Raw genomic sequence first — 109,583 nt, forward strand, 5'->3', positions numbered from 1 at the left:
CCTGGCCTCGGGCGCATTCGAGGAGATCTCCGTCACCGACTCGCTGCGCGTGCTGCGGCGCACGGGCGCCGGTATCTGAGGGTCAGGGGGGCGCGCTCACCAGGCCGGTCATCCGACCTGATGAACGCCGGGCCGACAATCGCACCACGCCTTCGGATGGCCTACGGTCCGGACGAGCGGCGGGAGGCGGGTCTAGCATCGCGGCGTGCGCAACGACAACAGCCCCCCGCCCCCCGAGTCCGGCTCCTCCATCGCCCCGGACCGGCCCTGGTTCACCCGACGCGCCACGCTCGTCGTCGGGGTTGCCGCGCTCGCCCCGGCCACGCTGGCGGGCTGGGTCCTGACCCAGGCGTTCGCCGGGACGGGGTCGGACGGGCACTCCCGCCCGGTGCCGCTGTCCGCCTCGCACTCGGCCCTGTCGCCGGGCCAGCGGGACGCGAAGCCGGGCTCGACCCCGAGCGGGACCCCGAGCGGGACCCCGAGCGGGACCCCGAGCGCCAGTCAGAGCACCACCGCGGCCGCACCCGCACCCGCCAAGGGCCCGCTCACCGGAAAGACCGTGGTCGTCGACCCCGGCCACAACGCCGGGAACTTCGACCACACCGACGAGATCGACCAGCAGGTCGACATCGGCACGGGCCACAAGGAGTGCGACACCACCGGCACCACCACCAATGCCGGATACAAGGAGGCGGACTTCACCCTCGACGTCTCCCGGCGCCTGCGGACCGCCCTGGAGGCCCAGGGGGCCAAGGTCGTCCTCACCCACCAGGCCGACCGCCCGTGGGGGCCCTGCATCACCGAGCGCGCCCGCATCGGCAACGAGGCGAAGGCCGACGCCGTCGTGTCCGTCCACGCCGACGGGGTCTCGTCCGGCAACCGCGGCTTCCACATCATCCTCCCGGCCAAGGTCAAGGGCGGCGCCGCGGACACCGCGAAGATCGTCGGACCGTCCCGGGAACTGGGCGAGCGGATCGCCGGCAACTTCGCCCGCACCACCGGCTCCGCCCCCGCCAACTACCTCGGCAGCGGAACCGGTTTGGTCGTGCGCGACGACCTCGGCGGACTGAACCTCTCGACCCAGCCCAAGGTGTTCATCGAATGCGGCAACATGCGTGACGCCAAGGACGCGGCGCAGCTGACGAGTCCGGAGTGGCGGCAGAAGGCGGCCCAGGGCATCGCGGACGGCATCGTCGGCTTCCTCGGCGGGTAGTCCCCCTCGGGAGTCCGGCGGGACCACCCGCCGCCCCGATCATCTCGGCCGTCGGAAACCTCCGTACCATGGTGCCGCCCGCCCCGCTGCAGGCACGTTCTGCGACCGCGGCACCACGAGACGACGACCGAGACCGAGAAGGACACCTAAGACGTGAACATCCGCTCCCTCACTCGAGGCGACGGCGTGGTGATCGGAGCAGCGGCGCTGCTGTTCATCGCCTCGTTCCTCGATTTCTACTCCGCGACCGGTATCGACCGGCCGAGCGTGTGGGACCTCGACGCCAACCACCTGACGCTCCCCAGCATCTTCCTGCTCGGCTTCATCTCCGCCGGCCTGCTGATCGCGTCGCGCTTCCAGCCGGAGCGCAAGCTGGCCGGCCTGCCGCTGACGGCGTGGGGCACCGTGCTCGCCGTCTCCGCCGCCTGGTCCTCGCTGTGGGCGCTCATCGCGTGCCCGACCCTGCTCGACCTGGGCGCGGGCTCCATCCTCGCCCTGCTGGCCACGCTGGCCCTGGCTGGTGTGGCCATCGCCGGTGCGAAGATCCCTGCGCTCGCAGGCCAGCTCGTCCCGGAGCCGCGTCCCGCCGCGGTCCCGCCGTACGGCGGCCAGCCGGGCCAGCCCCAGCCGGGTGCCGGGTACGGCTACCCGGGCGCGCAGCAGACCCCGTACGGTTCCACGCCGCAGCCGGTCCCGCCGTACGGCGGCACGCCGAACCCGGCCCCGGGTCCCGGTCCGCAGGACTCCCAGCACACCCCGGCCCCGGCCCCGGCCCCGGCGGCGGACTTCACGCCGTTCTGGTTCGCGGTGCCGGTGGCCCGTCCCCTCTACGCGGAGGACGGCTCCCCGACCCCGATCGCGGAACTCGCCCCGGGCACCTGGTACCTGGCCGTCGAGCAGCGTGGCGCGGCCACCCTGATCGCCCAGACCCAGGACGGCCGCCGCGGCGTGCTGAACGACACCTCGGGCATCCAGCGCGGCTGACCGCCGCCCGGACCCGAGCCGACGGCCCCCCGCCCTTCCGGGCGGGGGGCCGTTGCCCTACAGTCACCTGACGCCTCGTCAGATTCTGGAGGGACCGCACATGCGCCTCGGACTCGCACTCGGCTACTGGGGCCGCGGCCCCTCCCCCGCCCACCTCGACCTCGCCACCGAGGCCGAGAACCTCGGCTACCACTCGGTGTGGACCGCCGAAGCCTGGGGCTCGGACGCCTTCACCCCGCTGACCTGGATCGCCGCGCACACCTCACGGATCCGCCTCGGCACCGCCATCGCGCAGATGGCCGCCCGCACCCCGACCGCCACGGCCATGCACGCCCTGACCCTGGACCACCTCTCCGGCGGCCGGACGATGCTCGGCCTCGGCCTGTCCGGACCGCAGGTCGTGGAGGGCTGGTACGGGCGCCCCTTCCCCTCCTCGCCGCTCACCGCCACCCGCGAGTACGTGGACGTCGTCCGGCAGGTACTGCGCCGCGAGGGCCCGGTCGCCCTGGACGGCCGCTTCCACAGCCACCCCTACCGCGGGGAGGACGGCACCGGCATCGGCAAACCCCTAAAGCCGATCACCCACCCGCTGCGGGCGGACCTGCCGATCCTCCTCGGCGCGGAGGGCCCCAAGAACATCGCCCAGACCACCCGCATCGCGGACGGCTGGCTCCCCCTGTACTGGTCCCCGACCCGCACCGACGCCTACCGGGCCTCCCTCACCGACCTCCCCGAGGGCTTCATGATCGCGCCGATGGCCCGCGCCAAGGTCTGCGACGACGTCGCCGAGGGACTGCTCCCGGTCAAGGCGATGCTCGGCTTCTACATCGGCGGCATGGGCCACGCGGCCCGCAACTTCCACGCCGACCTGATGGCCCGCATGGGCTACGAGGAGGAGGCCCGCCGCATCCAGGAGCTGTTCCTCGCGGGCCGCAAGGAGGAGGCGGTCCTGGCCGTACCGGACGGGTTCGCCGACGAGATCTCGCTCATCGGCCCCCGGGAGCGGATCGCCGAACGCCTGGACCTCTGGCGCAAGGGCCCGGTGACCGACCTCCTCCTGACGGCCCCGGACCCCCACACCCTGCGCGTCCTGGCGGAGCTCAACAGCTAGGCCGTCTGCGGCCGCGGCCCGGGTGCCCCCGGGCCGCGGCCGCCGCGGGACTACTTGGTCGCGCGGATCGACACCAGCGCGTGGTCGCGCTTGGCCGGGTCGACGAGCTTGCCGACGCTGGTCCAGGAGTTCTGCTTGACGTCGAAGGAGACCTCGGTCTTGTCGACGGTCATGTCGACGCGGACCTTGTAGTCGTTGCCCTTGACCGAGTAGACGGCGGGCAGTTCGAGGTTCAGGTAGCCGCCGTTGCCGGAGACACTGAAGCAGAAGGTGTCGGTGCGGTCGGTGCTGCTGTAGACCTCCAGCAGGTTGCCGCCGACGGCGCAGTCGACGTACATGATGTTCCCGTCACCGCTCTTGAGCTTGATGCCGCGCGCCGCGAAGGCCTCGTCGGCCTGCACCTTGGGGTACTCGAAGTTCTCCACCGCGTACGGCATCTCCGCGGAGCTCGCGGCCTGTGCCACGGGCGCCGGCTTCGCGACCGCGCCCAGCGAACCGGCCACACCCACCGCGCCCACCGCGGCGACCACAGCGCCGACCGTCAGTGCATTGCGCGACAGCTTATTCATTCTTCCTCTTCCTGATGTGAAAAAGAGGGGGAATGCGAGCAGCCGATTTCCGGACACGCGCGCGCACAGATTTTCCGTACGGCAATGAGACCCTACCCGCGAGTAATCGCAAGGGGCTTTCCGGTCGCGAAATTCCCCCCCGCGCATCAACCGTCCCGTACGGCAAGATCTTTTGTACCACACCATCTTGGTTCAAAAAAATCACAACTGCAGGAACCAGACAACCAGTCCGGACGCGAACGGCAGCCACGATCACGGCCGGACGCCCCCTGTACTGTCACCCGAGACACTCGGGTTCCGACACAAATCGAACCTGACATTCCACTTAGCACACGCTTCATCCGTGGGGGATTGAAAGTTGAATAGGAAAACCAGACCCTGGAATCAGGGTCCGCTCTTCGGGCTGAGCGGGGGAATCTTCCGCTCGACCGTGGCGGGAGCGATCACGCTCACGCTGAGCGTCGGACTGCTGGGGGGAGCGGCCGGCGCGGCCGCCGCCGACCCGGCCGTCCCGCCGCTGAGCGAACGCGCCCGGCTCGTCGAACTGTGGCGCACCGGTGGCGACACGACCAAGGAGGCCGCAGCCGCGGTCCTCGCCGGCACCGACGCCGAGGTCAGCGCGTTCCTGAAGAACGACGCGGCCTCGTACCAGCAGCAGGACGAACGCATGAAGGCGTTCATGATGCTCAACAGCGCCGGCCCCAACGTCGCCGCCGAGCTGAACGCGGCCATCAACGGGGGGCCGCAGAAGCTGCACGACTACCTGAAGCAGGACCTCAACAAGAGCGGCGCCGCCCTCGAGGACGAGCGCATGGCCGTACTCGACATCATGAACGCCGGCGGGGACGCCGTCCGCGAGGACGGTACGAAGGCCATCAACAAGAAGACCATCGCGGCGCTGCTGGCGTTCCGGTCCGACGGCCAGTACGCCGCACGGGCCGAGGACGAGCGCATCGAGGTCATGATGATGCTCCAGTCCGCCGGCCCGCTCCTCAGCAAGGCAGCTCAGGAGGCCCTCAACACCTCCGCGGCCGCCGTCCACGAGTTCCTGCTCAACGGGCAGCATGTCGCCCGGGCCCGTGACCAGGAGACGTTGAGCATCGCGCAGCTCGGCGAGGTCGCCGACAAGGCGAGCCGGACCGCGGCGGCGGAGACGCAGGCGGCCAAGGAGGCCTCCGAACGCGCCGTCCGCGCTGCCGCCGACGCCAAGGCCGCCGCCGAGAAGGCCGCCCGCGAAGCCTCCCAGGCACAGGCCTCCTCCAAGGAGGCCCGCGCGGCCGCAGTGCGCGCCGCCGACGCGGCGACCGGCGCCGCGGCCGCGGCCCGGACCGCGATCCAGGCCGCCAACACCGCCATGTCCGCCGCACGGCAGGCCGCCCACGCGGCCGCGGCCGCCGCCAGCGCCGCCACGGCCGCCGGCAACGCCGCGTCCCGCGCGTACAACGCGGCGTCCGCCGCCTCGAAGGACAACGCCCAGGCCGGCGCGGCCCGGGACGCCGCACGGCAGGCCCGCGAGGCCGCCGAAGGCGCCCAGTCCATCGCGAATGCGCTGTCCAGCGCGATCGACTCGCTCGTCTCCTCGATCGGCTCCGCCAAGGCGGCCGTGAGCGCGAGCAAGAACGCCGCCGCCTCGGCAGAGGCCGCTGCCGAGGCCGGACGCCAGTCCGGCGTCTCCAGCGCCGAGGCCCAGCGGGCGAACGCCGCCGCCGCCAAGGCCCGGGCCGCCGCCAACACCGCGGGCAACGCCGCGGGCAACGCCGAGCGGCTGGCCAACCGGGCCATCGCCGCCGCGCGGGACTCGCACAGGGCCGCCAACGAAGCCGCGGGCCACGCCCGCAAGTCGGCCGAAGCCGCTGAAGAGGCCGCCGCCCACGCGGGGCAGGCCGTCAACTTCGCCAACCAGTCGAAGGTGCACGCGGAACGGGCGGCCGAGGCCGCCAAGACGGCCACGGACGCGGTCAAGCAGGCGAACGAGATCGAGAAGACCGCCCGCGAGACCGAGGCCGCGCAGCTCCAGGCCCAGCAGGAGCAGGCCACCGTCATCGCCCAGGAGCTGAAGGCCCAGGACCAGGCCAAGCGCAAGACGGCCCGCGCCAACGAGGCAGAGGCCACCCGCCGCGACGCGGCGACCAACCAGCTCCTCGGCGAGGCCGTGGCGCCGGGCGTCACCGAGGCCGCCGCCGCCGCCAAGGGCCGCAAGGCCGCCGTGCAGATCATCAAGACCGGCGGCGCGTGGACCCGGATGGCCGCCGAGGCGGCGCTGTCCGGCACGGACGCCGATGTCGTTTCGTGGGTGCGCACCAACCGCCCCGTCGCGGAGGAGCAGGACGACCGCGAGCGGGTCGGCAGCATGACCGTCACCGGTTCCCAGGCGCTGCGCCCCGCGGCCAGTGCCGCGCTGAGCAGCTCGTACTCGTCCGTCTCCGCCTTCCTGAAGACGGGCCAGTACCAGGCGCAGATCGAGGACTTCCGCGTGGAGGTCCTGAAGATCTCCCAGACCGGTGGCCCCGTCGTGCAGAAGGAGGCCGACGCGGCGATCAACGCGAAGACCCCCGAGGCGCTGCGCAAGTTCCTGGAGCAGGGCTGGTACGACGCCCGCATCGAGGACGACCGGATCATCGCCCTCGACGTCGCCCGCAACGGCGGCCCGCAGGGACAGGCCAGGGCGCAGGTCGTGCTGTCCGGGCCGCCGAACCTGCTGCACGAGTTCGCGACCGTGGGCCGTTTCCAAGCCGCCAAGGAGGACTACGAGTCCACCACGCACATCGCGAGCGTCCGCGCTCTGATCGCCAACGCCGCGAAGGCCGCGGAGCAGGCGAACCAGAACGCCGCGCTGGCCGCCGAATACGCCGCCACCGCCAACGCCGCCAAGGAGGACGCGCTGCGCTACGCGCAGGACGCCCGCAACTCCGCGGAAAAGGCCGACGGTTTCGCCCGCGACGCCAGCAACTCGGCCAAGGCGGCCGACGAGTCCGCCCAGCAGGCCACGAACTCGGCCCAGCTGGCCAGGAACGCGGCCGCGCAGGCGCAGAAGTCGGCCCAGTGGGCGGAGAACTCCGCCCAGTCGGCGAACTACTCCGCGGCTCGGGCCAGCGCGTCCGCCTCGGACGCCTACGCGTCCGCCGACCGCGCGTACCGCGACGCCGTTGCGGCCGGCAAGAGCGCTACCGAGGCCCGGACCGAGGGCACCCGCGCCCTGAGCGCCCTGATGAACAAGATCATCGAGGAGTTCAAGCCCAAGCCGAGCATCCCCGTCACGGGTAAGGGCGAGCTGCACCCGGGCTCCGACCAGGCCGAACACCCCAAGTACAACAGCGCCTCCTTCTGGGACAAGCTGCTGGCGACGCAGTGGGCGCCGCAGGTGGTCGCCGCGGGTTCGGGCGTCTGCGCGCTCGGCGACTTCGCCTGCCGCCTCTACGAGCGGTGGCTGTTCGTGCGCAACGACAAGCCCTACGACCTGACGAACGACGACTTCGCCAAGATGTTCGCGGCTCCGGGCTGGCGGGACCGTCGGGCGGACCAGTTGAAGGCGTACGCGGGGATGGCCTCGGACCGGTGCCCCGGCGGCGTCGGTACCACCTGCCGGATGGCAGTGGACTCCTGGTGGCACAACGACAGCTTCGCCTTCACGGAGAGCACCGATCTGTGGGCGGCGATGCGCGGGTTCAGCTACCGGCAGAGCGGTGAGCTCGAGTTCACCAAGCTGGAAGGCGGCAAGTACCGGATCAAGGGCGACGTACGCATCGACATTTACAAGGACTACAACTTCGATGCGAAGGACGGCGGCACGCCGCTGGGCCCCTGGGCCGCGCTGCCTGCGGTCGGGTACGGCAAGGACTTCGCCATCCAGGGCAGCAAGGTGACGTCGGTCGACATCACCAAGTAACCGGAACCCGTCATATGATCTTGCCGACGAACAAAGAAGGTGGCTCGATGCGCGTAAACACGGTGATCCGTTCCGTGGTGGCCGTCGCCGCGGCGGCCGTCCTCCTCTCCGGGTGCGGTGCTTCCCGTCAGGAAGTGCTGGACACGTTCGGGTTGCAGCTGCCGTCCTGCGAGACCGAGGACCTGCGCTTCACCGGCTCCAAGCTGTTCGAGCCGGAGATGACGCTGAGCTTCACCGCGTCGAAGTCCTGTGCGGACAAGTACCTCACGGACCACGGCGTCGAGCTCGCGTACGCCGCGGACTGGCCGTACGGCGAGACCATCATGGACGGCAAGCGCGTGGAGCACGAGAAGACCCCGTTCCCCGAGGACGTCATGGACGACCTCGGGCTGAAGGTCGAGCCCGGACGCACCTACCGCAAGTACACCACCTTCACCACGCCCGAGAAGCCCACCTTCGACCTGTTGGTCGACGAGCGGGGTGACCGGGTGAGCGTGTACCTGGTGTCCGTGGTCCTGCCCGACTAGTACGCGGCGGGGACGGGAAAGCAGCCGAGGGGCGGTCTCATGGAGACCGCCCCTCGGTCGTACGTCGGCTTTCAGGCCTGCGGTACGGCCTCCAGCAGCTCCCGCACGTCGAACGGCATGACGGCGATCTCGATGCTCCCGCCGCCGTCGTAGGAGCAGGTGACGATCCGCGAGCCGGGGTTGATGGAGATCCCCTCCTTCATGGAGGGGACCCGGATCCCGGTGGCCCGCCCGCCGGGCAGCGCCACGGGCTCCCCGCGCGCCGGAACCCACCGGGCGGTGCCCTGGTCCCCGTACAGCCGGCCCATCCGCCAGCGGCCTTCCCCGGCCGGGACCCGGCCCATGCCGGGAATCCCGGCCGCGGGCCCGGCGGCCACCCGCGCACGATGCTTGCGCCGCAACAGCCACCCGGCCACCGCGCAGCCGGCGACAACCCCCACGATCTCGATCACGGGCCCATTGAACCAGTCCCGGGTGCGGGTCCCGTTCCGGGTGCGGCCCGGTGGCCGCGCCTCAAACGCCGGCGGGGCTGGGTTTGGCTTCGGGTGGGGCGGGGCCCCTCCGGGGGCTCTCCTCGGCTCGGCGCGCGCGGGCCTGTCGCGGTGGTGCCCGGTGGTCGCGCCTCGTCCTGCGGGGAGCCCCCGGAGTGTCCCCGCCCCACGGCCCCGCGCGGGACGGCCCCGGGGTGGGGGTGCGGGGACGGTGGGGGGTGTCCCCGCAGGACGAGCGCGCAACCACCGCGCACAACCGAGACACGCCCGCACGCGCCGAGCCGAGGAGACACCCCCCGGCGGCCCCGCACCCCCACCCCCCGCACCGACCCCGCCCAAGCGGCCAAACCCAGCCCCGCCGGCGCTTGAGGCGCGGCCACCGGGCCGCACCCGGAACGGGACCCGCACCCGGATACGGACTAGCCGCCCAGCTGGGACACGCTCGGGACCTTGTCCGTCACCGTCGCACCCGCACTCTGGCCCGCTTCCTTCACACTGTTGATGACACTGTCGAAGGCATCGATGTCACCATCACCCGCCTGCCCCTTGCGCAGCTTGCTGCCGAGGCCCTTGAGGGACTCGATGCCCGCCGTGAGCGGGGCCACCGCCTTCGCCAGCAGCGGGTCGCCCTTGGCGTTCTCGGCCGCCGCCTTGAGCCGGTTGTACGCGAACGCGCCCGCCAGGCCCGCCTTGATCAGCGCGAAGGTGCGGCCCTTGGCGCCCTTCTTGAACTTGCCCGCACGGTACGGCTTGACGATCCACTGGTACGTCGCACCGGCCGCGAGGCCCGCGTTGGCGACGAAGCGCGTCTTGGCGAACTTCTGCTTCTCCGCGGACGTGCTGGGCGACGGCGTCGGGGCGGCCTGTTCGTCGGCCTCGACGGCGGCGGGCTCCGCCGCCGCGAGTGCGGCCAGCTCCCCCATCGACGCGGCGGAGAGCTCCTCGCGCGGGCCGTTGCCGCCACTGCCGCATGCGGTGGCGCCGACCATCAGCGCGGTGGACAGCACCACGGCGGTGACGGCGCGGCGGAATCGGACGGTCGTGGGCACGGTTACGGGCACGGGCACGGTTTCCTCCGGGAATGAGGCGTCTTCCGCAGCCTCACCCCGGTCCCCCGGCTCCACCACCCGGAGGGACCCGTTCGGGTTTACGGCACCCGAGCGCGGCAACACGCGCCGTATGAGCACTCACACACGAGTACGCACCCGGGGAAGCAGTCAGGCAGGCCGCGCCGTCGCACTGGTGGCGGACGTGCTCGCCTTCGTCATCGGACTCTGGATCCTGCTCTTCCTGCTGGAGGCCAACCAGGGCAACGCCCTGGTCGACCTCGTCCACGACGTCGCCTCCTGGCTCGCGGCCTGGTCCTACGACCTGTTCACCTTCAGCCGCGAATGGGTCCAGGTCGTCATCGGCTACGGCATCGCCGCCGTCGCCTACCTCCTCGTCGGCCACGCCATAGCCGGCTGGCTCTACCGACGCTGAACAGGACGCCGCCGCCCGGTCAGCCGCAGCAGTCCGGCTCCAGCCCCGCCGGGAGCGAGGTCCCGCCGAACACCTCGGTGGTGGCCTCGTCCCCGCCGAGCGCAGCGACGGCCAACAGCAGCGACCCGGCCGTCCAGGTGGTCTGCTCCACCGGCCAGACGGCCTCGTCCTGGAACACGTACCCCGTCCAGTACATGCCGTTGTCCGCGCGCAGGTGGGTGATCGAGCGCAGGATCTCCAGCGCCCGGTCGGACTCTCCCGTCGCCCACAGCGCGAGCGCCAGCTCGCAGGACTCGCCGCCCGTCACCCACGGGTTGGGCAGCACGCAGCGCACGCCCAGGTCCGGGACCACGAACTCGTCCCAGCGCGCGTCGATGCGCGCCTTGGCCTCGGAGCCGGTCAGGGCTCCGCCGAGGACCGGGTAGTACCAGTCCATCGAGTAGTGGTTCTTGTCGAGGAACCGCTCCGGGTGGCGCCGGATGGCGTGCCGCAGCGCGCCCGCCGCGAGCTCCCAGTCGGGCTGCGGCTCCTCGCGGTGCTCGGCGATGGCCAGGGCGCAGCGCAGTGCCTGGTGGATGGAGGAGGAGCCGGTGAGGAGGGCGTCGGTGACGGCCGTGCCGTCCGCCTCCCGCTTCCAGCCGATCTCGCCGCCGGGCTGCTGGAGCGTCAGGACGCACTCCACGGCCGCGTAGACGGCCGGCCACATGCGGTCGAGGAAGGTGTCGTCGCCGGTGGAGAGGTAGTGGTGCCACACGCCGACGGCTATGTACGCGGTGAAGTTGCTCTCGCGGCTCGCGTCCTGCGGCTCGGCGGTGTCCACGCCGTCGGGCCGGTCGGCGTAGGCCGCGTACCAGGAGCCGTCCTGGTTCTGGTGCCGGGCCAGCCACGCGTACGCCCGCTCCGCGGCCTCGTGCTCGCCGGCCGCGTCGAGGGCCATCGCGGCCTCGGTGTGGTCCCACGGGTCGAGGTGGTGCCCGCGGAACCACGGTATGGCGCCGTCGGCGCGCTGCGCGGCGAGGATGCCCGCCACGGTCAGGGCGGCCTCCTCGGCCGTCAGTACGCCGTCCAGGACAAGGTGTTCGGTGCGCCCGGGCGTGCTCACTGGGTCGCGCCCACGGGGAGGTGGGGCTTGGTCGCGTACGCCACGAAGCTCTTGCCGATGAGCGGGTTCAGGGCCTGCTCGGCGAGCCGCGTGGCCAGCGGCTTCTTCATGATGTCCCAGACCAGGAGCTTGTGGTACGCCTTGACGGGCAGCGCCTTGTCGTTGTCGACGCCGAAGGCGCACTTGAGCCACCAGTACGGGGAGTGCAGCCCGTGCGCGTGGTGCGTGCCGTACGGCTTGAGGCCCGCGGCCTTCATCTTGCCGAGCAGCTCGTCCGCCTTGTAGATGCGGATGTGGCCGCCCTCGACCTCGTGGTAGGCGTCGGACAGCGCCCAGCAGATCTTCTCGGGGCCGTAGCGCGGCACGGTGATGGCGATGCGCCCGCCGGGCTTGAGCACGCGCACCATTTCGGCGAGCACGCCCTTGTCGTCGTGGATGTGCTCCATCACCTCGGAGATGATGACGACGTCGAAGGAGTCGTCCGGGAAGGGCAGGGCGAGCGCGTCGCCCTCCATGGCGGTGGCGGTGGCCCCGGCGGGGGCCTCACCGGCCTCCTTCATCGCCGCGAACCACTTGGCGACCTCGCGGATCTCCTCGCCGTTGCGGTCGACGGCGACCACCTGGGCGCCTCTCCGGTAGCACTCGAAGGCGTGCCGGCCTGCGCCGCAGCCCAGGTCGAGTACGCGGTCGCCTGCGGCGAGCGGGAACCGGGAGAAATCGACGGTCAGCACGGGGTCCTGCCTTCGCGGTCGCGGGGGTGTTCGGGGATGGGGAGGAAGCGGGGGAAGCGGAGGGAGCGGGAGGTCAGCGCGCCCGGCCGGTACGGGCGGCGGCGGCCTGCTCGATGGCGGCGCGGTAGTGCGCGACGGTGCCGCGGGCGGCCGCGGCCCAGGTGAAGCGGGTCAGCACCCGCTCGCGCCCGGCGGCGCCGAGGCGGGCCCGCAGCTCCGGATCGCCCAGCACCCGGCCCAGCGCGCCGGCCAGCGCGCCCGCGTCGCCCGGGGGCACCGCGAGGCAGGTCTCGCCGTCGGGTCCGGCGACCTCGGGGATCGCGCCGCCGGTGGTGGCGACGAGCGCGGTGCCGGTGGCCATGGCTTCGGCGGCCGGGAGCGAGAAGCCTTCGTAGAGGGAGGGCACGCAGGCGATCTGGGCGCTGCGGTAGAGGTCGACGAGCTCGGCGTCGGTGATGCCCTTGACGAAACGGACCGCGTCCTGGAGGCCGTACGTCTCGATGGTGCGGGCGACCGGACCCTGCTCGGCGCGCTTGCCGACGACGACGAGGTGCGCCTGCGGCTGCTCGGTGCGCAGCTTGGCGAGCGCCTCGACGAGGTGCACGAGGCCCTTGAGGGGCACGTCGGCGCTGGAGGTGGTGACGATGCGGCCCGGCACCTCGGCCACGGACGGGTCCGGCGACCAGAGGTCGGTGTCGGCGCCGATGTGCACGACGTGGATGCGCTCGTCGCGGACGCCCAGGTGCTGGGCGATCTCCTGCTTGGAGGAGCCGGAGACGGTGAGCACGGACGGGAGCCGGCGGGCCACGCGGCCCTGCATGCGGGTGAAGGCGTACCAGCGGCGCACGGAGGCCCGCTTCACCCGGCCCTGCGCGGCGTCGAGGTCGAGCTTGCGGTCGACGGTGATGGGGTGGTGGATGGTCGTGACCAGCGGGGCGCCGAGGTCGGAGAGGAGGCCGTACCCGAGCGTCTGGTTGTCGTGGATGACGTCGAAGTCACCGGCGCGCGCGGCCAGGTGGCGGCGGGCGCGCAGCGAGAAGGTCAGCGGCTCGGGGAAGCCGCCGGTCCACATGGTGGCGACCTCGAGGGCGTCGATCCAGTCCCGGTACTCGTCGCGCTTCGGCGTGCGGAAGGGGTCCGGGCTGCGGTACAGGTCCAGGCTCGGGAGCTCGGTGAGCGTGGCGCCCGTGTCGAGCACGGGGTAGGGCTGCGCGCCGATGACTTCGACGGAGTGGCCCAGTTGTACGAGTTCGCGCGCGAGGTGGCGGACGTAGACGCCCTGGCCGCCGCAGAACGGGTTCCCCTTATAGGTGAGGAGTGCGATGCGCAGCGGGCGGTCGCCGTCGGCGGCGGAACCCGCGAAAGGGCTCGTCACCATGGCCTCAGCGGTCACTCTCGGCCCCCTTCTCCCTGCAACTTTCGCCGGAGCGTAACCGCTCGGATAATGTAGAACAAGTTTCAGACTTGATCCGTCGAAGACCATTGAATCTACCGGCCGGAAACTACACCGTAAGAGGCGGAGCAGGTGATTCGCGCCACGGCTCCGGCGCCTGACATGCTGGCCGCGGACCAGCCCGGATTCAGCCCGCTCGACGACACGGAACGACACGGAACGACACGGAACGGGAGCCATGACAGCGGAAGTGAAGGCCGTCACCACACCGGCGTCGCCTCCCCTGACGGAACGCCAGGAGGCCCGCCGCCGCCGGATCCTGCACGCCAGCGCCCAGCTGGCCAGCCGGGGCGGGTTCGATGCCGTCCAGATGCGCGAGGTCGCGGAGGCGGCGGGGGTGGCCCTGGGCACGCTCTACCGCTACTTCCCCTCCAAGGTGCACCTGCTTGTCGCCACCATGCAGGACCAGCTCCAGCACATGCACACCACGCTGCGCAAGCGCCCGCCGGCCGCGGACGACCCCGCGGCGCGGGTCGCGGAGACCCTGATGCGGGCCTTCCGCGCCCTGCAGCGGGAGCCGCAGCTGGCCGACGCGATGGTGCGGGCGCTGACGTTCGCGGACCGGAGCGTGAGCCCCGAGGTGGACACGGTGTCCCGGCTGACCACCGCGATCATCCTGGACGCGATGGGGCTGGAACACCCGCCGACGGCGGAGCAGCTCTCGGCGGTCCGGGTCATCGAGCACACCTGGCACTCGGCGCTGATCACGTGGCTTTCCGGCCGCGCCTCGATCGCCCAGGTCAAGATCGACATCGAAACGGTGTGCCGCCTGATCGACCTGACGTCTCCGGAAAAGGCCTGAAGCTGCCGCTGCGGGGCGGGGCGGTGGTGGGGGCGGCTTGGGCGGGGCGGGATGGGCGGACGGGCGGCGGCTTCGGGGGGCGGGATCCCCTAGAGCGGTATCAGGGATGTGCTGGGGGTTTCCCGTCAGTCCCATCGTCCCTCCGGGTCGGGCCGGTCCCTCAAGGGCGCTCCCTCCGGTCGCGTCGCTTCGCGATGGCCTGCGGCCACCCTTGACCGACCGTCCCGCCCCGGAGAAACGAAAGACTGCCGGGAAGCCCCCAAAGGAACGGGCCGGCACTTCAAGACACGGACGGGGACGGTCGGCCATGCCCGGCCCCGTCCCGCGTGGGGGACGATCGACAGACGGGGCCGATCCAGACCAGGGGCCCGGGTCGGGGGGCGCACCAAATCGCTACGCGCTCCTCACGTCTCAGCGTCCGACGACCGTCTTGGGCTGGACATAGGCCGCCCACGCCCCGCCCGACCGACCCCGCCCCGCCCGACCCGACCCGACCCGCCCCCGCCCAGGCTCCTCAGCGGCGCTTGAGCAGTGCCCCCCAGACGGCCCGCGCACGGTGCAACCGGTAGGAGATCTTCCCCCCGGACCAGTACCTCCAGGGGATCGCGTCCACGTAGCCGTCGACCTGACGGAACTGCTCCAGGGCCGCGCGGTAGCGGCGCTGCCGGACGAGGAAGTAGGCGAGCAGGTGCCGCGCCTGGGGCAGGTTCGGGTGCCCATCGGCCGCGGCGGCGTCCTCCAGCGCCGCGTCCACGAGCGCGACGACGTGCGGCGTGCCGAACAAGCCCCGAGCGTCGCCCTTGCATCCCACTTCCTCGTACCACGCGAGCAAGGGCAGAAGTGCCAGCAGGCTTCCACGCGGCGCCTGCCGGGCCGCCCGCTCCGCGAACTCCTCCACCTCGGCCCGGGAACCGCGCCACTTGCTGCAGAAGTACTGCAGTGCGGCGGCGTGGGCACCGAAGTGGTGCGGCGACCTCGCCCGAACCTCGGTCCACAGAACGCTCATGTCGTCCTTGGGGAAGCCCAGGCCGAGCGCGACCGAAACCATCTCCGCCAGCGGCGTCGGATCCTGCGGGCACAGACGAGCGGCCTGCGACAGCTCCTGGCGCGCCATGGCGAGTTCCTGGTGGAAGCCGGCGAACTGCTGCTGGGACGTCTCGCTCGCAAAGCGCCCTCCGCGCAGCCGCCACGCCCGCCTCACGCGCGCACACGCAGCGACCAGGACCGCGTCGGGGGTGTCCGGCGCGGCCGCGTGCCACGCCCTCAGCCAGGCGTCACCGTCGTATGCGGCCGAGTAGGCCAGGTGCCTGGCGTAGTGCGTACGGCGCTCCCAGTCGGTTCCGGCCGCCTCCATGAGGTCGGCGGCGGGCTGCCACGCTCCGGAGCGCACGGCCTTGAGCGCGCGCTGGAGTTGCGGATCGGGCCCGGCCAGACGCCCGTTCAGGGGTCGTGCGGGTATGAGAGCAGCCAGGAGGAAGCACAGGGGCACGACCGCGGCAGTGATGTAGAGGATGGGGACGGACACGGATGGATCGACCACTTGCGGGAGGGCCACTGAGGTTCCTGTCATTGAACTCGTCCGCTCGACAGTTCGATACGCGAGCGCAGCGGAGTATGCAGCATCAACGACGGAACGAACAACGGCCGATCGCGGCGCCCTTCACGGGTGCCCCCGCGACCGGGCGGGGCGTTGCAGGCCGCCCCGCCCCCGTCCCTACTCCTCCGGCGGGAAGACCGGCTCTCCCGTCGCCGCCAGGGTGATCAGGATGGCCTCCACCGGGCAGCCTTCCGCCGCCGTGAGGATCGGCTCGTTCGCGTCCGACTCGGCGGTGCGCGGGTGGGACTGGCGCGCCGTGTCCAGGACGAAGCCGTCCGGGGCGTGGTTCACGCACATGCCCGAGCCGATGCAGACCCCTCTGTCCACCTCGACCTGCCAGCGGTCGCCCATCAGGCGCCCGCCTCGCCGGCGCCGGATGCGTACGTGGCCGGGAGGTGGATCATCTTGTGTTCCAGGTACTCGCTCAGGCCCTCCGGGCCGAACTCCCGCCCCAGGCCGCTGTTCTTGTAGCCGCCGAAGGGCCCCAGCATGTCCAGGCTGAAGGTGTTCACGTTGAAGGTGCCGGTGCGGATCCGGCGGGCGAAGTCGATGCCTCGCTCGACGTCGGCGGTCCAGACGCTGCCGCTGAGGCCGAAGTCCGAGTCGTTGGCCACCCGTACCGCCTCGGCCTCGTCCCCGTAGGGGATCAGGCAGACGACCGGGCCGAAGATCTCCTCGCGCGCGATCCGCATGGAGTTGTCGACGTCACCGAAGAGGGTGGGCTCCACGTACCAGCCCTGCTCCAGGCCCGCCGGGCGGCCGCCGCCCGCCAGGACCTTCGCGCCTTCCTCCTGCCCGATCCGTATGTAGTCCAGCGAGCGCTGCTGCTGCCGCTTCGCCACCAGCGGGCCGAGCTGGGTCGCCGGGTCGAGCGGGTCGCCGACGACCAGTGCGCCGGCCGCCGCCGCGAGGGCCTCGGCCACTTCCTCGTACCGGCTGCGGGGGGCGAGGATGCGGGTCTGGGCGACGCACGCCTGGCCGTTGTTCATCCAGGCCGCGGGCACGATCCCGGCCACCGCGGTCGCCACGTCGGCGTCCGGGAGGACCACGGCCGCGGACTTGCCGCCGAGTTCGAGGGTGACGCGGGTGAGGTTGCGCGCGGCGACCTCCATCACGCGCTTGCCGGCCGCGACCGAGCCGGTGAAGGCGACCTTGTCGATGCCGGGGTGCCCGACGAGGTACTCGCTGACCTCGCGGTCGGCGGGCAGGATCGACAGGACGCCCTCGGGAAGTCCGGCCTCGCGCGCGATGTCGGCCAGGATGTAGGAGTCGAGCGGTGCCTCGGGCGACGGCTTGAGGATCACGGTCGAGCCGGTCAGGAGGGCCGGCGCCAGCTTGGCCGCCGCCACGAACTGCGGGACGTTCCAGGGGATGACGGCGGCGACCACGCCCACCGGCTCCCGGCGCACCAGGATCGGGCCGAGGACGCCCTGGCGGTGCTCCTCGTACGGGTAGGCCCGGGCGACCGTGATCGCGGCGTCGTAGACCATCATCGGGCCGAGCGCCTGGGCGAGGACGCTCCAGGAGTACGGGGAGCCGTTCTGGGAGCTGATCGAGCGGGCGATCTCCTCGTGCCGGACGGCGATGGCGTCCTTGATCCGGGAGACGACGGCGATCCGCTCGTCCAGGGTCATCCGCGGCCAGGGCCCCTCGTCGAACGCCGTGCGTGCGACGGCGACGGCGCGGTCGACGTCCGCCTTCGAGGCGTGCGGGACGGAGCCGATGACCTGCTCGGTGTGGGGGGAGACGATCCGGATCGTGTCGGTGCCCAGCGGATCCGTCCACTCCCCGCCGATGAACAGCTTTCCGTGTTCCACGAGCTCGGTCATGGCTGAGGCCTCCTGCGGCTTGGCGTTCCAGAACTGATACCAGTTCTAGTTAGAGGAGTCCACGGCCAGGACTGAACCTCCGTCAGTGCGGCGGAGGTGATCGAACGACTGGTCAGAGAGCCCGGAAAGTGGTCGACTTGGGCTACTACTGGAACACGTTCTCGTCCGAGGGCGGCGACAGGGAGGGCGGGCGCATGCCGGAGGACACGTCACAGGTCACAGGGGACACGCCACAGATCACCGATCACGGCGGCGGCGTGTGGGCCATCAAGGTCCCCATCCCCGACAACCCCCTCGGACACACCCTCGTCCACGTCCTCGACACCGACCGCGGCCCGGTCCTCGTCGACACCGGCTGGGACGACCCCGCCTCCTGGGACACCCTCGCCGCCGGCCTCGCCGCGCTCGGCACCGCCGTCACCGACGTCCACGGCGTGGTCATCACCCACCACCACCCCGACCACCACGGCCTCTCCGGCCAGGTCCGCGAGGCCTCCGGCGCCTGGATCGCCATGCACGCCGCCGACACCGAGGTCGTCCTGCGGACCCGCGCCTCCGAACCCGGCGTCTGGTTCGACTACATGAGCGCCAAACTCGCCGCCGCCGGAGCCCCCGAGGAGCACATCGCCCCGCTGCGCGCCGCCCGCGCGAGCGGCCGCACGCGGACCCTGCCCGGCCTGCGCGCCGCCGTCCCCGACCGGGAGATCGTCCCCGCCGAGCTGCTCCCCCTCGCCGGGCGCCGGCTGCGCGCGATCTGGACCCCCGGCCACACCCCCGGCCACGTCTGCCTGCACCTGGAGGAAGCGCACCCGGCACACCTCCCCGGCAACGGCCGCCTCTTCTCCGGGGACCACCTGCTGCCCGGGATCTCCCCCCACATCGGCCTGTACGAGGCCCCGGAGGACACCCGGGTCACCGACCCCCTCGGCGACTACCTCGACTCCCTCGAACGCATCGGCCGCCTCGGCCCCGCCGAGGTGCTCCCCGCCCACCAGCACGCCTTCACCGACGCGCCCGCCCGCGTACGGGAGCTCCTCGACCACCACGAGGAACGGCTGCGCGGCCTGCTGACCCTGCTGGCGGAGCCCTTGACCCCGTGGGGGCTGGCCGAGCGGATGGAGTGGAACCGGCCCTGGGCGCAGATCCCGTACGGCTCCCGCAACATCGCCGTCTCCGAAGCGGAAGCCCATGTGCGGCGGCTGGTGAAACAGGGTCGCGCCGAGGCGGTGCCGGGCACGGACCCGGTGACGTACCGGGCCGTGTAAGGGGCCCCGGGCCCCGGCGCCCCGGGGCCCGCCGGTTACGGGCCGGTAGAGTGAACGTGTCGTCCACACCTCTGTACGGGGGGAAGCCGGTGCAGTTCCGGCGCTGACCCGCAACCGTGACCCACCCCGGCACCGCCCGGGCGGGAAGCCGGAATGCCCCGTGCCGGAGTGCGCGGCTCGTGCCGCCGGAGCCCCCGGTGGCCGGCACCGTCGAGGTAAACGGAGCCGGAGCCCGGTGCCTGTGCGTGCCTGCTGCCGGTTCCCCCGTACGAGAGGCACCACCCCCCTATGAACGTCCGCCGCAGCGCAGCCGCGCTCGCCGCCTCCGCCGTGCTCTGCGTGGGCGTCGCCCCCGCAGCCCTCGCCGACACCGCGCCGCCCGCCTCTCCCTCCGCTCCCCCGGTCATCCCCTCCGGCCTGTACGGCAAGGCCGACCCCACCTACGACGGCGTGTGGCGGCAGTCCTTCGCGCTGCTCGCCCAGCACACCGTCGACGTCGAGCCCGCCCGGCAGGCCGTGGACTGGCTCGTCGGCCAGCAGTGCGCGACCGGCGGCTTCGCCTCCTTCCGCCCGAACGCCGCCGCGGAGTGCGACGCGAACACGATGTACGACACCAACGCCACCGCGGCTGCCGTGCAGGCGCTGCAGGCCCTCGGCGGCCACGACGCGGTCGTCAGGAAGAGCATCGACTGGCTGAAGTCCGTCCAGAACGAGGACGGCGGCTGGAGCTACGTGCCCGGCACCCCCAGCGACGCCAACTCCACCGCCGTGGTGATCAGCGCCCTGTCCGTGGCGGGCGAGAAGCCGGCCGAGGTCAGGTCCAAGGCGGGCAAGTCGGCCTACGAGGGCCTGCTCGCCTTCCAGCTGGGCTGCGCCGCCGAGCCGGCCGCCGACCGGGGCGCCTTCGCGTTCCAGCCGGCCGACGGCAAGCTCGTCGCCAACGCCGACGCCACGGCCGCCGCCGCCCTGGCCGGCCTCGGCAAGGGCACGGCCGTCGTCCCGTCCGCCGAGAACACCCCCGCCGCCCCGCTGGCCTGCCCGGCCGCGAACGCCGCCGACCCGGTGGCCGCCGCCCAGGGCGCGGCCGGCTACCTGGCCGAGGCCCTCAAGAAGGACGGCCACCTCATGGCCGTCACCCCGGGCGCGGACCAGCCCACCCCCGACACGGGCAACACCATCGACGCGGTCCTGGCGCTGGCGGCCGCCGGCCACAAGGAGTCCGCGGCGGGCGCCCTGAAGTGGCTGCAGGCCAACTCCGCCGAGTGGTCCAAGGGCAAGCCGGCCGCCCTGGGCACCCTGGTCCTCGCCGCCCACGCGACCGGCACCGACCCGAAGTCCTTCGGCGGCACCGACCTCGTCGCCGCGCTGAACGCGACCGGCCCGGCCCCGCAGGGCGCGGACACCGAGGCGACCGAGGTGGACAGCAAGAAGGAGAAGCCCTCCGGCGGCCAGAACCTCTGGTGGATCATCGGCTCCGGCGCCGCGGCCGGTATCGGCATCGGCATCCTGCTGAGCGGCCGCCGGAAGAAGAACCAGTCCTGATGCGCCGCCGCCCGCCCGCCGTGGCCCTCGCTCTCGGGATCGTCCTGGCCCTGCTGGCCGCCGCCCCCGCGCTGGCGGCCGGCTACCGCTACTGGTCGTTCTGGGACGGCTCGGCGGGCGGCCAGTGGTCGTACGCCACCCAGGGGCCCTCGCTGGCCCGCCCCGCGGACGGCGCCGTCCAGGGCTTCCGCTTCTCGGTGAGCAAGGACGCGGCGGCACAGGCGGCGCAGCCGCGCGCGGCGGCCGACTTCGAGACGGTCTGCGGGACGACCGCCCCGACGGAGGGCACCAAGCGGGTGGCGCTCGTCATCGACTTCGGCGTCCCCGAGGACGCCCCGACGGGCGAAGTCCCGCCCGAGGCCGCCCCGCGCACGGCCTGCGCCCAGGTGGCCCCCGGGGCCACGACGGCCGAGGCACTGGCCTCGGTCGCCAAGCCGCTGCGCTACAACAGCGCGGCGCTGCTGTGCGCGATCTCCGGCTACCCGAAGCAGGGCTGCGGCGACCAGGTCGCGGAATCCTCGGCAGCGCCCGACCCCTCCGCCGCTGCGGATTCCGCCGCGGAGTCCGGTGGGGAATCCGGTGCGGGCCCGTCCGCGGGCCTGGTCGCGGGCATCGCCGCGGTGGCCGCCCTGGCCGCGGCAGGCGTCTGGCAGTCCCGCCGCCGCACGCGATGACCGGCACCGGCGACGGCGCCGAGCCGACCACCACGGCCACCGGCGCACCCCGGACCACGCCCGTCGCCGGTGCCGGCACCGGCACCGGCACCGGCGACGAGGGCACGCCGGCCGCCCGGGCGACCCGCACCGCGGGCACGACCGCACCCACCGGAGCCGCACCCGACGACCTGCCCCCGGCCCGGCGGAGCCCCGCCGCGGTGCGGGTCCCCGCGCACCGGTCGACGTACGAAAAATGGAAGCCCCCGCAGTCCGGCCGGGCCACCGCCCTGCACGCGGGGGCCTGGTGGCTGTGGGCCCTCGGCCTCGCCACCGCCGCCTCCCGCACCACCAACCCGCTGCTGCTCGGACTGCTCGCCGGCGTCGCCGGGTACGTGGTCGCGGCCCGCCGCACCGACGCGCCCTGGGCCCGTTCCTACGGCGCCTTCCTCAAGCTCGGCCTCTTCGTCATCGGCCTGCGCCTGCTCTTCTCCGCCCTCCTCGGCTCCCCCCTCCCCGGCTCGCACCTCCTCTTCACCCTCCCGGAGATCCCGCTCCCGGCCTGGGCCCAGGGCATCCGCTTCGGTGGCCGCGTCACCGCCGAGCAGCTCGTCTTCGCCTTCTACGACGGCCTGAAGCTGGCCACGCTCCTGGTGTGCGTCGGCGCCGCGAACGCCCTCGCCAATCCGGCGCGGCTGCTGAAGTCCCTCCCGGCCGCCCTGTACGAGGCCGGGGTCGCCGTGGTCGTCGCGATGACCTTCGCGCCGAACATGGTCGCCGACGTCGTCCGGCTGCGGACGGCCCGCCGACTGCGCGGCCGGCCCACCGGCGGGGTGAAGGCCATCCTGCAGATCGGCCTGCCGGTCCTGGAGGGCGCTCTGGAACGCTCCGTCGCCATCGCCGCGTCGATGGACGCGCGCGGCTACGGCCGGACCGCCGAGGTCCCGCCCGCCGTCCGGCACACCACCAACGCCCTCACCCTCGGCGGCCTCATCGGCATGTGCGCGGGCACGTACGGCCTGCTCGCCGCGCAGGGCGCCGCGTACGGTCTGCCGGTGCTCGGCGTGGGCGCGGCCCTGGCCGTCGCCGGCCTGCGCCTGGGCGGCCGCCGGTCGGTGCGCACGCGTTACCGGCCGGACCGCTGGGGGCCGCGCGCCTGGCTGGTCGCCGGATCGGGCGCGGCCGTGGCCGCCGTGCTGATCCGCGCCGGTTCCGTCGACCCGGCCGCCCTGCACCCGGGCGTGGTCCCGCTGGCGGCCCCCACGCTCCCGCTGTGGCCGGCGGCCGCGATCCTGATCGGCCTGCTGCCCGCCTTCGTGGCACCCGTACCGCCCAAGGAGGCGTCGCAGTGATCCGCTTCGAGCAGGTGTCGGTCACCTACGACGGCGCGCCCGCCCCCTCCCTGCGGGGCGTCGACCTGGAGATCCCCGAAGGGGAGCTGACGCTGCTGGTCGGCCCGTCGGGCGTCGGCAAGTCCACCCTGCTGGGGACCGTCTCCGGACTGGTCCCGCACTTCACGGGCGGCACCCTGCGGGGCCGGGTCACGGTCGCCGGCCGGGACACGCGCACCCACAGGCCGCGCGAGCTCGCGGACGTGGTCGGCACGGTCGGCCAGGACCCCCTCGCGCACTTCGTGACGGACGTGGTCGAGGACGAGCTCGCCTACGGCATGGAGTCGCTGGGCCTGCCACCTGCGGTGATGCGCCGCCGGGTGGAGGAGACCCTGGACCTGCTGGGCCTGAACGAGCTGCGCGACCGGCCGATCGCGACGTTGTCCGGCGGCCAGCAGCAGCGGGTCGCGATCGGCTCGGTCCTCACCCCGCACCCCCGGGTGCTGGTGCTGGACGAGCCGACGTCCGCGCTCGACCCGGCGGCTGCGGAGGAGGTCCTCGCGGTCCTCCAGCGACTGGTGCACGACCTGGGCACGACGGTGCTGATGGCGGAGCACCGGCTGGAGCGGGTCGTCCAGTACGCCGACCAGGTCCTGCTCCTGCCGTCGCCGGGCGCGGCTCCGGTCATCGGCCCCCCGGCCGAGATCATGGCCGTCTCCCCGGTCCACCCGCCGGTGGTCTCCCTGGGCCGCCTCGCGGGCTGGTCCCCGCTCCCCCTCTCGGTCCGCGACGCCCGCCGCCGGGCCGCGCCGCTCCGGTCCCGCCTGTCATCCGTCACCCGCCCCACCGCTTCCCAGGGCTCCGCCCCGGACCCCGCGCCTCAAGCGCCGGCGAGGCTCGAAGATGCAGCCTCGCCGGCGTTTGAGGCGCGGGGGTCCGGGGGCGGAGCCCCCGTCTCCGGAGCCCCCGGCCTGCTCGCGCGCCTGCTCCGCCGCGGCCGGCCGAGCCCCGCCCCCGCCCCCGCCCCCCAGGCGGCCCCGGCCCCGGCTCCGGCCGAGGTCCACCGGGTCACCGTCCGCCGCGGCCGCGTACAGGCCCTGCACGACGTCACCCTCACCGTGGCCCCCGGCGAAACCGTCGCTCTCATGGGCCGCAACGGCGCCGGCAAGTCCACCCTCCTCGCCACTCTCGTCGGTACGGTCGCCCCCACCACCGGCGAGGTGACCGTCGGCGGCCGTACCCCCCACCGCACGGCACCGCCCGAGATGGTGCGCCGCGTCGGCCTCGTCCCGCAGGAACCCCGCGACCTCCTCTACGCCGACACGGTCGCCGCCGAGTGCGCCGCCGCCGACTCCGATGCCGCCGCGCCCGCCGGCACCTGCCGGGACCTCGTCTCCGCGCTGCTTCCGGACGTCCCCGACGGCATCCATCCGCGCGATCTCTCCGAGGGCCAGCGCCTGGCCCTCGCCCTGGCCCTCGTCCTCACCGGCCGCCCCGCCCTGCTGCTCCTGGACGAGCCCACCCGCGGCCTGGACTACGCCGCCAAGGTCCGCCTGGTCGAGATCCTGCGCGGCCTGGCCGCCGACGGCCACGCCATCGTCCTGGCCACCCATGACGTGGAGCTCGCCGCCGAGCTCGCCCACCGCGTGGTGATCCTGGCCGGCGGGGAGATCGTCGCGGACGGTCCGACCGCCGAGGTCGTCGTCTCCTCGCCCGCCTTCGCGCCGCAGGTGGCGAAGGTCCTCGCCCCGGACCCCTGGCTCACCGTGCACCAGGTCGCCGAGGCCCTGGCCGCGGCGGAGGCCCCGTGAACCGCCCCGCCCGCCCCGCCCGCCCCGCGCGTCCCCCGCGCCCCGCCCGTCCCGTCCGGATCGGCCCCCGCGCCGCCGCCACCCTGGTCCTCGTCACCCTCATCGGCATCGCGGCCTTCGGCTGGCCGCTGCTCGCCGACGGCCGGTCGGGCCTCGCCCACGCGCAGGACGCCCCCTGGCTCTTCGCCGCGCTCCTGCCGCTCCTGGTGGCGGTGGTCGTCGCGACCATCGCCGACAACGGCATGGACGCGAAGGCGGTGGCGATGCTCGGTGTGCTCGCCGCCGTCGGGGCGGCGCTGAGACCGCTGGGCGCGGGTACGGCCGGGCTGGAGCCCATGTTCTTCCTGATGGTGCTCAGCGCCCGGGTCCTCGGTCCGGGCTTCGGCTTCGTCCTGGGCTCGGTGACGATGTTCGCCTCGGCCCTGCTGACGGGCGGGGTCGGGCCGTGGATGCCGTTCCAGATGCTGGCGATGGGCTGGTTCGCGCTGGGGGCCGGGCTGCTGCCCGGCCCGGAGAGGATCCGGGGCCGGGCGGAGCTGCTGATGCTGGCGGCGTACGGCTTCGCGGGCTCGTTCGCGTACGGCACGGTCATGAACCTGCAGGGCTGGGTGCTGCTGCAGGGCATGGGCCAGGGCATCTCCTTCCATCCGGGGGAGCCGGTGGCCGCGAACCTGGCGCGGTTCGCCGCGTACTGCCTGGCGACCTCGGTGGGCTGGGACCTGGGCCGGGCCGTGCTGACGGTCGTACTGACCCTCACTCTCGGAGCGACCCTGCTGAAGGCGCTGCGCCGGGCGACCCGCAGAGCCGCCTTCGACGCCCCCGTCTCCTTCGGTCCGGGGGCCGGAATCGAACGCGAACCCGCCTTCGGGAAGGGTACGAACGGCAGCGGAGGGTGACATTCGGGGCCTCCCCCGGTGACCCGCCCCATAGGGCGTGGGTCACATACGAGTCCGGCTAGTAGGCCTCGGAGCCGCTGGACCCACCGCTTCGGGGGGTCGGTGGGGCTCCCGCTGCGAGGACCACTAGTAAGCGGGACCTTTGCCAGGGCGTCGGGGCGTCTGTAGAACTGGATGAGTCGCAAGGCGGCAGGGGTACTTCACCCGCCGCCGACGAACCTCTCTCCACCGCGTGAGTGGCTCACGCACGTCTTCGACGTGCCCGCGACCGCCCTTGTCCCCGTCGGAAGGTTCCATCCGTGTCCAACGCCATCATCCGCCGCATCGCCACCTCGAAGAAGGCCCTCGCGGGCACCGTCGTCGCCCTGGGCGTCGCCGGCTCCATGCTCGCCACGGTCCCCGCCCAGGCGGCCCCGGTGAGCGCCAAGGCGATCGCTCAGCAGATGATCAAGGACCCGGCCCAGTTCGCCGCCTTCGACAAGATCATCTCGCACGAGAGCGGCTGGGACCACACCGCGACCAACCCCTCGTCCGGCGCCTACGGCCTGGCCCAGGCCCTGCCGGCCTCGAAGATGGCCTCCGCCGGTGCCGACTGGAAGACCAACCCGGCCACCCAGATCAAGTGGGGCCTGGACTACATGAACGACCGCTACGGCAGCCCGGTCGGCGCCTGGAACTTCTGGTCCGCCAACCACTGGTACTAAGCCTGGCGCCAAGCCGCGGGCGGGCAGCAGCCCGGCACTGCGCAGCAGACATACGAAGGCCCCGGTGGCCGGCCTCCCCAGGTCCGGCCTCCGGGGCCTTCTGCATCCCATCCCACGGGTCTCAGTGGCGCCTCACAGGCGCTGGATGATCGTGCCGGTCGCCAGCGCGCCTCCCGCGCACATGGTGATCAGCGCGAACTCCTTGTCGCGGCGCTCCAGCTCGTGCAGCGCGGTGGTGATCAGCCGGGCGCCGGTGGCGCCGACGGGGTGGCCGAGCGCGATGCCCCCGCCGTTGACGTTGACCTTCTCCAGGTCCTGGTCGAAGACCTGCGCCCAGGACAGGACCACGGAGGCGAAGGCCTCGTTGATCTCGACGAGATCGATGTCCCGCAGCGACATCCCGGCCTTGCCGAGCACGGCCCGCGTCGCGTCGATCGGCCCGTCCAGGTGGTAGTGGGGGTCGGCGCCGACGAGCGTCTGGGCGACGATCCGGGCGCGCGGCTTGAGCTTGAGGGCCCGGGCCATCTTGCGCGACGCCCACATGACGGCGGCCGCGCCGTCCGATATCTGCGAGGAGTTCCCGGCGGTGTGCACGGCGGTGGGCATGACCGGCTTGAGCCGGGCGAGCGCCTCCATGCTCGTGTCCCGCAGCCCCTCGTCCCGGTCGACCAGGCGCCACATGCCCTGTCCGGCGGCCTGTTCGTCCTCGGTCGTCGGCACCTGCACGGCGAAGGTCTCTCGCTTGAACCGCTCCTCGGCCCATGCGGCCGCGGCCCGCTCCTGGGAGCGGAGTCCGAGCCGGTCGACGTCCTCGCGGGACAGGCCCCGGTGGCGGGCGATCCGCTCGGCGGCCTCGAACTGGTTGGGGAGGTCGACGTTCCACTCGTCCGGGAAGGGCTTCCCCGGGCCGTGCTTGGATCCGGAGCCGAGCGGCACGCGGCTCATGGCCTCGACGCCGCAGGCGATGCCGATGTCCATGACCCCGCCGGAGATCATGTTGGCGACCATGTGGTTGGCCTGCTGCGAGCTGCCGCACTGACAGTCCACCGTCGTCGCGGCGGTCTCGTACGGGAGCCCCATGGCGAGCCAGGCGTTGCGGGCGGGGTTCATCGACTGCTCGCCGGCGTGCGTGACAGTGCCGCCGACGATCTGCTCGACGCAGTCGGGCTGGATTCCGGTACGGGCCAGCAGCTCGCGATAGGTCTCACCGAGCAGGTAGGCGGGGTGGAGGTTGGCGAGAGCGCCCCCGCGCTTACCGATGGGGGTGCGTACGGCTTCGACAATGACGGGTTCCGCGGCCATGAGCTCGTCCTCTCCTGCACTGCGTCAGCACGGCGGGCCGTCCCGGCGCCCCGCCCCGAACTAGTACGCGTTCTAGTTCTCCCCGCAGTCTTATGACCTGAGGCCCCGGCACGCAAGGGTCTTGCACGCGGCCTGCACGGATTCCACACGCAACAGTTGGCGCCGCGACCCTTGTCACTTCTAGAACTCGTTACTACCTTCAAGCCAACTTCTGATGGTCCGTCAGACTTTGGAGTTGCCCGATGTCCTGCCCCGCACTGCCCGAAGGCTTCGACGCCACCGACCCGGACCTGCTGCAGAGCCGCGTCCCCTTCCCGGAGTTCGCGCAGCTGCGGCAGACCGCGCCCGTGTGGTGGTGCCCGCAGCCGCGGGGCATCACCGGCTTCGACGACGAGGGCTACTGGGCCGTGACCCGGCACGCGGACGTCAAGTACGTCTCCACGCACCCGGAACTGTTCTCCTCGACCACCAACACCGCGATCATCCGCTTCAACGAGCACATCCAGCGTGATGCGATAGATGCCCAGCGTCTGATCATGCTGAACATGGACCCGCCGGAACACACCCGCGTACGCCAGATCGTGCAGCGCGGCTTCACCCCCCGGGCCATCCGCGGCCTGGAGGAGGCCTTGCGGGACCGCGCCCGGAAGATCGTCGAGGAGGCCGCGGCCACGGCGGCCGACGGCAGTTTCGACTTCGTCACGCAGGTGGCGTGCGAGCTCCCGCTGCAGGCCATCGCCGAACTGATCGGCGTACCGCAGAAGGACCGCGCCAAGATCTTCGACTGGTCGAACAAGATGATCGCCTACGACGACCCGGAGTACGCGATCACCGAGGAGGTCGGCTCCAACGCGGCGATGGAGCTCATCGGTTACGCGATGAACCTCTCCGCCCAGCGCAAGGAATGTCCCGCCAAGGACATCGTCACCCAGCTGGTGGCGGCCGAGGGCCAGGGCAACCTCGGCTCGGACGAGTTCGGCTTCTTCGTGCTGCTGCTGGCCGTCGCGGGCAACGAGACCACGCGCAACGCCATCAGCCACGGCATGCACGCCTTCCTCACCCACCCCGAACAGTGGGAGCTGTACAAGGCGACCCGGCCGTCAACGGCCGCCGAGGAGATCGTCCGCTGGGCCACCCCGGTGGTGTCCTTCCAGCGGACCGCCACCCAGGACACCGAACTGGGCGGCCAGAAGATCAAGGCGGGCGACCGGGTGGGGATGTTCTACTCCTCCGCCAACCACGACCCCGAGGTCTTCACGAACCCGGACGTCTTCGACATCACCCGAGACCCCAACCCCCACCTGGGCTTCGGCGGCGGCGGCCCGCACTTCTGCCTCGGCAAGTCCCTCGCCGTGATGGAGATCGACCTGATCTTCAACGCCCTGGCCGACACCCTCCCGAACCTCCACCTGACATCCGAACCCCCACGCCGCCTCCGCGCGGCCTGGCTCAACGGCATCAAGGAACTCCGCGTTTCCAGCCCCGCCAGCCTGCCATCCGGCCCCGTCGGCGTTTGAGGCGCGGGGTCCGGGGCGGAGCCCCGCAGCGGCGCCGCACCCGTTCGAGTGGCGTCCCGGCCCGAACGGAGTGATCCTGGCAAGCAGCGGCGATCCAGCCGAAGGGGCGCCGGGGCGACATGCGCCCCGGCGCCCCTTCGGCCTTCGGCCTGTGCCGCGCCGCGCCGCACCGGGCCGCACCGGGCCGCACCGGGCCGCACCGATCCAGGGTCACCCCACGCGCAAGATCGCGCACGTCGTGGTCGCATGCGCGTAGAGCTTGCCGTCGTGCGTACCCACGACCCGCGCCTCGGCGGTGGCCGTGCTCCGCCCCACGTGCAGGGCGGTGCCCTCGCATCGCAGCGTCGGGGTGTCCGCCATGACCGGCCGGATCATGTGCACCCCGAGCTGCACCGTGGTGTAGGCGGTACCGGCCGGAAGCAGGGTCATCACCGACGAGCCGAGCGCCGAGTCGAGCAGGGTGGCCAGGAAGCCGCCGTGCACCGTCCCCATGGGGTTGAGCAGGTGGTCTCCGGGGTCCCCCTCGAAGACGGCGACACCCTCGGCCGCCTCGGTGAGCCGGAAGCCCAGGGTGCTCATCATCGACGCGCCGGGCAGCTCGCCCGCCAGGCTTGCCCGGAGGATCTCCAGTCCGCTCATGCCGAGGATCTCGGGGGTCATCTCCGGCCGCGGCTGCCAGGTGTGCGTACGGCTGCGGAGCGGGGCGCTGGTCTCATACGTGGTCACGGTCATGGCACCGACCCTAGGTACGGGCCGGACCGATCGGGAGTGTCGGATCCGGCAGCTTCCGCACGGATTCCGACAACCGGGCGGAGGCCGGTCGGCGCTACCGTGGAGCGGTGAAAGTCGCCGTACTGGCCCTCGACGGGGTCTTCGACTCGGGTATCTCCGCCGTCCTGGACGTGCTGCACACGGCCGACGTGCTGCGCGGCCGGGTGGCCGGAGCCCCGCCGCCGGCCTTCGACATCCGTACGGTCGGCGTGCGGCGCCGGGTCCGCACCGGGCTCGGCCACCGCATCGACGCCGAACCGGCCGCCGCGGCCGAGGACGCGGACCTGCTGGTGGTGCCCGCGCTGATGGAGCGCCGCCCGGACGCCCTCGTCGAGGCCGTCGCGTCGGCCGCGCACCGTCCGGCCCGCCGGGTCCTGGCCGAGGCTCGCGAGCGCGGCACGCCGCTCGCCACCTCCTGCACCGGAACGTTCCTGCTGGCCGAGGCCGGGGTGCTGGACGGACAGCGGGCGACGACCAGCTGGTGGCTGGCCCCCTTCTTCCGGGACCGCTACCGCCGGGTCACGCTCGACGAGACCCGTATGGTCGTCAGCTCCGGCGGGGTCACCACGGCGGGCGCCGCTTTCGGCCATCTCGACCTGGCCCTGTCGATCGTCGGTGCGCGCAGCCCCGCCCTCGCGGATCTGGTCCGGCACTACCTCGTCGTCGACGACCGCGCCTCCCAGGCGGCGTACGCCATCCCCAGTGCCCTGGCCCGCCACGACCCGCTCGTGGCCGCCTTCGAACAGTGGGCGCGGACCCGGCTCGCGGAGCCCGCGCCGATCGCGGACGCGGCCCGGGAGCTCGGCGTGAGCGAGCGCACCCTCCAGCGCGCGGTCGCCCGTACGCTCGGCCGCACTCCCGTCGGGCTGGTGCAGGACCTGCGGGTGGAGCAGGCCGAACACCTGCTCCGCACCACGGACCTGCCGCTGGCGGCGGTCGCCCGGCGGGTCGGGTACGAGAGCCCGGGACCGCTGCGCGCACTGCTGCGCCGACGGCGCGGCACGACCCCCGGGAGCGGAAACGGACGGACGGAGGCCTAGGAGCGCGCCCCGGCGACGGGTTCGGCGGTGGCCGTCCCGTGCGTGTCGTGCCCCGCCCGTTCCGCGTCGTCCCTGCCCTGCTGCGCCGGGAGGCCGACGCGCAGACCCCGCGGCCCCGACAGCACGTACACGAGCCCGAAGCCGGCGGAGACGACCGCGGCCCCGCCCACGGCGTCCAGCACCCAGTGGTTGGCGGTGGCCACGATCGCGCACACCGTGATCAGCGGGTGCAGCGCCCCGAGCAGCTTCTGCCAGCCCTTCGGCGCCAGCACCACGATCACGATCCCGCACCACAGCGACCAGCCGAAGTGCAGCGAGGGCATCGCCGCGTACTGGTTGGAGATCGCGGTCATCGCCCCGTACGAGGGGTTCGCCAGGTCCTGCGGCCCGTGCACGGTGTCGATGAAGCCGAGGCCGGGCATCAGGCGGGGCGGCGCGAGCGGGTAGAGCCAGAAGCCTGCGAGGGCCAGCACCGTGGCCAGGCCCAGCGAGGCCCGCGCCCACCGGTAGTCGCCGGGGCGCCGCCAGTACAGGACCCCCAGGATCGTCAGCGGGACCACGAAGTGGAAGGAGGTGTAGTAGAAGTTGAAGAACGCCTCCAGCCAGGGCGTGCTCACCACGGCGTGGTTCACGGCGTGTTCGATGTCGATGCCCAGCGCGCGCTCGATCCCGTGGATCTGGCTGCCGTTGCCCTCGGCGAGGCTGCGGCTGGTGGGCGCGGCGGCCCGGATGTGCGAGTAGATCGAGTAGCCCACCCGTATCAGCAGGAGTTCCAGCAGCAGGTTCGGGCGGGACAGCACACGCCGCCAGAACGGCATCAGCGGCACCCGCGCCCAGCGGGCCGCCGCGGGCCGCCCGTAGTGGGTGGGGACGGGCTCGCGCCAGTACGCCGACGAGCGCGGCAGGAACGGTACGGCGCAGGCCGCGGCCACCGCGGTGAGCAGCAGTACGTTGTCGCGTACGGGGGCCAGCGCGGCCAGGTTCGGCAGCAGCATCGTGCTCGGCAGGGTCATGGCGAGGACCACGGCCACCGGCCAGACGGGCCGGTCGGCGGCTCGCTTGCCCACCTTGCCGGCGACGGCGAGGAGCACCCACAGCAGTTGGTGGCGCCAGCCGGCCGGGGACACGGCGACGGCCACGCAGCCGGTGACGGCGACGGCGAGCAGCAGCTGGCCGTCGCGGGCGTAGCGGACCGCGCGGCGCAGGCCGATCACGATGACGGCGCCCGCGAGGGCGGCGTAGAGCAGGATCTCGGCGGGTCCGGTCAGGCCGAGGCGCAGCAGCGCGCCGTGCACGGACTGGTTGGCGAGGCCGTCGGGGGCTCCGCCGAGGCCGGTACCGGCCAGGTGCTGGACCCAGTACGTCCAGGAGTCGCGCGGCATGGCCGCCCACGACAGGGCGGTGGCTCCGGCGAAGGTCACGGCGGCGGTGCGCGCGGTGGGGCGGCGTCCGGTCAGCCACAGCAGCGGGGCGAACAGCAGCAGTGCGGGCTGGAGTGCGGCGGCGAGGCCGACGAGGAACCCGGCGGGCCGGTCGCCGGGCACGCGGAACACGGCGAGGAGCACCAGCAGCACGGGCAGGACGGCGGTCCGGCCGGGTGAGGCCGCCTCGCGGACGGGGAGCGAGACCATCATCAGGGCCGTGAGCACGGGCGCGGCGAGCAGTGCGGTGCGCCGCGGCACCGGGTCGGGCAGGCCGCGGGCGGCGACGAGCCCGATGGCGGCGACGCACAGCAGCGTCACGCAGGTCCAGGCGACCTCCAGCGACGGGGCGGCGAGGCCGACCAGCGGCTTGAGGACCAGCCCGGCGAAGGGGGTGTCGGAGAACTGGCCGGTGTCGTAGACCGATCCGGGCAGGCTGCCGGGGAGGTGGAAGCCGTTCAGCCACTCGGCGGGTGGCACCCGCCGTACGGCGGCGGCCTGTCTGACGGCGAGAGCGCCGGCCAGTGCCCACAGGAGCAGGCGAGCCGCCCCGAGTCTGCCGTGATCGCCTATGACTCCGGCATGTCCGTTCGCACCGCTGTGCTCCGCCGCGTTAGCCACGCCTCGCCGGCCTCCCGCCCTGTTGACCGCAACCCTGACTTCGCCTGGCTGCCGCGCTCCATTACCCGCACGACGATATCCCCCACGGGGTGCGTTGGAGGGCCCTCGCGGGCATCGCGAGGACCGACACGCGGGCCGACCTGCGAGGCCTGTCCTGGACTCTCCAGGTGCGGACACCGGACTTCGTGGCGAAGCTGAGGTGGACAGGCATTCCGTGGAGAGGATGGCTCATGTCCATGCTTGACAAGCTCAAGGACCTCATCAAGGGACACCCTGACCAGGCCCGCCAGGGCGTCGAGAAGGCCGGAGACGCCTTCGACGCGAGAACCGGGAACAAGTACCAGAGCCAGGTCGACACGGCGCAGCAGAAGCTCAACGAACAGATCGGCGGCAAGGAGCCGCCGCCCGCGTCCGGGGAGGGTCGGCCGCCTCAGACCTGAGCGGGGCTTTCGGACCGGCACGGCGCAGGGACCGCACCACGGTGCGGTCCCTGCGGCTTTCCGGAGGGGTGGTTGTAGGAGACTGCACGCATGTCGTCAAGGCCGGGCGTACGGCCCGGTCCGTGTTCCATGAGAGGTGTCCTGTGCCTAGCGTCGTAAAGATCAACGTGCTGACGGTGCCCGCCGAGCAGCGGGAGACCCTGGAGCAGCGCTTCGCCTCCCGGGCCGGGATGGTGGAGAGCTCGGACGGGTTCGAGTGGTTCGAGCTGCTGCGCCCGGTGGAGGGCACGGACCAGTACCTGGTCTACACGCGCTGGCGTTCGGAGCAGGATTTCCAGGCCTGGATGGAGGGTCCGATGAAGGCCGCTCACCAGGGCGGCGGCCAGGGCGGTGGCCAGGGTGGCGAGGGCGGTGGCGAGCGGCCGAAGCCGGCGGCTTCCGCCTCGACGGTGTGGTCGTTCGAGGTCGTGCAGCAGGCGGCGCCGAAGCAGGCCTGACGCGATGCGCACGCGCTGCGGGCCCGGATCGGGCCCGCGGCGCGGCGGACGGACCGCGGACGAACGACGGACGGCGGACCGCGGACGGCGGACGGCGGACGGCGGACCGCGGACGGACAGGGGGCGGACGGACGGCGGTCTCGGTCGGGGGTCGGGGGTCGGGGAACTGGCGACGCCTGGAGGGGCATCAGCTCCAGAAGACGTCCTCCTCGTCGATGTCCGCGGTGCACTGGTCGATATCGGTGATCTTGTTGCCGATGATCGTGAAGAAGAGTCCCTGGCGGATCTCGATGCCACGGTCACCGCGGTCGGCGCGCACCGTGTGGAAACTCATCACGTGCCCGCGCCCGTCCGCGAGCACCGATTCCAGATCCACCTGGAAGGTCCCGTCCGTCTCCTCGCCGAGGCGGCGGAAGAGGTCGAGGACGTTCTCCCGCCCCTTGTGGTGCCCGGACAGCGGGTTGCTGCCCGGCACGTGGTGGATGACATCGGCCGTCAGCAACGTGCTCATCGTCTCCATGTCGCCTTTGCCGAAGGCCTCGTAGCCGCGGCGGACCAGGGCACAGTCGGGATGCTCTGACATGGCGTTCCCACCCTCCGGGTACGCAGGGAATGTCCTTTTTCCTATCATCGGCCCGGCCTTGTGGATATTCCACGCGGGAGATCCACCGCGAACTCCACAATGACGCCATGACCACTCACAGCGAACCCCGCACACCCCACCGCACACCCACCCCGTCGTGGACCGTGGCTCCCGAGCCGTTCACCACCCGGGACGCCACCGCCCTGCGCCGCGCGTATTACGCCGAGGTCGCCGGCCGTTACTGGAAACGGCATGTCACCGAGGCCGAGATCGACCAAGGGCTGCTGGACTTCCCGGACGACGGGCTGACCCCGCCGACGGGACAGTTCGTCGTCGGCAGACTGGACGGCGAGCCGCTGGCGTGCGGCGGGATCCGGCTGCTCGACCCCCGGACCGCCGAGCTGACCAGGGTGTACGTCGACCCGCGCGCCCGCGGCACCGGCGGCGGGTCGGCTCTGCTGCAGGTCCTGGAGGCACAGGGCCGTGCGCTCGGCGCCGAGCGGGTCCGGCTGGACACCCGGTCGGACCTCGTCGAGGCCCGGGCACTGTACGCGCGGCACGGGTATGCGGAAATACCGGCCTACAACTCCGGCCCGTACGCGGACCACTGGTTCGAGAAGCGCCTGGCCTGAGCCCGTGCCCCGGCGGCCGCGCCGCACACCGGCACGGCGGCCGCCGCTAGGGGGCGGCGTGGTCCCGGCGCGGCAGGGCGTCGTAGGGCTCCTCGGCGTCGGAACCGCACAGCTCCATGTTGATCTGCCGCACCAGCCTCACCAGGTCCGTCGGACGGTCCGGGCCCCACCAGTCCCCGAGGAGCTCGGCGAGGGACTCCTGCCGGGCCTCGGCGAGCTTCGCGGCGCAGGCGCGCCCCTCGTCCGTCAGGACGAGAGGCAGCCCGTCCCGGACGGCGAGCCCGCGCTCCTCGATCTGCCGGGCGGCGTCCGTCACGACCTTCAGCGGCACGTTGACGCGCTCGGCGAGCAGCGCCGGCTCCGCGGAGCCGTACCTCTTGATCCGCAGCAACAGCCAGCTGGAGGCGGGCAGCAGGTCGTAGCCCGCCTTCTCGGTGATCTTCTCGTAGACGTGGCGGCGGCCCTCACGGGTGCCGAGCACCGACAGGGCGCGGGCGACCTCGTCGCGGGAGGACCGCTGGACCGGGTTGGAGGCCAGGGTCTCCGTCACATCGGGGGCGGTGACCGAGCCGCGGAGCTTGTCCTCCTTCAGGAACCAGGCGATCACGAAGGCGACCAGGACGATCGGCACCGCGTAGAGGAACACGTCCGTGATGGCGGTCGCGTAGGCGTCGAGCACCTGCGGTTGGAGGTCGGCGGGAAGCGCGCCGATGGCTCGCGGGTCCGCCTCCAGCTGCGCGACGCTCGCACCGGCCGGCAGCGTGACGCCCGCGAGGGAGGCGGCCAGCTTGTCGTCGAGCTGGTTGGTGAAGACCGTGCCGAAGATGGCGACGCCGAAGGAGGCGCCGATGGAACGGAAGAAGGTGGCACCGGAGGTGGCGACACCGAGGTCGGCGTAACTGACCGCGTTCTGCACCACGAGGACGAGCACTTGCATGACCAGGCCCAGTCCGGCACCGAAGACGAAGAAGTAGACGCTCATCTCCCAGGTGGAGCTGGTGCGCTGCAACTGGTGCAGAAGGAGCAGACCGATCGCGGTCACCGCCGTGCCCGCGATCGGGAAGACCTTCCAGCGCCCGGTACGGCTGACGATCTGGCCGGAGACGGTGGAGGTGACGAGCATGCCGATCACCATCGGCAGCATGTGGACGCCGGACATGGTCGGTGACACGCCCTGGACGATCTGGAGGAATGTCGGCAGGTAGACCATCGCGCCGAACATCGCGAAGCCGACGACGAAGCTGATCGCCGAGCAGAGCGTGAAGGTGCGGATGCGGAACAGACCGAGCGGCAGGACGGGTTCGGCGGCCCTGCGCTCCACGAGGAGGAAGCAGGCGAGCAGTACGACGGCGAGGACGGCGACGCCGATGATCCGGGCCGAGCCCCAGCCCCAGGTGCCGCCGAGGGAGGCGACGAGTACGAGACAGGTGGCGACGCAGGCGATGAGGAAGGTGCCGAGGTAGTCGATGGTGTGGTGGGAGGAGCGCGCCGGGATGTGCAGGACGGCGGCGATGACGACGAGCGCGACGAGGCCGATCGGGAGGTTGATGTAGAAGACCCAGCGCCACGACAGGTTGTCGACGAACAGGCCGCCCAGCAGCGGGCCCAGCACGCTGGTCGCGCCGAAGACAGCGCCGAAGAGGCCCTGGTACTTACCGCGTTCGCGCGGCGGGACGATGTCGCCGACGATCGCCATCGACAGCACGATCAGTCCGCCGCCGCCCAGGCCCTGGAGGGCGCGGAAGCCGATGAGCTGGGGCATGTCCTGGGCGATCCCGCACAGCGCCGACCCGATGAGGAAGAGGACGATGGCGTACTGGAAGAGCCTCTTGCGTCCGTACTGGTCGCCGAGCTTGCCCCACAGGGGGGTGGCGGCGGTGGAGGCGAGTATGTAGGCGGTGACGACCCAGGACAGGTGCGCCATGCCGCCGAGGTCGCTCACGATGGTCGGCAGGGCGGTGGAGACGATGGTCTGGTCGAGGGCGGCGATCAGCAGGCCCAGCAGCAGGGCTCCGATGGAGACGAGTACGTCACGGGAGGCGTGCTCGGCGGCGGGGCCGGTCTTCTGCGGGTCGAGAACGGGGCCCGGGCCCTGCGCGGTCACATCCTGAGCCATCGATACCTCCTCAGGCCGGATCAACATCTCCATCCTGAGCGGTGTGTCCGGTTATGGCCTCTCGGGCGGTTGGGCGGGCTCCTGCGGGTCTGCATAATCGCAGGCAATAACCAGGGAGGGAGTCCAGTGAGCCGTCAGCACTGTCCAGAATGCGGTGCCGTCGGCGCCGGCTGCAGATGTGTGCCGGGTGTGGGTTTCAACCCCTTGCGCATCCGCCCGTATGTGACGTTGCCCGATCCCGGCGAGTCGGACACCCCGGTGTCCCCGCAGCCGGTGTCCGGGGTGGTGTCGTCGGAGCCCGTACCCGCGGAGGCGTCCGACGACACCCCGGCGTACGGCATACCCGTGCCGCCGCGGGACGGCCCATGGCCTGCGGCGGCCGCCGGGCCTGCGCACGCGTCGGACCCGGCCGAGACGGTCCAGCTGCGGGCCGTCCCGGCAGCGGGCCACGCGTACGGCGGCGAAGCGGGAGGGGGTGGGGGCGGGGGCGGGGGCCCGGAGAAGCGAACCGGCCAGGCCGCCCGCAAGCCGCTCGCGCTGCTGATCGGCGCCGCGGCGGCGGTCGCCCTGAGCGGGACTGCCGTGGCGGTGTGGGCGCTCCCGGGCTCCCCCGAGAAGGAGGCCGTGCTGTTGGACGCGAAGGCGTCGGCGCCCGTGACCAGCGCCGCCCCGGCCGCGCCCTCCGCGAGCCCGTCCCCGAGCAAGGGCAGCCCGTCGCCCTCGGCCTCCCCGTCGCCGAGCGCCTCGAAGTCGGCGTCGCCGTCCCCGTCGCCGAGCGCGTCCCGCACGTCTGCGCCCCCGTCGCCCAGCCCCTCCCCGAGCGCGAGCCGCTCCCCCGGTCCGCCGCCCACGCAGGCCCCGACCCTGCGGCACGGGGATTCGGGCCCGGAGGTGGAGAAGCTCCAGCGGCTGCTGGCGGCGCAGGGCCTGTACCGGGGCAGGATCAGCGGCCGGTTCGACTGGCGGGTGGAGGACGCCCTGTCGGAGTTCCAGTACGACAGGGGCATCGACGATCAGGAGTGGGGCTTCTACGGGCCGGTGACCCGCAAGGCTCTGGAGGGATAAGCGTCACATGTCCGCTGGTGGCGAGCACTGCCCTTTGTTTTGTATCGTGAGGGAACAAAGTGGTTCCGTCCTCACTCCCTGACCGGTGGACGGAACCACTTGTTCTCTTTCCCGCCCCGTCTGGAGCCCCCCGATGCCGGCCAGCACCACCACCGCACCCGTCGCCCTCACCGCCAAGGCCCTGCTCCTGGACATGGACGGCACGATCGTCAACTCCGACGCGGTGGTCGAACGCTGCTGGCACGACTGGGCGCTCTCCCACGGGCTGGACCCGCAGGAGGCCATGAAGGTGGTCCACGGCCGCCAGGGCTACGCCACCATGGCCGTACTCCTGCCGGACCGCCCCATGGAGGTCAACCACGCCGAGAACGCGGTGATGCTGGCCCGCGAAACGGCCGACACCGACGGCGTGGTCCCGGTAGCGGGCGCCCCGGAGTTCATGGCCGCGCTCGACGGCCTGCCGCACGCCCTGGTCACCTCCGCCGACACCGCCCTGGCCACGGCCCGGATGACCGCCGCGGCGCTGCCGATGCCTGAGGTACGCGTCACGGCCGAGTCCGTCCGGGCCAGCAAGCCCGACCCCGAGGGCTTCCTCATGGGCGCCGCCGCACTCGGCGTGGACCCGGCCGACTGCATCGTCTTCGAGGACTCCGCCGCGGGCATCACCGCGGGCCGGGCGGCGGGCATGCGCGTGATCGGCGTGGGCCCCCGCGCGGCCGCCCACGCCCCGACGGCCCATGTACCGGACCTGACGTCACTCCACGTCACGACCACCCCGGACGGCTCGATCACCATCACCCTCGCCCCGAGGGCCTGACACCCGAACGGGGAGGCGGAGTCGGGGTCCGGGGGGCTGGGGGTTGGGGGGGCGGGGGCCGGGTACGCGGAAGCAGACCGGCCGGGGTCACGGCCTGGAGCGGGGTTGCGGGGTAGGCCGGATCCTCTGGGGCGGTGTCGGGGATGTGCTGGGGGTTTCCCGTCAGTCCCATCGTCCCTCCGGGTCGGGCCGCTCCCTCAAGGGCGCTCCCTCCGGTCGCGTCGCTTCGCGATGTCGCTGCGCTCCACCCTTGACCGACCGTCCCGCCCCGGAGAAACGAAAGACTGCCGGGAAGCCCCCAAAGGAACGGGCCGGCACTTCTCGTTCAGGGACGGGGCGTCGGATCCGCCCAGCCCTGTCCCGCGTGAGCCATGGTCGGCAGGCGGGGCCGATCCAGACCGGGGGCCCGGGTCGAGGGGCGCGCCAAATCGCTACGCGCTCCTCACCCCTCAGCGTCCGACGACCGTCTGTGGCTGGACATAGGCCGCCCACAGCCTGGGGCCTTTCTCACCGACAGCGGCCGACGGCCGTCTGTGGCCGTTCACAAGCCGCCCACGGCCCCGGTGCGACGCTCGACCCGCGTCCGGCGACCGTCTGTGGCCGGCCACAAGCCGCCCACGACCCGCAGGCGCTTCTCCCGGGAGGCGTCCGAGGGCCGTCGCGGGGCGAAAAGACGTGGGACAGCGGCTATTCCGCAGTGGATGCGGGTCAGCGCACGTGGGCGCCCAAAAAGGCCGACAGATTGCCCCAATTACCCCTCTTTGGAGGCTGGTTTGTGGTGTGATGCTTGCGCTGACCCGGCTCCACTACGGAATACCCGGACTAGCGGCTGTCCGCCCCTCTCATCAGGTGCTGACGGGAGTCGGTCGCGGTCCTGGAGAAGCGCGTAGCGATCTGGGGCGGCCTGTGCCCGGCCCGGGCCGGTCGTCGGACGCAGGTCGAGCGCCGGACCGAGGCCGTGGGCGGCCTATGCCCAGCCCAAGACGGTCGTCCGACGCTGAGACGTGAGGAGCGCGTAGCGATTTGGCGCGCCCCACCGACCCGGAAGGTGGCTCCTATCGGCCCCGCCTGCCGGCCGTCCCCTACGCCCGACAGGGCTGGGCATCTCCGACCGTCCCCGTCCTGACCCTTGAACGCCCGGCCCGTTCCTCTGGGGGCTTCCCGGCAGTCTTTCGTTTCTCCGGGGCGGGACGGTCGGTCAAGGGTGGCCGCAGGCCATCACGCAGTGACGCGACGAAGGAGCGCCCTTGAGGGACCGGCCCGACCCGGAGGGACGATGGGACTGACGGGAAACCCCCAGCACATCCCCGACACCGCCCCAGAGGATCCCGCCCCACCCGCACCGAAGCCCCCGCCCCGCCGACCGACCCCGCCCCGCCCCGCCAGCTCCCGTACCCCCTACTGCCCCACTCGCCCGTCGATGCGTTCCCGCAGGAAGTCCGCGTGGCCGTTGTGGCGGGCGTATTCCTCGATCATGTGGACCAGGACCTCGCGGAGCTCCATCGGCTGGTCGCCGTGTCCGGGGTCGCCCGTGACGTCCAGGCTGGCGGCCTCCGCGACCAGTTGTTCCGCGAAGGCGACTTCGGCGCGCCAGGTGGCCCATGCGTCCGCGACCACCTCCGGGGCGGCCACCGCGCCGGTGAACTCCCCCGCGCGGTCCTCCTCCGAGCGGTAGTGCCGGCGTATCTCCTGGCCCGCCATGACCTGCCGGAACCAGTACTGTTCGACGCCCGCGAGGTGGCGTACGAGGCCGAGGAGGGACAGGTTGGACGGTTCCACCGAGCGCCGCGCCAGGGCCTCCGCGTCGAGGCCCGCGCACTTGAGCTCCAGCGTCAGGCGCTGGTCGCGCAGGTAGCCGGCGAGTACGGCGCGCTCGCCCTGGAACCCGCCGTCGGTCCGGATGTCCTCGTCGGGGTGGACGAACATGTTGGACCAGCCGAACCGCCGGTCCTCGGCGGGCACCGGTGCGGGCTCGGATCGGGGTGCGGGCTCGGCGGCGGGGCCGGTGGAGGCAGTGGTGTCTGTCACGCGCACGAGCGTGACCCGTACGTCTCCTGCCCGCAAGGAGATATCCGCTGCCGTCGCGGCCCGCACCTGCGACGTGTCAGCCCGCGATCGCCTCGTAGAGCGAGAACGCGGCCAGCGCGGCCATCACGGCGGCCGCGATCTTGGTGATCAGTCGCAGGGGCACGTACTTCATCAGGGTGCGTCCGCCCAGGATGCCGATTCCGGCGACCGCCCACAGGGCGAGCACGGCGCCGATGCCGACCGAGACCGGGTCGTCGTAGCGGGCGGCGAGGTTGGCGGTCATGATCTGGGTCAGGTCACCGAACTCCGCCACCAGGATCAGCATGAAGCCCGCTCCGGAGACCTTCCAGAAGGACTGGTCGGCGGGGGGCTTGACCTCCTCGTCCCCGTCGTCCTTCTTCAGGAGCAGCATGGCCGCGCCCACCAGGAAGAGGATGCCGACGACGGCCTGGACGAGCCGGTGCGGGAGGAGGGTGAGGACGCTGCCTGCGGCGATGGCGAGTGCGACGTGTACGGCGAAGGCGGCGGCGACGCCCGCGAAGACGTAGGAGGCGCGGTAGCGCGTGCCGAGCATCAGGCCGGCGAGGGCCGTCTTGTCGGGGAGTTCGGCAAGGAAGACGACGCCGAAGGCGATCGCCGTGATGCTGAAGCTGAACACGGGGGTGAAACCTCGATCGGTCGGGCAGGGCGCCATCGGGACCGAGAGACCTGGGCTGTATCAGGGGTCGCTTCGGCTCGGCGGCACCCTGGCTTGCGCGTGCGCGTACGAAACGCGCCTGCGCTGAACAGGACACTGCGGCCGAAGGTCTCGCTGGCCTGCCGCTGTCCGCGGCCTGCCTCCGGGCGCCGGCTGGGGTGACCCAGCAGTATGTCGACGGTCCGGCGAAGAGCTACTCCCCTTCTGCTCCGAACAGAGTACGCGACGCCCGCGGTGGGCCGGAATAGGCCTTTGGTCCCGCCTCCGCCCGGTGCCGCGACCGCCCGGGTCCTGCTCCCGGCCCGTCCCGCCCCCGCTGTGACCTGGGCTCGGATGCCCGCCCTCGCCGCATCCACCCCCTGCGGAATATCGAACTCCGCTTAAAACAGGGTGCGTTGACGGCTTGATGTGACGTGCCCATGTCGTCAGGCTGTCACCTGGCGCCCATCCCTGCGATACCCGGCGCCGCAACGATGGCCACGCCCCGCCGGGGCCGAACGGCCACACCCCCCGCACCCAGGGAGCCCCTCATGGCACTCATACCCAGCGTCTACGCGCGTCGAATTGGCGTGCTCGCGTCAGCAGCCGCACTGGCCGCACTGACCTCCCTCCTGAACGCCCCCGCCGCCCAGGCCGCCCCGCCGGCCCCCATCAGCGCCTCGGCCGCCCGCGCCTACCTGGCAACGGTCACCCCGAAGGCCGAGGGGTCCACCAGCGGCTACAGCCGCGACCTCTTCCCGCACTGGAGCACCGTCTCCGGCAGCTGCAACACCCGCGAGACCGTCCTCAAGCGGGACGGCGTCAACGTCGTCCAGGACTCCGCGTGTGCCGCGGTGAGCGGAAGCTGGTACTCCGAGTACGACGGAGCCACCTGGACCGCGGCCGCCGACCTCGACATCGACCACGTCGTCCCGCTCGCCGAGGCCTGGCGTTCCGGCGCCAATTCCTGGACCACGAGCAAGCGGCAGCAGTTCGCCAACGACCTCACCCGCCCGCAGCTCATCGCGGTCACCGACAACGTCAACCAGGCCAAGGGCGACCTCGACCCCGGCAAGTGGCTGCCCTCGCGTACGGCCTACCGTTGTACGTACGCACGGATGTGGGTCAACGTGAAGCAGTACTACGGTCTGAGCATGGACTCCGGCGAGAAGACGGCCCTGGTCAACATCCTGAACGGCTGCTGACCGAGCCGGCCGATCTTTCCCCCGCCAGGGGGAGGCGTGGCTCCCCCCACCCGTCGTACCGTGATCGAAGGGGATACGGAGGAGGGGGAGTTGCATGGCCGGACTGCGTCTGGGGCCGCTGCTGCGCCACGTCGACTGGGACACGGGCCGGTCGGCCACGATATGGGTCGAGGCGGACCGCCCGTGCACGGCCGAGGTGCGGTGCGCGGACGGGGCGGGCGGCAGTGCGCGCACCTTCCAGATAGCCGGTCACCACTACGCGCTGGTGCCGGTGACCGGTCTGACCCCGGGCGCGACCACGGCGTATGAGGTACTGCTCGACGACCGGCCGGTGTGGCCGCTGCCGGAGAGCGGGTTCCCGCCGAGCACGATCACCGCCCCGGCCGTGACGGGTCCCGGCCGGCCCTCGCCCGGGCTGCGCGTGACCTTCGGCTCCTGCCGGCAGGCCGCGCCGCCCGCCGGCCGGCACGGGCCGCACGGCGCGGACGCGCTGGACACGCTCGCGGCGCGGCTGGCCGCCGACCCGGAGGCGGTGCGCCCGGACGTCCTGCTGCTGCTCGGCGACCAGGTGTACGCGGACGCGCTGTCGCGGGAGACCCGGCAGTGGCTCGCGGCCCGGCGGGATCTGCGGGAACCGCCGGGTGCCCAGGTCGCGGACTACGAGGAGTACACCCGGCTCTATTACGAGTCCTGGCTCGACCCGGAGATCCGCTGGCTGCTGTCGACTGTCCCCAGCCTGCACATATTCGACGACCACGACGTCATCGACGACTGGAACACGAGCGCGGCGTGGCTCGCGGAGATGCGGGCGACGCCGTGGTGGCGCGAGCGTGTCCTCAGCGGGCTGATGTCGTACTGGGTGTACCAGCACCTGGGTAATCTCTCCCCTGCCGAGCTGGATGCCGACGCGGTGTACGCGGCGGTACGGGGGACCCCCGACGGTACGGACGTGCTCCAGGCCTTCGCGTCCTCGGCGGACGCCGATCCGGGCACGGTGCGCTGGAGCTATCGGCGCGACTTCGGCCGGACGCGGCTGCTGATGGTGGACACCCGGGCCGCGCGGGTGCTGGCCGAGGACGGCCGGGCGATGCTCGATCCGGCGGAGCAGCAGTGGCTGCGGGAGAACGCCCTGGCCGGGCACGGTGGTTACGACCATCTGCTGATCGGGTCCTCGCTGCCCTGGCTGATGCCGCCGCTGATCCACGATGCCGAGACGTGGAACGCCGCGCTGTGCCGCGGGGAGCGGGGGCCGCGGTGGGCGCGGATCGGGGAGGATCTGCGGCGGCGCAGCGATCTGGAGCACTGGGCGGCGTTCCCGGCCTCGTTCGCGGCCCTGACGGATCTGATCGAGGAGGTGGGGACGGGGCCGCGGGCGCCTGCGACGGTGTGCGTGCTGTCGGGGGACGTGCACCACGCGTATGTGGCCGAGCCTCGAATACCGAGCACGGCACGGGTGTTCCAGCTGACGTGCTCGCCGGTCCACAATTCCATCCATACCGCGGTGAAGTGGGGTTTCCGGCTGGGCTGGTCCCGGACGGGACGGTGGCTGGGGCGCGGCTTCTCGCTGCACGGGCGGACGGGGCGGCCGCCGTTGAACTGGCGGCGTACGGGTGGGCCCTGGTTCGGGAACCAGCTGATGACGCTGGCCCTGTCGGGGCGGACGGCTCGGCTGCGACTGGACCAGGCGCGCAAGAAACGCGAGGGGGCCGTGCTGGTGACGGTGCTGGACCGGGACCTCACGGCGGCGGAGTAGCGGAGCCGGGGGTTCGGCGGGCCCCGGCCGGTGCGGGGCGGTGGCGTCCTCGGCGGGCAACCGTCCCCGGGGTGTGTGTTCCGGGTATCCCGTCCCCGGCGGGTGCACCGGGCGGGCGCCCCGGGCATCCGGGGTGCGAACGCCGGGCGTACGCTGTCTGGCTGTCAGGCCGCTCCTGCCGCTCCCCGCGACGTCGCGGCGCTTCGTGTCGCAGCACGTCAACCGGACTGGGGAGTCCCGTTTTGTTTGAGACGCTGGGATCGCTGACCGCGAGCCCATGGATCTACGCCCTCGTGGCGGTCTCCATCGTGCTCGACGTCTTCCTCCCGGTGCTCCCGAGCGGGGTTCTGGTGATCACCGCGGCGGCGGCCGCGGCGGCCGCCGGGGCCGCGGGCCCGGTGCCGGGACCCGAACAGGTGCCGGACATCCTGCTCCTGCTCGTGATCGCCACGACGGCCTCGGTGCTGGGCGACATGGCCGCGTACCGGCTGGGCCGGCGCGGCGGTGCCCGGCTGGACCGGGCCATCGCCCGCTCCCGTCGGCTGACCCGGGCCCACGAACGCCTGGGCACGGCTCTGGCACGTGGTGGCGGAGCCCTGGTGGTTATCGCGCGCTTCGCCCCGGCGGGACGCTCGGTGGTGTCCCTGGGTGCGGGCAAGACCCAGCGCAAGGTGGCGGAGTTCCTGCCCTGGTCGGTCCTGGCGGGCATGGCCTGGGCCGGTTACAGCGTGGCCCTCGGCTACTTCGGTACGCAGTGGCTCGGCACCCAGTGGCTCGGCACGGCGCTGTCCGTCGTCGCGCTCTTCGCCGCGGGCGCCCTGGCGGCGTTCCTGGTGCGCCGCCCGGAGGCGGGTGCGGCGACGGCGTAGGCCGTCCGGCACGGCTCGGCTCCCCCGGGCGGAGCAGCGGCTCACCCGTTCACCCGGCCCCGATCGCCGCACCAGGGCCGGGCTCCTAGCGTCCACAGCACGGTGCGCATTCGAATCCGCGTCACATCAGTGGCCTGGCCGCGCCGTTTCGACGAGCCGAGGAGTCCTCTCCATGCCCGCCAAACCGCCCGCTGCAGCGCGCACCGCGGCGCGCCGCCGGCTGATGACCGTCGCGGCCGCGACGCTCGTCGCCGCTGCCGCCGCGCCCGCCACGCTCGCGTACGCCGTGCCCTCCGCCACCGTCTCCCCCACCGCCGTCGCCCCGGGCGGCCGGGTCGCGCTGAACATCTCGGGCTGCGGAACTCAGGTCGCCCGGGTCACGTCGACCGCCTTCGGCGAGGCCCGGCTGACCCCGGGCAGCCAGACGGCCGCGAGCCTCATCGGGAGCGCCACCGTCTACGACAACGCCAGCACGGGCACGCATCGCGTGGTCTTCGAGTGCGGCGGCCCCGGCGGCGAACGCCTCACCCTGTCATTGCAGGTCAGCTCGGGTGCGGCTCGTGGTGGCACGGGCGGCAGCATCGGTTCGATGAGCCCCGGGCAGATCGCCGTCGGCAGTGCCCTGACCGCGGGCGCGCTGGGTGCCGGGGTGTGGGTGATGCGCCGCCGCGCGGCGGCCTCGTAGGCGCGCCGCCCGGATCACGCCGGGGCGGCCGCCTGCCCTCGTACGTGCACCCCGTCGAGCAGCGCCGCGGTGGCCTCGGCGACGGCGTCGACGGCCGCCTCGAACACCTCGCGGTTGTGCGCGGCGGGCACCCGGAACCCGGAGACCTTCCGTACGTACTGCAGGGCGGCGGCGCGGATCTCGTCCTCGGTCGCCTTCTCGGGGATGGCGGGCGGGCGCAGGGTCTTAATGGAACGGCACATACCCCTACTATCCCGCTACCGGGGCAGCTCGGCCCCGGAAAGCTTCATGATCAGACCGGCTTGCAGGCGGGCCCTGAGCCCCGGGTCCTCGACCGTGTCCAGCAGTTCGATGGCCTGCTGGGTCGTCTCGGCGGCCCGCCGGTCGTCACGCAGCGAGGCGGTCTGGTCGGCCATGTGCTTGAGCGCGATGTCGGCCCGCCGGTGGAAGAGCTGCCCGATCAGGGTGGTGACCAGTCCTGCCGAGCTCGTGACGATCCCCAGGTAGAGCTCCCCGCCGCCCTCGGCCTTCCAGACGGCCAGCCCGACCCCGAGGAGCAGGATCGCCGCCCCGACCCCGGCGAACCGCTGGCTGGTGGCGAAGCTGCTGCGCGCCTGGGTCAGTCCGTAGGCGTAGTACTCCACGAGGATCGGCGTGAAGTCGTCCCGCCGGTCGCCGAGCTGTGCCGCGGGGTGCTGGATCCCTCCGACGTCCTGGAATTTCCCTCCGCCCGGCAGGACGGCGGGCCGTTCCTCCGGCTCGGCGAGACTCGCCTGCAGTCGCGCCCGTTCCTCGTCCCGCTTCCGTTCGAAGCCCGCCCCCCGGGACCGCTCCATCAGCGCCAGCGCCACGGCGACCGCGGCCACGACCAACCCACCCCACGCGAGCTCGCCCATCCTCCGACGATCCCACGGCCCGGACCGGCGGCCAAGAGAGCGTCCACCTCCCCAAATGCGGATGAATCACACCGAACCTAGACTGACCGAGGCATGAACCAGTCGCCTACGAGGGAGACCATGACCATGGCCAAGCGAGGCAACAAGCGTCGGGCCCGCAAGAAGAAGAAGGCGAACCACGGCAAGCGCCCCAACGCCTGAGCGAACTACCCGAAAGATCCCCGACCACGCCCGGTCGGGGGTCTTCGCGGTTCACCCCTTCTTCTGCCCCCGCGGCACGTGCCGTCGGCGCCGGCCGGAGTCGTCAGGCGCCGCAGGAGCAGCCTGCGGCCGTCGAGGCGCAGCAGGTGTCCGGCGCAGCCTCGCCGACGCCCTTGCCGAGGGAGTCGGCATCCGCCTTCACCACGTAGACCTCCCAGGGCTCCTTGCCGGGGCCGGTGACCCAGACCTTGTCCTGGACGGCGTAGCAGCACGAGGTGTCGTTCTCCTCGAAGGTGGCCAGCCCCGCGTCCGCCAGCCGGGCGGTGGCGGCGGCGACCTGTTCGGTGGCTTCCACCTCCACACCGAGGTGGTCGAGCCGGGTGTCCTCGCCGGCTTCTCCTTCGATCAGGACGAGCTTGAGCGGCGGCTCGGCGATGGCGAAGTTCGCGTATCCGGGCCGGATCTTCGCGGGTTCGACGCCGAAGAGCTTCCTGTAGAAGGCGACGGAGCCTTCGAGGTCGGCGACGCGCAGGGCGAGCTGAACACGGGACATGAGGGTCTCCTCGATCTTCGCGACCAACGCTGTTTCGATATTCATCGATACAGCCTGATGAACCCGAGGTTGCCACCGGAATAGATGACTGTCAACATAGACAGATGTCGAAATCAGAGCTCCTCGTGATCGGCCGGGCCGATGAGGCCGCGTGCTGCTCGCCGATGGTCCGCGAGCCACTGGACGAGGAGGCCGCCACCACCCTGGCGAAGATGTTCAAGGCCCTGTCGGACCCGGTACGGCTGCGCCTGCTCTCGTTGATCGCCTCGCACGAGGGCGGCGAGGCGTGCGTCTGCGACCTCACCGGCCCGTTCGACGTCTCGCAGCCGACGATCTCCCACCACCTGAAGGTGCTGAGAGAAGCGGGCCTGGTGGGTTCGGAGAGGCGGGGCACCTGGGTCTACTACTGGGTGCTGCCCGCAGCTCTCGCCCAGCTCTCCTCCCTCCTCCAGGCCCCCGGGGGAGCCGCAGTGGCCGGAGCGGCCGGGTGACCGCACCCCTGCGGCGTCGCGCACTGGGCGAGCTGGTCGGGACGGCCGCACTGGTCGCGGTCGTGATCGGCTCCGGCATCCAGGCCACCGAGCTGACCGACGACGTGGCCCTGCAGCTGCTGGCCAACTCCCTGGCGACGGTCTTCGGCCTCGGCGTGCTGATCACCCTGCTCGGCCCGCTCTCCGGCGCCCACTTCAACCCGGCCGTGACCCTGGCCGCGTGGTGGACCGGACGCCGCGGCACGGACGGACCCGGCCTGCGCGACGTGGCAGCGTACGTACCCGCGCAGATGGCCGGTGGCGTCTGCGGCACGATCCTGGCGAACGCGATGTTCGCCGAACCCCTCGCCCGGCTCTCCACCCACGACCGGTCCGCCGGCCACCTCTGGCTCGGCGAGGTCGTCGCGACCGCCGGCCTGGTCCTGCTCGTTCTCGGGCTGGCGCGCACCGGCCAGCAGCGGCTCGGCCCGCTCGCGGTGGCGTCCTACATCGGCGCGGCGTACTGGTTCACCTCCTCCACCAGCTTCGCCAACCCTGCCGTGACCGCCGCCCGCGCCCTCTCCGACTCCTTCGCGGGCATCGCTCCGTCCTCGGTCCCGCCGTTCGTCGCCGCCCAGTTCCTCGGCGCCGCCCTCGGCGCCCTCCTGGTCGCCGCCCTCTTCGGCCGCCTCCCGGTACCGAAGGACCGGGCAGGCTTCTCCCGCGCCGAGCACGAACTCACCACCACCGGCCACTGATCCGCCCCGACACAGAAAGCCCCGACCATGACCACCACCGCACCCACCGTGCTGTTCGTCTGCGTCCACAACGCGGGCCGGTCCCAGATGGCCGCTGCCTTCCTCACCCACCTGGGCGGCGACCGGGTCGCCGTCCGATCGGCCGGTTCCGCACCGGCCGACACCGTGAACCCGGCAGTGGTCGAAGCCATGCGCGAGGTCGGCATCGACATCTCCGCCGAAACTCCCAAGATGCTCACGGCCCAGGCGGTTCAGACGTCCGACGTCGTGATCACCATGGGATGCGGCGACGCCTGCCCCTACTTCCCCGGCAAGCGCTACCTCGACTGGAAGCTGGACGACCCCGCCGGCCAGGGCGTAGCCGCGGTCCGGCCCATCCGCGACGCGATCGAGCAACGCATCCGCGTCCTGCTCACCGAGCTGGACATCGAAGCCCGGTCCTGAGCGCCGCCGTCGGCTCCAGCCGTCAAAAGGCCCCCAACCGTGATCGGTTGGGGGCCTTCTGTCTGGTGGGCGCGGACGGTTTCGAACCGCCGACATCTGCTTTGTAAGAGCAGCGCTCTACCCCTGAGCTACGCACCCGTGGATGAGTGGACAGCCTACATGGCAGGCACACCCCCCACGCAAACCCGATGCCGTGGGAGAGAATGGACCGGGGCATGGCGGACGCGGTACGGGAGAGGCATTGTGACGACGGCATCCCGGCGGTGGTTCGGCGGGCGGGACGAGAGTCGGCGGGCGGATGCGCAGGCGGCGAAGGATGCCGCCGCGGCCGCGTTCTACGAGCTGGACACGGCGCAGCGGGATCTGCGGATCTCCATCGAGACCATCGCCGCGGCGGACGGGTCTCCGGCGGCGCGGCAGGCGACCGAGGGGTTCGCCGCGCTGGGGCGGCGGATCGACGAGGTCAGTCACGTCTACATCGAGGCGGTCGACGCGCACGACCTGGACCGGGCGGAGTTGGAGGCGTCGGTCGCGACGCGCGCGCGGGAGCAGCTGACCCGGGCGCGGGACGAGCTGGTGCGGGTCCAGGGGGAGCTGGAGCGGTTCGCGCAGGGGCTGCAGCCGCTGCTGGACAAGGCCGAGACGCAGCTGGCGCGGGTGGCACCGGCCCGGGAGCGGGCCAGGGCCGCGCTGATCGCGGCGAGTGACGCGCTGGACGCGGTACGGGCCAAGGGGATGCGGGCCGATGACCTGGCGGCGCGGCTGGCGGCGCTCGGCCCGGAGCTGACCAAGCTGAACCAGGGCGCGGCGCAGCACGGTGTGCAGGAGACGGTGCAGCGCGCCGACCGGATCCTGCGCGACGCGGAGACCGTCCGGGCCGAGGCGGCGCGGCTGCCCGAGCGGGCGGCGGAGATCGACCGGCGGCTGGTGAGTCTGCGGACGCGGGCGCAGGCGCTGCGCAACCGGGCGGACCGGGTGGATCCGGTGCTCAGTGAGCTGCGGCGGCGGTTCAGTGCGGCCTGCTGGCAGGACCTGCAGCACGTGCCGGACCAGGCGGTACGGGACGTGGCGCGGGCCGAGGAGCAGCTGCTGGAGGCCGGCCGGGCCCGGGACGAGCAGCGCTGGGCCGATGTGGGGGCGCTGATCGAGGCGGTCCGCGGTTCGCTGGACGCGACGGACGAGGCGGTGTCGGCGGCGCAGGACCGGCTGACGCGGCTGGAGGCGGTGGCGCGGGATCCGCAGGCGGAGGTGGACCGGACCCGTTTCGCGATCCGGGACGCGCAGCGGCTGGCGATGGCGGGGCGCAGTGTGCCGGATCCGCGGCACGCGCGGCCGCTGGACGATGCGGTGGCGCGGGTGGCCCGGGCGCTGGAGGGGCTGGAGGGGCGGCATCCGGACTACTGGGCGTTCCTGCTGGAGATGGCGGACGTACGGGCTTCCGTGAACCGGGTGGTGAGCGGGATCCGGGCCGAGCGCGGGCACGCCTAGCCGGGCCGTCTCTTTCGGATCTTGTCGGCCGAGCCGGCGGTGTCCGGTGCCGTACAGGGCAAGGCGGAGGCGCGCCCTGCGTACTGGACGTACTCGGGCGCCCCGCCGGGCGTCGCGGGCCCGGCGCCGCCGCGTGGTGCGGTCCGGGGCGGGCGGCCCGGGGCGTCCGGGCGGGCCCCGTTTGTTTCCGGGCGGTCGGCGGCGGATGCTGGATGGTGCCGGGAACGGAACAGAGGAGGGCACCATGGCTGCCCACACCACCCACGAGCCTCCCGCGGCCCACGAGCCCTATGTGGCTCACGCGGCGTACGGGTGCACCGAGCCGCACGAGCACTACGCGCCGTACGTGGCCCACGAGCCGGATCCCGACGCGCCCGTCCCACCCCGCTTCACCGACACGGTCTCGCGGCGGATGGAACGCATGCTGCATCCCGTCAACGCGCAGCTCGACGATCATCTGCCCACCGACCACAAGCTCGGCCAGGTGTACCGGGTCGGGGCGGGACTGACGGGGCTGCTGCTGGTGGTGTTCGGGATCCTGGGGCTGGTCAATCAGATCGGGTTCTTCGACACCGGCGGGGACACGGTGCTCGCCCTGAACACCAACGGTGCGCTGAGCGTCCTGTCGATCTGCATCGGCGTGCTGCTCTTCGTCGGGATGGTGATCGGCGGGACCTTCGCCTCGACCCTGAACATCGTGCTGGGTGTGCTGTTCATCGCGAGCGGGTTCGTGAACCTCGCGCTGCTGGACACGGAGCTGAACTTCCTGGCCTTCAAGATCCAGAACGTGCTGTTCAGCTTCGTCGTCGGCGTGATGCTGATGTGGTTCGGGATGTACGGGCGGGTGGGCAGCGCCCTGCCGCACGACAATCCGTACTGGCGGGCCCGTCACCCCGAGCAGGCGGCCCGGGAGGACCGGGCGCGCCGGGCCGGGTCGCGGCAGACGAGAGTCGCGTAGCGCGCGGCGCCCGGCCGCGCTTAGCCTGTGCGCATGCCTCGATACGATTACCGCTGCCGGACCTGCGACGACACCTTTGAGGTCAGCCGGCCCATGGCCGAGTCCTCCGCGCCCGCCGACTGCCCGGCAGGGCACTCCGACACCGTCAAGCTGCTGTCCGCCGTCGCCGTGGGCGGAACGAGCAGCGCCCCCGCGCCCGCGATGGGCGGCGGGGGCGGCGGCTGCTGCGGTGGCGGCGGCTGCGGCTGATCCCGGACCCGGGATCGATCCCGGATCCCGGACCCCGAGCGGGAACGTCAGCGCTTGCGCGACAGGGTCAGGCCGTCCGAGATCGCGAGCAGGACGGATTCCATGCGCGGGTCCGCCGACACGTGGTCGTTGAAGGCGCGGACGCCGGCCGCCGCGCCCGTGGCCGACTCGTCGAGGACCGTGCCGTGGAACAGCGTGTTGTCGGTGACGATCAGGCCGCCCGGACGCAGCCGCGGCACGAGCTCCTCCCAGTAGGAGATCTGGCTCTGCTTGTCCGCGTCCACGTAGGCCATGTCGATGTGCGGTTCCGCCGGCATCGCGCGCAGGGTCTCCAGCGCCGGTGCGATGCGCAGCTCGATGCGGTCCGCGACGCCCGCCTCCTCCCAGGCCTGCCGGCCGTACTGCGTCCACTCCTCGGAGACGTCGCAGGCGATGAGGCGGCCGTCGGCGGGCAGTGCCTGGGCCATCGACAGGGCCGAGAAGCCGGTGAAGGTGCCGACCTCCACGATGTGGCGGGCGCCCGTCAGCCGGACCAGGAAGGCCAGCAGCGGCCCCTGTTCCTCCGCCGACTGCATCCCGGCCACGTCCGGGAACTTGGTGTACGTCGTCGCCACGAGCCCCCGCTGGACCCGGTCCAGCGGGGGGTTGTGGTCGAGCATGTACCGGTAGAGCTCGTCCGTGATCTTGGTGCTGTTGCCCTTGGTCATGCGTCCAGTCTGCCCAGTCGGGCCGCCTCCTGGGCGAATGCGCGCACGATTTCCTCGCCCGCCAGGACGCCCGCCGTGGTCAGCGCGGTCACCGTCGGCGCCGTCCAGGCCGCGTCGGCCAGTTCGCCGTGGCCCGGGCGCCAGGCCGCGTCCGCCGCCAGCAGCAGGTCCGCGTCCAGCAGCGAGTCGCCGGCCGCGAGGGTGGTGGAGGCTCCCGTGCGGCGGGCGACCTCGCGCATCGCCGCGCTCTTGGTGAGCGGGCGCGGGACGGCGTAGATCTTCCGGCCCTGGAGGGAGACCGTCCAGCCGCGGTCCTCGGCCCACCGGGTCAGGGACTTGAGCCATTCGTCCGGGACCAGGGCCCGCTCGACGACGAGGTAGGCGAAGAGGTCCTCCGCCAGGCGCGCCTTGCGCAGCCACGCCGGGTCGGCCGTGGCCAGCAGGTGCTGGTGCACCTCCTCCAGGGGGGCGCACTCCTCGGCGAGGCGCGCCGCGACCTGCCGCCGCCAGTCCCGGTCCGGGACGCCGTCGACCAGCAGCTGCCCGCCGTTGGCGCAGATGGCGTACGGGGCCGGGCGGCCGGGGAAGCGGATGCGCTGGTACTGCTTGCGGGTCCGGGTGGTGGTGGGGACGAAGACCACCGAAGGATCGGCCGTCAGCTCCGCCAGCAGTCCCGCCGCCGTCTCCGTCATGTAGGACAGCGGCTTGCTCTCGTGGACCTCGACGCACAGCAGCCGCGGAGCCACCGGGTCGGGCATGGTCAGGCCGAGGGCGGCCGTCGAGTAGATGAGCGTACGGTCGAGATCACTGGCTACGAGGACAGTCACTTCGAGGCCACAGCCTTTCCGTCGGCGCCGGTGGCGCCGCGCGTGAATCGGGGGTGGATGAGTCCTACGCACGTGTAGGGCAGTCCGTCGACCTCTTCCACCGGGACGCCGCGCTGCTCGGCGAGCAGCCGTACGTGGTCCAGGTCGGCCCCGGCGCCGCGCTGCGCCAGGATCTTCCACGGCACCCGGCGCAGCAGGACCCGGGTGGTCTCGCCGACGCCCGGCTTGACGAGGTTCACGTCGTGGATGCCGTACTCCTCGCTGATCCGCTCGACCGCCGCCCAGCCCTCCCAGGTGGGGGTGCGGTCGGCCGCGAGGAGCTCCTTGACCTCCTCGTCGACGGCGTCGGCCACCGCGTCGAAGTGGGCGGCGACGGTGTCGACGAATTCGACGGAGACGTCGGCTCCGGCGAGCTCGCGGTAGAACTTCGCGCCGTGGAAGTCGGCGGGACCGACGAGGTCGGACCTCAGAACCGTACGCGAGATGAGACCGGAGACGGTGGAATTGAGGCAGGCGGAGGGGATCAGGAAGTCCTCCCGGGTGCCGTACGTGTCCACGCAGGAGCCGGGGTCGGCGAGGACGACGATCTCCGGGTTGAAGCCCTCGAACCCGGCGAGGGCTTCGCGCAGCTCGCGGGTGATGGCGCCCTTGCCGGTCCAGCCGTCGACGAAGACGATGTCGGCCGGGTCGTGGTGGGCGGCCAGCCAGCGCAGGGCGTTGGCGTCGATGCCGCGGCCGCGCACGATGGAGACGGCGTAGTGCGGCAGGTCCAGGCCGTGCCGGGCGCGGGCCCAGCGGCGCATCAGTACGCCGACGGGGGTGCCCGCACGGGCCAGGGAGACCAGGACGGGGGACGGGGAGCGCTCGGCGAGGACGGTCTCGGTGACCGTGCCGACGGCGCGGGCCACGCGGGCGGCGGAGGCGGCCAGCGCGCTGCCGTACAGCTCCTGGTACTGGGGGGACGGCTGGTACTCGACGGGCAGGGACTCGGCGTAGTGCGCGCCGCCCGCCTGTATCGCCTCCTCGCGTTCCTCCGTCGGCGCCTCCAGCTCGATGTCGGAGAAGTCCTGCAGCAGCCAGCCGACGTCCTCGGGGGCGTACGAGGAGAAGGCGGGGCCGCGCAAGGGCTCGCGCGGGGCCGGGTCGGCGGGCTCGGTCAGCTCGGTCGGGTCGGTCGGCTCGATGAGCTCGGTCGGGTCGGTCGGCTCGGTCATGATCGGCTTCGGCTCCCGCCGGTCGGGGGTGTAGGACGGGACGACGGCCAGCACGACGTGGCCGGTGTGCGGGGCGAGGGCCGCCAGCAGTCCCGTGTGCAGCTCGGGGGTGTCCCCGGCCGAGTCCACGACGGCGACGACGGCGTCGAAACCGGCGCCGTCCGTGCTGTGGACGTTGTAGGCGTAGCGGTCGCCGGGGCCGTCGGCCGGGGCGTCGTGGGCGGGGAAGACCAGCCGGGTGCGGATGGCGTATCCGGGGTCGTCGACGGCGAGCACGGGCGAGCGGGTGGTGGTCGAGAAGCGGACCTCGCGGGCCGCCCCCGCGTCCTCCAGGGCCTTGGCGAGGCGCAGCGGGGCGTACATCAGCTCCTCGTTGCCGAGTACGAGGACCCGCCCCGGGCTCTCGCCCAGCGCGGCGGCGAGGGCGCCGGCGAGCCCGGGCAGAGCCGCCTCCAGGCGGGCGCGGTGCGCCGCGGTGAAGCCGTGGCGGCCGCCGTCGGGGACGCCCGCCGGCCAGTCCAGGTCCACGCGGGTGACCGGGCGCGGGGCGTTCGCCGGGCCGGCCGGGCCGGCGGGACCGCGCCGGTCCCGCTCGGCCGGGGCGGTCCGCGCCTCGTGCTCCTCGACCAGGGCCCGGCCCTTGGCCAGGACGCCGTCCGGGAGGGAGACGGTGCCCGAGGCGAGCGCGATGAGGTCCACGCGTGCGCCCAGCTCGGCGGCGAAGGCGGTGAGCCGGTCGCGGTCGGCGGCCGAGCGCATGTCGACGAGGGCGACGACGACGTAGTGCGAGCGGGGGTGGCGGGCGTGCAGGTCGCGGATGGTGTTCAGGACCGTGTTGCCGGTGGAGAACTCGTCGTCGACGAGGACCAGGGGCCCGCTGCCGGCGAGCAGCCGCGGGTCCTCGGGCAGCAGCAGGTGCGAGGTGGCGTGCGAGTGCGCCTCCTCGAAGCCGCCGGCCGCGCGCACGCCCGGCACGGGCCGGCGGGTGGAGTGCAGGTAGGGGGCCGGGCCGAGGCCGTCGGCCACGCAGTGGCCGAGCCCGGTGGCGGTCTCGGCGTAGCCGAGGACCACGGCGGCCGCGGCGCCGTCCTCGCCGAGCAGCTCCCGTACGCGTACGCCGAGGCCGAACCCGGCGGCGTGGACGACCGCCGGGGACTGCGGGACGTGCTTGCCCAGGACCTGCGAGACCAGCAGGTGGGCGCGCTTGGGGTTGCGCCGCAGGGCCAGTCCGAGCAGCTCCGTCAGCCGCGGACCGTCTCCGGAGTCCTCCAGGCTCACGCCCAGCCGGTCCGCGACCCAGGTACCCGACCACACCTCGTCGATCGTCTTGCCTTTCCTCGTCGTCGTCGCCGTCGCCGTCGCCGTCGCCGTCGTCATCGTCCGTACCTGTGCCGGCTCCGGCACAGGCTTCCGCGCGGGCGTGCTCACACCTGGAGCCCGGCCGTGAGCAGGTCGACGAAGCCGACCTGCTCCTTCGCCACGCCGAAGACCTCGGCGCGCAGCATGGTGCGCTCGGCCCAGGCCCGGTGGGGCTTCACCTCGTTCATCTTGTTCGTGTAGGCGCTGCGCATCACTCCGCCGCCGCCGCGCTCGGGCCGCAGGATGTCCTGGGCATCGCAGAACTCCTCGTGCGAGACCACCGACAGCGCGTGCACGGGCGTGACGTGGGCGGGGTGGATGCAGGTCTTGCCGAGCAGCCCGTTGGCCCGGTCCAGTTCGATCTCGCGCAGCAGTCCGTCGAGGTCGTGCTCGATCAGGGTGGTGCGCAGTTCCTCCACGCCCTCCTCCAGGAAGGGGCTGCGGCGCAGCTGGGGCTTGAAGAGGCGCTGCTGGCTGCGGAAGTACTCCCAGACCGGTCCGGTCACGGTGAAGCCGGTGCCGTCGGCCCGGCTGAGGACGTTGACGACGTCCGCGATGACGCCCGCCACGATCTGGACGTCGTAGGCGGTCATGTCGGGGGTGCGCCGCAGGCCGTAGGCCGAGCAGAAGTCGGTCACGCCGAGCCGCAGCGCCAGGACGCGCTCGCGGTGGCTGTTGACCGTGCGGAAGATGCCGGCGAGGGCCAGGGCGCGGGTTTCGAGGTGGAGGAGGTCCGGGGTCTCCAGGACCGGCATGGCATACAGGCGGGGCAGTCCGAAGGCCGCCTCCGCCTCGACGACGGCTTCGAGGAAGGCGACACCACGGTTCTCGTCGAACTTCGGGAGTACGAATCCGGCCAGTCGGCTCACGGAGCTGCCGAGCCGGCGCACCAGGTCGGGAATCTGCTCGGGGGTGCGGACGCGGATGAAGAGCAGCGGGAGCTCCGCGCCGTCGGCCTCGAGCTCGCGGAAATGCCGGACGAGGTTCTCCTCGGCTCCGGCGACATCGCCGTCGCTGATGGAATCCTCCAGGCAGAGGACCATCGAGACGACCCCGCGGCCGGCCTGCTTGCGGATGTCGGCCGCGAGCGTGGGCCGGGTGGCCGGGCTGTAGAGCGTGGCTCCCAGCGCCGCCGCGAGGACGCGGGCGGGCGAGGCTCCGGTGAATTCCGCCGGTTCCTGGTGGAAGAGGTCCTTACGGACGGTGGGCGATATGTGCCCAAAGTGACGCATGTGCTATCCCCCGTACTGCCTCGGCGGCCCAACTGGCATGGCCGGTAATAGTACGTACGAACGTGAGTCAAGAGTTCCTCAAGCACATGAAGTTCAGGTAACCCTCTTGCACCATGCCCAGGTCTCGCGTTCGAGACAAGGCCCTACGGGGGGCCGCATTGTCCCTGTCCACCCCGGGAGGGCAGGATGACGTGCATGACGCACGCGATGCAGAAGGGCTCGAACATCCCGGTGACCGCCGTGGCGGTCCGGGCGGTGCTGCGCTGGACCGCCGGCCCCGAGGTGCCGGACGTGGACGCCTCGGCACTGCTCGTCGGCCCGGACGGCCGGGTGCGTTCGGACGAGGACTTCGTCTTCTACAACCAGCCCCGGCACCCCTCGGGAGCCGTCTGGCGGCTCGGCAAGAAGCAGATCGGTGACGCGATCACCGACGCCGTCCAGGCGGACCTGCGCACGGTGACGCCCACGGTGGACCGGATCCTGGTGGTCGCCTCCGCCGAGGACGTACCGTTCCAGCGAGTCCACGACCTGCGGATCCTCCTCTACGACGCCACGGCGACCGGCGGCTCCGAACCGCTGGCCTACTTCGACGTACGGCCCGAGACCGGCGCCGAGACGGCGCTGATCTGCGGGGAGCTGTACCGGCGGGGCGAGGGGTGGAAGTTCCGCGCGCTCGGCGAGGGCTACTCCGACGGACTGGTGGGGCTGGCGACCGACCACGGGATCTCGGTCGACGAGAACGCCGCCGAGTCCGAAGGGGCCCCCGCGGCCGGCCCTGCGACCGGCTCCGCCTCCGGGCCGGCGTCCGAGCAGACGGCGATGATGGCCCCGCCCACGCAGGCCCCGCCGCCCGTCCAGCCCGCCTACGGATACCCGCAGCCGGTGTCCCCGGCCCCGGTGCCGGGTCCGGGCGGCGATCCGTCCTTCCGGCTGCCGGTGCAGGGTCCCCAGTTCATCCGCCACTGACACCACCCGGCGCCGACGGCCCAGGGCCCCGTGGACGGTCACCCGTCCCGGGGCCCGGTCAGTTCTTGGCGCTCTTGTAGCCCCGCCCCCACTGGAGCCCCCAGCCGTACAGCCGGTCCAGCTCGGCCTGGAACCCGTAGACGAACTTCACCTCGCGCCGCACCACGAGCTCGCCCTTGACCTTCTCCAGGGAGACGACCGCGCAGGAGCGGGCCTGCGGGTGCCGCTCGTCCAGCGGGATCTCGATGCGCGGCCCCGTGACCGGGTAGAGGGTCACCATGGCGTGCGTCCGGTCAAAGGCCGGCGTCTGGTCGTAGATGTAGACGAAGACCAGCAGCCGCTTGATCTCGTCGGCGTGGTCGAGGTTGACGTAGAGGGTCTCCCCCGAGGCCGAGCCGAACCGGTCGTCCCCGCTGAGCTTGACGTACGGCGGGTCGTTCAGGTCGCCCAGCAGGTTCCCCAGCGGCTGCACGGCGCCGCGGGTGCCGTCCGTCAGCTCGTACAGGCAGCCCATGTCGAGGTCGACATTGACCATGCCCTGGGTGTGCGCCTGCACGATGTCCGGCTTGAACAGCTTGAACGGATGCCGGAAGAGCTGACCGCTCTGGCCGGAGCGGCCGCCGATGTCCGAGGTCCGCATGCGCCAGGACAGGTTCACGCGCAGATTGCCGTGGACCGCCCCCTGTTTGGTGAGCGACACCGTCGAATGTCGCTTGGTCAGCTCGATCGCGTTCGACGAGGCGCTGCCCGACTGGAACTGCACGGCCCGGCTGCCCATGATGCCGTCGAAGAATCCCATCCCCTACCCCCTGGTCCCCTTGATCCCCTGTTCCCCCGATCGGCCCGAGCCGACGGAAGCGGGGCGGCCCGCCGGGTCCGTGGACCCGGTGGACCGCCCCGCAATGGAGCGTTCCGCATTACCGCCGCGGTCATGCCTCGGCGGTGGAACCCTCCAGTTCCAGGCGCTTGTTGCGGCGCACCGAGGACCAGAAGGACCATCCGATGAGCACCACGCCGACGAGACCGGTGATGATCTCGTTGATCTCGTACTGAATGGTGACGAGCAGGATCACGGCGAGCGCGCCGATGGCGTAGTGCGCGCCGTGCTCCAGGTAGACGTAGTCGTCGAGGGTGCCCTGGCGGACCAGGTAGACCGTCAGCGAACGGACGTACATGGCACCGATACCGAGACCGAGGGCCATCAGCACGATGTCGTTGGTGATCGCGAAGGCGCCGATGACCCCGTCGAAGGAGAAGGAGGCGTCGAGGACTTCGAGGTAGAGGAACATGAAGAAGGCGGCCTTGCCGGCCATGGCGACGGCAGTGACCGGCTTGCCGGTCCGCTTGGCCTCTTCCTCGGCCTCGTGCTCGGCTTCCTCCTCTTCCTCCAGCTTGTTCTCGAAGTAGCCGGAAAGGCCGCCGACGATCATGTAGGTGATCAGGCCGAGGACACCGGAGATCAGGACGGTCTGCGCCTTGTCCACGTGGATGCCGCCGTGCTGGTGGGCGTTGGCCCCCACCGTCATCGAGGCGATGACCAGGACGATCAGCGCGATGCAGGCGGACAGCATGTCGATCTTGCCGAGCTTGGCGAGCGGGCGCTCCAGCCAGGCGAGCCACTTGATGTCACGGTCCTCGAAGATGAAGTCGAGGAAGATCATCAGCAGGAACATGCCACCGAAGGCGGCGATGGACGGGTGGGCGTCCGTGACCAGCTGCTCGTACATCTCCTTGTCGGAGAGGGCGAGGTCGACGGCCTCGATGGGGCCGATCTTGGCGCTGATCGCGACGATCACAACGGGGAAGACCAGTCGCATACCGAAGACCGCAATGAGGACACCGATGGTGAGGAAGATCTTCTGCCAGAAGGCATTCATCTTCTTCAGGATTCCGGCGTTGACCACCGCGTTGTCGAAAGACAGCGAGATCTCGAGGACCGACAGGATCGCAACGATGCCGAAGGCCTGCCACCCCCCGTAGAACACCGCTGCGACCAGACCGAGCGCAGTGATTGCGAACGACCAGCCGAAGGTTTTGAGAACCACTGGCACCCCATCGTCTTGTACGGCTTTACGAAACGTTGACCCCGAAGTCTAGAGCGATGCCTCGGAGCCCCGACGCGTACCCCTGCCCCACCGCACGGAACTTCCATTCGCCCCCGTACCGGTAGACCTCGCCGAAGATCATCGCGGTTTCGCTGGACGCGTCCTCGGACAGGTCGTAGCGGGCCAGTTCCTGGCCGTCGGCCTGGTTCACCACACGGATGAAGGCATTGCTGACCTGGCCGAAGCTCTGTCGGCGGGAGTCCGCGTCGTGGATCGAGACCGGGAAGACGATCTTGTCCACCGCCGCCGGCACCTTGGTGAGGTCGATGATGATCGACTCGTCGTCGCCTTCACCCTCGCCGGTGAGGTTGTCCCCCGTGTGTTCGACGGAGCCGTCGGGGCTCTTCAGGTTGTTGTAGAAGACGAAGTACTCGTCCCCCAGCACCCGTCCGCCGCTGCACAGCAGCGCGCTGGCGTCGAGGTCGAAGTCGGCTCCCGTGGTCGAGCGCGCGTCCCATCCGAGACCGATCAGAACCCTGGTGAGGTTCGGTGCGGCCTTGGAGAGGGAGACATTGCCCCCCTTGGCGAGTGTGACGCCCATGTTGTGGTCCTCCCCGGACGACGGTGTGACGGTACGGCGGTGTGCCGGTGGTGCGGTGCGGCGGTGCCGCGGTGTGCCAGTGGTGCGGTGTGACGGTGTGCAGGTGGTGCGGAGGCCGCCTGCGGTGGTGTCCGCGGGTAAAGCCGGTCCGGCGCCGTACACACAGTGCACGGCGCCGGACGGACGGACTGCTCTCGGACTCAGACGTTGACGCCGAAGTCCTGCGCGATGCCGCGCAGGCCCGATGCGTAGCCCTGGCCGATGGCGCGGAACTTCCACTCCGCACCGTTGCGGTACAGCTCGCCGAAGACCATGGCGGTCTCGGTCGAGGCGTCCTCGGAGAGGTCGTAACGCGCGAGCTCGGTGTTGTCGGCCTGGTTCACCACGCGGATGTACGCGTTGCGGACCTGGCCGAAGCTCTGCTGGCGGCTCTCGGCCTCGTAGATCGAGACCGGGAAGACGATCTTGGCGACATCGCCCGGAACGCCGGCCAGGTTGACCTTGATCGCCTCGTCGTCGCCCTCGCCCTCACCGGTGGTGTTGTCACCGGTGTGCTCCACCGAGCCGTCGGGGCTCTTCAGGTTGTTGAAGAAGACGAAGTTCGCGTCGCTGGCGACCTTGCCCTGGTCGTTGGTCAGGATCGCGCTGGCGTCGAGGTCGAAGTCGACACCGGTGGTGGTGCGAGCGTCCCAGCCCAGACCGACGATGACCGCCGTCAGGTTAGGCGCGGCCTTGGTCAGCGAGACGTTGCCGCCCTTGCTGAGGCTGACTCCCACGGGTCCTCCATTGGGTTCTGTGTGTGGGGCGGTGCCCCGTCGTTCAGGGGGCCCTCCCGGCCGTGACCGGGGGAGCTACCGGATCAACGTTTCGATCCTAGTGACGGGTTCCCGCCCGTAAGCGGTTTTCGCAGGGAAAATGCGTGTTCGGCCCGCTCGGGTGCGCTCAGAGGCTGTCGAGTGCCTTGATGTACTCGTTCAGGTCACGCGCGTCGGGCAGTCCGTTGACGACAGTCCAGCGCACGACGCCGTCCTTGTCGATGATGAAGGTGCCGCGGACCGCGCAGCCCTTGTCCTCGTCGAAGACGCCGTAGGCGCGCGAGGTCTCCCCGTGCGGCCAGAAGTCCGACAGCAGCGGGTATTCCAGGCCCTCCTGCTCGCCGAAGACCCGCAGGGTCGGCACCGAGTCGTTGGAGACGGCCAGGAGCTGCACGTCGTCGTTCTGGAAGCGCGGCAGCTGATCGCGCAGCTCGCACAGCTCGCCGGTGCACACGCCGGTGAAGGCGAACGGGTAGAAGAGCAGCACCACTGCCTTCTCGCCCCGGAAGTCGGAGAGCCGCACGGTGGCGCCGTGGTTGTCCTTGAGCTCGAAGTCCGGGGCCTTGTCGCCGACCTCGATCGCCATCTCTCGCATCCCTTCGTTCCCGCATCCCCGCGTTGGGCTGTTCGGGTGAGTCACAGACTAGATCCTGATCGCGGCACGGGCACGGAACGCACACACCCCGCCGACCGGGATCACCTGGTCGGCGGGGTGCGGTTGCGTGTCCGCTCGGCTGCGGCTGCGGCTCAGCGCTTGGCCTTGGCCGCCTTCGGCGTCACCAGCTTGGTGGACGTCCACTCCTTGCCGACGGGCAGACCCTTGGCCAGGGAGAGGCCGGCCGTCTCGGCGGCCTCGCTGATGTCACTGGCCTCGACGTAGCCGTCACGGCCCGTCTTGGGGGTCAGCAGCAGGATCAGTGCGCCGTCCTCGACCAGCTCGGTCGCGTCGACCAGGGCGTCCGTCAGGTCGCCGTCCTCGTCGCGGAACCACAACAGCACCGCGTCGGCGACGTCGTCGTAGTCCTCGTCGGCGAGCTCGCTGACGAGCTTCTCGACAGCATCACGGAATTCCTGATCGACGTCGTCGTCGTAGCCGATCTCCTGGACCACCTGTTCGGACTGGAAACCCAGCCGGGCGGCCAGGCTCTCCGCGTGGTCCGCGGTCGCGCTCACGGGGTGCCTCCTGCTCATGTTCGGTGAATGTCTTCGGCGGCGCGCGTACGCGCAGCATTGGGCGTAGTCCACACGGGCGCGGCGGATCGCGCAAGTACCCGGCCGTCGAGACCGTCGAAACGGTGACGATTGCGGCCGTCTCGCCGCAACTTTCAGCCTTCCCGTGTGCACCTCTCGTGATTCATCCCACACCATTCCAGCTCATTCGGCATCATCGTCGACGCTTGAGGACTTTCCTACCTGTTTGAGGGACGAACGGTCTTACGAAGCCGGTGCCCGCCTTGGGCGTAAAGTGACGGTTTGGCCGGACTCGTAGCGGATCCCCGCCGATCCCTCCCTCCCGGGTTCCGCCGGATTCCCTGCGGTTTCCAGGGATTACCCGGTGGTAAAGATGAAGATTTCGGCCCAGCGTAAGAGCATGGGAGGCGGCGCCCCCAGGCATGCCTCCCGTACGACTCCCCCGACAGCGAAGGAACAGCGTGGCTTCCGCATCCGATCGCAATCCGATCATCATTGGCGGCCTGCCGAGTCAGGTCCCGGACTTCGATCCGGAGGAGACGCAGGAGTGGCTCGACTCCCTCGACGCCGCAGTCGACGAGCGGGGCCGCGAACGCGCCCGCTACCTGATGCTGCGGCTGATCGAGCGGGCCCGCGAGAAGCGCGTGGCCGTGCCGGAGATGCGCAGCACGGACTACGTCAACACGATCGCCACCCGGGACGAGCCGTTCTTCCCCGGCAACGAGGAGATCGAGCGCAAGGTCCTCAACGCCACCCGGTGGAACGCGGCCGTCATGGTCTCGCGCGCCCAGCGTCCCGGTATCGGCGTCGGCGGCCACATCGCGACGTTCGCCTCCTCCGCCTCCCTCTACGACGTGGGCTTCAACCACTTCTTCCGGGGCAAGGACGAGGGCGACGGCGGCGACCAGATCTTCTTCCAGGGCCACGCCTCCCCCGGCATCTACGCCCGTGCCTACCTCCTGGACCGGCTGACCGAGCAGCAGCTCGATTCCTTCCGCCAGGAGAAGTCGAAGGCCCCGTACGGCCTTTCGAGCTACCCGCACCCGCGGCTGATGCCGGACTTCTGGGAGTTCCCGACCGTCTCGATGGGCCTGGGTCCGCTCGGTGCGATCTACCAGGCGCGGATGAACCGGTACATGGAGGCGCGCGGTATCGCCGACACCTCCAGGTCCCACGTTTGGGCGTATCTCGGCGACGGCGAGATGGACGAGCCGGAGTCGCTGGGCCAGCTGTCGATCGCGGCCCGTGAGGGTCTGGACAACCTGACCTTCGTCGTCAACTGCAACCTGCAGCGCCTCGACGGCCCGGTGCGCGGCAACGGCAAGATCATCCAGGAGCTGGAGTCGATCTTCCGGGGCGCCGGCTGGAACGTCATCAAGCTGATCTGGGACCGCTCCTGGGACCCGCTGCTGGCCCAGGACCGCGACGGCATCCTCGTCAACAAGATGAACTCCACGCCCGACGGGCAGTTCCAGACGTACGCGACCGAGTCGGGCGCCTACATCCGCGAGCACTTCTTCGGCGGTGACCAGCGGCTGCGCTCGATGGTCGAGAACATGTCCGACCAGCAGATCCAGCACCTGGGCCGCGGCGGTCACGACCACAAGAAGGTCTACGCGGCCTACGCGGCGGCCAAGGCCCACAAGGGCCAGCCGACGGTGATCCTGGCCCAGACGGTCAAGGGCTGGACGCTCGGCCCGAACTTCGAGGGCCGCAACGCGACGCACCAGATGAAGAAGCTGACGGTCGACGACCTCAAGCGCTTCCGCGACCGTCTGCACATCCCGATCACGGACGCGCAGCTGGAGGGCGGGGCCCCGCCGTACTACCACCCCGGCCCGAAGTCCCCCGAGATCCAGTACATGCACGACCAGCGCAGTGCGCTGGGCGGGTACGTGCCGACCCGCGTGGTGCGCGCGAAGCCGCTGCAGCTGCCGGACGACAAGACGTACGCGGCCGCCAGGAAGGGCTCCGGGCAGCAGTCGATCGCCACGACCATGGCCTTCGTCCGCATCCTGAAGGACCTGATGCGGGACAAGGAGATCGGCAAGCGCTTCGTGCTGATCGCGCCCGACGAGTACCGCACCTTCGGTATGGACGCCTTCTTCCCGAGCGCCAAGATCTACAACCCGCTGGGCCAGCAGTACGAGGCGGTCGACCGCGACCTGCTGCTCGCGTACAAGGAGTCCCCGACCGGCCAGATGCTGCACGACGGCATCTCGGAGGCGGGCTGCACGGCCTCGCTGATCGCCGCGGGTTCGGCGTACGCGACGCACGGCGAGCCGCTGATCCCGGTCTACGTCTTCTACTCGATGTTCGGTTTCCAGCGCACGGGTGACCAGTTCTGGCAGATGGCCGACCAGCTCGCGCGCGGTTTCGTCCTCGGCGCGACCGCCGGACGGACCACCCTCACGGGTGAGGGCCTCCAGCACGCCGACGGTCACTCCCAGCTGCTGGCCTCGACGAACCCGGGCTGCGTGGCGTACGACCCGGCCTACGGCTACGAGATCGCGCACATCGTCAAGGACGGTCTGCGGCGGATGTACGGCCCGGAGGCGGAGGACGTCTTCTACTACCTGACCGTCTACAACGAGCCGATCCAGCACCCGGCCGAGCCGGCGGACGTCGACGTGGACGGCATCCTGAGGGGCATCCACCGGGTGTCGCGGGGCACCGAGGGCACGATCGGGGCGCAGCTGATGGCCTCGGGCGTGGCGGTGCCGTGGGCGCTGGAGGCGCAGCGGATCCTGGCGGCCGACTGGGGTGTGCGGGCGGACGTCTGGTCGGCGACCTCCTGGAACGAGCTGCGCCGCGAGGCGGTCGAGGTCGAGGAGCACAACCTGCTCCACCCGGAGGAGGAGCAGCGCGTCCCGTACGTGACGCGGAAGCTGTCGGGTGCGGAGGGGCCGTTCGTGGCGGTCTCGGACTGGATGCGGTCGGTTCCGGACCAGATCTCGCGGTGGGTGCCGGGCGCGTACACCTCGCTGGGCGCGGACGGCTTCGGCTTCGCGGACACCCGCGGCGCCGCGCGGCGCTTCTTCCACATCGACGCCCAGTCGGTGGTCCTGGCGACGCTCACCGAGCTGGCCCGGGCGGGGAAGGTCGACCGCTCGGTGCTGAAGCAGGCCGTGGACAGGTACCAGCTGCTGGACGTGGCGGCGGCGGACCCGGGCGCGGCGGGCGGCGACGCGTAGTCGCCGCGCGGCGGGCGTGGTGAGCGGGTCCCGGCTTCGGCCGGGGCCCGCCCACCTTTACCGGTTCCTTACGATGCTCGGCATGAAGGAACCATCCCGCCAGCTGCTGTGGGAGCGGCGGAGCCAGACCCCGCTGCTCCTGCTCGCCGTGGCCTTCGCCGTGGCGTACGCCGTGCCCATCGTCGCCCCCGATGCGCGGGCGGAGGTGCACCGGGCCTGCACCCACGTCGAGTGGGTGGTGTGGGGCGCCTTCGCCGTCGACTACCTGGTCCGCCTCGCCCTCGCGGCGGACCGCAGGCGCTTCGTCCGGACCCACTGGCTGGACCTGGCCGCCGTGGTGCTGCCGCTCGTGCAGCCGCTGCGCCTGCTGCGGCTGGTCGCCACCTTGATGCTGGTGGGCCGGCGGGCCCGGATGGCTCCGCAGATCCAGCTGACGACGTACGTGGCCGGGGCGGTGGTGGGCCTGCTGATGTTCGGGTCGCTGGCGGTGCTCAGCGTGGAGCGGGACGCCCCCGACGGGAACATCAAGAACCTGGGCGACGCCGTGTGGTGGTCCTTCACCACGATGACGACGGTCGGGTACGGGGACCATTCGCCGACCACCGGCCTCGGCCGGGTCCTGGCCGTCGGTCTGATGCTGTCCGGGATCGCCCTGCTCGGTGTGGTGACCGCCAACATCGCCGCGTGGTTCATCTCCCGCTTCGAGCGCGACGACCGGGCGGACATGCTCCAGCTGGCGGCCATCCGGGAACTGCAGGACGAGGTACGGGCGCTGCGCGGCGAGGTCGCCCGGCTGGGCGGCGCCGGGGCCGAAGGGGCCGCGGCCGAGGTGGCCGCGGCCGATCCGCGGAACGCCCCCGCGAGCGCACCGGCGAACGCACCGGCGCAGCGGGAAGCTACCTCTCCCACACCTTGAACGCCCGCACCTGGTAGGGCGACTGGGGCAGCCAGACGCCATCGCCCGGATAGGTCTGGAACTCGCCCGTCTCGGCGCACTCGGCCGACTGGTAGGTGGTCACGGGGCGCCCGGTGCGGTTGGTGAGCGACTGTGCGCTGGTCCCGGCCGGCAGCGCGGTGCAGCTGTTGATGTCCAGGTTGCTGAGCTCGTGCGTCTGCCGCGCCCCCTTGAACTCGGGTTTCGCCCACAGGCACAGCTGCCCGGTCGCGCAGGCCCCGAGGGTCGGCGGGCCCGCGGCGTGCGCCGTGGTGGCCGTACTCGGGATGAGGGCCGTGAGGGCCAGGACGGTCGCGGCGAGGGTGGTCGTGGTGGCGCGGCTGCTTCGACACGTACGCATGACGGGTCAACTCCTTGTGGACGGCGGGCGCCCGGACCGCTTCCGAAAGCTCCGCCGACACCACGCTGACCTGCGACGAAGGGCGGGCGGAAGAGGCCCCCGGCGGGTCCACCCGGATAGGCGACAGCCCCGCCGGAACCCGTCGGCGTGGCCTTCGTACGTACGGAGTTGACGCTTCCGGGAACCGTGGGGCGGGCCGCGGCCGCCCGGTCCGGGGTGCGGGCCCGGCCCGGGCCCGCACCCGAACGTGTCATCCGCGGGCGCTCCCACGGACCGGCCGAGGAGCTCGGACGGCACGCCGCGAACGGCTCAGCGCGACGGCCGCAACACTGTCGGTCACCGGTACGCTGACCGCCCACTCGGCATCAGAAGGGAGCCCCGCGGTGATGACCGACGAGCGGTCGGCGACGGGCGCGCCGGTGACCGGACTGCGCGAACGCAAGAAACGGCGCACCCGGAACGCGCTGCTGCGCGCAGCCCTCCTGCTGTTCCTGTCCCAGGGGTACGAGCGCACCACCGTCGACGAGATCACCGGCGCGGTGAACGTGTCCCAGCGCACCTTCTTCCGCTACTTCGCCAACAAGGAGGAGGTCGTCTTCGCCCTCCAGGAGCTGGTGGAGTCACGGTTCGTGGCCGAGCTGCGCGCCCGGCCGGCGGCCGAGGGCCCCTTCGAGGCCCTGCGGGGCGCGGCGCTCGCCGCCTGGGACACCGTGGAGGTGGCCCTGTCCGAGGTGGTGCCGGTCGATCTCTACATGCGCAGCTACCGGCTGATCGAGTCCACTCCCGCCCTGCTCGCCGTGCACCTGAGGCGTTCCACGGAGCTGGAGGAACGGATCTCCCGGCTGATCGGCGCCCGCGAGGGGCTGGACGTGGACGCCGATCCGAGGCCGCGGGTCGCCGTCGCCGCGTTCTGCGGCGTGATGCGCGTCACGGGGCGGCTCTGGGGACAGGGCGAGGACATCAGTGTGGAGTCGATCCGAGGGCTGACGGAGAGTTACCTCGATCGGATCGGTCCGGCGCTGACCTCCAGTTGGCGCGGGTCCGCGTAGCCCGGCGGCCCGCGCCGTCGGCTGCGGCGGCGCGTCGGCGGGTCCCCCGCCCGGGCCTCACGGGGTCCCACGGTCGGCCGTGAGTCCTGTCACCCGGCACGTCTGCGGCGTAAGACGTCTCATAGGCTGGTCACAGTGAACCTGCCCGGCCTTGCCCACCCCACCGCCCTCGGCGCCGATCCGCGCCCTGCCGCCCTGCGTGCCCTGCTCGCGCTGGCGGTGGTCTTCATCATGCTGGCGACGACCGGCTGGACGGCCGTGCACCGGCCGGAGGCGGTCTCCCCGCTGCGGGTGTCCGCTCTCGGCGCCTGGGCCAAGGCCCGCATCGACGGCCGCCCGGTACCTGCCGCGGACGCCCCCGCACGAACGGTGGCCCGGTTCTTCGCCGGTCTCGACGGTGCCCAGCGCGCCCGCCTCGCCGACGGCTACCCGCTCGTCGTGGGCAACCTCGACGGGACCCCCGCGGCAGTCCGCTACCGGGCGAACCTTCAGGGTCTTGAACAGGCCCGCCAGGTCGAGGAGGCCCGCAGCCGCGACGTCGCGCTGACCCCGGCCGACCGGTCCACTGCCACGCGGCGCTCCCACCGCTTCGCCTCGCTCGCCCAGCCGGGCCGGCAGATCTTCGCGTTCGACCCGACCGGCGGCGGCCGCGTGGCCGAGGTCTTCGGTGACCTCTCCGGGGCCGAGCGGGTCTCGGTGATCGTCCCCGGCGTCGACACCGACGTGCTCACCTTCGAGCGCACCCAGCGCCGCCTGACCTCCCCGGTCGGCATGGCCGAGTCCCTGTACCGGGCACAGCGGGCGGCCGACCCGGACAGCCGCACGGCGGTCATCGCCTGGGCCGGCTACACCGCCCCCACGGGCATCGGGGTCGACGCCGCCACGGGCCGCATGGCCGAGGACGGCGCCGTCCTGCTGAAGTCGCTGACCGCGGCCCTGCCGGGGGACGCGAGCGTGGCGCTGTTCTGCCACAGCTACGGATCGGTGGTCTGCGGGGTCGCGGCGCACGAGCTGCCGCGCCGGGTGACCGACGTGGTGGTGGCGGGCAGCCCCGGAATGCGCACGGAGAACGTCGCCGGGCTGCGCACCTCGGCACGGGTCTGGGCGACGCGCGACGAGGGTGACTGGATCGCCGACGTACCGCACCTGGAGGTCGGCGGCCTGGGCCACGGCGCCGATCCGGTCTCCCCGGCGTTCGGCGCGCGGCTGCTGTCCTCGGCCCGGGCCAAGAGCCACACCGGCTATTTCGCGCCAGGTACGGACTCGATGGACAACTTCGCCAAGATCGGAACCGGCGCGTTCGGTTCCGTTGTCTGCGCGACCGGGAACGATGCGTGCCGACGCGGGATTTCCGGGACAGAGCAGGACTGACGCGCGTAGAGGCGCGGAATTCGGTCCCCGCAACCGGGGGGACGCGCGAGGGCGCCGCCGTTTACGATGTGCCACATGGGTGACGTACTGGCCGGAAATCATGCCGTCTGGGAGTTCGAATCGGACTCGGTGCTCATCCGCTTCGCACGGGGGATCAGAACGCCGAGGCTGCCACGACTCTGGCATGCCCTCGGCTCGCGCCGGATCCCCCTCGAAGCGGTGTCCGCCGTGACAGTGACCGTGACCGGCGGCAAGCGGGACACGGTGGTCCTGCGTGCCGTCCCGCGGCCGGGCGCGGATCCGCTGATGGAGGCCGCCGCCGGGCAGCTCAAGGAGGCCTGCGACCCGTACCGGCTGGTGCTGCCGGCCGACCGGGCCCCGGCCGCCGCCGAATTCGCCGACGCGCTGCGGTCCCGGCTCGGACCGGACGCCGCCGAGCCGTCCTCGCAGTTCCTCGTCGAGGTGCCGAAGCCGCCGCTGCAGCTGAAGGCGTACGACGCCCGGGTGGTCTTCGACGGCTCGGCGGTCACCTTCCACTGGTCCCGTACCGGCGCCTCCAGCACCAAGTGGAAGGCGGGCGACCAGCGCTTCCCGCTGGCCGCGCTCACCGGCGTCGAGTGGTGCTCCCCGGAGGGCCCCGGCGGGCACCTGCGGCTGCTGCCGCGGGACACCACCGGTGACCCCCGCCCCGACCACGACCTGGCGGCGGCCGTCTTCGGCACGGGCTACGGGGCGGTGCACGAGTCGCTGCCGTTCGCCGCGGCCGTCCTGGCCGCCCTGCGCGCCCGTACCCCGGTCGCCTCCGTGCCCCGGGCCCGCTCCGGCGACGACCGGCTGCGGCACCTGAGCGAGCTGCACACGGCGGGGCTGCTCACGGACGCGGAGTACGCGGCGCTGCGGGACCGGTTCGCCGCCGAGTCGCTCTGAGCGGGGCCGGGCGGCTCAGCCCTCCCGCGCCGCCGAGGTGAAGCTCATGTCCGGGTAGCGGTCCCCGGCGACCCGCGCGGCGATCGGCTCCAGCAGGTCCAGCTCGGCCTGCGTGAGAACGATCCGGGTCGCCCCGGTGTTCTCGCGCAGCCGTCCCGGCTTGCGGGTGCCCGGGATCGGGACCACGGTCAGCCCGTGCACCTGCGCCCGCTGCTGCACCCAGGCCAGGGCGATCTGCGCCGGGGTCGCACCGCGCTGCGCGGCGATCTCCCGGACCGGGACCAGCAGCTCCGCGTTGGCCGTCGCGTTGTCGCCGTTGAAGCGCGGCTGGAAGCGGCGGAAGTCGTTCTGCGACAGCTCCGCGGACGCGTCCGCGAAGGACCCGGTCAGGAAGCCCCGGCCGAGCGGGGAGTACGGCACGAAGGCCACGCCCAGCTCCGCCGCCGCGCCGACCGCGCTGTGCTCCACGTCCCGGCTGAACAGCGACCACTCCGACTGGAGCGCCGCGATCGGGTGCACGGCGTACGCCTCGCGCAGTTCCGCCCCGGTGACCTCGCTCAGACCGAGGTGGCGCACCTTGCCCTCCTGCACCAGCTCCGCCATGGCTCCGACGGACTCGCTCAGCGGCACGGCCGGGTCGCGCCGGTGCATGTAGTACAGGTCGATGACGTCCACGCCGAGCCGGCGCAGGCTGGCCTCCACGGCCTCGCGGATGTAGCCGCGGTCGTTGCGGATGCCCCGGTAGTGCGGGTCGTCGGTCCGTTCTATGGCGAACTTCGTCGCCAGCGTGATCTCGTCCCGGTGCGCGGCCACGAAGGGCGCCAGGAACTCCTCGTTGCGCCCCCGCCCGTAGATGTCCGCGGTGTCGAAGAGGGTGACGCCGGCGGCCAGCGCGGCGTCCAGGGTCTCCCGGGCCGCCGCCTCGTCGGTGTCGCCGTAGAACTCGCTCATGCCCATGCAGCCGAGCCCCTGGACGCCGACCAGCGGGCCGCCCTTGCCGAGCTCTGCCTGTTCGAGGGTGGTGCCGTGCTCCGTCATTGCTGTGCCTTCCCCGATACCGATTTCATGGCGTACAGATCGATCTTGTAGTCCAGTACGGCGAGCGCGTCGGTCAGCTCCGTGATCCGCGAGCGCACCTCGCGGCGCGTGCGTTCCAGCAGCTCCCGGCGTTCCCCCACCGTGTGCTCGCCCTCGCGGACCAGTTCGGCGTACCGCACCATGTCCGCCACCGACATCCCCGTGGCGCGCAGCTTGCCCACGAAGGCCAGCCAGTCGAGGTCCTTGTCGGTGAAGCGCCGCTGTCCCGAGTGGGAACGGTCCACGTGCGGCATCAGGCCGATCCGCTCGTACCAGCGCAGGGTGTGCTGGGTCAGACCGGTCCGGGCCTCGACCTCGCTGATCGTGTACCGCGTCTGCGTCAGGCTCTGGCTCATGGCTCCACGCTAAAACCCTGGAGTGCACTCCAAGCAAGTAGGCTCGGCGCCATGGACAGCGCGGAGGACGGGAACGGCATGGAAAGCCTGCGGATCATCGAGACCTGGCCGGTGCCGACCGCCGCGGCGGCCGTCGTACGGGCCGACGGGAGCCTGGCGGGCTCCCACGGGCCCGTCGACCACCGGTTCGCCCTGGCGTCGGTCACCAAGCCGCTCGCCGCGTACGCCGCCCTCGTCGCGTACGAGGAGGGGGCGATCGAGCTGGACGAGCCGGCCGGCCCCGAGGGGTCGACGGTCCGTCATCTGCTCGCGCACACCAGCGGCCTGGCCTTCGACGAGCACCGCGTGTCGGCCCCGCCCGGGCAGCGCCGGCTGTACTCGAACGCCGGTTTCGAGGAGCTCGGCGACCACATCGCCAAGGCCACCGGCATCCCCTTCGCGGAGTACCTGCACCAGGCGGTCTTCGAGCCGCTGGGCATGGAGCGGACCACTCTGGAGGGCTCGCCCGCCAAGGACGGCGTCTCGACCGTCGCCGACCTGCTGCGGTTCGCCGCCGAGCTGCAGGCGCCGCGGCTGCTGGACGTCCGTACGGTCGCCGAGGCCACCTCCGTCGTCCACCCCGGGCTCAAGGGCGTCCTGCCGGGCTACGGGCACCAGTCCCCCAACGACTGGGGCCTCGGCCTGGAGATCCGCGACCACAAGTCCCCGCACTGGACGGGCGCTTCCTCCTCACCGCGCACCTTCGGCCACTTCGGGCAGGCCGGCACCTTCCTGTGGGTGGACCCGGACGCGCGCGCCGCGTGCGTGGCCCTGACGGACCGCCCCTTCGGCCCGTGGGCGGCCGAGGCCTGGACCCCGTTCACCGACGCGGTGCTGGCCGAGCTCCGCTCCCGCTAGGGCGTCGCCGCCGGGTCGGGGAACTCCCAGATCAGCAGCTCCCCCGGGGACCCGGCGACGACCTCTAGGTCCCGCTCGGCGGTGATCCGCACCGAGTCCCCGGGGCCCAGCTCCGCCCCGTCCAGGCGCAGGTCCCCGCGCACCACGTGCAGGTACACCCGCTCCGCGGCGGGTACGGCGACGCGTTCGCCCGCGCCGGGCCGCCGCACGTGCAGGACGGCGCCGGCCGCGGGGACCTCGTAGGGCGCGGCGTCGGCGAGGTCCCGGACCACCCCGTACGAGGGCTCGCCGCCCGCGGCGAGGGGCGCGAGCCACATCTGCACGAAGCGCAGCCGCCCGGCGCCGTCGTTGCGCTCCACGTGCCGCGCCCCGGATCCGGCGCTGAGCCGCTGTACGTCCCCGGGCCGCACCACGCTCTTCTCGCCGGTGCTGTCCTGGTGGGTGAGCTCGCCCTCGATCACCCAGGTCACGATCTCGGTATGGCTGTGCGGGTGCTCGTCGAAGCCGGCGCCCGGCGCGAGGGTCTCCTCGTTGCAGGCGAGCACCGGGCCGAAGCGCAGGTTGTCCGGGTCGTAGAAGGTGCCGAAGGAGAAGGCGTGCCGGGTGGTGATCCCGGCGGCCGGGTCCCCGCCCTCGTACCGCTCGGCGCCTGGGCGAACATCAATCATGAACGCCACGGTAGACCCCGACGCGGGCCGGGGCGCGGGCCGCGGGCGGGACCGGACTCCGCGTACCCGTCCCGATAAGGCAGTCTTGTCACGTGTCCCAACCCGAACGTGAGCATTCGCCCGCCACACATGCCGCGCATCCCGCTCCGGCCCATCCGCACACCGCGACGCTCCGCCGACTGGAGAAGTCCGCGGGCCGGCTGGCCGCCAACGCGATCGCGCGCATGGACGAGACCCTGCCGTGGTACCGGGCCATGCCGCCCGAGAACCGGTCCTGGATCGGCCTGGTCGCCCAGGCCGGTATCGCCGCGTTCACGGAGTGGTTCCGGCACCCGGAGACCCCGCAGGCCATCTCCACCGATGTCTTCGGTACGGCTCCGCGCGAGCTGACCCGGGCGATCACCCTGCGCCAGACCGTCGAGATGGTCCGCACCACGATCGAGGTCATGGAGGCCGCGATCGAGGAGGTGGCGGCACCGGGAGACGAGTCGATCCTGCGCGAGGCGCTGCTGGTGTACGCCCGGGAGATCGCCTTCGCGACCGCCCAGGTGTACGCGCAGGCCGCGGAGGCGCGCGGGGCCTGGGACGCCCGGCTGGAGTCCCTGGTCGTCAACGCGGTGCTGTCCGGCGAGGCGGACGAGGGTGCGCTGTCCCGGGCGGCGGCGCTGGGCTGGAACTCGCCGGAGCACGTGTGCGTGGTGCTGGGCACCGCGCCGGAGGGCGACAGCGAGCTGACGGTCGAGGCGATCCGGCGCGCGGCCCGTCACCACAAGCTGCAGGTCCTCACCGGTGTGCTCGGGGACCGGCTGGTCGTCATCGCGGGCGGCAGCGACAACCCGATCCAGGTGGCCAAGTCGCTGATCGGCCCGTTCGCGGCGGGTCCGGTGGTCGCCGGGCCGGTGGTGTCGGACCTGCTGAACGCGACGAAGTCGGCGCAGGCCGCGGCGGCGGGGCTGAAAGCGTGCACGGCCTGGCAGGATGCCCCTCGGCCGGTCCTGGCGGACGATCTCCTGCCGGAGCGCGCCATCGCCTCCGATCCCGCCGCCAGGGATCAGCTGGTGGAGGAGATCTACAGACCACTGGAGGAGGCGGGGTCCGCACTGCTGGAGACCCTGAGCGTCTACCTGGAGCAGGCGAGCAGCCTGGAAGGGGCGGCGCGGATGCTGTTCGTGCACCCCAACACGGTGCGCTACCGGCTGCGACGTGTGACCGACGTCACCGGATGGTCTCCTTCTGATGTCCGCTCGGCGTTCACGCTGCGAATCGCCCTGATTCTCGGGCGTCTGGCCGACGGGGACCCCCAGTCCTAGACTTTTGTCGGACATCGACAATTACCCCGACCGTTCTTGGTCCCTGTCCCCACGGGCGGCAGGGACCATCCACAAGAGAGAGTGTGAGGGTGCTCGTACTCGTCGCTCCCGGCCAAGGCGCTCAGACGCCCGGCTTCTTGACTCCCTGGCTCGAACTTCCCGGTGCCGCCGACCGCGTCGCCGCGTGGTCGGACGCCATCGAGCTGGATCTTGCCCACTACGGCACGGACGCAGACGCCGACGCGATCCGCGACACGGCCGTGGCCCAGCCCCTGCTGGTCGCCGCGGGCCTGCTGTCCGCCTCCGCGCTCGGTTCCCCGGCCGCCTTCGGCGCCGTCGCAGGCCACAGCGTCGGTGAGATCACCGCCGCCGCCTACGCGGGCGTGCTGTCCGACGCCGACGCGCTGTCGTTCGTCCGGACCCGCGGTCTGGGGATGGCCGAGGCCGCCGCCGTCACCGCGACCGGCATGGCCGCCGTCCTCGGCGGTGACCGCGACGTGGTCGTCGCACACCTGGAGAAGCTGGGCCTGACGCCCGCCAACATCAACGGCGCGGGTCAGATCGTGGCCGCCGGCACGATGGAGCAGATCGCCGCTCTGGAGGCCGACAAGCCCGAAGGCTCCATGAAGGTCGTCGCCCTCAAGGTCGCGGGCGCGTTCCACACGCACCACATGGCCCCCGCGGTCGCCACGCTGGAGAAGGCCGCCGAGGCCCTCACCCCGGCGGACCCGGCGCTGAAGTACGTCTCGAACAAGGACGGCCTCGTCGTCACCACGGGCGCCGACGTCGTCGCCCGCCTGGTCGGCCAGGTCGCCAACCCGGTCCGCTGGGACCTGTGCATGGAGACGTTCGCCGAGCTGGGCGTCACGGGAATCATCGAGCTCAGCCCCGGTGGCACCCTGACGGGTCTGGCCAAGCGCGCGCTGAAGGGCGTACCGAGCGTGGCGCTGAAGACCCCGGACGATCTCGACAAGGCCGCGGCGCTCATCGCCGAACTGACGGTCTGAGAGAAGGAGCCCACACAGCATGTCCAAGATCAAGCCGGCCAAGGGCTCCCCCTACGCCCGCATCCTCGGTGTCGGCGGCTACCGCCCGACCCGTGTGGTGCCCAACGAGGTCATCCTCGAGACCATCGACTCGTCCGACGAGTGGATCCGCTCCCGCTCCGGCATCGCGACCCGGCACTGGGCCTCGCCCCAGGAGACGGTCTCCGCGATGTCGGTGGAAGCCTCGGGGAAGGCGCTGGCCGATGCCGGTGTCGCCCCGGAGCAGATCGGTGCCGTGATCGTCTCGACGGTCTCGCACTTCAAGCAGACCCCGGCCGTCGCGACCGAGATCGCGCACCGGATCGGCGCGGGCAAGCCCGCCGCCTTCGACATCTCCGCCGGCTGTGCCGGGTTCGGTTACGGCCTGACCCTGGCCAAGGGCCTGGTGGTGGAAGGCTCCGCGGAGTACGTCCTCGTCATCGGCGTGGAGCGGCTCTCGGACCTGACCGACCTGGAGGACCGCGCGACGGCCTTCCTGTTCGGTGACGGCGCCGGCGCCGTCGTCGTCGGTCCCTCGGACGAGCCGGCCATCGGCCCCACGGTGTGGGGTTCGGAGGGCGACAAGTCCGAGACGATCAAGCAGACCGTGCCGTGGGACGAGTACCTCGGCAAGGACGGCGGCGAGAAGTTTCCGGCCATCACCCAGGAGGGCCAGGCGGTCTTCCGCTGGGCCGTCTTCGAGATGGCCAAGGTGGCCCAGCAGGCGCTCGACGCGGCCGGGATCACCGCGGACGACCTGGACGTCTTCATTCCGCACCAGGCGAACATGCGGATCATCGATTCGATGGTGAAGACTCTGAAGCTGCCGGAGCACGTCACGGTCGCCCGTGACGTGGAGACCACCGGCAACACCTCGGCCGCCTCGATTCCGCTCGCTATGGAGCGGCTCCTGGCGACCGGAGCGGCGAAGAGCGGCGACACCGCGCTCGTCATCGGCTTCGGGGCGGGACTCGTCTACGCCGCGACGGTCGTTACCCTCCCCTAGGGCCGGGATCCACATCCCGCCCCGTTTCACCCCAGTTAGCTAGAGAAGGAGCGCCACATGGCCGCCACGCAGGAAGAAATCGTCGAGGGTCTCGCGGAGATCGTCAACGAGATCGCCGGTATCCCGACCGAGGACGTCGCGATCGAGAAGTCCTTCACCGACGACCTGGACGTCGACTCGCTCTCCATGGTCGAGGTCGTCGTCGCCGCCGAAGAGCGCTTCGACGTCAAGATCCCGGACGAGGACGTCAAGAACCTCAAGACGGTCGGCGACGCCGCGGACTACATCCTGAAGCACCAGGCCTGAGCCTGACGAGCGTTTGTCGCCACCTGGCGGTGGCGCCGTGACAATTCAGCACCCCCTGAGACGTGGAGAAAGAATTCCTGTGAGCCCGACCAATCGCACCGTGGTCGTCACCGGTATCGGCGCAACCACTCCGCTGGGTGGCGACAGCGCTTCGACCTGGGAAGGTCTGCTTGCCGGCCGTTCCGGCGTCAAGCCCCTGGAGGGCGAGCGCTTCGCCGAACTCCCGGTACGCATCGCCGCTCGGGCCGCCGTCGACCCGAACGACGTCCTGCCCCGGCCGCTGGCCCGCAAGCTGGACCGCTCGGCGCAGTTCGCCATCATCGCGGCCCGCGAGGCGTGGGCCGACGCCGGTTACACCACCCCGGCCGGCGAAGAGACGGAAGAGGGCGCCTTCGTCGCGCCCCAGCGTCTGGGCACCGTGATCGCCTCCGGCATCGGCGGTGTCACGACCCTGCTCGACCAGTACGACGTCCTGAAGGACAAGGGTGTGCGCCGGGTCTCCCCGCACACCGTCCCCATGCTCATGCCGAACGGCCCGTCGGCCAACGTCGGCCTCGAGGTCAACGCCCAGGCGGGCGTGCACACTCCGGTCAGCGCCTGCGCGTCCGGTGCCGAGGCCATCGGCTACGCCGTCGAGATGATCCGTTCCGGCCGCGCCGACGTGGTCGTCGCCGGCGGCACCGAGGCGGCGATCCACCCGCTGCCGATCGCCGCGTTCGCCAACATGATGGCGATGTCCAAGAACAACGAGAACCCCGAGCAGGCCTCCCGTCCGTACGACAAGGCCCGTGACGGCTTCGTCCTGGGCGAGGGCGCCGGCGTCGTCGTCCTGGAGTCCGCCGAGCACGCCGCCGCGCGCGGTGCCCGGGTCTACTGCGAGGTGCTGGGCCAGGGTCTGTCCGCGGACAGCCACCACATCGCGCAGCCGGAGCCGACCGGCCGCGGTGTCGCGGCCGCGGTGCAGAACCTGCTCGACAACACGGGTCTGGACCCGGCCGAGCTGGTCCACCTGAACGCGCACGCCACGTCGACCCCGCAGGGTGACACGGCCGAGCTGAAGGCCCTGCGCAAGGTGCTGGGCGACGACCTCGACCACATCGCGATCTCCGCGACCAAGTCGATGACGGGTCATCTGCTGGGCGGCGCGGGCGGTATCGAGACCGTCGCGACCGTGCTGGCGCTGCACCACCGGCTGGCCCCGCCGACGATCAACGTCGACGAGCTCGACGAGGACATCGACGCGGACATCGTCGTCGGCGAGCCGCGCAAGCTGCCGGCCGACGGCCCGATCTCCGCGATCAACAACTCCTTCGGCTTCGGCGGCCACAACGTGACCCTGGCCTTCCGTACGGTCTAGTAGGTCCGAGCTGCACGAAAGGCCCACCCGGTGCATCCGGGTGGGCCTTTCGCATGCCTCCGTGCGCCCGTCGCGGGCTCAGACCACCTGGTGGAGCCAGCGGACCGGGGCGCCCTCGCCCGCGTAGCGGAAGGGCTCCAGTTCGTCGTCCCACGGCTTGCCGAGCAGCTTGGCGATCTCCGCCTCCAGGTCGGTCTCGCCGCGCGCGGAGCGGGCGAGGGCGGCGCGCAGCCGGTCCTCCGGGATCAGGATGTCGCCGTGCATACCGGTGACGGCGTGGAAGATGCCGAGCTCCGGGGTGGAGCTGTAGCGCTCGCCCTCGGCGTTCGGGCACGGTTCCGAGGTCACCTCGAAGCGCAGCAGGTGCCAGCCGCGCAGCGCGGAGGCGAGTTTCGAGGCGGTGCCCGCTTCGGCCTGCCAGGAGAACTCGGCTCTCCAGGTGCCCGGGGAAGCGGGCTGTCTGATCCAGTCGAGGTTCACCCGCACCCCGAGCACGCCCGCAACAGCCCATTCCACGTGCGGGCAGAGCGCGCGCGGTGCGGAGTGCACGTACAGAACTCCACGTGTCGTCACCGGGACCTCCAGTATGGGACGAGGTCGGGAATAAACTCCAGAAAACGGACAGTATGTGACGTGATGTAATGTAACGGAAATTATTTGACATTGCGCTACGGGACCTGCGGCCGAAACGCCACGGGAAAAAGCTACCGTGCGCCAGGGGTCATGGTGTGACGTACGGTCGCTACAAGACCCGTAAACGCAGAGCTTTCACTCAGCAGGACCCCCCGAACGACGTGGGGACGACAAGGAGGCCCCTTCCCATGCGCAGCACCGCTCCGCGCCCCCGCGCGCGCCGGATCCTCGCGGGCGCGGGGGCGGCGGTCGTCCTGCTGTCCGGGGCGGCCACCGGGTGCAGCTCGGGCGGGTCGGGGGAGCAGGGCGGCGAGCGCGGATCGCAGGCCGCGCCGCGCTGGAACACGGCACCCGCGTCGATCGCGGCCGTGGGCGACTCCATCACGCGTGGTTTCGACGCCTGTTCGGTCCTGGCCGACTGCCCGGAGGTCTCATGGGCCACCGGGAACGACCCCGCGGTCCGCTCGCTGGCCGCCCGGCTGCTCGGGGACGCGGCGGCGGAGCGCAGCTGGAACTACGCGGTGACCGGCTCGCGCATGGCGGACCTGCCGGCCCAGCTGGCCGGGGCCGCCGCGCACAAGCCCGACCTGGTCACGGTCATGGTGGGCTCGAACGACGCCTGCCGGCCGACCGCTTCGTCGATGACGCCGGTGGCGGATTTCCGCTCCGCATTCGAGAAGGCCCTCACGGACCTGCGGACCGCGTCCCCCGCTTCCCAGGTGTACGTCTCCAGCGTGCCGGACCTGCAGCGGCTGTGGGAGCAGGGCAAGGACCTCCCGATGGTGCGGCAGATCTGGAAGCTGGGGATCTGCCAGTCGATGCTGGCCGATCCGCTGTCGGCGGCCTCGGGGGCGACGGCCCGGCGCGAGCAGGTGCGGGCGCGGGTGGTGGAGTACAACGAGGTGCTGCGCGAGGTCTGCGGAAAGGATCCGCTGTGCCGCTACGACGGCGGCGCGGTGTTCCAGTACCCCTTCGCGGCGGATCAGTTGAGCCGGTGGGACTGGTTCCATCCGGGCAAGGACGGGCAGGCGCGGCTCGCGGAACTGGCGCACCGCCAGGTGACGGCGGCCGAACCGCCGCGTTGACGGCCCGGCCTGCTGCGGAGGGTCCGGGGACGGGAGTCAGGGCCCGTCCCCGGACCGGTTCTCAGGGGTGATTTCCGGCCATACGGCGTGTCACGCGAGGTCGAGCGTCGCGGTCAGCCGGGTGTCGGCGTGCGAATGGCTCGCGCGGACCTCGTAGGTCCCGCCGATCCGGCGCCAGCCGCGGGCCGGCTCGTCCCAGATCTCGAAGGCCCGGGCGGGCAGCGGGATCTCGGTCTCGACGCTCTCGCCGGGGCCCGCCGCGACGCCCGCGAAGGCGGCCAGCCAGCTCGCCGGACGTTCCACCGCATCGTCCACGGGCGCCAGGTAGACCTGGACGACCTCGCGGCCGGGGCGGGCGCCGGTATTGGTGAGGCGGACCCGGACCGTGTCGGCGGTGACCTCCAGGGAGTCGTACGTCCAGTCGGTGTAGCCGAGTCCGTGCCCGAAGGGGTAGGCGGGGGTCACGCCGTGCCGCTCGTACGCCCGGTAGCCGATGAAGAGCCCCTCGCGGTATTCCAGGCGCCCCCCGGTCGGGACCACCTCGGTGACGGGCGCGTCCGCGAACCGCGCGGGCCAGGTGGTCGGCAGCCGCCCGCCCGGCTCCGCGTCGCCGAGGAGCACGTCGGCCAGCGCGGCCCCGCCCTCCTGCCCGGGGAACCAGGTCAGCAGGACGGCGGCCACGTCCTCGCGCCACGGGAGCTCCACCGGGGAGCCCGCGTTGACGACGACCACCGTGTTCGGGTTGACGGCGGCGACGGCGCGCACGAGGTCGTCCTGGCGGCCGGGGAGGGTGAGGCCCTGCCGGTCGAAGCCCTCGGACTCCACGCGCTCGGTGGTGGCGACGACCACGACGGCGGTGTCGGCCCCGCGCGCGGCGGCCACGGCCTCGGCGATCAGCTCGTCCGCGTCGCGCCGCGGGCCGAGGTGGAGCAGCGAGAACATGATCGCCCGGAGCGGCAGCGCGGACATGTCGGGGACCTGGAAGGACAGGGACACCTCGACGGGCTCTCCCTCGGCCAGGGTGACGCGGGCGCGCTCGCTGGGGGCGCCGAAGAAGGCCTCGAAGGGGTCGGCCTCGTCGCCCATCTCCTGGACGCCGCTCCACAGCCGCTCCCCGCCGACGGCCAGGGCGAAGGCGCCGAGTCCGCGGGTGCCGAAGGCGTGCTCGCCGCTCTCGCGCGGCACGAACGTACCGCGGACCTCGATGCTCGCCATGGTCTCGTACGCGGCCCCCGCGGGCAGGTCGTCGCCGATCCACTGGACCTGGCCGGAGGGCAGGGCGCCCTCGCCGAGGACGGTCCCGGAGGCGTCGCGGCAGACGGCGTGGAGCTCGAAGCCCTGGCCGGCGGGGGTCAGCTCGTCGGAGGGGTCGGCGCCGACGGTGTAGGTGAGCGCGCCCTCGGGGAGGGCGGCGGTGAGGCCGTCGAGCGGGGAGACGACCCGCTCGGGGAAGACGGTGGCGCTGCCCCCGCCGAGGACGCGGGCGTCGCGGGCGGCGGCGCCGGTGAGGGCGACGGTCCGGCCGGCGGCCCCGTCGAGCGGCAGCGCTCCCTCGTTGCGGACCAGCACGAAGCCGCGGACCGCGAGCTCGCGGGCCAGCGCCTGGCCGTCGATCGGGGCCGGGACGCTCTCCACGGCGGCGGGAGCGCCCTCCAGGGCACCGGCGCGGGCGGCGAGGCGCAGGACGTTGCGCACCGCCCCGTCCACGGCGGACTCGGGGACCTCGCCGGCGCGGACGGCCTCGGCGAGGGCGGGGCCGTAGACGGTGGCGGGGCCCGGCATGGCCACGTCCATGCCGCCCAGGATGTCGCCGGTGGTGGAGCGGGCGGCCATCCAGTCGGAGACGTTGCAGCCGTCGAAGCCCCATTCGGCTCGCAGGACCTCGTTCACGAGGTACTGGTGCTCGGTCATGGTCGTGCCGTTGACCCGGTTGTAGGCGGTCATGATGCCCCAGGGGTGGGCATTGGCCACGATGGCCTCGAAGGGTGCCAGGTACAGCTCGCGCAGCGGGCGCGGCGCGATGACGCTGTCGACGGTGAACCGGTCGGTCTCGGCGTCGTTGCCGACGAAGTGCTTGACGGTGGTGCCGACGCCGCCGTCCTGGACGCCGTTCACGTAGCCGGAGCCGACGGCGCCGGTGAGGCAGGGGTCCTCGGAGTAGCACTCGAAGTGCCGGCCGCCGAGCGGGGAGCGGTGCAGGTTGACGGTGGGCGCGAGGAGGACGTGCACGCCCTTGCGGCGGGCCTCCTGGGCGAGGAGCCGGCCGGCGCGGCGGGCGAGCCCGGGGTCCCAGGCCGCGGCGAGCGCGGTCGGGGACGGCAGGGCGACGGACGGGTCGTCGGCGGTCCAGCGCACGCCGCGGACCCCGATGGGCCCGTCGGAGAAGACCAGGGACTCCAGCCCGATCGCGGGGACGGCGGGCAGGGACCACATGTCCTGGCCGGCCAGGAGCCGGGCCTTGGTGTCGAGGTCCAGTTTGCCCAGTGCCGCCTCGACGGCGTCGTCTCGCATCTGATCGCGTGCCTGTTCGCGGACCTGATCGGCATCGGTCACGGCCGTGCCTCCTCGTTGAGTGCGGTTGCTCGGTGCGGTGCCCCCATCGTGGACCTGTTGCCTGTTGAACGGTAGGGTTCGTAATCTGTTCGTGATATTCGGGATGCCGTACGGTCCTGTGGGCAGGGCACAGCGCGCGAACGGGAAGGGGTGCCGGGGCGATGGTCAGGGCGAGGAGCGAGGAACGCCGGGGGGAGATCGTCCGCGCGGCCGTCGAGGTGATCGCGGAGCGCGGCTACCGGGGCGCGTCGCTGGCCGCCGTCGCCGAACGCGTGGGCCTGACCCAGCAGGGACTGCTGCACTACTTCCCGACCAAGGAGGCGCTGCTGGTCGCGGTGCTGGAGGAACGCGACCGCTGGGACACGGGCGGCGGCTCGCGCGCCGCCGCCGACAGCTGGCGCCTGGACCTGCTGGACTCGCTGGTCGAGTACAACGCCATGCGCCCGGGCATCGTGCAGACCTTCTCGGCGCTGCTGGGCGAGAGCGTCACCGACGGGCACCCGGCCCGGGAGTTCTTCACCGAGCGCTACGCCCAGGTCCGCTCGGAGATGGCGGCGGTGCTGCGCGCCGAGTTCGGCGACCGCCTGCCCTCCGGCCTGACCCCCGAGCAGGTGGCGCCGCTGCTGACGGCGGTCATGGACGGACTCCAGTACCAGTGGCTGCTGGCCCCGGAGTCCGTGGACATGCCCGCCGCCTTCCGCTCGTTCCTGACCCTGCTGCGGGGGCCGCAGGCCTGAGGGCTCGGGGGGGTAGTGCCTAGTCGACCTGGAGCTCACCCATCCGGCTCCAGCCGGTCGCACCCTCGATGGTGGTGCTGACGATCTCGGGCGTACGGGTCACCATGGGCCGCATGGTCTCCAGCGCGGCGCTGAAGTGCTCGGAGGTGACGTGCGCTTCGGCCGCGTCGTCCTGGAAGGCCTCGACCAGCACGTAGGTGTTGGGCTCCTCCAGGCTGCGCGACCATTCGAACCACAGGTTGCCGGGTTCGGCGCGGGTGGCGCGGGTGAACGGCGCGACCTTGTCGGGCCACGCGTCGACGTATTCGGGCTTGACGGGGAATTTCACCACAATGAAGATCACACCGGCATTTTATGCAGGTTGATCCACACCGCGGGCGCACCTCCCCGGGCGCCGCCGGGTCAGGGGCGCAGGGCGGAGAGGTCCCGGGCCGCGAGGTCCGGGCGGGACGTCAGTACGGCGTGGACCGACTCCAGGATCGGCAGCGGCGCCCGGGCGGTGGCCAGGGCCACGTCCTTCGCGGCCAGGGCCACCGGGAAGTCCGAGGAGTCGGCGTACGCGCGGGCCACCGCGCCCGCCAGCGGCCCGCGGGCCAGTTGGCCGCGGACCAGTTCCGCCGGCAGGCCCATGGCCCCGCCCAGCCTCAGCGCCTCGGCCACCAGGGCCACCCCGCCGACCGCCGCGTTGATCAGAACGAGCTTCAGGGCGGCGCCCGAGCCCGGCGCACCGCACTCCGTGACCTCGCCCAGGGCGTCGAGGACCTCCCGCACCGGGCCCGGCAGCGGGGCACCGCCCGCCAGCACCCACAACTCCCCCGTGGCCGCCCGGTCCACACTGCCCATCACCGGCGCGTCGGTCAGCGTCACCCCCGTCGGCAGCCGCCCCGCGAGCTCCCGCACCGCGTCCGGCCCCACCGTCGAGGTGTCGATCCAGTGGACCCCGGGCCGCAGGGCCGGCAGCACGTCCTCCGCGACGGCCCGCAGGGCCGCCGGATCGGCCAGCATCGTGACGACGAGGTCCGCCCCGCGCACGGCCGCGCCGGGCGTGGCGGCGACGACCGCACCGGCCGCCTCCAGCGGCAGCGCACGCTCCCGCGTCCGGTTCCAGACCGTCAGCCCGTATCCCCGGGACAGCAGGTGACGGGCCATCGGGGCCCCCATCCGGCCGAGGCCGAGAAACGCGATCTTCAGTGCTCTGTCCATGCCCATGACGCTAGGCGGGGCCCATTCATGCGACAAGCGAATGTCTAGCATGGCTGCCATGCCCACTTCGCACAGCTTGTACGAGGTCTTCCTGAGCGTGGCCCGACTTGCCTCCTTCACGGCCGCCGCCCGCTCCCTCGGCTACACCCAGTCCGCGGTCTCCCGGCAGATCCAGACCCTGGAGGGCGAATGGGGCACCCCGCTCTTCGACCGCCTCCCCCGCGGGGTCCGCCTGACCGAAGCCGGCCGCCTCCTGCTCCCGCACGCCGAGGCCGTCGGCGAGCGGCTGCGCACCGCCCGCGCCGAACTCGACGCGCTGCGCGCCCTCGGCGCCGGACGGCTGCGGATCGGCGCCTTCTCCACCGCCGACGCCGCCCTGCTGCCCCGCGCCCTGGCCGCCTTCCGGGCCCGCCACCCCGCCGTGGCCGTCGCCCGCACCGAGGGACCCTCCGCCAAGCACCTGGCCCTGCTCGCCGCCGGGGACCTCGACCTCGCCGTCGTCGCGGACACCTCCGAGGAGCCACCCCGCGGCTGCACCCCGCACCACCTGCTCGACGAGCGGATGTACGTGGCCCTGCCGGCCGGCCACCGGCTCGCCGGGCGGGCCGGCGTACGGCTGGCCGAGCTGGCCGACGAGGAGTGGATCGCGGCCGACACCCGGCCCGAGGAGACCCTCATGCACTCCGCGGTGGCCGGCGGCTTCCGCCCCCGCACCGGTTTCGTGGCCGCCGACTGGATCGCCAAGCAGGGCTTCGTCGCGGCCGGGCTCGGCGTCACCCTGATCCCGGCGCTCGCCGCCTCCTCGGTCCGGGCCGACCTCGCGCTGGTCCCCCTGCACCCGGACGACACCCCGCGCCGCCGGATCTACGCCGCCACCCCGCACGCAACCGCCCCCTCCCCCGCCGCCCTCGCCTTCCTGGCCCTGCTGAAGGAGGCCGCGGCCGGGCTGGCATCCTGACCCGGTGAAGATCGCCGCAGCGCAGCTGACCTGCTCCCCCGCCGATGTCCGGACCAACGTCGCGCGGGCCGCGGACCTCGCCGCGACGGCGCGCGAACAGGGCGCCGAACTGGTGGTGTTCCCCGAGCTCGCGCTCACCGGCTACGAGCTCGACGCGCTGACCGCCGACCCCGGGCTGTGGACGGCCGCCGACGACCCCCGGCTGGATCCGCTGCGCTCCGCCGGGATCGCCACCGCGGTGAACGTCGCCCTGCCCACCGGCGGCCCGCGCCCCGCCATCGCCACGCTGGTCCACGACGCGGACGGCGCGCACGTGACGACGTACGCGAAGCAGCACCTCTACCGGCACGAGCAGGAGGTCTTCGAGCCCGGCCGGGGCGACGGGCGCTTCGAACTCGGCGGGATCCGCTTCTGCCTGGGCATCTGCTTCGACAACCACTTCCCCGAACTGCCCGGCCGGGGCGCCGCCGACGGCTGCCGGGTCCATCTGGCGAGCTCCCTGTACGGGACGGGCGACGGGATCCACGAGCGCGCCACCGTGCACCCCGGGATCGCGCGCGAGCACGGCCTGTACGTGGTCCTCGCCAACCACGTCGGCCCGGCGGGCCCGTGGACCGGCTGCGGCCGTTCGGCCGTGTGGGCCCCGGGCGGCGCCCTGCTGGCCGAGGCGGACGACCGCACGCCCTCGGTGGTGACGGCCTCGGTGTGATGAGGTGGGCGCCATGAACGACTTCGAGACGATCACGGTGCCGGAACGCCTCCACGGCTACCCGGGGGTGGCCTTCGGCGGCTACGTGGCGGGCGTACTGGCCGCCCGGGCCGCCGCGAAGGACGTACGGGTGGACTTCCGGCGCCCCGTGCCGACCGGGGCGCCGGTGCGGCTCGCCGCGACCGCGGACGGCGGCTGCGAGCTGACGGACGGCGAGCTGGTGCTGGCCGCGGCGACCCCGGCCGGGGCGCCCGGCGCGCCCTGCCCCGAAGCCCCGTCCTGGGACCGGGCCGTGGCCGCGGCCGAGGCGTTCCGGGCGGACCCGCCGGACGGTCAGGCCGACTGCTTCGGCTGCGGCCTGGACCGGACGCCCGCCACCGGCCTGCGCCTGCACTGCGGTACGGTGCCGGGCCGCGAGCTGGTCGCCGCGGCCTGGACGCCCGCGCCCGAACTCGGCGGCGCGGACGGGCTGCTGCCGCCCGAGCTGGTGTGGGGCGCACTGGACTGCCCGGGGAACGCGGCGGGGCGGCTGCTCGACGGCCGCCCGGCCGGTGCGGTCACCGCCGCGCTCGGCGCCCGGCTGCTGCGGCCGGTGCCGGTGGGCGAGGGGCTGATCTCCTACGCCTGGATAGTGTCGTCCTCGGGCCGCAAGTACACGGTGGGCACGGCCCTGGCGACGGCGGACGGCGATCTGTGCGCCGTGGCCGAGGCACTGTGGGTCCAGCCGCGCGCGTGAGCGCTCGGCTCACGCGGTGTCGGCCAGCAGGTGCTTGCCGCCCCACGCCCCCAGGGGTTCCAGGGCCGCGTTCAGGTCCCGGCCCAGGGGGGTCAGGGAGTACTCGACGCGCGGCGGGACCTCCTCGTACACCTCGCGGTGCACGATGCCGTCGGTCTCCAGCTCGCGCAGCTGGGCGGCGAGCACCTTCTCCGAGATGCCGGGGAGGAGCCTGCGCAGTTCACCGAACCGGTGGAACCGCTGGTCCAGGAGCCACAGGAGCGACACCTTCCACTTCCCGTCGATCACGGACATCGCCGCGGCGATCCCGCATTCGTCCGCACCGGGCCTCCGTGCCACCGCCATCGCACACCCTCCCCACCTGCTGGCTCACCTCGGGGTAACCACCCACTCCGAAGTGCGTACTTGAGCGCCCTGCCGCCCTCCAACAGGCTAGCCGTCATGACCGACACCACAGCTCACGATTCCCTCACCCTCCTCGGCCTCGGCGACATGGGCACCGCCCTCGCCCGCACCTGGCTCGCCGCCGGGCACTCCCTGACCATCTGGAACCGCACCCCCGCCAAGGCCGGACCGCTGGCCGCCGAAGGGGCGTCCGTCGCCTCGACCGCGGCCGACGCGGTCGCGGCGAGCGCACTGGTCGTGGTCTGTCTGCTGGACGACGCGAGCGTCGGCGCCGCCCTGGACGGCATCGACCTGACCGGCAAGGACCTCGTCAACCTCACCACCGGCACTCCGGCCGAGGCGCGCGCCCGCGCCGCCTGGGCCGAGGAGCGCGGCGCCCGGTACCTGGACGGCGGGATCATGGCAACGCCGACGATGATCGGCGCCCCCGGAACCGGCGGGTACGTCTTCTACAGCGGCTCGCGCGCGCTCTTCGAGCGCCGCCGGGCGGTCCTGGAGGTCCCGGCCGGGTCCCGCTTCGTCGGCGAGGACCCCGGGCACGCGGCCCTGCACGACGTGGCGCTGCTCAGCGCGATGTGGGGGATGTTCGCCGGTGTCTCGCAGGCCTACGCGCTGATCGAGGGCGAGGACATCGCCGCGAAGGACCTGGCTCCGCTGCTGTCCGAGTGGCTCGGCGCGATGGGCTTCTTCGTCGGCAACGCGGCCGAGCGGCTGACCTCGCGGGACTTCACCTCGGGGGTGGTCTCCAACCTGGCCATGCAGGTCGCCGGCAGCGGCACCATGCTGCGCACCGCCGAGGAGCAGGGCGTCAGCACCGAGCTGATCACCCCGTACGTGGACCTGCTGCGCCGGCGGCTGACCGCGGACCCGGCCGCGCACGGCGGTGAGGACACGACGGGGGCCGTCCTGCTGCTGAAGCGGTAGCCGCCCGGAGGCCTGCGGCTACGAGTACGCGGGCGGCGGCGGGCCGAAGCCCGCGGGGGTGGTTTCGGCGGCCGGAGCCTCGTCGGTCCGCACGAGGTCGCGCGCCATGAGGGTGGCACCGGCCACCGCGCCCGGCATCAGGAACACCGCGACCAGGGGTACCAGGAACGCCAGCACCAGCGGCACCCCGAAGCCCAGCACCAGCATCCGCCGCGAGCGCATCAGCTCCAGCCGGTCCGGCAGCTCCACCTTGCGCCGCTGCAGGGCCACGGCGGTGAGCTCCTGGGTCAGGAAGTACCCGGAGACGCAGAAGCCGAGCACCGGGATCACCGTCTGCCCGATCACCGGGACGAAACCGAGGGCGAAGAGCAGGATCCCGTACAGCAGGACCCGCAGGAGCACCTTCACGCTGTCCCGGGCCGAGACCCACAGCTCCAGCCAGAGCGGGAGCCCCGACTGCGGCACCTCGCCGCCCTCGCTGCGGTCGACCTGCTCCGAGAGGGACTCGTAGAACGGCTGGCCGATCAGCAGGGTCACGGCGGTGAAGGTGATCACCGCGAGGAAGAGCCCGAGGCCGAAGAACAGGGCGGTCAGGAAGCCGCGGAAGAGCGAGAGCCAGGGCGAGGACCAGTCGTCGGCGAAGGGGGTGGCCCAGGCGGTCAGGTCGTCGGCTCCGTAGCCGAGCCCGATCAGGGCGCCGGCGTAGAGGACGAGCGCGACGAGCCCGGGCAGCAGCCCGAAACCCAGCCACCGGCCGTGACGGAACACCCATCGCTGTCCGGCCAGCAGATACCGGAAGCCCCCCGCAAGATCACGCATGGGGCCAGTTTACGGCGAAGGCCGCACCCCGGTCGGGGGTGCGGCCTTCGCGCTGCGAGCGCCGGATCAGACGGCGAGCTCGACGGTGATGTTGCCGCGGGTGGCCTTCGAGTACGGGCAGACCTCGTGGGCCTTCTCGATGAGGTCCTTGGCGGTGGCGGCGTCCACGTTCGGGATCACGGCGGAGATCTTGACGATCAGGCCGAAGCCGTCGTCGTTCTTGCCGATGCCGACCTCGGCGGTGACCGTGGAGCCGGAGATGTCGGCGTTCACGTTCTTCGCGACGACGCCCAGGGCGCCCTGGAAGCAGGCGCTGTAGCCGGCGGCGAACAGCTGCTCCGGGTTGGTACCGGCGCCGCTGCCGCCGAGCTCCTTCGGCGGGTTCACGACGACCTCGAGCCGGCCGTCGTTGGTGGCGACGCGCCCGTCACGGCCGTTCTCGGCGGTGGCGACAGCGGTGTAGGCGACGTCGGACTGCTGGATGGACATAAAGGAAAATCCTCCTGGTAATCGCCGCGAGTCGCGCCCACGATCACGACGGTGTGCAGTGAGCCTAACCGGTGAAGGAAACGATCATCTTTCCGGTGTTCTCGCCGCGGAGCATGCCGAGGAAGGCGGAGGTGGCGTTCTCGACCCCTTCGACGACCGTCTCGTCGTAGCGCAGCTCGCCGGAACGCAGCCATCCGGCGACGTCCTGGACGAACTGCTGCTGCAGGTGGTTGTGGTCGTTGACGAGGATGCCCTGCAGGCGCAGGCGCTTGCCGATGACCTGCATCAGGTTGCGGGGACCGGGGGCGGCCTCGGTGTCGTTGTAGCCGGCGATCGCGCCGCACAGGGTGGCCCGGCCGTTCACCTTCATCGAGGAGATGGCGGCCTCGAGGTGGTCGCCGCCGACGTTGTCGAAGTAGACGTCGATGCCCTCGGGGGCGGCGGCCGGCAGCTGCTCGGCGACAGGGCCGTTCTTGTAGTTGAAGGCGGCGTCGAAGCCGTACTTCTCCGTGAGCAGCGTCACCTTCTCGTCCGAGCCGGCGGAGCCGATCACCCGGGACGCGCCCTTGATCTTCGCGAACTGGCCGACGAGGCTGCCGACGGCGCCAGCGGCGCCGGAGACGAAGACGGAGTCGCCCTCCTTGAAGGAGGCGACCTCGAAGAGTCCGGCGTAGGCGGTCAGGCCCGGCATGCCGAGGACACCGAGGTAGGCGGAGAGCGGAGCGAGCGAGGCGTCCACCTTGACGGCGTGCGCGGCGTCGAGGTCCGCGTACTCGCGCCAGCCGAAGGGGTGCAGGACGTGCTCGCCCACGGCGAAGCCCTCGGCGGAGGAGGCGACGATCTCGCCGACCGCGCCGCCCTGCATCGGCTCGTCCAGCTGGAAGGGCGGGATGTACGACTTCACGTCGTTCATGCGGCCGCGCATGTAGGGGTCCACGGACATGTACAGGTTGCGCACGAGGATCCGGCCGGCGGCGGGCTCGGCGGACACGGGCACCTCGCGCAGGGCGAAGTCCTCGGCGACGGGCCAGCCCTGCGGGCGACGGACGAGGTGCCACTCGCGGCTGACGGCGGGGATCTGGGACATGCGGCGCTCCTGGTCAGAACGAAATTGCTTCACTAGGTGAAACAACCATGCGCCTAGATATTTCATGTTGTCAAGTAAATGGGTACGCTGGTTCCATGCCCAGTCGTCGCGTAGACCCAGTGACCATCGAAGTCGTCGAGCTCATCGCCGACGTCGTGGCCCGCTATCACACGGAGTACGAGCACGCGGCCGCCAGCCACCAGCTCACCGGTGCCCAGGCCAAGGTGCTGAACATGCTCTCCCTGGAGCCCATGCCGATGCGGCGCATCGCGCTGAAGCTGCGGTGCGAGCCTTCGAACGTGACCGGCATCGTCGACCGCCTGGAGACCCGCGGCCTGGTCGAACGCCGGCCGGACCCGGCGGACCGCCGGGTGAAGCTGGCCGCCCCCACCGAGGAGGGCACCCTGACCGCGGAGCGGCTGCGCGAGTCGCTGGACTTCGCCCGCGAGCCGCTGGCCGGGCTGTCCGCGGAGGAACGGACGGTCCTGCGGGACCTCCTGAGGCGCATGCTGGCCTGACGGCGCCGGTCCGCCCGGGCCGGCCCTCGCCCCGCCATCTCCCCCGCCCCACCCTGTACCGCTGACCAGCGGAAAGAATCCCCTGGACGCGCGTCCGGGGCGGCACTAAGTTCGGCTCTTTGCGCGTCGGGCGCGTCGGACCAGCCGCCCGGCGCTTCGCCGTGTCACGCGTTCCCGTGGGGGGTACACCGTCATGTCCTTCAACACACCCGGCCCGCCGCCGCCCGGCGGCGTCCTGAGGTCCCCGCAGGGCCTCGCGACCGCGGTCACCGTACTCCTGTGCGTGACGGGCGGGGTCAACCTGCTGTCGGCCGGCATCAACGTCTTCACCATGTCGCTGATGAGCGATCTCGACGCGGACCCCGGCCGGGTCTCCGCCTCCATGACCGACCTCTCGGACATCCTGGCCGGCCTCGCGGGAGTCCTCCAGCTGGCGATGTACCTCGCCACCGCCGTCGTCTTCCTCGTGTGGTTCCACCGCGTGCGCGTCAACGGCGAGGTCTTCCGGGCCACCGAATTCACCCAGGGGCGCAGCTGGGCCATCGGCTGGTGGTTCGTCCCGATCGCCCACCTGTTCAAGCCGTTCGTGATCGCACGGCAGATCTGGCGGGCCAGCACCCAGCTGGGGCCCGACGGCTCCCCCGTCCGGGTCTCCACCGCTCCCCTCACGGCCTGGTGGACGGTCTGGGTCGTCGCGTCGATCGTCGGGCGCTTCAGCGGCAGGCTCTACACGGACGCCGAGACCTTCGGCGAGCAGGCGGCCGCCGCCGCCGTGGGCATCGGCTCCGACCTGCTCATGGTCGCCGCCGCCGTGCTCGCCGTCCTCTTCGTCCGCGGGCTGACGGCCCTGCAGAACACCATGGCCGCCCAGGGCCCGTACGCAGCCGCCCGGCCCGCGCACGACGGGACCCCGGCACCGGCCGGGATCTAGGGCCATCTAGAACCAGCCGCAGAAGATCCAGCAGTCCTTGGTCGGCGAGGGTGAGGGCGTGGGTGTCGGGGACGGCGGGGACGACGGGACCCGCGTGCCCGTGGAACCGCTGGGCGAGGGCTTCCCCGACGCGGTCGCTCCTGCGGACGATCCCGGGCCGGGGGTACGGGACGCCGGGCCCGATGGTGCCGGCGCGGGGGCGGACGAAGCCGGACCCGGCTGCGCGACGCTCCCGGAAGGCGCCGCGGTACCGGCCTTCTTCGTACCCGTGGCGGTGGCCTTCGCCGTGGCCTTCCCGGGCCCCGTGGGCGCACCGGCCGTGGGGGCGTCGGGCAGCGGGGCGGGCTGCTGCGGTCCGTCGTCGGTCAGCACCACGGTCGCGGCCCGGTCGGTGCGCTCCCCGTCGGTGGCCATACGGGCCACGGCCATGGAGCCGCCGACCGCGACCAGCGCGCCGAGCGAGAGCGAGAGCACGGTCCGGCGGCGGCGCCGGTGCGTGACCCGGCGGCGGGCACCGGCGCGCCGCTCGTTCGGCGCGGACAGCACGACGACCGAGTCGGCGAAGTCCCCGGCCGGAGCGGGCGGCGGTCCGGGGACGGGCGCCTCGCCCGGCCCGGCGGCCGGTGCGGCGGCGGGCCCGGCGACGGCGGGTATCAGGTACTCGGCGGGGGTTCCGCATCCGGCGCACGCCAGTGCGCCGTTGAGGTGCCTCCGGCAGGCGTGGCAATAGTTCATGGCGCCCGCAGGCTACGTGGTCTGCGGCAACATCCGGATCCCGAGAACGTAAGGATCCTGTGTGGAATCGTTCCTTCCATGACATCTTTCGGGCCGACCGGATTCCAGTTGGTGCTCTTGCGGCGCATGGCCGACTTCCAGCCGGACCTCGCCGACGAGGCCCGCCGCCGACTCGGGGCCTCGCTCGCGGACCAGCGGGAGGCGAACAAGCGCTGGCAGGCGATGGTCCGGTCGCCCCGCTCCCGCGGGGCCCTGGCCCGGTACCGCTCGGTGCTCGGCCCGCCGGAGTCCGCCGAGCACCGCACGATCGGCGATCTGGAGTGCGAGGCCCTGCTATGGTCGCTGCCGCTCTGGCCGGACCTGCGCTTCGAGGTGCTGGCCGCGCCGGACGGGGCCGTGTGGAACGAATGGCTGGTGCGGGCCCCTGGCGCGCCGGGCCCGGTACTGGAATCGCCCGACGATCTGCGGCCCTGGTCGGCGACGGTGGACGAGGTCGCGCGGGCCTTCGCCCCGGTCCGGCCGATGGAGGGCACCGCGCCGACCCGCTGGCGCCTGGCTTTCGCCGCGCGGGGGCGGCCCTGCGTGGCGGAGTTCACCTACGGACTGCTGCAGCGGCTCTCCCCGACCGAGGGGCAGGACGCCCTCTAGGAGGAGAGGAAGGCGCGGACCCCGGCCGAGGTGGCGTCGTCGCCGAGCAGGTCGTTGTGCTTCAGGCAGCCGACCGGCGTGTTGGCGGCTCCGGTCAGCGGGACGCTGTCGTCCGGGTTGACGACCTCGTCGCAGTTCGACCAGAAGGTCGCGTACTTCACCGCGCCCGGGGTCTCGTCCCCGCCGTTCAGGTTCTTCACCACGTACGACCCCGGGGTCATGTCCCGGCACGCCTGGTCCCACAGCGCGCAGGCCCAGGCGGTGGACGTGCCGCGGTTGGGTCCGGCCAGCGAGACCCAGTGGTCCACGGCGTCCGCGCCGCCGCCGAACTTCACGTACCAGCGGCTGACCAGCGAGCCGAAGGAGTGCGAGACGACATCGACCCGGGCGGCGCCGGTCTCCCGCCGGACCTGGTCGACGTAGGCGCCGAGCCGCCCGGCGAGGACCTCGTTGACCGACCGGTGGGTGTCGTAGCCGAAGGAGAAGAGCTCCGCGTCGGTGTACCCGGCGGCCCGCAGGTCCGCGCGCAGGGCGCCCCAGACGCCCGGATCAGCGTTGTAGCCGTGTACGAGGACCACCGGACGGCGGGCGGCGGCGGCCCGGGCCGGGGAGGCCGCCGGCAGCGCGAGGCACAGCGTCAGGAGTGCCAGGAGCAGCGCGAGGGCCTGCGGTCTCTGTCGGGCCGTCAGCATCGGCTCCCCTTTACCTTGTTACGCGCGAGTAGCGCGTGCGGTGGGCGCATGGTGCTGCCTGTCGGTACAGAAATCCACCCCCATGCAGCCGCGACACACCCCCGGCCGGAGCAGCCCAACGGGCCGTTAGCCCGAATTGCCCGCGATGATATGAAAAGCGATCGACACTCCGTCGGTCCTTGCGTCAGTGCTCTCGGGAGGATCTGCCATGACCGTCAGTCTTGAGCAGTTGCGCCGCTGCCACGTCGCCGTCGACCTGGGGGCGGCGAGAACCCGCGTGTACGTCAAGGGCGCCGGCCTCGTGGTCGACGAACCCAGCGTCGCCGCGGTCAACACGCGCACCGGCGCGCTCATCGCCGTCGGCTCCTTCGCCGAACGGATGACCGGCCGCACGCCCGACTACATCCGGGTCGTACGCCCCGTCTCCGGCGGCACCGTCGTCGACATCGAGATGGCCCAGCGGATGCTGCGTCACCTCCTCGGCGAGAAGCTGCGGCGCGCCCTGCGCCGCAAGCCGCGGCTGCGGGCCGCCGCCTGCACCCCGCACGACGCGGACCCGCTCGCCCAGCGGGCCACCGTGGAGACGCTCGTCGGGCTCGGCGCCCGGCGCGTCGAACTGGTCGACACCCTGATCGCGGCGGCCGTCGGCTGCGGACTCCCCGTGGAGCAGCCGACCGCGACGATGATCATGGTGTGCGGGGCCGCCGCCACCCAGGTGGCCGTCCTCTCCCTCGGATCCATCGTCACCGCCCAGCGGATCCCGGTCGGCGGCGAGGCCATCGACCACGCGGTCGTCCAGCACCTGCGCCACGCGCACGAGCTGATGCTGCCCAGCCAGGCCGTCCGCCCGCTGCAACTGGCCCTCCACGGCAACGGCCTCACCGTCGGCGGCCCGGCCTCCACCCTGATCCACGGCCGCGACGTGGCCACCGGCCTCGCCCGCTCCGTGCAGGTGGACACCGCGGCCGTACGCGACGCCATCTACACCCCGCTGACCGCCGTCCTCGACGGCATCGGCAAGGTGCTGCGGGACTGCCCGCCGGACCTGGTGGCCGACCTGACGGACCGGGGGATCATGATGGTGGGCGGCAGCGCCCTGCTGCCGGGCCTGGACCAGATGCTGCGGGACGCCACCGGAATGCCCGTCGCGATCGCGGAACGGCCCGACGTGTGCGCCGTACTCGGTCTCGGCGCGATGCTCGAAGGGAAGATCGCCCCCATGGTCCTCAACCCGCTGGCCGAATGAGGCCCCAGGAGCCGGAAGAATCCGAGGAGAACGAGGAGATCGAGGGGATCGCGGGGATCCAGGGGTCCTACGAGCCCGGGGAGCCGGACGAGGAGGCGGCGCACCTTCCGGTGCTGCTGGAGGCCGTCCTCAACGTCGGGTCCGAGCTGGAGCTGCACACCACCCTCCAGCACATCGTGGACTCCGCGACCGAGCTGTGCGCGGCCCGGTACGGAGCGCTCGGGGTCGTCGACCCCGAGCGCGTCCTGCTGACGCAGCTGTTCACCGCAGGGCTCACCGAGGAGGAGCGGGCCGCGATCCCGCACCTGCCCGACGCGCGCTCCGGCGTGCTCGGAGCGCTCGTCAGCGACCCGCGCCCGCTGCTCGTGGACGACGTCACGCGGGATCCGCGGGCCGCCGGATTCCCGCCGGGCCACCCGCCGATGCACAGCCTCCTGGGCGTCCCGATCCGGGTGCACACGGAGGTCTTCGGGAGTCTCTACCTCACCGAGAAGCGGGGCGGCGGGCCCTTCACCGACGAGGACCTCGCCCTGCTGCGCGTCCTGGCCTCGCAGGCGGGCATAGCGATCGGCAATGCCCGGCTCTACGAGACCGCGCGCCGCCGGGAGCGCTGGATCGACGGCGCCGCCGCCGTGACCACGGCCCTGCTCGCCGGACGCCCGGCGGCGGACGCCCTGAGGTGCGTGGCCGAACGGGCCCGGCTGCTGGCGGACGCCGCGGCCGGGGTGGTGCTCCAGCCGACCCCCGAGGGCGGCATGGAGATCGTGGCCGCGTCCACGCAAGGCGATCCCGGGGACCTGGTGGGCACGGCGATCGCCCCCGGCTCGCCGGTGCTGGTGCAACTCCTCGGCGGCGAGCCCGTCTTCATCGACGACTCGGCGACCGATCCCCGGATGACCACGCACGTGCGGGAGCGGTTCGGGCCGAGCATGATGCTTCCGCTGCAGAGCGGGGGCCAGCTGATCGGCACCCTGGCGCTGCCCCGCGCCCGGGGCGGACCCGCGTACGACGCGGTGGACCGGCTGCTCGCCTCGCAGTTCGCCTCCCAGGCCGCGCTGGCCCTCGTACTCGCGGACGCCCAGCACGACCGGGAGCAGCTGGCGGTGTACGAGGACCGCGACCGGATCGCGCGGGACCTGCACGACCTGGTGGTCCAGCGGCTGTTCGCCACCGAGATGATGTTGGAGAGCGCCCGGCGGCGGGCCGCGAACGCCCCGTCCGGGGACACGGTCGGCGACGAGCTCGGCCGGGCCGTGGACGAGCTCGACTCCACCATCCAGGAGGTCCGGACGGCCATCTTCGCCCTCCAGCAGCCACCGACCGACGCCCCGACGACCTTCCGGGGGCGGGTGCTGCGCGAGACGGGCGGGGCGGCGGCCGTGCTCGGCTTCCAGCCGTCGGTGCACTTCGCGGGCGCGGTGGACGCCCTGCTGCCGGATCCGGTGGCGGTCGACCTGATCGGGGCCCTGCGCGGCGCCCTGGCCGCGGCGCACCGGCGCGGCGAGATCACCTTCATCGACGTGCAGGTGGAGGCGAGCCCGTCCCGGGTCCGCCTGACGGTGGCGGACGACGGCCGTACGGAATCGGGCGCGCGGGGCACGACGGTGACGTGGGAGTCGGCGCTGTGACGGCTGGTCACGGAATCCGCCCCGCGGGCTGTGCTTCCATGATCCGGTGAATGACAAGAGTGCTCCCGCGGCCGGCGAACCGGCGGTCCGGCATGTGCGGCCCCGGACGGACGCCGACCTCGACGCCTGCGTCCGGGTGCTCGCCGAGGTCCACGAGCGCGACGGCTACCCCGTGAACTGGCCGGACCACCCCGGCGGCTGGCTGTCCGGGCCGGCGCTGCTCGCGGCCTGGGTGGCGGAGCTGGACGGGCGGATCGTCGGTCACATCGGCCTGTCCCGCGTCGCGGCGGACGATGCCGCGCCCGCGCTGTGGAGCAGCCGTGAGGGCGTGAGCCGTACGGCGGCGGCCGTGGTCGGCCGCCTGTTCGTCGCCCCGGCGGCCCGCGGGCACGGGATCGGCGAGCTCCTGATGGCCCGGGCGACGCGGGAGGCACGGGAGCGCGATCTGCATCCCGTGCTCGACGTCGTGGCCTCCGACGCCTCGGCGGTGGCCCTCTACGAACGGCTGGGCTGGGAGCTGCTGGCCACGGTCGAGCAGCGCTGGAGCCCGGAGCGGACGGTCACGGTGCACTGCTACGCGGCAGCCGGCTGACGGGACGCCCCGCCGGCTGACAGCACCGGGCCGTCTCTTTCGGATCTCGTCGGCCGCGCCCGCGGCGTCCGGCGCCATGGGGTCCCCTCGGGCGCCCCGACAACACGGCCGGGTACGGTGCCGGGCGTCGCGGGCCCGGCAGGATCCGGAAGGGACGGCCTAGAACGGCCCCGGCCGGGTGGCCGCGCGCAGGGCGATCCGGGTGTTGGACTGGGCCACCCCCGCCTCCCGTTTCATCCGGCGGAGCAGCCCGTCGAGGGCGGCGGGGTCGGCGGCCCGGGCGCGGACGAGGTAGTCGTGTTCGCCGGTCACGTGCACGACCTCGGTGATCCCGGAGAGCTTGGCGATCCGGCGCTCGAACTCCTCGTTCGTGGTGTCCTGGCGCAGGGTGACGTCGATGAAGACGACGAGCCCGCCGGCGGTGTCGGCCGCCGGGTCCACGATCGTGGTGAACCCGCGGATCACCCCTTCCCGGCGCATCCGTCGTACCCGGTCGGCGGTGGCATTGGCGCTGAGGCCGACGCGGACTCCCAGGTCCCGGTACGAGATCCGCGCATCCTGCTGCAGGATGCCGAGGATTTCCCTGTCGAGGCGGTCCATACCGCGATTCTCGCAGCCGGGCCCGTTATGCGCGCTCGTCCCCCGCAGGGCGGGCCCGAGGCTCACCCCATGAGCGAACTGATGACACCGACGCTGGCGGGCGCGGCCGCGGGCCTGGGCGTGGCGATGCCCATGGGGGCGATGAGCGTGCTGCTGCTGCAGGAGGCGATGCGCGACCGCCGCACCGCCGTGGCCGCGGCCGCGGGAATCGCGGCGGTCGACCTCGGCTACGCGGCCCTCGCCACCGCCCTGGGGCCCTGGGTGGCCTCCCACATCTCCCCGGTCGAGGCCTGGGTCCGGCTGGCCTCGGCGGCGATCCTGCTGGTCATCGCGGCGCGCGGCCTCGTCGGGGCCTCCTCCGCCCGGACCTCGGGGGCGGCGTCCGCCCCGGCGGCGGCCCCGTCGTCCGCCCCCGCGTCCGCCCCGCCCCCGGCCCGGCCGGCCAAGGCCTTCGCCCGGTACGTCGGCCTGACCGCGCTGAACCCCACCACCGCCCTCTACTTCGCCGCCCTCACCACCGCCCAGGGCGCCGCCCTGGGCACCAGGGCGGCCGGCGCCGCCTTCCTCCTCGGCGTCGGCGCCGCCTCCCTCCTCTGGCAGCAGGCACTCGTGACGCTCGGCTCCCTCGCCGGAACCCGGGTCCCGGACGGCGCCCGCGTCTGGACCTTCCGCCTCGGCTACGGCCTGGTCGCCGCCTATGCCCTCAAGATCGCCCTCCCCCTGCCGACCCTGCCGACCCTCGGGTGAGGCGCCGGTGAGGGGTCGGGGCGGGGTCGGGGGCGACTCGGGGTGACCTGGGGGTGATGCCGGATACGGGTCGGCACCCCGGCCGAAATGATCAGTACATGACCAATCAGCCGCTGGGCCGCCGCCGTGCGACCCTCACCCGGGCCGCCTTCGTCTCCGCTCCCCTGTGCATGCTGGCCTACGGCGTCGTCCGGCTCAGCGACCCCGACCACGGCCCGGGCCCCGCCTGGACCACGGGCCACGTCCTCCTGCTGGCCGGGGTGCTGCAGTTCGCCCTGATCCTCCCGGCCCTGCACCGGCTGACCGGGCCCGCCCGCGGGGCGGGCCGCCTCGCCGCCGGCACCGCCACCCTGCTCGGCCTGGCCGGCACCCTGGCGGTCACCGCCCAGGCCACCATCGATCTCGTCGTCGGCTTCCGGGCCGCCGACCGCCCGGGGATGGCTCGGCTCTTCGAGGAGATCCAGAGCCACCCCGGGGTGCTCCCCGCCGTCTACACCGTCGGCCCGATGCTCTTCTACGTCGGCCTCCTCTGGCTCCTGGTCCACCTCGCCGTCCAGCGCCGCGTCAGCCCCTGGCGCCCCGTCATGGTGGTACTGGGCACCGCCACCAGCGCCACCGACCTCGACCTGCTGCCGCTCGGCGCCCTCTGCTTCACCGCGGCCCTCCTCCCCCTGTCCCTCCCCCTGACCGCCCCGCGGACGCAGCGCCTAGGGTGACCCCGTGACGACCCGCCTCTCGGCCCGCGCGGCCATCGCCTCCGTGACCGACCCCGGCAGCTTCACCGAACTCCCCGTGCCACGGCGGGAGTCCCCCGCCGACGGCCCGCTGGAGTGGACCGGCTACGACGACTCCCGCGCCCGCGCCGCCGAGCGCACCGGCGAGCAGGAGTCCGTCGTCACCGGCACCGCCCGCCTCGGCGGCCGCGAAGCCGTCCTGATCTCCTTCGAGTTCGGCTTCCTCGGCGGCTCGCTCGGGCAGCGCACCGGGGACCGGCTCGAAGCCGCGTACGCCCACGCCCGCGAGCACCGGCTCCCCCTCGTCTCGCTCATCGCCACGGGCGGCTCCCGGATGCAGGAGGGCATGCTCGCCCTCACCCAGCTCCAGCGCGTGGCCCGCCAGTGCGTCCTGACCCGGGCCGCGGGGCTCCCGCAGCTCGCCGTCCTGCGCGATCCGACCACGGGCGGCGGCTGGGCCACCCTGGGGGCCGGCGCCGATGTCGTCCTCGCGCTCCCCGGGGCCCAGGTCGGCTTCGCCGGGTCCCGGGTGCGCCCGGCGGACGCGGATCCGGCGGCCTACAGTGCCGAGGGGCAGTACGCCGCCGGTCACGTGGACGCCGTGGTCCCCGCCGCCCACCTGCCGGGCACCCTCGCGAACTGGCTCCGCGTCCTGGCCGCGCCCCGCTCCGGAGAGCCGGTCGAGCCCCCGGCGGCGCTGGCCGACGCGAGCCCGCCCGCCACCGGCTGGGACGCGGTACGGCAGGCCCGCGACCCCGGCCGGCCGCGCGCCGAGGCGTACCTGGACGCGTACTTCGAACTCCGCCTGCACCTCTCCGGGGACCGGGCGGGCGGCACGGACCCGGGGATGCTGTGCGGGTTCGGGCTGCGGGAGGGCCGGGCCGTGGCCTACGCCGCCCAGTGCGGGACGGCCACCCGCCCGGCGGGATACCGCACCGCCGCCCGCGTCATCCGCCTCGCGGACCGGCTCGGTGTCCCGGTGCTCACCCTGGTGGACACCCCGGGCGCGGCCAACGACGCCGCCGCCGAGCACGCGGGCGCCGGCGCGGCCATCGCCGACACCTTCGCGGCGGTGGCCTCGGCCACCGTCCCCGTCACCACCCTGCTGATCGGCGAGGGCGGTTCGGGCGGCGCCCTCGCGCTGGCCGCGCCGGGGAACACCTGGGTCACCCCGGACAGCTACTTCTCGGTGATCGCCCCGGAACTGGCGGCGGCCATCCTCAAGCGTCCCCCGTCCGCCGCGCCCGACACCGCGGACCAACTCCGCGTCCGCCCCCAGGACCTGGTGGCCCTGGGCGTCGCCCGCGGCATCGTCGGCCCGGCCTAGGCCAGTGCCACCCGGTCGGGGGCGGGATCGCTGACGGGCGATGCCCGCAGATCTCCCTCTGCGGGCATGCCGTGGAAGGTGCGGGGCGGCACCCCGCACCGAAGGGGGTATCGGTGCGGAGGCCGCCGGATCACCTGGTTCGTCAGGAGTGGATGATGCCCTGGGTGTCGCGGCCGTCGCCGTCCCAGTCGCCGGTGACGGGCGTGTCGCCCGCGTCGCCGTAGGTGACGGAGGTGACGGTGCCGTTGTCGTGGCGGAAGTAGAAGGTGCGGTTGGCCGGCATGTAGACGCCGATGTTGGTGCGGCCGGTGTGGTCCCAGTCGCCCGCCAGGGGAATGCTGTCGGAGTTCCCGAAGGTGATGGTCTGGTCGGCGGGGCCTTCGGTGTTGCTGTTGCGCAGGTAGAACGTGCTGGTGGCCGGGTCGTAGAGGCCGACCGTCACGGTTCCGTTGCCGTCCCAGTCACCGGCGATCGGCCGCCAGTCGCCACCGTTGCCGAAGGCGAAGGAGGTCACCTCGCCGTTGTCGTGACGGAGGTAGAACTTGCCCGTGTCGGGCATGTAGACGCCGATCTGGGACGTGGTCCCGTCCCAGCGGCCCAGCACCGGACGGTTGCCGGGGTTGCCGAACCCCAGCGTGGCCTGCGCCGTACTGCCCGAGTTCGCCAGGTAGAACGTCGAGGTCGTCGGGTCGTAGGACGCCTGGGTGTCCTTGCCGTCCCCGTCGAAGTCACCCGCCAGCGGAACCATCGGCGTGTTCCCGAACCCGAACGCCGGACGGGTCGACACACCCGAACCCGCATTGTCCGACAGGTACCAGCTCATGACCTTCTGGGTGGGAGCCGGCGGGGTGGTGGAGCCGCCCTCGACCGTATGGTCGTAGCGGTACGGCTGGAAGCCGCCCGAGACGATGTAGGAGCGCGAATAGCTGCTGACGCGTGCGTTGGTCCCGCGCCTCGCCTCCTCGATGATGTTCGCCCTGGTGTGCGCGGCGTCGGCCCAGCCGGTGAACAGCACGACGTGCTCGCTGATGTTGTCGAGCGCGTCACCGGGGCGCAGGTCGTCCAGACTGCCCAGCCTGGTCGCGTAGTCGGGCAGGGTCCACGTGGTGAAGCCGCTGTTGGTCCCGGCCGTGTTGATGTGCCAGGCCATCGACACCAGTCCCGAACAGTCCGTCCGGTAGGTGCCGTTGCTGTCCGTCCTGTACGCCGTCTGGCTGTACGGGACCTCCGCGTCGACCCAGGACTGGGCCCGGGCGATGATCTCGGAACGCGTTATGTCACCGCCGACCGAGGACGTGCCCACCGCGTGGGCGCTCGACGCGACGGCCGCGGAGCCGAGAACGGTGCTTGCGGTGAGGGCGGTCGCGAGGGCGAGACGGGTGAGCTTGCTGATCTTGCGGGACACGAGTGCTCCTTGGGTGGACGGCTTCTGGCCGTGGCAGGTCGAGGGGTTCGAAGATGTGTGACTGGCGTGACCTCAGCGCGCGTGAACGACGCCCTGGGTGTCGCGGCCGTCGCCGTCCCAGTCGCCGGTAACGGGCGTGTCGCCCGCGTCGCCGTAGGTGACGGAGGTGACGGAGGTGACGGTGCCGTTGTCGTGGCGGAAGTAGAAGGTGCGGTTGGCCGGCATGTAGACGCCGATGTTGGTGCGGCCGGTGTGGTCCCAGTCGCCCGCCAGGGGAATGCTGTCGGAGTTGCCGAAGGTGATGGTCTGGTCGGCGGGGCCTTCGGTGTTGCTGTTGCGCAGGTAGAACGTGCTGGTGGCCGGGTCGTAGAGGCCCACCGTCACGGTTCCGTTGCCGTCCCAGTCACCGGCGATCGGCCGCCAGTCGCCACCGTTACCGAAGGCGAAGGAGGTCACCTCGCCGTTGTCGTGACGGAGGTAGAACTTGCCCGTGTCGGGCATGTAGACGCCGATCTGGGACGTGGTCCCGTCCCAGCGGCCCAGCACCGGACGGTTGCCGGGATTGCCGAACCCCAGCGTGGCCTGGGCCGTACTGCCCGAGTTGGCCAGGTAGAACGTCGAGGTCGTCGGGTCGTAGGACGCCTGGGTGTCCTTGCCGTCCCCGTCGAAGTCACCCGCCAGCGGAACCATCGGCGTGTTCCCGAACCCGAACGCCGGACGGGTCGACACACCCGAACCCGCATTGTCCGACAGGTACCAACTCAGCTGCTTGACCGGCGGCTGCGGAGGTGTCACGGGCCCCGGGTAGGGATCCGCGTGGTCGGCTCCGAGACCGGCCTTGGGGCCGCAGCTCGGCCAGGCGCCCTGGCCCTGCGAAGCGAGGACCTTCTCGGCGATCAGGATCTGCTGCTGCTTGCTGGCCTGGTTGGCGTAGGGCGCGTACTGGCTGCCGCCGAAGGCGAGCCAGGTGGACTGGGCGAACTGGAGGCCGCCGTAGTAGCCGTTGTGGGTGTTGATGCTCCAGTTGCCGCCGCTCTCGCACTCGGCGACCTTGTCCCAGGTGTCCACCGAGGCCGCCGAGGCCTGTCCGGGGCCGAGGGCAAGTGGGGCGGCAAGGGCGAGCAGGACGGTGGCGGCGGCGAGGGCCGGCCTCCGGCGTATGGCAGACATGATGTATCCCCCCTGGGACATGGTCGGATCGATGATCGGCGCGGGCAGCGCGGGGCCCGGGCAGGCGAAACTGCAGGGCGAAAAGGGTCAGTACCGGGTGCGGTGTCCGGTCACCACTGGCCGGTGATCGGGACGTCACCGGGAACGCCGAACCGGACGTTGTAGATGGCCTGGTCGGAGTCCTTGCCGGCCCCGACGAAGTCCGAACCCGCGATCTGGTAGACACCGACCTTGTCCGTGCCGTCCCCGTTCCAGTCACCCTTGATCGGAATGTCCCCCGGGTTACCGAACCTGATCTGGTGATTCACCGGCGCACTCGTCTGAGAATCCGTCAGATAGAACGTCTGGTCCGAACCCCGATACACACCGATCGTGTCCTTGCCATCACCGTTCCAGTCACCCGTCATCGGAGTGTCACCCCCGACACCCATCTGAATCGCATACGCGGCAACCCGGTTGTCATTGCTCAGATAGAACGTCTGGTCCGCCGGGTGATACACACCGATCGACTTCTTGCCGTCACCGTCCCAGTCACCCACCAGCGGAATGTCCCCGGGGCTCCCGTACGTCACCGACACCGCAGCCGTCGCATTGTCATTGCTCAGATGGAACGTCTGATCCCCCGGACGGTACACACCGAACGTGTCCTGACCATCACCGTTCCAGTCACCCGTCAACGGCTTGTCACCCGGCGACCCGAAACCGGCCCACCCATACAGACCACCGATCCGGTCCGCCACATAGAACTTCGACTCAGCCGGCCGGTACACACCCGCATTCGTCGGCTTGCGGGTCCCTGCCAGCGCGACGTCCATGTAGTCCTGGTCGATCTGGATCTGCTTGCCGCCCCAGGTCTCCGTCACGTTCCCGCTGTATTGGTGGACGCGCTGGCGGTTGGCCCACGCCCCGCCGGGCAGCGCCGGGTCGTTGGTGTCGGCGACACCGTTCCAGTTGGCGCTGAAGACGACGTCGGGCATCGTGTGGCTGCTCCGGTGGGCGGCCAGGTCGGCGATTCCGGACGAGGAGCTGCTGTAGACGGCCGAGTTGTAGCCACGGGCGTGGAGCTGTTCGGTCCAGGCGGACAGGAAGCCGAGCACATTGCCCGAGTAGTTCTTGTTGTACGCCTCCATGTCGTAGTACAGCAGTGCTCCGGGCCCGAGCCCCAGTGCCGCGGCCTGGTTCACCGCGTCGTCCGCGGCGCTGCGCCCCTCCGCCGCGGGCGAGGTGATCTGGCTCGCCTGGGCACCGACGTAGATCGGCATGAAGCGCCAGCCGGCCACTGCCTGCTGCTGGACCCACGAGGCGTTGAGGTTCTTCTGCGCGCATGCCCGGTTGCGGCCACCGATGTAGATGCCGACCGCGCTGTAAGGCGAGTGCGTCTTCCACGCGTTCATCGTCGCGGAGTCCGGGGCAGCACACGCGTCGAACCCCTTGCCGGTGTGGTTCGTCAGTGCGGCCGACGAGGTGGCGGCGGTTGCGGACGCCGACGCCTCCGGCTGCGCGGCCGGCGCCGCGGAGGCGCGCGCCCGGCTCTTCGGGGCCGAGGCCGATATGCCGGCGCCGGTGAGGATCTTGCGGACCAGGGACTGGTCTTCGGCGTAGGTCGCCGTGACGCGGATCCCCTTGGCCCCGCCGGCGATCTCGTGATCGGACTCGGACACCGTCGTGCCGCCCCGCGCCGCTTCGCCGGACGTGTCGGGCTCGACGAGCAGTGCTTCGGTCCGGCCCACCAGCCCGGACGGGCAGTTCTGCTGCGTGCCGGGCGTGCCGAGGTAGACGGCATGGCGGTCGAACCGGACGCAGGCGGTCGGATCGGCCGCGAGGTCGATGACGTCCCAGCCGGCGGGAACATCGAACCGGTGCCCCTGGAAGGTCACCGCCTTGGAGTCGGAGGGCGCCGCGGCCTGGGCCGACACGGTGGCCGGGCCGAAGACGGCTGCTGTCGCTACCAGTAAGGCGATGCCCCGCCCGAGGGGCGACAGAGAAGGACGTGCACGTGACATTGAGGTCTCCTGTGTGGGCAGCGCGGGGCCCGGGGTCCCGCTGGAATCAGCGGGGCCCGGGCAGGCGAAACTGCAGGGCGAAAAGGGTCAGTACCGGGTTCGGTGTCGGGTCACCACTGGCCGGTGATCGGGACGTCACCGGGAACGCCGAACCGGACGCTGTAGATGACCCTGTCGGAATCCTTGGCAGCACCGATGAAGTCCGAGTTCGCAGCCTGGTAGACACCGATCTTGTCCGTGCCGTCCCCGTTCCAGTCACCCTTGATCGGAATGTCCCCCGGGTTACCGAACTTGACCTGGTGATTGACCGGCGCACTCGTCTGAGAATCGGTCAGATAGAAAGTCTGGTCCGAACCCCGGTACACACCGACCGTGTCCTTGCCGTCCCCGTTCCAGTCACCGGTCATCGGAGTGTCACCCTCGACACCCATCCTCACCGCATAAGCAGCAACACTGTTGTCATTGCTCAGATAGAACGTCTGGTCCGCAGGGCGATACACACCGATCGTGTCCGTACCATTCCCGTCCCAGTCACCCACCAGCGGAACATCGCCGGGATTCCCGTACTTCACCGACACCGCGGCCGTGGCATTGTCATTGCTCAGGTGGAACGTCTGGTCCTCCGGACGGTACACACCGAACGTGTCCTGACCATCACCGTTCCAGTCACCCGTCAACGGCTTGTCACCCGGCGACCCGAAACCGGCCCACCCATACAGACCACCGCTCCGGTCCGCCACATAGAACTTCGATTCAGCTGGCCGGTACACACCCGCATTCGTCGGCTTGGCGTCCTCGATGATGTTCTTGTAGCGGTAGGGGATGTAGGAGCTGGAGTTGTTGAAGTAGGCATAGGGGATGACGCGGCGCACGGCGTGCGGAGGCGTCTGCTCGATGCCGATGTAGGACGTGTGGGACGAGTCGGTCCACTGCTCGAAGATGGTGACGTGCGAACCGCGCTCCGGGTTGGAGGGGTTGTGGAAGAGCAGCATGTCGCCCTTGCGCAGGTCGTTCTTCGATATGCGGTCCGCGAAGGTGTCGAGGTTGCCGGTCCAGGCGCTGGTGCCGAGCTTCCAGGCCATGGAGACCAGGCCGGAGCAGTCGGTGCGGTAGCCGTCGCGGTAGTTGTTCATGCTGTACGGGACTTGGGCGTCGACCCAGGTCTTGGCCCGGGCGATGACCTCGCTGCGAGTGACCGGAGCGGGGGCGCTCTGCGCGGCCGCCGCGCCGGAGAAGGTGCTCTTGCCGGGCCCCTCGGTCTTGAGGGGCTCCGGCTTGCCCTGCGGACGCTCGACGTCCGCGGTGGCCGCGGCCGCCGCGACGGCCGCGGCGGACGGCGCTTCCGGCTGGGCGGCGTTGGCCTGGAGGGGTGCGGAGGCCAGGACGGCCGAGGCGATGGAGAGGGCCACGATGGTGCTCGCGGCGCGGGCCACGTTGGACCTGCTGGGCATGAAGTCTCCTGGAAGGCAGGGCTGATGGACGGGCCGGCCGATGGGCCCGGGCGCCGTTGGAAGAGCGGGGAGGAGCGAGGAGCAGCGAAGGAAGACCGGGGGAGGGAGGCCGGCCGGCTCTCGACGGGGCGGGCGGGCCGCCGTGCGCGGGGCCTCGATCAGTGGTGGAACAGGATGGAGTAGCCGTGGACTCCGGTGCCGCCCGAGGCGAGCGCGTCGACGACGAGGCTGCGGACCTTGGCCCGTGCGATGTCGGTGCGGGCGGCACGGACGAAGAAGACGATCCCGATGCCGGCCTGGCTGGTGCGCGCCCGGACGTGTTCCATGCCGCAGTCCGGTGTGGCGTGCGCCCACAGTGCGTCGACCAGGGCGTGTGCCTGGCTGTCGGTCGGCGGGGCTCCTCCCGTCGGCATCAGGGTGAGATGGACGGGCAGCACCTCGGGGTCAGTCCCAGCCGATGCCGTTGTCCGACGTGCCCGCCGCGGATACGGACACCGTCGCGTGGGCCGGGACCACGTCCCAGCCGATGCCCTTCGGGTCCGTCGCCGTGGTGGAGGCCGACGCGAGGGGGGCCGCCACACCGGAGAGGACCGAGGCGAAGAACACGGCGGTGAGCAGGCGGGCGGTCGTGGACATGGCTGTTTCCCCCAGGGGTGGCGTGGAGCGGGAAGTTCGTGACCCGGCGTCGGCGCCGTGGCCCCGGGTCCGGCCGGGAGTTGTCTCCCCCGCCGTTCCGGTGAGCACCATCCTGCCGACCCCGGCGACCCCCCGGAAGTCGATCCGGACGTCAGCATTAGGTCTGGCCGCATCAGGACGCGACCCGCGCCGACCTGCGGCGATGCCCCTACCGGACCTCCTTGCCGACCGGGCGCCGCGCCGCCTCGGCAGCACCCCCGCGGGGCAGCTGCCCGTAGGCCGCGGCGACCTTGAGCAGCCATGCGACCTCCTCCGCGGGCGTCCTGCTGTGTGCCGGGGGCGGCGCGGCGGCCCGGCAGGTGTCCGGCTCCTCGTGGAGCGCCGAGAACAGCCACTCCGCCTCGGCCCGGGCGGTCGGCACCGCGCCTGCGGCGGGCGCTTCGCCGGCCGACCGCGCGGGGTGCTCCGCCCCGGTCGCCGCGGACCGGTCCCGCAGGACGAGGCAGGCATCGCGGATCTCGAAGGCCCGGTGGGCCACGTCGAGGGTCCGGTCGCCGGCGACGAACAGGTCGCGCGTCCGGCCCATGCGCGGTCCGAACGCCACCGACGGGACGGCGTGCAGCAGGTCCGACCAGAGCGGATGCAGCCGCCACAGCGCGTACTGGTCGCCGGCGTAGCGGACGAGGGTCCGCAGCGGCGGCAGGCCCACGCCCACGACGATGAGGAGGAGGGAGATCACCGGAAGGATCTCGGAGAGGTCGTCGGGGGTCCCGCGCCCCGGGATCTCCGGCCGGCTCTCCTGGTGGGCGAGGAACACCACCCGGTACAGGGTGTAGACGAAGCCCGTCGCGCCGCCGCCGGCCAGGCACACGACTCCGGCGCGCAGGAGTCCCGCGGGCACGCTGCGGCGGTTCGACCAGAAGAGCTTCGCCGACAGGGCCGTGGCGATGCCGAGGTAGATGTAGACGATGGTCTCGTACAGGCGCACCGCCGGGTCGCCGAGGTGGGCGTCGGTCACCCGGGTCGGCGGAGCGCCGGGGTCGTGCTCGAAGAAGAAGACGAACAGCACGGTGAGGGCCAGTGCGGCGGCCACCACCGCGACGAGGCGCAGCCACGCGGCCCGGGCCCGTTGCGGTCCGCGGCCGTGGACCGCGATCACGTATTCCAGGACGCAGTAGTTCGACGCCAGCCCGGCGAGGTGCTTGACCAGTACGGACAGGTCCGGGGAGCCGGTGAGGGTCCGGATGACCTGGTCGACCTCGGGCGGCCTGGTCGTCAGTGCGACGGCGATGGCGGCGAGGAAGCCCCACAGGAACCGGGAGGCGCGCGTGCCGCCCAGGGCGGAGGGCGCGC

At 72.2% G+C, this 109,583-nt stretch carries 111 protein-coding genes and 1 tRNA gene (2 of these 112 only partly in view); 60 read left to right on the forward strand and 52 right to left on the reverse strand.

Translation table 11 applies throughout. From position 1 onward, the window contains the following. From ACXNSR_RS12520 to ACXNSR_RS12535, 4 genes are all read left to right on the forward strand, one after another. On the forward strand, positions 1 to 79 hold the 3' portion of the coding sequence (locus ACXNSR_RS12520) for a class I SAM-dependent methyltransferase (protein WP_402696285.1). The gene continues 563 nt to the left of window position 1, outside the view; 79 of the gene's 642 nt are visible here — the last part of the coding sequence; its start codon lies off the left edge, out of view; its stop codon occupies positions 77 to 79. A gap of 126 nt (positions 80 to 205) precedes the next feature. After that, positions 206 to 1,213 carry an N-acetylmuramoyl-L-alanine amidase gene (locus ACXNSR_RS12525; protein ID WP_458642142.1) on the forward strand — a complete coding sequence of 336 codons (1,008 nt, stop codon included), beginning with the start codon at positions 206 to 208 and terminating at the stop codon, positions 1,211 to 1,213. Between the two features lie 153 nt (positions 1,214 to 1,366). Beyond that, a complete protein-coding gene (locus tag ACXNSR_RS12530) occupies positions 1,367 to 2,197 on the forward strand; it encodes a hypothetical protein (RefSeq protein ID WP_458642143.1) in 831 nt (276 codons plus the stop codon). A gap of 100 nt (positions 2,198 to 2,297) precedes the next feature. Continuing rightward, positions 2,298 to 3,308: an LLM class F420-dependent oxidoreductase gene (locus ACXNSR_RS12535; protein WP_458642144.1), complete on the forward strand. Its 1,011-nt coding sequence runs from the start codon at positions 2,298 to 2,300 to the stop codon at positions 3,306 to 3,308. A 50-nt stretch (positions 3,309 to 3,358) separates the two neighbouring features. On the opposite strand, the gene ACXNSR_RS12540 is transcribed toward ACXNSR_RS12535, so the two are convergent. Continuing rightward, the gene (locus ACXNSR_RS12540) at positions 3,359 to 3,877 is read right to left on the reverse strand and encodes a hypothetical protein (protein WP_458642145.1); all 519 of its coding nucleotides are present in this window, start codon (positions 3,875 to 3,877) and stop codon (positions 3,359 to 3,361) included. Positions 3,878 to 4,307: 430 nt separating this feature from the next. On the opposite strand from ACXNSR_RS12540, the gene ACXNSR_RS12545 reads away from it, so the two are divergent. Beyond that, positions 4,308 to 7,763 carry an ALF repeat-containing protein gene (locus tag ACXNSR_RS12545; protein WP_458642146.1) on the forward strand — a complete coding sequence of 1,152 codons (3,456 nt, stop codon included), beginning with the start codon at positions 4,308 to 4,310 and terminating at the stop codon, positions 7,761 to 7,763. 47 nt (positions 7,764 to 7,810) lie between these two features. Beyond that, the gene (locus tag ACXNSR_RS12550; RefSeq protein ID WP_458642147.1) at positions 7,811 to 8,290 is read left to right on the forward strand and encodes a hypothetical protein; all 480 of its coding nucleotides are present in this window, start codon (positions 7,811 to 7,813) and stop codon (positions 8,288 to 8,290) included. Positions 8,291 to 8,361: 71 nt separating this feature from the next. Here the strand turns inward: ACXNSR_RS12550 and ACXNSR_RS12555 are convergent, their stop codons facing one another. Together ACXNSR_RS12555 and ACXNSR_RS12560 are read right to left on the reverse strand one after the other, a co-directional pair. Next, positions 8,362 to 8,742, reverse strand: a complete 381-nt coding sequence (locus ACXNSR_RS12555; protein ID WP_458642148.1) for a hypothetical protein — start codon at positions 8,740 to 8,742, stop codon at positions 8,362 to 8,364. Between the two features lie 458 nt (positions 8,743 to 9,200). Further along, positions 9,201 to 9,830, reverse strand: coding sequence for a hypothetical protein (locus ACXNSR_RS12560; protein WP_458643286.1), 630 nt, complete (start codon positions 9,828 to 9,830; stop codon positions 9,201 to 9,203). Positions 9,831 to 9,960: 130 nt separating this feature from the next. Between ACXNSR_RS12560 and ACXNSR_RS12565 the strand changes: the two genes are divergently transcribed. Then, the gene (locus tag ACXNSR_RS12565) at positions 9,961 to 10,263 is read left to right on the forward strand and encodes a hypothetical protein (protein WP_327385729.1); all 303 of its coding nucleotides are present in this window, start codon (positions 9,961 to 9,963) and stop codon (positions 10,261 to 10,263) included. A gap of 19 nt (positions 10,264 to 10,282) precedes the next feature. Here the strand turns inward: ACXNSR_RS12565 and ACXNSR_RS12570 are convergent, their stop codons facing one another. The 3 genes from ACXNSR_RS12570 to ACXNSR_RS12580 all read right to left on the reverse strand — a co-directional run bounded on the left by ACXNSR_RS12570 (position 10,283) and on the right by ACXNSR_RS12580 (position 13,489). After that, a complete protein-coding gene (locus ACXNSR_RS12570; RefSeq protein ID WP_458642149.1) occupies positions 10,283 to 11,365 on the reverse strand; it encodes a prenyltransferase/squalene oxidase repeat-containing protein in 1,083 nt (360 codons plus the stop codon). Continuing rightward, positions 11,362 to 12,096, reverse strand: a complete 735-nt coding sequence (locus ACXNSR_RS12575; protein ID WP_189747779.1) for a class I SAM-dependent methyltransferase — start codon at positions 12,094 to 12,096, stop codon at positions 11,362 to 11,364. The genes ACXNSR_RS12570 and ACXNSR_RS12575 overlap by 4 nt, the downstream gene beginning before the upstream one ends. A 73-nt stretch (positions 12,097 to 12,169) precedes the next feature. Continuing rightward, on the reverse strand, positions 12,170 to 13,489 hold the full coding sequence (locus tag ACXNSR_RS12580; RefSeq protein WP_458642150.1) for a glycosyltransferase family 4 protein: 1,320 nt from the start codon (positions 13,487 to 13,489) through the stop codon (positions 12,170 to 12,172). A gap of 238 nt (positions 13,490 to 13,727) precedes the next feature. Between ACXNSR_RS12580 and ACXNSR_RS12585 the strand changes: the two genes are divergently transcribed. After that, positions 13,728 to 14,351 (forward strand): TetR family transcriptional regulator, encoded by a 624-nt coding sequence (locus tag ACXNSR_RS12585; RefSeq protein WP_458642151.1) that lies wholly within the window; start codon positions 13,728 to 13,730, stop codon positions 14,349 to 14,351. Between the two features lie 514 nt (positions 14,352 to 14,865). On the opposite strand, the gene ACXNSR_RS12590 is transcribed toward ACXNSR_RS12585, so the two are convergent. From ACXNSR_RS12590 to ACXNSR_RS12600, 3 genes are all read right to left on the reverse strand, one after another. Next, complete coding sequence (locus ACXNSR_RS12590) at positions 14,866 to 15,876, reverse strand: hypothetical protein (RefSeq protein ID WP_458642152.1); 1,011 nt, start codon at positions 15,874 to 15,876, stop codon at positions 14,866 to 14,868. Between the two features lie 189 nt (positions 15,877 to 16,065). Next, positions 16,066 to 16,299 (reverse strand): ferredoxin, encoded by a 234-nt coding sequence (locus ACXNSR_RS12595; protein WP_327735264.1) that lies wholly within the window; start codon positions 16,297 to 16,299, stop codon positions 16,066 to 16,068. Continuing rightward, complete coding sequence (locus tag ACXNSR_RS12600; protein ID WP_458642153.1) at positions 16,299 to 17,777, reverse strand: aldehyde dehydrogenase; 1,479 nt, start codon at positions 17,775 to 17,777, stop codon at positions 16,299 to 16,301. Before ACXNSR_RS12600 ends, ACXNSR_RS12595 begins: the two co-directional genes overlap by 1 nt. A 194-nt stretch (positions 17,778 to 17,971) precedes the next feature. Between ACXNSR_RS12600 and ACXNSR_RS12605 the strand changes: the two genes are divergently transcribed. From ACXNSR_RS12605 to ACXNSR_RS12635, 7 genes are all read left to right on the forward strand, one after another. Next, on the forward strand, positions 17,972 to 19,042 hold the full coding sequence (locus ACXNSR_RS12605; RefSeq protein WP_458642154.1) for an MBL fold metallo-hydrolase: 1,071 nt from the start codon (positions 17,972 to 17,974) through the stop codon (positions 19,040 to 19,042). Positions 19,043 to 19,330: 288 nt separating this feature from the next. Beyond that, positions 19,331 to 20,584, forward strand: a complete 1,254-nt coding sequence (locus ACXNSR_RS12610; RefSeq protein WP_458642155.1) for a prenyltransferase/squalene oxidase repeat-containing protein — start codon at positions 19,331 to 19,333, stop codon at positions 20,582 to 20,584. After that, the gene (locus ACXNSR_RS12615) at positions 20,584 to 21,258 is read left to right on the forward strand and encodes an SCO2322 family protein (RefSeq protein ID WP_458642156.1); all 675 of its coding nucleotides are present in this window, start codon (positions 20,584 to 20,586) and stop codon (positions 21,256 to 21,258) included. Before ACXNSR_RS12610 ends, ACXNSR_RS12615 begins: the two co-directional genes overlap by 1 nt. Next, complete coding sequence (locus ACXNSR_RS12620; protein ID WP_458642157.1) at positions 21,255 to 22,589, forward strand: energy-coupling factor transporter transmembrane component T; 1,335 nt, start codon at positions 21,255 to 21,257, stop codon at positions 22,587 to 22,589. The genes ACXNSR_RS12615 and ACXNSR_RS12620 overlap by 4 nt, the downstream gene beginning before the upstream one ends. After that, complete coding sequence (locus ACXNSR_RS12625) at positions 22,586 to 24,379, forward strand: ABC transporter ATP-binding protein (RefSeq protein WP_458642158.1); 1,794 nt, start codon at positions 22,586 to 22,588, stop codon at positions 24,377 to 24,379. The genes ACXNSR_RS12620 and ACXNSR_RS12625 overlap by 4 nt, the downstream gene beginning before the upstream one ends. Beyond that, a complete protein-coding gene (locus tag ACXNSR_RS12630) occupies positions 24,376 to 25,275 on the forward strand; it encodes an ECF transporter S component (RefSeq protein ID WP_458642159.1) in 900 nt (299 codons plus the stop codon). The genes ACXNSR_RS12625 and ACXNSR_RS12630 overlap by 4 nt, the downstream gene beginning before the upstream one ends. 299 nt (positions 25,276 to 25,574) lie before the next feature. Next, positions 25,575 to 25,979: an aggregation-promoting factor C-terminal-like domain-containing protein gene (locus tag ACXNSR_RS12635; RefSeq protein ID WP_458642160.1), complete on the forward strand. Its 405-nt coding sequence runs from the start codon at positions 25,575 to 25,577 to the stop codon at positions 25,977 to 25,979. 132 nt (positions 25,980 to 26,111) lie between these two features. Here the strand turns inward: ACXNSR_RS12635 and ACXNSR_RS12640 are convergent, their stop codons facing one another. Next, positions 26,112 to 27,281: a steroid 3-ketoacyl-CoA thiolase gene (locus tag ACXNSR_RS12640; protein WP_458642161.1), complete on the reverse strand. Its 1,170-nt coding sequence runs from the start codon at positions 27,279 to 27,281 to the stop codon at positions 26,112 to 26,114. Between the two features lie 242 nt (positions 27,282 to 27,523). Between ACXNSR_RS12640 and ACXNSR_RS12645 the strand changes: the two genes are divergently transcribed. After that, positions 27,524 to 28,798, forward strand: coding sequence for a cytochrome P450 (locus ACXNSR_RS12645; protein WP_458642162.1), 1,275 nt, complete (start codon positions 27,524 to 27,526; stop codon positions 28,796 to 28,798). 210 nt (positions 28,799 to 29,008) lie between these two features. On the opposite strand, the gene ACXNSR_RS12650 is transcribed toward ACXNSR_RS12645, so the two are convergent. Next, positions 29,009 to 29,530: a PaaI family thioesterase gene (locus tag ACXNSR_RS12650; RefSeq protein WP_458642163.1), complete on the reverse strand. Its 522-nt coding sequence runs from the start codon at positions 29,528 to 29,530 to the stop codon at positions 29,009 to 29,011. 107 nt (positions 29,531 to 29,637) lie between these two features. Between ACXNSR_RS12650 and ACXNSR_RS12655 the strand changes: the two genes are divergently transcribed. Continuing rightward, a complete protein-coding gene (locus ACXNSR_RS12655) occupies positions 29,638 to 30,609 on the forward strand; it encodes a GlxA family transcriptional regulator (protein ID WP_458642164.1) in 972 nt (323 codons plus the stop codon). Here ACXNSR_RS12655 and ACXNSR_RS12660 read toward each other — a convergent pair. Then, positions 30,606 to 32,651 carry a bifunctional glycosyltransferase 87/phosphatase PAP2 family protein gene (locus tag ACXNSR_RS12660; RefSeq protein WP_458642165.1) on the reverse strand — a complete coding sequence of 682 codons (2,046 nt, stop codon included), beginning with the start codon at positions 32,649 to 32,651 and terminating at the stop codon, positions 30,606 to 30,608. The genes ACXNSR_RS12655 and ACXNSR_RS12660 overlap by 4 nt on opposite strands. Positions 32,652 to 32,881: 230 nt before the next feature. On the opposite strand from ACXNSR_RS12660, the gene ACXNSR_RS12665 reads away from it, so the two are divergent. Together ACXNSR_RS12665 and ACXNSR_RS12670 are read left to right on the forward strand one after the other, a co-directional pair. Beyond that, positions 32,882 to 33,091, forward strand: a complete 210-nt coding sequence (locus tag ACXNSR_RS12665; RefSeq protein WP_458642166.1) for an antitoxin — start codon at positions 32,882 to 32,884, stop codon at positions 33,089 to 33,091. Positions 33,092 to 33,234: 143 nt separating this feature from the next. Next, positions 33,235 to 33,588, forward strand: coding sequence for an antibiotic biosynthesis monooxygenase family protein (locus ACXNSR_RS12670; RefSeq protein WP_458642167.1), 354 nt, complete (start codon positions 33,235 to 33,237; stop codon positions 33,586 to 33,588). 187 nt (positions 33,589 to 33,775) lie between these two features. Here ACXNSR_RS12670 and ACXNSR_RS12675 read toward each other — a convergent pair whose 3' ends face one another. After that, positions 33,776 to 34,171 carry a nuclear transport factor 2 family protein gene (locus tag ACXNSR_RS12675; RefSeq protein WP_458642168.1) on the reverse strand — a complete coding sequence of 132 codons (396 nt, stop codon included), beginning with the start codon at positions 34,169 to 34,171 and terminating at the stop codon, positions 33,776 to 33,778. Positions 34,172 to 34,278: 107 nt separating this feature from the next. Here ACXNSR_RS12675 and ACXNSR_RS12680 point away from each other — a divergent pair, with 107 nt between their 5' ends. Then, the gene (locus ACXNSR_RS12680; protein WP_458642169.1) at positions 34,279 to 34,803 is read left to right on the forward strand and encodes a GNAT family N-acetyltransferase; all 525 of its coding nucleotides are present in this window, start codon (positions 34,279 to 34,281) and stop codon (positions 34,801 to 34,803) included. A gap of 46 nt (positions 34,804 to 34,849) precedes the next feature. On the opposite strand, the gene ACXNSR_RS12685 is transcribed toward ACXNSR_RS12680, so the two are convergent. Beyond that, entirely contained in the window at positions 34,850 to 36,919 is a 2,070-nt protein-coding gene (locus tag ACXNSR_RS12685; RefSeq protein WP_458642170.1) for a DHA2 family efflux MFS transporter permease subunit, read from the reverse strand. A 222-nt stretch (positions 36,920 to 37,141) separates the two neighbouring features. Between ACXNSR_RS12685 and ACXNSR_RS12690 the strand changes: the two genes are divergently transcribed. Next, positions 37,142 to 37,984, forward strand: coding sequence for a peptidoglycan-binding domain-containing protein (locus ACXNSR_RS12690; protein WP_458642171.1), 843 nt, complete (start codon positions 37,142 to 37,144; stop codon positions 37,982 to 37,984). Positions 37,985 to 38,117: 133 nt separating this feature from the next. Further along, positions 38,118 to 38,801 (forward strand): HAD-IA family hydrolase, encoded by a 684-nt coding sequence (locus ACXNSR_RS12695; RefSeq protein ID WP_458642172.1) that lies wholly within the window; start codon positions 38,118 to 38,120, stop codon positions 38,799 to 38,801. 1,398 nt (positions 38,802 to 40,199) lie between these two features. On the opposite strand, the gene ACXNSR_RS12700 is transcribed toward ACXNSR_RS12695, so the two are convergent. Together ACXNSR_RS12700 and ACXNSR_RS12705 are read right to left on the reverse strand one after the other, a co-directional pair. After that, positions 40,200 to 40,727, reverse strand: a complete 528-nt coding sequence (locus ACXNSR_RS12700; RefSeq protein WP_458643287.1) for a DinB family protein — start codon at positions 40,725 to 40,727, stop codon at positions 40,200 to 40,202. 178 nt (positions 40,728 to 40,905) lie between these two features. Then, positions 40,906 to 41,487 carry a TMEM165/GDT1 family protein gene (locus tag ACXNSR_RS12705; protein ID WP_327735285.1) on the reverse strand — a complete coding sequence of 194 codons (582 nt, stop codon included), beginning with the start codon at positions 41,485 to 41,487 and terminating at the stop codon, positions 40,906 to 40,908. A 578-nt stretch (positions 41,488 to 42,065) separates the two neighbouring features. Here ACXNSR_RS12705 and ACXNSR_RS12710 point away from each other — a divergent pair. From ACXNSR_RS12710 to ACXNSR_RS12725, 4 genes are all read left to right on the forward strand, one after another. Next, positions 42,066 to 42,710, forward strand: a complete 645-nt coding sequence (locus tag ACXNSR_RS12710) for an HNH endonuclease family protein (protein ID WP_458643288.1) — start codon at positions 42,066 to 42,068, stop codon at positions 42,708 to 42,710. 94 nt (positions 42,711 to 42,804) lie between these two features. After that, positions 42,805 to 44,463 carry an alkaline phosphatase D family protein gene (locus tag ACXNSR_RS12715; RefSeq protein WP_458642173.1) on the forward strand — a complete coding sequence of 553 codons (1,659 nt, stop codon included), beginning with the start codon at positions 42,805 to 42,807 and terminating at the stop codon, positions 44,461 to 44,463. Between the two features lie 242 nt (positions 44,464 to 44,705). Then, a complete protein-coding gene (locus ACXNSR_RS12720) occupies positions 44,706 to 45,332 on the forward strand; it encodes a DedA family protein (RefSeq protein ID WP_458642174.1) in 627 nt (208 codons plus the stop codon). Positions 45,333 to 45,504: 172 nt separating this feature from the next. Continuing rightward, entirely contained in the window at positions 45,505 to 46,017 is a 513-nt protein-coding gene (locus ACXNSR_RS12725) for a hypothetical protein (protein WP_458642175.1), read from the forward strand. Positions 46,018 to 46,031: 14 nt separating this feature from the next. On the opposite strand, the gene ACXNSR_RS12730 is transcribed toward ACXNSR_RS12725, so the two are convergent. Together ACXNSR_RS12730 and ACXNSR_RS12735 are read right to left on the reverse strand one after the other, a co-directional pair. Next, positions 46,032 to 46,259, reverse strand: a complete 228-nt coding sequence (locus tag ACXNSR_RS12730) for a DUF2277 domain-containing protein (protein ID WP_327735290.1) — start codon at positions 46,257 to 46,259, stop codon at positions 46,032 to 46,034. Positions 46,260 to 46,274: 15 nt separating this feature from the next. Beyond that, a complete protein-coding gene (locus ACXNSR_RS12735) occupies positions 46,275 to 46,913 on the reverse strand; it encodes a TRADD-N-associated membrane domain-containing protein (RefSeq protein ID WP_458642176.1) in 639 nt (212 codons plus the stop codon). Positions 46,914 to 47,039: 126 nt separating this feature from the next. Here ACXNSR_RS12735 and ACXNSR_RS12740 point away from each other — a divergent pair, with 126 nt between their 5' ends. Further along, positions 47,040 to 47,114, forward strand: a complete 75-nt coding sequence (locus ACXNSR_RS12740; protein WP_100661309.1) for a 50S ribosomal protein bL37 — start codon at positions 47,040 to 47,042, stop codon at positions 47,112 to 47,114. A gap of 103 nt (positions 47,115 to 47,217) precedes the next feature. On the opposite strand, the gene ACXNSR_RS12745 is transcribed toward ACXNSR_RS12740, so the two are convergent. After that, on the reverse strand, positions 47,218 to 47,667 hold the full coding sequence (locus tag ACXNSR_RS12745) for an ArsI/CadI family heavy metal resistance metalloenzyme (protein WP_458643289.1): 450 nt from the start codon (positions 47,665 to 47,667) through the stop codon (positions 47,218 to 47,220). A gap of 104 nt (positions 47,668 to 47,771) precedes the next feature. Between ACXNSR_RS12745 and ACXNSR_RS12750 the strand changes: the two genes are divergently transcribed. Genes ACXNSR_RS12750 through ACXNSR_RS12760 form a run of 3 tightly spaced genes read left to right on the forward strand, consistent with a single transcriptional unit; the run spans position 47,772 to position 49,339 of the window. Then, positions 47,772 to 48,158 carry an ArsR/SmtB family transcription factor gene (locus tag ACXNSR_RS12750; RefSeq protein WP_458642177.1) on the forward strand — a complete coding sequence of 129 codons (387 nt, stop codon included), beginning with the start codon at positions 47,772 to 47,774 and terminating at the stop codon, positions 48,156 to 48,158. Then, positions 48,062 to 48,895, forward strand: coding sequence for an aquaporin (locus ACXNSR_RS12755; protein ID WP_458643290.1), 834 nt, complete (start codon positions 48,062 to 48,064; stop codon positions 48,893 to 48,895). The genes ACXNSR_RS12750 and ACXNSR_RS12755 overlap by 97 nt, the downstream gene beginning before the upstream one ends. A gap of 27 nt (positions 48,896 to 48,922) precedes the next feature. Beyond that, the gene (locus ACXNSR_RS12760; RefSeq protein WP_458642178.1) at positions 48,923 to 49,339 is read left to right on the forward strand and encodes an arsenate reductase ArsC; all 417 of its coding nucleotides are present in this window, start codon (positions 48,923 to 48,925) and stop codon (positions 49,337 to 49,339) included. Between the two features lie 63 nt (positions 49,340 to 49,402). Here ACXNSR_RS12760 and ACXNSR_RS12765 read toward each other — a convergent pair. Beyond that, positions 49,403 to 49,477 (reverse strand) — tRNA-Val (locus tag ACXNSR_RS12765). A 105-nt stretch (positions 49,478 to 49,582) separates the two neighbouring features. Here ACXNSR_RS12765 and ACXNSR_RS12770 point away from each other — a divergent pair. From ACXNSR_RS12770 to ACXNSR_RS12780, 3 genes are all read left to right on the forward strand, one after another. After that, on the forward strand, positions 49,583 to 50,827 hold the full coding sequence (locus ACXNSR_RS12770; RefSeq protein WP_458642179.1) for a coiled-coil domain-containing protein: 1,245 nt from the start codon (positions 49,583 to 49,585) through the stop codon (positions 50,825 to 50,827). Positions 50,828 to 51,239: 412 nt separating this feature from the next. Next, positions 51,240 to 51,785 carry a DUF4383 domain-containing protein gene (locus ACXNSR_RS12775; RefSeq protein WP_458643291.1) on the forward strand — a complete coding sequence of 182 codons (546 nt, stop codon included), beginning with the start codon at positions 51,240 to 51,242 and terminating at the stop codon, positions 51,783 to 51,785. 33 nt (positions 51,786 to 51,818) lie between these two features. Beyond that, positions 51,819 to 52,034, forward strand: coding sequence for an FmdB family zinc ribbon protein (locus tag ACXNSR_RS12780; RefSeq protein ID WP_030715356.1), 216 nt, complete (start codon positions 51,819 to 51,821; stop codon positions 52,032 to 52,034). Between the two features lie 47 nt (positions 52,035 to 52,081). On the opposite strand, the gene ACXNSR_RS12785 is transcribed toward ACXNSR_RS12780, so the two are convergent. The 4 genes from ACXNSR_RS12785 to ACXNSR_RS12800 are packed head-to-tail and all read right to left on the reverse strand — an operon-like array spanning position 52,082 to position 57,373. Then, positions 52,082 to 52,741: an O-methyltransferase gene (locus tag ACXNSR_RS12785; protein WP_458642180.1), complete on the reverse strand. Its 660-nt coding sequence runs from the start codon at positions 52,739 to 52,741 to the stop codon at positions 52,082 to 52,084. After that, on the reverse strand, positions 52,738 to 53,568 hold the full coding sequence (locus ACXNSR_RS12790) for an HAD family hydrolase (RefSeq protein WP_458642181.1): 831 nt from the start codon (positions 53,566 to 53,568) through the stop codon (positions 52,738 to 52,740). Before ACXNSR_RS12790 ends, ACXNSR_RS12785 begins: the two co-directional genes overlap by 4 nt. Beyond that, positions 53,565 to 56,159, reverse strand: a complete 2,595-nt coding sequence (locus ACXNSR_RS12795) for a phosphoribosyltransferase (protein ID WP_458642182.1) — start codon at positions 56,157 to 56,159, stop codon at positions 53,565 to 53,567. Before ACXNSR_RS12795 ends, ACXNSR_RS12790 begins: the two co-directional genes overlap by 4 nt. A 47-nt stretch (positions 56,160 to 56,206) precedes the next feature. Beyond that, positions 56,207 to 57,373: an HpcH/HpaI aldolase/citrate lyase family protein gene (locus ACXNSR_RS12800; protein ID WP_458642183.1), complete on the reverse strand. Its 1,167-nt coding sequence runs from the start codon at positions 57,371 to 57,373 to the stop codon at positions 56,207 to 56,209. A 195-nt stretch (positions 57,374 to 57,568) separates the two neighbouring features. Here ACXNSR_RS12800 and ACXNSR_RS12805 point away from each other — a divergent pair, with 195 nt between their 5' ends. Then, a complete protein-coding gene (locus tag ACXNSR_RS12805) occupies positions 57,569 to 58,339 on the forward strand; it encodes a TerD family protein (RefSeq protein WP_458642184.1) in 771 nt (256 codons plus the stop codon). A 58-nt stretch (positions 58,340 to 58,397) separates the two neighbouring features. Here the strand turns inward: ACXNSR_RS12805 and ACXNSR_RS12810 are convergent, their stop codons facing one another. The 6 genes from ACXNSR_RS12810 to ACXNSR_RS12835 form a co-directional block, all read right to left on the reverse strand. Then, a complete protein-coding gene (locus tag ACXNSR_RS12810; protein WP_458642185.1) occupies positions 58,398 to 59,138 on the reverse strand; it encodes a TerD family protein in 741 nt (246 codons plus the stop codon). Positions 59,139 to 59,268: 130 nt separating this feature from the next. Then, positions 59,269 to 60,384, reverse strand: a complete 1,116-nt coding sequence (locus ACXNSR_RS12815; protein ID WP_458642186.1) for a DUF475 domain-containing protein — start codon at positions 60,382 to 60,384, stop codon at positions 59,269 to 59,271. Between the two features lie 25 nt (positions 60,385 to 60,409). Further along, positions 60,410 to 60,985, reverse strand: a complete 576-nt coding sequence (locus ACXNSR_RS12820) for a TerD family protein (RefSeq protein ID WP_150257301.1) — start codon at positions 60,983 to 60,985, stop codon at positions 60,410 to 60,412. 200 nt (positions 60,986 to 61,185) lie between these two features. Further along, a complete protein-coding gene (locus ACXNSR_RS12825) occupies positions 61,186 to 61,761 on the reverse strand; it encodes a TerD family protein (protein WP_266788238.1) in 576 nt (191 codons plus the stop codon). Positions 61,762 to 61,927: 166 nt separating this feature from the next. Then, positions 61,928 to 62,386: a peroxiredoxin gene (locus tag ACXNSR_RS12830; protein WP_030819487.1), complete on the reverse strand. Its 459-nt coding sequence runs from the start codon at positions 62,384 to 62,386 to the stop codon at positions 61,928 to 61,930. Between the two features lie 161 nt (positions 62,387 to 62,547). Next, a complete protein-coding gene (locus tag ACXNSR_RS12835) occupies positions 62,548 to 62,973 on the reverse strand; it encodes a DUF3052 domain-containing protein (RefSeq protein ID WP_030009300.1) in 426 nt (141 codons plus the stop codon). 479 nt (positions 62,974 to 63,452) lie between these two features. Here ACXNSR_RS12835 and aceE point away from each other — a divergent pair, with 479 nt between their 5' ends. Both aceE and ACXNSR_RS12845 read left to right on the forward strand, forming a co-directional pair. Then, on the forward strand, positions 63,453 to 66,185 hold the full coding sequence (aceE, locus tag ACXNSR_RS12840) for a pyruvate dehydrogenase (acetyl-transferring), homodimeric type (protein WP_458642187.1): 2,733 nt from the start codon (positions 63,453 to 63,455) through the stop codon (positions 66,183 to 66,185). Positions 66,186 to 66,267: 82 nt separating this feature from the next. Beyond that, positions 66,268 to 67,101 (forward strand): potassium channel family protein, encoded by an 834-nt coding sequence (locus tag ACXNSR_RS12845; RefSeq protein WP_458642188.1) that lies wholly within the window; start codon positions 66,268 to 66,270, stop codon positions 67,099 to 67,101. On the opposite strand, the gene ACXNSR_RS12850 is transcribed toward ACXNSR_RS12845, so the two are convergent. After that, complete coding sequence (locus ACXNSR_RS12850) at positions 67,082 to 67,480, reverse strand: peptidase inhibitor family I36 protein (protein WP_458642189.1); 399 nt, start codon at positions 67,478 to 67,480, stop codon at positions 67,082 to 67,084. The genes ACXNSR_RS12845 and ACXNSR_RS12850 overlap by 20 nt on opposite strands. 386 nt (positions 67,481 to 67,866) lie before the next feature. On the opposite strand from ACXNSR_RS12850, the gene ACXNSR_RS12855 reads away from it, so the two are divergent. The 3 genes from ACXNSR_RS12855 (at position 67,867) to ACXNSR_RS12865 (ending at position 70,827) form a co-directional block, all read left to right on the forward strand. Further along, positions 67,867 to 68,529 carry a TetR/AcrR family transcriptional regulator gene (locus ACXNSR_RS12855; RefSeq protein WP_458642190.1) on the forward strand — a complete coding sequence of 221 codons (663 nt, stop codon included), beginning with the start codon at positions 67,867 to 67,869 and terminating at the stop codon, positions 68,527 to 68,529. Between the two features lie 219 nt (positions 68,530 to 68,748). Next, positions 68,749 to 69,900 carry an alpha/beta hydrolase gene (locus ACXNSR_RS12860; RefSeq protein ID WP_458643292.1) on the forward strand — a complete coding sequence of 384 codons (1,152 nt, stop codon included), beginning with the start codon at positions 68,749 to 68,751 and terminating at the stop codon, positions 69,898 to 69,900. A 75-nt stretch (positions 69,901 to 69,975) separates the two neighbouring features. Further along, positions 69,976 to 70,827, forward strand: coding sequence for a DUF4429 domain-containing protein (locus ACXNSR_RS12865; RefSeq protein WP_458642191.1), 852 nt, complete (start codon positions 69,976 to 69,978; stop codon positions 70,825 to 70,827). 15 nt (positions 70,828 to 70,842) lie between these two features. Here ACXNSR_RS12865 and ACXNSR_RS12870 read toward each other — a convergent pair whose 3' ends face one another. Then, positions 70,843 to 71,865 (reverse strand): aldo/keto reductase, encoded by a 1,023-nt coding sequence (locus ACXNSR_RS12870; RefSeq protein ID WP_458642192.1) that lies wholly within the window; start codon positions 71,863 to 71,865, stop codon positions 70,843 to 70,845. Further along, complete coding sequence (locus tag ACXNSR_RS12875; RefSeq protein WP_189736714.1) at positions 71,862 to 72,260, reverse strand: MerR family transcriptional regulator; 399 nt, start codon at positions 72,258 to 72,260, stop codon at positions 71,862 to 71,864. Before ACXNSR_RS12875 ends, ACXNSR_RS12870 begins: the two co-directional genes overlap by 4 nt. 78 nt (positions 72,261 to 72,338) lie before the next feature. On the opposite strand from ACXNSR_RS12875, the gene ACXNSR_RS12880 reads away from it, so the two are divergent. After that, entirely contained in the window at positions 72,339 to 73,157 is an 819-nt protein-coding gene (locus tag ACXNSR_RS12880) for a serine hydrolase domain-containing protein (RefSeq protein WP_030009992.1), read from the forward strand. Here ACXNSR_RS12880 and ACXNSR_RS12885 read toward each other — a convergent pair. After that, positions 73,154 to 73,825, reverse strand: a complete 672-nt coding sequence (locus ACXNSR_RS12885; RefSeq protein WP_458642193.1) for a pirin family protein — start codon at positions 73,823 to 73,825, stop codon at positions 73,154 to 73,156. The two genes, ACXNSR_RS12880 and ACXNSR_RS12885, sit on opposite strands and share 4 nt — an antisense overlap. Before the next feature lie 92 nt (positions 73,826 to 73,917). Here ACXNSR_RS12885 and ACXNSR_RS12890 point away from each other — a divergent pair, with 92 nt between their 5' ends. The 5 genes from ACXNSR_RS12890 to fabF all read left to right on the forward strand — a co-directional run bounded on the left by ACXNSR_RS12890 (position 73,918) and on the right by fabF (position 78,829). After that, positions 73,918 to 75,135: a PucR family transcriptional regulator gene (locus tag ACXNSR_RS12890; protein WP_458642194.1), complete on the forward strand. Its 1,218-nt coding sequence runs from the start codon at positions 73,918 to 73,920 to the stop codon at positions 75,133 to 75,135. 83 nt (positions 75,136 to 75,218) lie between these two features. Continuing rightward, complete coding sequence (locus ACXNSR_RS12895; RefSeq protein ID WP_458642195.1) at positions 75,219 to 76,142, forward strand: ACP S-malonyltransferase; 924 nt, start codon at positions 75,219 to 75,221, stop codon at positions 76,140 to 76,142. Positions 76,143 to 76,161: 19 nt separating this feature from the next. Then, positions 76,162 to 77,166, forward strand: coding sequence for a ketoacyl-ACP synthase III (locus ACXNSR_RS12900; RefSeq protein ID WP_030009996.1), 1,005 nt, complete (start codon positions 76,162 to 76,164; stop codon positions 77,164 to 77,166). A 57-nt stretch (positions 77,167 to 77,223) separates the two neighbouring features. After that, positions 77,224 to 77,472, forward strand: a complete 249-nt coding sequence (locus ACXNSR_RS12905) for an acyl carrier protein (protein ID WP_030009997.1) — start codon at positions 77,224 to 77,226, stop codon at positions 77,470 to 77,472. Between the two features lie 79 nt (positions 77,473 to 77,551). Next, on the forward strand, positions 77,552 to 78,829 hold the full coding sequence (gene fabF / locus ACXNSR_RS12910) for a beta-ketoacyl-ACP synthase II (protein ID WP_458642196.1): 1,278 nt from the start codon (positions 77,552 to 77,554) through the stop codon (positions 78,827 to 78,829). Positions 78,830 to 78,907: 78 nt separating this feature from the next. On the opposite strand, the gene ACXNSR_RS12915 is transcribed toward fabF, so the two are convergent. Beyond that, a complete protein-coding gene (locus ACXNSR_RS12915; RefSeq protein WP_458642197.1) occupies positions 78,908 to 79,402 on the reverse strand; it encodes a DUF3145 domain-containing protein in 495 nt (164 codons plus the stop codon). A gap of 248 nt (positions 79,403 to 79,650) precedes the next feature. On the opposite strand from ACXNSR_RS12915, the gene ACXNSR_RS12920 reads away from it, so the two are divergent. Beyond that, positions 79,651 to 80,547 (forward strand): SGNH/GDSL hydrolase family protein, encoded by an 897-nt coding sequence (locus tag ACXNSR_RS12920; protein WP_458642198.1) that lies wholly within the window; start codon positions 79,651 to 79,653, stop codon positions 80,545 to 80,547. Between the two features lie 90 nt (positions 80,548 to 80,637). Here ACXNSR_RS12920 and ACXNSR_RS12925 read toward each other — a convergent pair whose 3' ends face one another. Continuing rightward, on the reverse strand, positions 80,638 to 83,058 hold the full coding sequence (locus tag ACXNSR_RS12925; protein ID WP_458643293.1) for a beta-glucosidase: 2,421 nt from the start codon (positions 83,056 to 83,058) through the stop codon (positions 80,638 to 80,640). A 203-nt stretch (positions 83,059 to 83,261) separates the two neighbouring features. Between ACXNSR_RS12925 and ACXNSR_RS12930 the strand changes: the two genes are divergently transcribed. After that, a complete protein-coding gene (locus ACXNSR_RS12930; RefSeq protein ID WP_458642199.1) occupies positions 83,262 to 83,837 on the forward strand; it encodes a TetR/AcrR family transcriptional regulator in 576 nt (191 codons plus the stop codon). Between the two features lie 19 nt (positions 83,838 to 83,856). Here the strand turns inward: ACXNSR_RS12930 and ACXNSR_RS12935 are convergent, their stop codons facing one another. Further along, the gene (locus ACXNSR_RS12935) at positions 83,857 to 84,180 is read right to left on the reverse strand and encodes a putative quinol monooxygenase (protein ID WP_031145911.1); all 324 of its coding nucleotides are present in this window, start codon (positions 84,178 to 84,180) and stop codon (positions 83,857 to 83,859) included. Positions 84,181 to 84,239: 59 nt separating this feature from the next. Continuing rightward, positions 84,240 to 85,040 carry an NAD(P)-dependent oxidoreductase gene (locus ACXNSR_RS12940; protein ID WP_458642200.1) on the reverse strand — a complete coding sequence of 267 codons (801 nt, stop codon included), beginning with the start codon at positions 85,038 to 85,040 and terminating at the stop codon, positions 84,240 to 84,242. 49 nt (positions 85,041 to 85,089) lie between these two features. Between ACXNSR_RS12940 and ACXNSR_RS12945 the strand changes: the two genes are divergently transcribed. From ACXNSR_RS12945 to ACXNSR_RS12955, 3 genes are read left to right on the forward strand one after another with little or no spacing between them, the layout of a single operon-like run. Continuing rightward, entirely contained in the window at positions 85,090 to 85,998 is a 909-nt protein-coding gene (locus tag ACXNSR_RS12945) for a LysR family transcriptional regulator (protein ID WP_458642201.1), read from the forward strand. A gap of 4 nt (positions 85,999 to 86,002) precedes the next feature. After that, complete coding sequence (locus ACXNSR_RS12950) at positions 86,003 to 86,707, forward strand: carbon-nitrogen hydrolase family protein (RefSeq protein ID WP_458642202.1); 705 nt, start codon at positions 86,003 to 86,005, stop codon at positions 86,705 to 86,707. Between the two features lie 13 nt (positions 86,708 to 86,720). After that, a complete protein-coding gene (locus ACXNSR_RS12955) occupies positions 86,721 to 87,443 on the forward strand; it encodes a PaaI family thioesterase (RefSeq protein ID WP_458642203.1) in 723 nt (240 codons plus the stop codon). Between the two features lie 9 nt (positions 87,444 to 87,452). Here ACXNSR_RS12955 and ACXNSR_RS12960 read toward each other — a convergent pair whose 3' ends face one another. Next, on the reverse strand, positions 87,453 to 87,788 hold the full coding sequence (locus ACXNSR_RS12960; protein ID WP_458642204.1) for a winged helix-turn-helix transcriptional regulator: 336 nt from the start codon (positions 87,786 to 87,788) through the stop codon (positions 87,453 to 87,455). 96 nt (positions 87,789 to 87,884) lie between these two features. On the opposite strand from ACXNSR_RS12960, the gene ACXNSR_RS12965 reads away from it, so the two are divergent. After that, a complete protein-coding gene (locus ACXNSR_RS12965) occupies positions 87,885 to 88,772 on the forward strand; it encodes an NAD(P)-dependent oxidoreductase (RefSeq protein WP_458642205.1) in 888 nt (295 codons plus the stop codon). Positions 88,773 to 88,790: 18 nt separating this feature from the next. Here ACXNSR_RS12965 and ACXNSR_RS12970 read toward each other — a convergent pair whose 3' ends face one another. From ACXNSR_RS12970 to ACXNSR_RS12980, 3 genes are all read right to left on the reverse strand, one after another. After that, positions 88,791 to 89,591: an EI24 domain-containing protein gene (locus ACXNSR_RS12970; RefSeq protein ID WP_458642206.1), complete on the reverse strand. Its 801-nt coding sequence runs from the start codon at positions 89,589 to 89,591 to the stop codon at positions 88,791 to 88,793. 66 nt (positions 89,592 to 89,657) lie between these two features. Beyond that, entirely contained in the window at positions 89,658 to 90,080 is a 423-nt protein-coding gene (locus ACXNSR_RS12975; RefSeq protein ID WP_458642207.1) for an organic hydroperoxide resistance protein, read from the reverse strand. A 64-nt stretch (positions 90,081 to 90,144) separates the two neighbouring features. After that, entirely contained in the window at positions 90,145 to 91,167 is a 1,023-nt protein-coding gene (locus ACXNSR_RS12980; RefSeq protein ID WP_365266508.1) for an NADP-dependent oxidoreductase, read from the reverse strand. Positions 91,168 to 91,262: 95 nt separating this feature from the next. Between ACXNSR_RS12980 and ACXNSR_RS12985 the strand changes: the two genes are divergently transcribed. Next, a complete protein-coding gene (locus tag ACXNSR_RS12985; RefSeq protein ID WP_356795349.1) occupies positions 91,263 to 91,685 on the forward strand; it encodes a MarR family winged helix-turn-helix transcriptional regulator in 423 nt (140 codons plus the stop codon). A 193-nt stretch (positions 91,686 to 91,878) separates the two neighbouring features. Further along, positions 91,879 to 92,616, forward strand: coding sequence for a DUF4328 domain-containing protein (locus ACXNSR_RS12990; RefSeq protein WP_458642208.1), 738 nt, complete (start codon positions 91,879 to 91,881; stop codon positions 92,614 to 92,616). Between the two features lie 6 nt (positions 92,617 to 92,622). On the opposite strand, the gene ACXNSR_RS12995 is transcribed toward ACXNSR_RS12990, so the two are convergent. Beyond that, the gene (locus ACXNSR_RS12995; protein ID WP_458642209.1) at positions 92,623 to 93,351 is read right to left on the reverse strand and encodes an SCO2400 family protein; all 729 of its coding nucleotides are present in this window, start codon (positions 93,349 to 93,351) and stop codon (positions 92,623 to 92,625) included. A gap of 78 nt (positions 93,352 to 93,429) precedes the next feature. Between ACXNSR_RS12995 and ACXNSR_RS13000 the strand changes: the two genes are divergently transcribed. Then, positions 93,430 to 93,999, forward strand: a complete 570-nt coding sequence (locus ACXNSR_RS13000; RefSeq protein ID WP_458642210.1) for a hypothetical protein — start codon at positions 93,430 to 93,432, stop codon at positions 93,997 to 93,999. Here the strand turns inward: ACXNSR_RS13000 and ACXNSR_RS13005 are convergent. Beyond that, positions 93,996 to 94,691: an esterase/lipase family protein gene (locus ACXNSR_RS13005; protein ID WP_458642211.1), complete on the reverse strand. Its 696-nt coding sequence runs from the start codon at positions 94,689 to 94,691 to the stop codon at positions 93,996 to 93,998. The genes ACXNSR_RS13000 and ACXNSR_RS13005 overlap by 4 nt on opposite strands. 208 nt (positions 94,692 to 94,899) lie before the next feature. On the opposite strand from ACXNSR_RS13005, the gene ACXNSR_RS13010 reads away from it, so the two are divergent. Genes ACXNSR_RS13010 through ACXNSR_RS13020 form a run of 3 tightly spaced genes read left to right on the forward strand, consistent with a single transcriptional unit; the run spans position 94,900 to position 98,157 of the window. Then, a complete protein-coding gene (locus tag ACXNSR_RS13010) occupies positions 94,900 to 95,937 on the forward strand; it encodes a rod shape-determining protein (protein ID WP_030757608.1) in 1,038 nt (345 codons plus the stop codon). Next, positions 95,934 to 97,565: a GAF domain-containing sensor histidine kinase gene (locus ACXNSR_RS13015; RefSeq protein WP_458642212.1), complete on the forward strand. Its 1,632-nt coding sequence runs from the start codon at positions 95,934 to 95,936 to the stop codon at positions 97,563 to 97,565. Before ACXNSR_RS13010 ends, ACXNSR_RS13015 begins: the two co-directional genes overlap by 4 nt. A gap of 46 nt (positions 97,566 to 97,611) precedes the next feature. Next, positions 97,612 to 98,157, forward strand: a complete 546-nt coding sequence (locus ACXNSR_RS13020; RefSeq protein ID WP_458642213.1) for a GNAT family N-acetyltransferase — start codon at positions 97,612 to 97,614, stop codon at positions 98,155 to 98,157. 159 nt (positions 98,158 to 98,316) lie between these two features. Here ACXNSR_RS13020 and ACXNSR_RS13025 read toward each other — a convergent pair whose 3' ends face one another. Then, positions 98,317 to 98,757 carry an Lrp/AsnC family transcriptional regulator gene (locus ACXNSR_RS13025; RefSeq protein WP_458642214.1) on the reverse strand — a complete coding sequence of 147 codons (441 nt, stop codon included), beginning with the start codon at positions 98,755 to 98,757 and terminating at the stop codon, positions 98,317 to 98,319. Positions 98,758 to 98,826: 69 nt separating this feature from the next. Here ACXNSR_RS13025 and ACXNSR_RS13030 point away from each other — a divergent pair, with 69 nt between their 5' ends. The 3 genes from ACXNSR_RS13030 to ACXNSR_RS13040 all read left to right on the forward strand — a co-directional run bounded on the left by ACXNSR_RS13030 (position 98,827) and on the right by ACXNSR_RS13040 (position 101,565). Further along, positions 98,827 to 99,504, forward strand: coding sequence for a LysE family transporter (locus ACXNSR_RS13030; protein WP_458642215.1), 678 nt, complete (start codon positions 98,827 to 98,829; stop codon positions 99,502 to 99,504). A 98-nt stretch (positions 99,505 to 99,602) separates the two neighbouring features. Then, entirely contained in the window at positions 99,603 to 100,220 is a 618-nt protein-coding gene (locus tag ACXNSR_RS13035) for a hypothetical protein (protein WP_458642216.1), read from the forward strand. 4 nt (positions 100,221 to 100,224) lie between these two features. Then, the gene (locus ACXNSR_RS13040) at positions 100,225 to 101,565 is read left to right on the forward strand and encodes a carboxyl transferase domain-containing protein (protein WP_458642217.1); all 1,341 of its coding nucleotides are present in this window, start codon (positions 100,225 to 100,227) and stop codon (positions 101,563 to 101,565) included. Between the two features lie 142 nt (positions 101,566 to 101,707). On the opposite strand, the gene ACXNSR_RS13045 is transcribed toward ACXNSR_RS13040, so the two are convergent. The 7 genes from ACXNSR_RS13045 to ACXNSR_RS13075 form a co-directional block, all read right to left on the reverse strand. After that, the gene (locus ACXNSR_RS13045) at positions 101,708 to 102,970 is read right to left on the reverse strand and encodes an NlpC/P60 family protein (protein ID WP_458642218.1); all 1,263 of its coding nucleotides are present in this window, start codon (positions 102,968 to 102,970) and stop codon (positions 101,708 to 101,710) included. 72 nt (positions 102,971 to 103,042) lie between these two features. Further along, positions 103,043 to 104,140 (reverse strand): transglycosylase family protein, encoded by a 1,098-nt coding sequence (locus ACXNSR_RS13050; RefSeq protein ID WP_458642219.1) that lies wholly within the window; start codon positions 104,138 to 104,140, stop codon positions 103,043 to 103,045. 110 nt (positions 104,141 to 104,250) lie between these two features. Further along, the gene (locus ACXNSR_RS13055; RefSeq protein WP_458642220.1) at positions 104,251 to 106,017 is read right to left on the reverse strand and encodes a DUF1906 domain-containing protein; all 1,767 of its coding nucleotides are present in this window, start codon (positions 106,015 to 106,017) and stop codon (positions 104,251 to 104,253) included. Between the two features lie 236 nt (positions 106,018 to 106,253). After that, positions 106,254 to 107,594: an NlpC/P60 family protein gene (locus tag ACXNSR_RS13060; RefSeq protein ID WP_458642221.1), complete on the reverse strand. Its 1,341-nt coding sequence runs from the start codon at positions 107,592 to 107,594 to the stop codon at positions 106,254 to 106,256. Between the two features lie 158 nt (positions 107,595 to 107,752). Next, positions 107,753 to 108,007: a hypothetical protein gene (locus tag ACXNSR_RS13065; protein WP_458642222.1), complete on the reverse strand. Its 255-nt coding sequence runs from the start codon at positions 108,005 to 108,007 to the stop codon at positions 107,753 to 107,755. Positions 108,008 to 108,038: 31 nt separating this feature from the next. After that, positions 108,039 to 108,230 carry a hypothetical protein gene (locus tag ACXNSR_RS13070; protein ID WP_458642223.1) on the reverse strand — a complete coding sequence of 64 codons (192 nt, stop codon included), beginning with the start codon at positions 108,228 to 108,230 and terminating at the stop codon, positions 108,039 to 108,041. 208 nt (positions 108,231 to 108,438) lie between these two features. Beyond that, a protein-coding gene (locus ACXNSR_RS13075) for an MAB_1171c family putative transporter (protein ID WP_458642224.1) crosses the window boundary here: on the reverse strand, positions 108,439 to 109,583 show its 3' portion. The gene runs 58 nt beyond the window's last position; 1,145 of the gene's 1,203 nt are visible here — the last part of the coding sequence; its start codon lies beyond the right edge, outside the window; the stop codon is at positions 108,439 to 108,441.

The sequence above is a fragment of the Streptomyces sp. NC-S4 genome (assembly GCF_054353315.1).

What these genes read in the sequence shown, in the direction of transcription:
- ACXNSR_RS12725 (WP_458642175.1), top strand. Translation starts at nt 45,505, where the DNA reads ATGCCCGCCAAACCGCCCGCTGCAGCGCGCACCGCGGCGCGCCGCCGG.
- ACXNSR_RS12980 (WP_365266508.1), bottom strand. Translation starts at nt 91,167, where the DNA reads ATGTCCCAGATCCCCGCCGTCAGCCGCGAGTGGCACCTCGTCCGTCGC.
- ACXNSR_RS13070 (WP_458642223.1), bottom strand. Translation starts at nt 108,230, where the DNA reads ATGTCCACGACCGCCCGCCTGCTCACCGCCGTGTTCTTCGCCTCGGTC.
- ACXNSR_RS12960 (WP_458642204.1), bottom strand. Translation starts at nt 87,788, where the DNA reads ATGGCGGTGGCACGGAGGCCCGGTGCGGACGAATGCGGGATCGCCGCG.
- ACXNSR_RS13005 (WP_458642211.1), bottom strand. Translation starts at nt 94,691, where the DNA reads ATGCTGACGGCCCGACAGAGACCGCAGGCCCTCGCGCTGCTCCTGGCA.
- ACXNSR_RS12865 (WP_458642191.1), top strand. Translation starts at nt 69,976, where the DNA reads ATGGGTGACGTACTGGCCGGAAATCATGCCGTCTGGGAGTTCGAATCG.
- ACXNSR_RS12925 (WP_458643293.1), bottom strand. Translation starts at nt 83,058, where the DNA reads ATGCGAGACGACGCCGTCGAGGCGGCACTGGGCAAACTGGACCTCGAC.
- ACXNSR_RS12715 (WP_458642173.1), top strand. Translation starts at nt 42,805, where the DNA reads ATGGCCGGACTGCGTCTGGGGCCGCTGCTGCGCCACGTCGACTGGGAC.
- ACXNSR_RS12970 (WP_458642206.1), bottom strand. Translation starts at nt 89,591, where the DNA reads ATGCGTGATCTTGCGGGGGGCTTCCGGTATCTGCTGGCCGGACAGCGA.
- ACXNSR_RS13025 (WP_458642214.1), bottom strand. Translation starts at nt 98,757, where the DNA reads ATGGACCGCCTCGACAGGGAAATCCTCGGCATCCTGCAGCAGGATGCG.
- ACXNSR_RS12955 (WP_458642203.1), top strand. Translation starts at nt 86,721, where the DNA reads ATGAACGACTTCGAGACGATCACGGTGCCGGAACGCCTCCACGGCTAC.
- ACXNSR_RS13030 (WP_458642215.1), top strand. Translation starts at nt 98,827, where the DNA reads ATGAGCGAACTGATGACACCGACGCTGGCGGGCGCGGCCGCGGGCCTG.
- ACXNSR_RS12650 (WP_458642163.1), bottom strand. Translation starts at nt 29,530, where the DNA reads ATGACCGTGACCACGTATGAGACCAGCGCCCCGCTCCGCAGCCGTACG.
- ACXNSR_RS12855 (WP_458642190.1), top strand. Translation starts at nt 67,867, where the DNA reads ATGACCGACGAGCGGTCGGCGACGGGCGCGCCGGTGACCGGACTGCGC.
- ACXNSR_RS12675 (WP_458642168.1), bottom strand. Translation starts at nt 34,171, where the DNA reads ATGTCAGAGCATCCCGACTGTGCCCTGGTCCGCCGCGGCTACGAGGCC.
- ACXNSR_RS12665 (WP_458642166.1), top strand. Translation starts at nt 32,882, where the DNA reads ATGTCCATGCTTGACAAGCTCAAGGACCTCATCAAGGGACACCCTGAC.
- ACXNSR_RS12735 (WP_458642176.1), bottom strand. Translation starts at nt 46,913, where the DNA reads ATGGGCGAGCTCGCGTGGGGTGGGTTGGTCGTGGCCGCGGTCGCCGTG.
- ACXNSR_RS12780 (WP_030715356.1), top strand. Translation starts at nt 51,819, where the DNA reads ATGCCTCGATACGATTACCGCTGCCGGACCTGCGACGACACCTTTGAG.
- ACXNSR_RS12850 (WP_458642189.1), bottom strand. Translation starts at nt 67,480, where the DNA reads ATGCGTACGTGTCGAAGCAGCCGCGCCACCACGACCACCCTCGCCGCG.
- ACXNSR_RS12845 (WP_458642188.1), top strand. Translation starts at nt 66,268, where the DNA reads ATGAAGGAACCATCCCGCCAGCTGCTGTGGGAGCGGCGGAGCCAGACC.
- ACXNSR_RS12795 (WP_458642182.1), bottom strand. Translation starts at nt 56,159, where the DNA reads ATGACGACGGCGACGGCGACGGCGACGGCGACGACGACGAGGAAAGGC.
- ACXNSR_RS12595 (WP_327735264.1), bottom strand. Translation starts at nt 16,299, where the DNA reads ATGGGCGACCGCTGGCAGGTCGAGGTGGACAGAGGGGTCTGCATCGGC.
- ACXNSR_RS12990 (WP_458642208.1), top strand. Translation starts at nt 91,879, where the DNA reads ATGTCCTTCAACACACCCGGCCCGCCGCCGCCCGGCGGCGTCCTGAGG.
- ACXNSR_RS13060 (WP_458642221.1), bottom strand. Translation starts at nt 107,594, where the DNA reads ATGCCCAGCAGGTCCAACGTGGCCCGCGCCGCGAGCACCATCGTGGCC.
- ACXNSR_RS12585 (WP_458642151.1), top strand. Translation starts at nt 13,728, where the DNA reads ATGACAGCGGAAGTGAAGGCCGTCACCACACCGGCGTCGCCTCCCCTG.
- ACXNSR_RS13050 (WP_458642219.1), bottom strand. Translation starts at nt 104,140, where the DNA reads ATGTCTGCCATACGCCGGAGGCCGGCCCTCGCCGCCGCCACCGTCCTG.
- ACXNSR_RS12940 (WP_458642200.1), bottom strand. Translation starts at nt 85,040, where the DNA reads ATGGACAGAGCACTGAAGATCGCGTTTCTCGGCCTCGGCCGGATGGGG.
- ACXNSR_RS12830 (WP_030819487.1), bottom strand. Translation starts at nt 62,386, where the DNA reads ATGGCGATCGAGGTCGGCGACAAGGCCCCGGACTTCGAGCTCAAGGAC.
- ACXNSR_RS12565 (WP_327385729.1), top strand. Translation starts at nt 9,961, where the DNA reads ATGAGCACTCACACACGAGTACGCACCCGGGGAAGCAGTCAGGCAGGC.
- ACXNSR_RS12605 (WP_458642154.1), top strand. Translation starts at nt 17,972, where the DNA reads ATGCCGGAGGACACGTCACAGGTCACAGGGGACACGCCACAGATCACC.
- ACXNSR_RS12905 (WP_030009997.1), top strand. Translation starts at nt 77,224, where the DNA reads ATGGCCGCCACGCAGGAAGAAATCGTCGAGGGTCTCGCGGAGATCGTC.
- ACXNSR_RS12700 (WP_458643287.1), bottom strand. Translation starts at nt 40,727, where the DNA reads ATGTTCGTCCACCCCGACGAGGACATCCGGACCGACGGCGGGTTCCAG.
- ACXNSR_RS13010 (WP_030757608.1), top strand. Translation starts at nt 94,900, where the DNA reads ATGACCGTCAGTCTTGAGCAGTTGCGCCGCTGCCACGTCGCCGTCGAC.
- ACXNSR_RS12615 (WP_458642156.1), top strand. Translation starts at nt 20,584, where the DNA reads ATGCGCCGCCGCCCGCCCGCCGTGGCCCTCGCTCTCGGGATCGTCCTG.
- ACXNSR_RS12975 (WP_458642207.1), bottom strand. Translation starts at nt 90,080, where the DNA reads ATGTCCATCCAGCAGTCCGACGTCGCCTACACCGCTGTCGCCACCGCC.
- ACXNSR_RS12750 (WP_458642177.1), top strand. Translation starts at nt 47,772, where the DNA reads ATGTCGAAATCAGAGCTCCTCGTGATCGGCCGGGCCGATGAGGCCGCG.
- ACXNSR_RS13000 (WP_458642210.1), top strand. Translation starts at nt 93,430, where the DNA reads ATGACATCTTTCGGGCCGACCGGATTCCAGTTGGTGCTCTTGCGGCGC.
- ACXNSR_RS12965 (WP_458642205.1), top strand. Translation starts at nt 87,885, where the DNA reads ATGACCGACACCACAGCTCACGATTCCCTCACCCTCCTCGGCCTCGGC.
- ACXNSR_RS12685 (WP_458642170.1), bottom strand. Translation starts at nt 36,919, where the DNA reads ATGGCTCAGGATGTGACCGCGCAGGGCCCGGGCCCCGTTCTCGACCCG.
- ACXNSR_RS12645 (WP_458642162.1), top strand. Translation starts at nt 27,524, where the DNA reads ATGTCCTGCCCCGCACTGCCCGAAGGCTTCGACGCCACCGACCCGGAC.
- ACXNSR_RS12745 (WP_458643289.1), bottom strand. Translation starts at nt 47,667, where the DNA reads ATGTCCCGTGTTCAGCTCGCCCTGCGCGTCGCCGACCTCGAAGGCTCC.
- ACXNSR_RS12610 (WP_458642155.1), top strand. Translation starts at nt 19,331, where the DNA reads ATGAACGTCCGCCGCAGCGCAGCCGCGCTCGCCGCCTCCGCCGTGCTC.
- ACXNSR_RS12540 (WP_458642145.1), bottom strand. Translation starts at nt 3,877, where the DNA reads ATGAATAAGCTGTCGCGCAATGCACTGACGGTCGGCGCTGTGGTCGCC.
- ACXNSR_RS12600 (WP_458642153.1), bottom strand. Translation starts at nt 17,777, where the DNA reads ATGACCGAGCTCGTGGAACACGGAAAGCTGTTCATCGGCGGGGAGTGG.
- ACXNSR_RS12805 (WP_458642184.1), top strand. Translation starts at nt 57,569, where the DNA reads ATGACGCACGCGATGCAGAAGGGCTCGAACATCCCGGTGACCGCCGTG.
- ACXNSR_RS12800 (WP_458642183.1), bottom strand. Translation starts at nt 57,373, where the DNA reads ATGCGTCACTTTGGGCACATATCGCCCACCGTCCGTAAGGACCTCTTC.
- ACXNSR_RS12680 (WP_458642169.1), top strand. Translation starts at nt 34,279, where the DNA reads ATGACCACTCACAGCGAACCCCGCACACCCCACCGCACACCCACCCCG.
- ACXNSR_RS12550 (WP_458642147.1), top strand. Translation starts at nt 7,811, where the DNA reads ATGCGCGTAAACACGGTGATCCGTTCCGTGGTGGCCGTCGCCGCGGCG.
- ACXNSR_RS12775 (WP_458643291.1), top strand. Translation starts at nt 51,240, where the DNA reads ATGGAACGCATGCTGCATCCCGTCAACGCGCAGCTCGACGATCATCTG.
- ACXNSR_RS12885 (WP_458642193.1), bottom strand. Translation starts at nt 73,825, where the DNA reads ATGATTGATGTTCGCCCAGGCGCCGAGCGGTACGAGGGCGGGGACCCG.
- ACXNSR_RS12640 (WP_458642161.1), bottom strand. Translation starts at nt 27,281, where the DNA reads ATGGCCGCGGAACCCGTCATTGTCGAAGCCGTACGCACCCCCATCGGT.
- ACXNSR_RS12920 (WP_458642198.1), top strand. Translation starts at nt 79,651, where the DNA reads ATGCGCAGCACCGCTCCGCGCCCCCGCGCGCGCCGGATCCTCGCGGGC.
- ACXNSR_RS12900 (WP_030009996.1), top strand. Translation starts at nt 76,162, where the DNA reads ATGTCCAAGATCAAGCCGGCCAAGGGCTCCCCCTACGCCCGCATCCTC.
- ACXNSR_RS12875 (WP_189736714.1), bottom strand. Translation starts at nt 72,260, where the DNA reads ATGAGCCAGAGCCTGACGCAGACGCGGTACACGATCAGCGAGGTCGAG.
- ACXNSR_RS12995 (WP_458642209.1), bottom strand. Translation starts at nt 93,351, where the DNA reads ATGAACTATTGCCACGCCTGCCGGAGGCACCTCAACGGCGCACTGGCG.
- ACXNSR_RS13065 (WP_458642222.1), bottom strand. Translation starts at nt 108,007, where the DNA reads ATGCCGACGGGAGGAGCCCCGCCGACCGACAGCCAGGCACACGCCCTG.
- ACXNSR_RS12810 (WP_458642185.1), bottom strand. Translation starts at nt 59,138, where the DNA reads ATGGGATTCTTCGACGGCATCATGGGCAGCCGGGCCGTGCAGTTCCAG.
- ACXNSR_RS13015 (WP_458642212.1), top strand. Translation starts at nt 95,934, where the DNA reads ATGAGGCCCCAGGAGCCGGAAGAATCCGAGGAGAACGAGGAGATCGAG.
- ACXNSR_RS12820 (WP_150257301.1), bottom strand. Translation starts at nt 60,985, where the DNA reads ATGGGCGTCACACTCGCCAAGGGGGGCAATGTCTCCCTCTCCAAGGCC.
- ACXNSR_RS12870 (WP_458642192.1), bottom strand. Translation starts at nt 71,865, where the DNA reads ATGACGGAGCACGGCACCACCCTCGAACAGGCAGAGCTCGGCAAGGGC.
- ACXNSR_RS12535 (WP_458642144.1), top strand. Translation starts at nt 2,298, where the DNA reads ATGCGCCTCGGACTCGCACTCGGCTACTGGGGCCGCGGCCCCTCCCCC.
- ACXNSR_RS13035 (WP_458642216.1), top strand. Translation starts at nt 99,603, where the DNA reads ATGACCAATCAGCCGCTGGGCCGCCGCCGTGCGACCCTCACCCGGGCC.
- ACXNSR_RS12730 (WP_327735290.1), bottom strand. Translation starts at nt 46,259, where the DNA reads ATGTGCCGTTCCATTAAGACCCTGCGCCCGCCCGCCATCCCCGAGAAG.
- ACXNSR_RS12930 (WP_458642199.1), top strand. Translation starts at nt 83,262, where the DNA reads ATGGTCAGGGCGAGGAGCGAGGAACGCCGGGGGGAGATCGTCCGCGCG.
- ACXNSR_RS12785 (WP_458642180.1), bottom strand. Translation starts at nt 52,741, where the DNA reads ATGACCAAGGGCAACAGCACCAAGATCACGGACGAGCTCTACCGGTAC.
- ACXNSR_RS12880 (WP_030009992.1), top strand. Translation starts at nt 72,339, where the DNA reads ATGGAAAGCCTGCGGATCATCGAGACCTGGCCGGTGCCGACCGCCGCG.
- ACXNSR_RS12945 (WP_458642201.1), top strand. Translation starts at nt 85,090, where the DNA reads ATGGCTGCCATGCCCACTTCGCACAGCTTGTACGAGGTCTTCCTGAGC.
- ACXNSR_RS12760 (WP_458642178.1), top strand. Translation starts at nt 48,923, where the DNA reads ATGACCACCACCGCACCCACCGTGCTGTTCGTCTGCGTCCACAACGCG.
- ACXNSR_RS12695 (WP_458642172.1), top strand. Translation starts at nt 38,118, where the DNA reads ATGCCGGCCAGCACCACCACCGCACCCGTCGCCCTCACCGCCAAGGCC.
- ACXNSR_RS12620 (WP_458642157.1), top strand. Translation starts at nt 21,255, where the DNA reads ATGACCGGCACCGGCGACGGCGCCGAGCCGACCACCACGGCCACCGGC.
- ACXNSR_RS12985 (WP_356795349.1), top strand. Translation starts at nt 91,263, where the DNA reads ATGCCCAGTCGTCGCGTAGACCCAGTGACCATCGAAGTCGTCGAGCTC.